82 protein-coding genes and 1 tRNA gene are annotated in these 92,181 nt (G+C 65.4%); 43 read left to right on the plus strand and 40 right to left on the minus strand.

What is annotated here, in order from left to right:
- Positions 1 to 29: 29 nt before the first annotated feature.
- From JI664_RS05735 to JI664_RS05790, 12 genes are all read left to right on the plus strand, one after another.
- On the plus strand, positions 30 to 359 hold the full coding sequence (locus JI664_RS05735; protein WP_207012762.1) for an antibiotic biosynthesis monooxygenase family protein: 330 nt from the start codon (positions 30 to 32) through the stop codon (positions 357 to 359).
- A 205-nt stretch (positions 360 to 564) separates the two neighbouring features.
- Positions 565 to 1,851: a lipoprotein-releasing ABC transporter permease subunit gene (locus JI664_RS05740; protein WP_207012763.1), complete on the plus strand. Its 1,287-nt coding sequence runs from the start codon at positions 565 to 567 to the stop codon at positions 1,849 to 1,851.
- The gene (locus JI664_RS05745) at positions 1,844 to 2,527 is read left to right on the plus strand and encodes an ABC transporter ATP-binding protein (protein WP_207012764.1); all 684 of its coding nucleotides are present in this window, start codon (positions 1,844 to 1,846) and stop codon (positions 2,525 to 2,527) included. The genes JI664_RS05740 and JI664_RS05745 overlap by 8 nt, the downstream gene beginning before the upstream one ends.
- 130 nt (positions 2,528 to 2,657) lie before the next feature.
- Positions 2,658 to 3,083, plus strand: a complete 426-nt coding sequence (locus JI664_RS05750) for a L,D-transpeptidase (RefSeq protein ID WP_207012765.1) — start codon at positions 2,658 to 2,660, stop codon at positions 3,081 to 3,083.
- Positions 3,084 to 3,217: 134 nt separating this feature from the next.
- Entirely contained in the window at positions 3,218 to 3,685 is a 468-nt protein-coding gene (gene nrdR, locus JI664_RS05755) for a transcriptional regulator NrdR (RefSeq protein WP_207012766.1), read from the plus strand.
- Between the two features lie 118 nt (positions 3,686 to 3,803).
- Entirely contained in the window at positions 3,804 to 4,880 is a 1,077-nt protein-coding gene (ribD, locus tag JI664_RS05760; RefSeq protein WP_414707720.1) for a bifunctional diaminohydroxyphosphoribosylaminopyrimidine deaminase/5-amino-6-(5-phosphoribosylamino)uracil reductase RibD, read from the plus strand.
- A 221-nt stretch (positions 4,881 to 5,101) separates the two neighbouring features.
- A complete protein-coding gene (gene lon, locus JI664_RS05765) occupies positions 5,102 to 7,510 on the plus strand; it encodes an endopeptidase La (RefSeq protein WP_207012768.1) in 2,409 nt (802 codons plus the stop codon).
- A 199-nt stretch (positions 7,511 to 7,709) separates the two neighbouring features.
- Positions 7,710 to 7,784, plus strand: a tRNA-Val gene (locus JI664_RS05770).
- 252 nt (positions 7,785 to 8,036) lie between these two features.
- Positions 8,037 to 9,284 (plus strand): cation:proton antiporter, encoded by a 1,248-nt coding sequence (locus JI664_RS05775; protein ID WP_207012769.1) that lies wholly within the window; start codon positions 8,037 to 8,039, stop codon positions 9,282 to 9,284.
- A gap of 123 nt (positions 9,285 to 9,407) precedes the next feature.
- Entirely contained in the window at positions 9,408 to 11,360 is a 1,953-nt protein-coding gene (parE, locus tag JI664_RS05780) for a DNA topoisomerase IV subunit B (protein ID WP_207012770.1), read from the plus strand.
- A 510-nt stretch (positions 11,361 to 11,870) separates the two neighbouring features.
- Positions 11,871 to 12,296, plus strand: coding sequence for a hypothetical protein (locus JI664_RS05785; RefSeq protein ID WP_207012771.1), 426 nt, complete (start codon positions 11,871 to 11,873; stop codon positions 12,294 to 12,296).
- A 38-nt stretch (positions 12,297 to 12,334) separates the two neighbouring features.
- Positions 12,335 to 12,574: a DUF333 domain-containing protein gene (locus JI664_RS05790; RefSeq protein WP_207012772.1), complete on the plus strand. Its 240-nt coding sequence runs from the start codon at positions 12,335 to 12,337 to the stop codon at positions 12,572 to 12,574.
- 62 nt (positions 12,575 to 12,636) lie between these two features.
- On the opposite strand, the gene JI664_RS05795 is transcribed toward JI664_RS05790, so the two are convergent.
- The gene (locus tag JI664_RS05795; RefSeq protein WP_207012773.1) at positions 12,637 to 13,029 is read right to left on the minus strand and encodes a YccF domain-containing protein; all 393 of its coding nucleotides are present in this window, start codon (positions 13,027 to 13,029) and stop codon (positions 12,637 to 12,639) included.
- A 165-nt stretch (positions 13,030 to 13,194) separates the two neighbouring features.
- Here JI664_RS05795 and JI664_RS05800 point away from each other — a divergent pair, with 165 nt between their 5' ends.
- Positions 13,195 to 15,033, plus strand: a complete 1,839-nt coding sequence (locus tag JI664_RS05800) for an ABC-F family ATP-binding cassette domain-containing protein (RefSeq protein WP_207012774.1) — start codon at positions 13,195 to 13,197, stop codon at positions 15,031 to 15,033.
- A gap of 4 nt (positions 15,034 to 15,037) precedes the next feature.
- On the opposite strand, the gene JI664_RS05805 is transcribed toward JI664_RS05800, so the two are convergent.
- Positions 15,038 to 15,652: a DedA family protein gene (locus JI664_RS05805; protein ID WP_207012775.1), complete on the minus strand. Its 615-nt coding sequence runs from the start codon at positions 15,650 to 15,652 to the stop codon at positions 15,038 to 15,040.
- Complete coding sequence (locus JI664_RS05810; RefSeq protein WP_207012776.1) at positions 15,645 to 15,989, minus strand: hypothetical protein; 345 nt, start codon at positions 15,987 to 15,989, stop codon at positions 15,645 to 15,647. The genes JI664_RS05805 and JI664_RS05810 overlap by 8 nt, the downstream gene beginning before the upstream one ends.
- A 282-nt stretch (positions 15,990 to 16,271) precedes the next feature.
- On the opposite strand from JI664_RS05810, the gene JI664_RS05815 reads away from it, so the two are divergent.
- Complete coding sequence (locus tag JI664_RS05815) at positions 16,272 to 16,748, plus strand: peptidase S1 (protein ID WP_207012777.1); 477 nt, start codon at positions 16,272 to 16,274, stop codon at positions 16,746 to 16,748.
- 73 nt (positions 16,749 to 16,821) lie between these two features.
- Here JI664_RS05815 and JI664_RS05820 read toward each other — a convergent pair whose 3' ends face one another.
- Entirely contained in the window at positions 16,822 to 17,559 is a 738-nt protein-coding gene (locus tag JI664_RS05820) for an SDR family NAD(P)-dependent oxidoreductase (protein WP_207012778.1), read from the minus strand.
- A gap of 228 nt (positions 17,560 to 17,787) precedes the next feature.
- Between JI664_RS05820 and JI664_RS05825 the strand changes: the two genes are divergently transcribed.
- Positions 17,788 to 18,357, plus strand: coding sequence for a biotin transporter BioY (locus tag JI664_RS05825; protein WP_207012779.1), 570 nt, complete (start codon positions 17,788 to 17,790; stop codon positions 18,355 to 18,357).
- A gap of 114 nt (positions 18,358 to 18,471) precedes the next feature.
- Positions 18,472 to 19,653, plus strand: a complete 1,182-nt coding sequence (locus tag JI664_RS05830) for a trans-sulfuration enzyme family protein (protein WP_207012780.1) — start codon at positions 18,472 to 18,474, stop codon at positions 19,651 to 19,653.
- A gap of 2 nt (positions 19,654 to 19,655) precedes the next feature.
- Here JI664_RS05830 and JI664_RS05835 read toward each other — a convergent pair whose 3' ends face one another.
- The 8 genes from JI664_RS05835 to JI664_RS05870 form a co-directional block, all read right to left on the minus strand.
- Positions 19,656 to 20,645 (minus strand): molybdopterin-binding protein, encoded by a 990-nt coding sequence (locus JI664_RS05835; protein ID WP_207012781.1) that lies wholly within the window; start codon positions 20,643 to 20,645, stop codon positions 19,656 to 19,658.
- The gene (locus JI664_RS05840; RefSeq protein ID WP_207012782.1) at positions 20,645 to 21,619 is read right to left on the minus strand and encodes an XdhC family protein; all 975 of its coding nucleotides are present in this window, start codon (positions 21,617 to 21,619) and stop codon (positions 20,645 to 20,647) included. The genes JI664_RS05835 and JI664_RS05840 overlap by 1 nt, the downstream gene beginning before the upstream one ends.
- A 150-nt stretch (positions 21,620 to 21,769) precedes the next feature.
- Entirely contained in the window at positions 21,770 to 23,605 is a 1,836-nt protein-coding gene (locus JI664_RS05845) for an OmpA family protein (protein WP_207012783.1), read from the minus strand.
- A 533-nt stretch (positions 23,606 to 24,138) separates the two neighbouring features.
- Positions 24,139 to 25,398: a vWA domain-containing protein gene (locus JI664_RS05850; protein WP_207012784.1), complete on the minus strand. Its 1,260-nt coding sequence runs from the start codon at positions 25,396 to 25,398 to the stop codon at positions 24,139 to 24,141.
- Between the two features lie 81 nt (positions 25,399 to 25,479).
- Positions 25,480 to 26,394, minus strand: a complete 915-nt coding sequence (locus tag JI664_RS05855; RefSeq protein ID WP_207012785.1) for an AAA family ATPase — start codon at positions 26,392 to 26,394, stop codon at positions 25,480 to 25,482.
- A gap of 109 nt (positions 26,395 to 26,503) precedes the next feature.
- Positions 26,504 to 28,714 carry a hybrid sensor histidine kinase/response regulator gene (locus JI664_RS05860; protein ID WP_207012851.1) on the minus strand — a complete coding sequence of 737 codons (2,211 nt, stop codon included), beginning with the start codon at positions 28,712 to 28,714 and terminating at the stop codon, positions 26,504 to 26,506.
- Positions 28,715 to 28,743: 29 nt separating this feature from the next.
- On the minus strand, positions 28,744 to 29,886 hold the full coding sequence (locus tag JI664_RS05865) for an FIST N-terminal domain-containing protein (RefSeq protein ID WP_207012786.1): 1,143 nt from the start codon (positions 29,884 to 29,886) through the stop codon (positions 28,744 to 28,746).
- Positions 29,887 to 29,958: 72 nt separating this feature from the next.
- The gene (locus JI664_RS05870) at positions 29,959 to 30,594 is read right to left on the minus strand and encodes a class I SAM-dependent methyltransferase (RefSeq protein WP_207012787.1); all 636 of its coding nucleotides are present in this window, start codon (positions 30,592 to 30,594) and stop codon (positions 29,959 to 29,961) included.
- A gap of 98 nt (positions 30,595 to 30,692) precedes the next feature.
- Here JI664_RS05870 and JI664_RS05875 point away from each other — a divergent pair, with 98 nt between their 5' ends.
- Positions 30,693 to 31,595 carry a LysR family transcriptional regulator gene (locus tag JI664_RS05875; protein ID WP_207012788.1) on the plus strand — a complete coding sequence of 301 codons (903 nt, stop codon included), beginning with the start codon at positions 30,693 to 30,695 and terminating at the stop codon, positions 31,593 to 31,595.
- Positions 31,596 to 31,796: 201 nt separating this feature from the next.
- Here JI664_RS05875 and JI664_RS05880 read toward each other — a convergent pair whose 3' ends face one another.
- The gene (locus tag JI664_RS05880; protein ID WP_207012789.1) at positions 31,797 to 32,999 is read right to left on the minus strand and encodes a pyridoxal phosphate-dependent aminotransferase; all 1,203 of its coding nucleotides are present in this window, start codon (positions 32,997 to 32,999) and stop codon (positions 31,797 to 31,799) included.
- A gap of 114 nt (positions 33,000 to 33,113) precedes the next feature.
- Between JI664_RS05880 and JI664_RS05885 the strand changes: the two genes are divergently transcribed.
- Entirely contained in the window at positions 33,114 to 33,524 is a 411-nt protein-coding gene (locus JI664_RS05885) for a helix-turn-helix domain-containing protein (RefSeq protein ID WP_207012790.1), read from the plus strand.
- Between the two features lie 8 nt (positions 33,525 to 33,532).
- Positions 33,533 to 33,835, plus strand: coding sequence for a succinate dehydrogenase assembly factor 2 (locus JI664_RS05890; protein WP_286173872.1), 303 nt, complete (start codon positions 33,533 to 33,535; stop codon positions 33,833 to 33,835).
- Between the two features lie 97 nt (positions 33,836 to 33,932).
- Here JI664_RS05890 and JI664_RS05895 read toward each other — a convergent pair whose 3' ends face one another.
- Both JI664_RS05895 and JI664_RS05900 read right to left on the minus strand, forming a co-directional pair.
- Positions 33,933 to 34,892, minus strand: coding sequence for a hypothetical protein (locus tag JI664_RS05895; RefSeq protein WP_207012791.1), 960 nt, complete (start codon positions 34,890 to 34,892; stop codon positions 33,933 to 33,935).
- Positions 34,893 to 35,102: 210 nt separating this feature from the next.
- Entirely contained in the window at positions 35,103 to 35,567 is a 465-nt protein-coding gene (locus tag JI664_RS05900; RefSeq protein WP_207012792.1) for a hypothetical protein, read from the minus strand.
- Positions 35,568 to 35,786: 219 nt separating this feature from the next.
- On the opposite strand from JI664_RS05900, the gene JI664_RS05905 reads away from it, so the two are divergent.
- Positions 35,787 to 36,269 (plus strand): MarR family winged helix-turn-helix transcriptional regulator, encoded by a 483-nt coding sequence (locus tag JI664_RS05905; RefSeq protein ID WP_286173892.1) that lies wholly within the window; start codon positions 35,787 to 35,789, stop codon positions 36,267 to 36,269.
- Positions 36,270 to 36,388: 119 nt separating this feature from the next.
- Here JI664_RS05905 and lipA read toward each other — a convergent pair whose 3' ends face one another.
- From lipA to dusA, 6 genes are all read right to left on the minus strand, one after another.
- On the minus strand, positions 36,389 to 37,339 hold the full coding sequence (gene lipA / locus JI664_RS05910) for a lipoyl synthase (protein ID WP_207012794.1): 951 nt from the start codon (positions 37,337 to 37,339) through the stop codon (positions 36,389 to 36,391).
- 165 nt (positions 37,340 to 37,504) lie between these two features.
- Positions 37,505 to 38,053: a peroxiredoxin gene (locus tag JI664_RS05915; protein WP_207012795.1), complete on the minus strand. Its 549-nt coding sequence runs from the start codon at positions 38,051 to 38,053 to the stop codon at positions 37,505 to 37,507.
- A gap of 198 nt (positions 38,054 to 38,251) precedes the next feature.
- Positions 38,252 to 39,436 (minus strand): vWA domain-containing protein, encoded by a 1,185-nt coding sequence (locus tag JI664_RS05920; RefSeq protein ID WP_207012796.1) that lies wholly within the window; start codon positions 39,434 to 39,436, stop codon positions 38,252 to 38,254.
- A complete protein-coding gene (locus JI664_RS05925) occupies positions 39,436 to 39,600 on the minus strand; it encodes a hypothetical protein (protein WP_207012797.1) in 165 nt (54 codons plus the stop codon). The genes JI664_RS05920 and JI664_RS05925 overlap by 1 nt, the downstream gene beginning before the upstream one ends.
- 32 nt (positions 39,601 to 39,632) lie before the next feature.
- Positions 39,633 to 41,024: a DUF2927 domain-containing protein gene (locus JI664_RS05930; RefSeq protein ID WP_207012798.1), complete on the minus strand. Its 1,392-nt coding sequence runs from the start codon at positions 41,022 to 41,024 to the stop codon at positions 39,633 to 39,635.
- Positions 41,021 to 41,965: a tRNA dihydrouridine(20/20a) synthase DusA gene (dusA, locus tag JI664_RS05935; RefSeq protein ID WP_207012853.1), complete on the minus strand. Its 945-nt coding sequence runs from the start codon at positions 41,963 to 41,965 to the stop codon at positions 41,021 to 41,023. Before dusA ends, JI664_RS05930 begins: the two co-directional genes overlap by 4 nt.
- 282 nt (positions 41,966 to 42,247) lie before the next feature.
- Between dusA and hemE the strand changes: the two genes are divergently transcribed.
- Positions 42,248 to 43,303: a uroporphyrinogen decarboxylase gene (gene hemE / locus JI664_RS05940; RefSeq protein ID WP_207012799.1), complete on the plus strand. Its 1,056-nt coding sequence runs from the start codon at positions 42,248 to 42,250 to the stop codon at positions 43,301 to 43,303.
- 178 nt (positions 43,304 to 43,481) lie between these two features.
- On the opposite strand, the gene JI664_RS05945 is transcribed toward hemE, so the two are convergent.
- Positions 43,482 to 44,315: an MBL fold metallo-hydrolase gene (locus JI664_RS05945; RefSeq protein ID WP_207012800.1), complete on the minus strand. Its 834-nt coding sequence runs from the start codon at positions 44,313 to 44,315 to the stop codon at positions 43,482 to 43,484.
- A gap of 115 nt (positions 44,316 to 44,430) precedes the next feature.
- Here JI664_RS05945 and JI664_RS05950 point away from each other — a divergent pair, with 115 nt between their 5' ends.
- From JI664_RS05950 to JI664_RS05965, 4 genes are all read left to right on the plus strand, one after another.
- The gene (locus JI664_RS05950; RefSeq protein WP_207012801.1) at positions 44,431 to 45,219 is read left to right on the plus strand and encodes an ArsR family transcriptional regulator; all 789 of its coding nucleotides are present in this window, start codon (positions 44,431 to 44,433) and stop codon (positions 45,217 to 45,219) included.
- A 315-nt stretch (positions 45,220 to 45,534) separates the two neighbouring features.
- Entirely contained in the window at positions 45,535 to 45,987 is a 453-nt protein-coding gene (locus JI664_RS05955) for a TadE/TadG family type IV pilus assembly protein (RefSeq protein ID WP_207012802.1), read from the plus strand.
- An 87-nt stretch (positions 45,988 to 46,074) separates the two neighbouring features.
- A complete protein-coding gene (locus tag JI664_RS05960; protein ID WP_207012803.1) occupies positions 46,075 to 47,691 on the plus strand; it encodes a pilus assembly protein TadG-related protein in 1,617 nt (538 codons plus the stop codon).
- Between the two features lie 95 nt (positions 47,692 to 47,786).
- A complete protein-coding gene (locus JI664_RS05965; protein ID WP_207012804.1) occupies positions 47,787 to 48,122 on the plus strand; it encodes a carboxymuconolactone decarboxylase family protein in 336 nt (111 codons plus the stop codon).
- A gap of 72 nt (positions 48,123 to 48,194) precedes the next feature.
- On the opposite strand, the gene JI664_RS05970 is transcribed toward JI664_RS05965, so the two are convergent.
- The 7 genes from JI664_RS05970 to xdhA are packed head-to-tail and all read right to left on the minus strand — an operon-like array spanning position 48,195 to position 57,562.
- Complete coding sequence (locus tag JI664_RS05970; RefSeq protein WP_207012805.1) at positions 48,195 to 49,280, minus strand: BMP family ABC transporter substrate-binding protein; 1,086 nt, start codon at positions 49,278 to 49,280, stop codon at positions 48,195 to 48,197.
- Positions 49,281 to 49,338: 58 nt separating this feature from the next.
- Positions 49,339 to 50,271 (minus strand): ABC transporter permease, encoded by a 933-nt coding sequence (locus tag JI664_RS05975; protein WP_207012806.1) that lies wholly within the window; start codon positions 50,269 to 50,271, stop codon positions 49,339 to 49,341.
- Position 50,272: 1 nt separating this feature from the next.
- Positions 50,273 to 51,370: an ABC transporter permease gene (locus JI664_RS05980; protein ID WP_207012807.1), complete on the minus strand. Its 1,098-nt coding sequence runs from the start codon at positions 51,368 to 51,370 to the stop codon at positions 50,273 to 50,275.
- Positions 51,357 to 52,877, minus strand: a complete 1,521-nt coding sequence (locus JI664_RS05985; RefSeq protein ID WP_207012808.1) for an ABC transporter ATP-binding protein — start codon at positions 52,875 to 52,877, stop codon at positions 51,357 to 51,359. Before JI664_RS05985 ends, JI664_RS05980 begins: the two co-directional genes overlap by 14 nt.
- Positions 52,874 to 53,818 carry a xanthine dehydrogenase accessory protein XdhC gene (gene xdhC / locus JI664_RS05990; protein ID WP_207012809.1) on the minus strand — a complete coding sequence of 315 codons (945 nt, stop codon included), beginning with the start codon at positions 53,816 to 53,818 and terminating at the stop codon, positions 52,874 to 52,876. The genes JI664_RS05985 and xdhC overlap by 4 nt, the downstream gene beginning before the upstream one ends.
- Positions 53,811 to 56,177: a xanthine dehydrogenase molybdopterin binding subunit gene (gene xdhB / locus JI664_RS05995; RefSeq protein ID WP_207012810.1), complete on the minus strand. Its 2,367-nt coding sequence runs from the start codon at positions 56,175 to 56,177 to the stop codon at positions 53,811 to 53,813. Before xdhB ends, xdhC begins: the two co-directional genes overlap by 8 nt.
- The gene (gene xdhA / locus JI664_RS06000) at positions 56,174 to 57,562 is read right to left on the minus strand and encodes a xanthine dehydrogenase small subunit (protein ID WP_207012811.1); all 1,389 of its coding nucleotides are present in this window, start codon (positions 57,560 to 57,562) and stop codon (positions 56,174 to 56,176) included. The genes xdhB and xdhA overlap by 4 nt, the downstream gene beginning before the upstream one ends.
- 212 nt (positions 57,563 to 57,774) lie before the next feature.
- Between xdhA and dnaE the strand changes: the two genes are divergently transcribed.
- On the plus strand, positions 57,775 to 61,266 hold the full coding sequence (gene dnaE, locus JI664_RS06005; protein ID WP_207012812.1) for a DNA polymerase III subunit alpha: 3,492 nt from the start codon (positions 57,775 to 57,777) through the stop codon (positions 61,264 to 61,266).
- Positions 61,259 to 62,059 (plus strand): crotonase/enoyl-CoA hydratase family protein, encoded by an 801-nt coding sequence (locus JI664_RS06010; protein ID WP_207012813.1) that lies wholly within the window; start codon positions 61,259 to 61,261, stop codon positions 62,057 to 62,059. Before dnaE ends, JI664_RS06010 begins: the two co-directional genes overlap by 8 nt.
- On the opposite strand, the gene eda is transcribed toward JI664_RS06010, so the two are convergent.
- From eda to JI664_RS06030, 4 genes are all read right to left on the minus strand, one after another.
- Positions 62,056 to 62,697 (minus strand): bifunctional 4-hydroxy-2-oxoglutarate aldolase/2-dehydro-3-deoxy-phosphogluconate aldolase, encoded by a 642-nt coding sequence (gene eda / locus JI664_RS06015; RefSeq protein WP_207012814.1) that lies wholly within the window; start codon positions 62,695 to 62,697, stop codon positions 62,056 to 62,058. The genes JI664_RS06010 and eda overlap by 4 nt on opposite strands.
- 473 nt (positions 62,698 to 63,170) lie before the next feature.
- Positions 63,171 to 63,692, minus strand: a complete 522-nt coding sequence (locus tag JI664_RS06020) for an RSP_2648 family PIN domain-containing protein (protein WP_286173875.1) — start codon at positions 63,690 to 63,692, stop codon at positions 63,171 to 63,173.
- On the minus strand, positions 63,682 to 64,887 hold the full coding sequence (locus tag JI664_RS06025; protein ID WP_207012816.1) for an RSP_2647 family RNA methyltransferase: 1,206 nt from the start codon (positions 64,885 to 64,887) through the stop codon (positions 63,682 to 63,684). Before JI664_RS06025 ends, JI664_RS06020 begins: the two co-directional genes overlap by 11 nt.
- A gap of 158 nt (positions 64,888 to 65,045) precedes the next feature.
- Positions 65,046 to 65,201: an RSP_7527 family protein gene (locus JI664_RS06030; RefSeq protein WP_207012817.1), complete on the minus strand. Its 156-nt coding sequence runs from the start codon at positions 65,199 to 65,201 to the stop codon at positions 65,046 to 65,048.
- A gap of 243 nt (positions 65,202 to 65,444) precedes the next feature.
- Here JI664_RS06030 and edd point away from each other — a divergent pair, with 243 nt between their 5' ends.
- The 4 genes from edd (at position 65,445) to JI664_RS06050 (ending at position 71,783) form a co-directional block, all read left to right on the plus strand.
- Positions 65,445 to 67,250 carry a phosphogluconate dehydratase gene (edd, locus tag JI664_RS06035; protein ID WP_207012818.1) on the plus strand — a complete coding sequence of 602 codons (1,806 nt, stop codon included), beginning with the start codon at positions 65,445 to 65,447 and terminating at the stop codon, positions 67,248 to 67,250.
- A 409-nt stretch (positions 67,251 to 67,659) separates the two neighbouring features.
- Positions 67,660 to 69,426 carry an alpha/beta hydrolase gene (locus tag JI664_RS06040; protein WP_207012819.1) on the plus strand — a complete coding sequence of 589 codons (1,767 nt, stop codon included), beginning with the start codon at positions 67,660 to 67,662 and terminating at the stop codon, positions 69,424 to 69,426.
- A gap of 117 nt (positions 69,427 to 69,543) precedes the next feature.
- Positions 69,544 to 70,263, plus strand: coding sequence for an endonuclease/exonuclease/phosphatase family protein (locus JI664_RS06045; RefSeq protein ID WP_207012820.1), 720 nt, complete (start codon positions 69,544 to 69,546; stop codon positions 70,261 to 70,263).
- Positions 70,260 to 71,783, plus strand: coding sequence for a phospholipase D-like domain-containing protein (locus JI664_RS06050; RefSeq protein ID WP_207012821.1), 1,524 nt, complete (start codon positions 70,260 to 70,262; stop codon positions 71,781 to 71,783). The genes JI664_RS06045 and JI664_RS06050 overlap by 4 nt, the downstream gene beginning before the upstream one ends.
- Here the strand turns inward: JI664_RS06050 and aat are convergent.
- From aat to accB, 3 genes are all read right to left on the minus strand, one after another.
- Positions 71,778 to 72,410, minus strand: coding sequence for a leucyl/phenylalanyl-tRNA--protein transferase (aat, locus tag JI664_RS06055; RefSeq protein WP_207012822.1), 633 nt, complete (start codon positions 72,408 to 72,410; stop codon positions 71,778 to 71,780). The genes JI664_RS06050 and aat overlap by 6 nt on opposite strands.
- A gap of 114 nt (positions 72,411 to 72,524) precedes the next feature.
- On the minus strand, positions 72,525 to 73,871 hold the full coding sequence (accC, locus tag JI664_RS06060; RefSeq protein ID WP_207012823.1) for an acetyl-CoA carboxylase biotin carboxylase subunit: 1,347 nt from the start codon (positions 73,869 to 73,871) through the stop codon (positions 72,525 to 72,527).
- A 10-nt stretch (positions 73,872 to 73,881) separates the two neighbouring features.
- Positions 73,882 to 74,382 (minus strand): acetyl-CoA carboxylase biotin carboxyl carrier protein, encoded by a 501-nt coding sequence (accB, locus tag JI664_RS06065; protein ID WP_207012824.1) that lies wholly within the window; start codon positions 74,380 to 74,382, stop codon positions 73,882 to 73,884.
- Between the two features lie 295 nt (positions 74,383 to 74,677).
- Between accB and JI664_RS06070 the strand changes: the two genes are divergently transcribed.
- The 9 genes from JI664_RS06070 to clpX all read left to right on the plus strand — a co-directional run bounded on the left by JI664_RS06070 (position 74,678) and on the right by clpX (position 85,234).
- Positions 74,678 to 76,000, plus strand: coding sequence for a helix-turn-helix domain-containing protein (locus tag JI664_RS06070; protein WP_207012825.1), 1,323 nt, complete (start codon positions 74,678 to 74,680; stop codon positions 75,998 to 76,000).
- Between the two features lie 157 nt (positions 76,001 to 76,157).
- Complete coding sequence (locus JI664_RS06075; protein ID WP_207012826.1) at positions 76,158 to 76,625, plus strand: response regulator transcription factor; 468 nt, start codon at positions 76,158 to 76,160, stop codon at positions 76,623 to 76,625.
- 7 nt (positions 76,626 to 76,632) lie between these two features.
- Entirely contained in the window at positions 76,633 to 76,938 is a 306-nt protein-coding gene (locus JI664_RS06080) for a DUF6611 family protein (RefSeq protein ID WP_207012827.1), read from the plus strand.
- Positions 76,935 to 79,676, plus strand: coding sequence for an ATP-binding protein (locus JI664_RS06085; protein ID WP_207012828.1), 2,742 nt, complete (start codon positions 76,935 to 76,937; stop codon positions 79,674 to 79,676). Before JI664_RS06080 ends, JI664_RS06085 begins: the two co-directional genes overlap by 4 nt.
- A 91-nt stretch (positions 79,677 to 79,767) precedes the next feature.
- The gene (locus JI664_RS06090; protein WP_207012854.1) at positions 79,768 to 81,744 is read left to right on the plus strand and encodes a heme lyase CcmF/NrfE family subunit; all 1,977 of its coding nucleotides are present in this window, start codon (positions 79,768 to 79,770) and stop codon (positions 81,742 to 81,744) included.
- A gap of 5 nt (positions 81,745 to 81,749) precedes the next feature.
- Positions 81,750 to 82,196 carry a cytochrome c-type biogenesis protein gene (locus tag JI664_RS06095; RefSeq protein WP_207012829.1) on the plus strand — a complete coding sequence of 149 codons (447 nt, stop codon included), beginning with the start codon at positions 81,750 to 81,752 and terminating at the stop codon, positions 82,194 to 82,196.
- Positions 82,197 to 82,267: 71 nt separating this feature from the next.
- Entirely contained in the window at positions 82,268 to 83,044 is a 777-nt protein-coding gene (locus tag JI664_RS06100) for an enoyl-CoA hydratase-related protein (RefSeq protein WP_207012830.1), read from the plus strand.
- A 151-nt stretch (positions 83,045 to 83,195) separates the two neighbouring features.
- Positions 83,196 to 83,822 carry an ATP-dependent Clp protease proteolytic subunit gene (locus tag JI664_RS06105; protein WP_207012831.1) on the plus strand — a complete coding sequence of 209 codons (627 nt, stop codon included), beginning with the start codon at positions 83,196 to 83,198 and terminating at the stop codon, positions 83,820 to 83,822.
- A gap of 128 nt (positions 83,823 to 83,950) precedes the next feature.
- The gene (gene clpX / locus JI664_RS06110; protein WP_207012832.1) at positions 83,951 to 85,234 is read left to right on the plus strand and encodes an ATP-dependent Clp protease ATP-binding subunit ClpX; all 1,284 of its coding nucleotides are present in this window, start codon (positions 83,951 to 83,953) and stop codon (positions 85,232 to 85,234) included.
- 124 nt (positions 85,235 to 85,358) lie between these two features.
- On the opposite strand, the gene JI664_RS06115 is transcribed toward clpX, so the two are convergent.
- Genes JI664_RS06115 through JI664_RS06130 form a run of 4 tightly spaced genes read right to left on the minus strand, consistent with a single transcriptional unit; the run spans position 85,359 to position 89,590 of the window.
- On the minus strand, positions 85,359 to 86,912 hold the full coding sequence (locus JI664_RS06115) for a 5-guanidino-2-oxopentanoate decarboxylase (protein WP_207012833.1): 1,554 nt from the start codon (positions 86,910 to 86,912) through the stop codon (positions 85,359 to 85,361).
- Complete coding sequence (locus tag JI664_RS06120) at positions 86,909 to 88,087, minus strand: pyridoxal phosphate-dependent aminotransferase (protein WP_207012834.1); 1,179 nt, start codon at positions 88,085 to 88,087, stop codon at positions 86,909 to 86,911. The genes JI664_RS06115 and JI664_RS06120 overlap by 4 nt, the downstream gene beginning before the upstream one ends.
- Before the next feature lies 1 nt (position 88,088).
- Positions 88,089 to 88,715 carry a TetR/AcrR family transcriptional regulator gene (locus tag JI664_RS06125; protein ID WP_207012835.1) on the minus strand — a complete coding sequence of 209 codons (627 nt, stop codon included), beginning with the start codon at positions 88,713 to 88,715 and terminating at the stop codon, positions 88,089 to 88,091.
- Positions 88,712 to 89,590 carry a dimethylarginine dimethylaminohydrolase family protein gene (locus JI664_RS06130; RefSeq protein ID WP_207012836.1) on the minus strand — a complete coding sequence of 293 codons (879 nt, stop codon included), beginning with the start codon at positions 89,588 to 89,590 and terminating at the stop codon, positions 88,712 to 88,714. Before JI664_RS06130 ends, JI664_RS06125 begins: the two co-directional genes overlap by 4 nt.
- A gap of 112 nt (positions 89,591 to 89,702) precedes the next feature.
- Between JI664_RS06130 and JI664_RS06135 the strand changes: the two genes are divergently transcribed.
- From JI664_RS06135 to JI664_RS06145, 3 genes are read left to right on the plus strand one after another with little or no spacing between them, the layout of a single operon-like run.
- The gene (locus JI664_RS06135) at positions 89,703 to 90,473 is read left to right on the plus strand and encodes a transporter substrate-binding domain-containing protein (RefSeq protein WP_207012837.1); all 771 of its coding nucleotides are present in this window, start codon (positions 89,703 to 89,705) and stop codon (positions 90,471 to 90,473) included.
- A gap of 3 nt (positions 90,474 to 90,476) precedes the next feature.
- Positions 90,477 to 91,226, plus strand: coding sequence for an ABC transporter permease (locus tag JI664_RS06140; protein ID WP_286173876.1), 750 nt, complete (start codon positions 90,477 to 90,479; stop codon positions 91,224 to 91,226).
- A gap of 10 nt (positions 91,227 to 91,236) precedes the next feature.
- Entirely contained in the window at positions 91,237 to 92,010 is a 774-nt protein-coding gene (locus JI664_RS06145; protein ID WP_207012838.1) for an ABC transporter permease, read from the plus strand.
- Positions 92,011 to 92,181 lie beyond the last annotated feature (171 nt).

Genomic DNA, 92,181 nt, shown 5'->3' on the forward strand with positions numbered 1-92,181 from the left:
TTTCCGGTCGCTTCCTGAAAGGATCGCTCATGTATCTCGCGATGAACCGCTTCACCGTCCCCGCCGAGAATGCCGCCGCTTTCGAGGGGATGTGGCTGGGCCGCGACAGCCGTCTGAATGAACTCGAGGGATTTGTCGAATTCCACATGCTCAAAGGCCCGGAAGAGGACGGCAAGATCCTCTATGCCTCGCACACGGTCTGGGAAAGCGAAGAGCATTTCCGCGCCTGGACCCGGTCGCAGCAATTCCGCGACGCCCATGCCCGTGCGGGCAAGGACGGGCTGAAGCTGCACGAAGGCGCGCCGCGCTTTGAGGGCTTTACCGCGATCCAGCAACTGGGCGCGACGAAGGCCGCGTGAGGCTTTGAAGGGGAGGGGGCTGTCTGCCCCCTCTTGGCCTGCGGCCAATTCACCCCCGAGGATATTTGCGGAACAAAGATGAGGGGCGCGCCCACGCGGGCGTGACCGGGGCGCGGCAGGATAGGCCTTGACGCTCTGGGTGTTTGGCCCGACCTTGCGCCCGCCTGCGCGGCCCGGTCGCGCGCTGTGATGGATGCCGCGCCGAATGTCTCCCCGAACCCCTCCTTTCGCACTTTTCGAATGGTCGATCGCCTGGCGCTATCTGCGCGCGCGCCGCGCCGAGGGCGGGGTCAGCGTGATGACGCTGATCTCGCTGGTGGGCGTGGCGCTGGCGGTCTTCGCGCTGATCGCGACGCTTTCCGTGCGCTCGGGGTTCCGGACGGAATTCGTGGGCACGATTCTGGGCGCCAATGCGCATGCGACGATCTATTATTCGGGCGAAGTCGATGAGAGCGGGCGCCGGAGCAGCACGATCACCGATTTCGACGCGGTCGCCGCGCGGCTGGCCGAGGTGCCGGGCGTCACCAGCGCCGCGCCGCTGATCAAGGGGCAGGTCATGGCGGCCAATCAGGGTCGCAACGCAGGCGTCGAGGTGTTCGGCATCCGCGCGGACGACCTGATGCAGATCCCCGGCATCGCGCAATCCGAACGCGCGCGCGGCGATATCACCCGGTTTGGCGAGGGCATCGCCATCGGCGAGGGCGTGGCGCGCGAGATTCAGGCGCGCGTGGGCGACCGGATCCGCGTCATCTCGCCCGAGGGGGTGCAGACGGCGTTCGGCACCTCGCCGCGCGTCAACAGCTACGAGGTGGTCTATATCTTCAGCGCCGGGCGCTACGATATCGACCGTACGCGGGTCTATCTGCCCTTTGCCGAAGCGCAGAGCTTTTTCAATCGCGACGGCGTGGCCGACGAGATCGAGGTCATGGTCGAGGACCCCGAGCATGTCGAGAGCATGGTGCATAGCCTGCTGCGCGCGGGCGGCGAGCGGGCGATGGTCTGGACCTGGCGCGACAGTGCCGGCGGCTTTCTGCGTGCGCTCGATATCGAGGACAATGTGATGTTCATCATCTTGTCGATCCTGGTCCTGATCGCAGCGATGAACATCATTTCGGGGCTGATCATGCTGGTCAAGAACAAGGGCCGCGACATCGGGATCCTGCGCACGATGGGGCTGAGCGAAGGCTCGATCCTGCGGATCTTCTTTCTGTGCGGCTCGCTTATCGGGGTGGTCGGCACCGGGATCGGGGTGATCGCGGGCTGCCTGTTCGCGCTTTATATCGACCCGATCTTTGCCTTCGTGAATTACCTGTCGGGCGGCGGCGCCTGGGATCCGTCGGTGCGCGGGATCTACGCGCTGCCGGCCGAATTGCGGCTTGAGGATGTGCTCAAGGCGGTGGGGCTGTCGCTGGGCCTCTCTTTCGTCGTGACGATTTTTCCCGCGCGCCGGGCTGCGCGGATGAACCCGGTGGAGGCGCTGCGCTATGAGTGAGAAAGCGCTTGTTCTGGAGAATATCACCAAGACTTATGCGGGCGAGGCGAGCGGCCCGGTCGAGGTGCTGCGCGGCACCTCGCTGACACTGGAGCGCGGCGAGGTCGTGGCGTTGGTCGCACCCTCGGGCGCGGGGAAATCGACGCTGCTGCATATCGCGGGGCTGCTCGATACCTGCGATGGCGGTCGGGTGGTGATCGACGGCACCGACATGACCGGGCTTGGCGACCGCGCGCGTACCGCCGCGCGGCGCCGGCAGGTGGGCTTCATCTATCAGTTCCACCACCTGCTGCCGGAATTCACCGCGGCCGAGAACATCGTCCTGCCGCAACGCGCCAATGGCGTCGCCACCGGCACGGCCAAGGCGCGCGCGGCGGATCTTCTGGCGCGTGTGGGGCTTGAGCATCGCGGCGACCACCGGCCCGCGCAGCTTTCGGGCGGCGAACAGCAGCGCGTGGCGTTCTGCCGGGCGATGGCCAATGCACCGCGCATCCTGCTGGCCGACGAGCCGACGGGCAATCTGGACCCCGGGACCTCGGATCAGGTCTTCGGGGTGCTGATGGATCTGGTACGCGATACCGGGCTGTCGGCGCTTATCGCCACGCATAATCTCGAGCTTGCGGGGCGGATGGACCGGGTGCTGCGGCTCGATCAGGGCAGAATTGCAACGCCCTGAGGCGGAATCGCCACAGCAGCCCTGCATGGATTGACTCTCACCCCCCGGTTTTGGCCATGTGATGACATTCACGGGCGCTGCCACGTCCTTGATTACAATCATTTTCCACCGGGGGGTCGGAATGAAGTTAATGCAACGGGCCGCAGTCGCGGTCGCAATGCTTTGTGCGCCGGTCTTGGCGAGCGATGCGCAGGCCGAGGCGATCGTCGCCCGCGTCAGCGTCGAAACCCAGACCATGCATGTCTATCTCGACGGACAATTGCGGTATGAATGGCCGGTCTCGACTGCGCGGGCGGGAAAATACACGCCGCGCGGCGAATGGCAGCCGCAATGGCTGTCGCGCTGGCATCGCTCAAGCCTCTACAACAATGCACCGATGTATTTCGCCATTTTCTACGACGGCGATTACGCGATCCACGCCACCAATGCGGTCAGCCGGCTGGGGCGCCCGGCCAGCGCCGGTTGCGTGCGCCTGCACGAGGATAATGCAGCCCTGCTCTTCGCCATGGTGCAAGAGCAGGGGATGGAGAACATGCGCGTAGTCGTGGTCGACTGACAGGCTGCGATATGCGCCCCTGTTGCAACAGGGCAGGCCCCCGATCTGGGGGCTGACGATTTGCGGTACCCAAGGTCTGGCGGGCACCCTATAGTCGCTGTGGATTTGTCGTCAGCCACCCCGATGGAGAGGTCATGCGCTGCCCGTTTTGCGGAAATGTCGATACTCAGGTCAAGGATTCGCGCCCGGCCGAGGACCATGTCTCGATCCGCAGGCGACGCTTCTGCCCGGCCTGCGGCGGACGCTTCACCACCTATGAGCGGGTGCAGTTGCGCGATCTGGTGGTGGTGAAATCCTCGGGCAAGCGCGAGCCGTTCGACCGCGACAAGATGGAACGTTCGATCCGCATCGCCATGCAGAAACGCCCGATCGAGCCTGAACGCATCGAACAGATGATCTCGGGCATCGTGCGGCGGCTGGAATCGATGGGCGATACCGACGTGCCCAGCCGGGTGATCGGCGAAATCGTTATGGAGACGCTCGCCCGTATCGACACGGTCGCCTATGTCCGCTTTGCCAGCGTCTACAAGAATTTTCAGGCGGCGGACGATTTCGATAAATTCGTCAGCGAATTGCGCCCGCCGATCCTGCCCGACGACTGATCGGACGACAGGAGGCGCGGAAGCGGCGACCGGCTTTCCGGCGTCGAGGGCGCGCCCGAAATGGGTATTTTGGACAAGGTGAAAGGGGACCGCTTTGAGCGAGACCGACCGTCGCTTCATGCGGCTGGCGCTGGGGCTGGCCTCGCGCGGGCTGGGCAATGTCTGGCCCAACCCGGCGGTGGGCTGCGTCATTGTGCGCGACGGGATCATCGTCGGGCGCGGCTGGACGCAGCCGGGCGGGCGTCCCCATGCTGAGCGTCACGCGTTGGCCCAGGCGGGCGAGGGCGCGCGTGGCGCGACGGCCTATGTCACGCTTGAGCCCTGCGCGCATCATGGTAACACGCCACCCTGCGCCGAGGCATTGATTGCGTCGGGTGTCGCGCGCGTGGTCAGCGCTTTGACCGATCCCGATCCGCGCGTCTCAGGGCGCGGCCATGCCATGCTGCGCGCGGCGGGGATCGCGGTCACCGAGGGGGTGGAAGAAGCCGCCGCGCGGCGCGCGAATGACGGCTTTCTGCGGCGGGTGACGGAAGGCCGGCCCTCGGTCACGCTGAAGCTGGCGCTGACGCTCGATGCGCGTATCGCCACCGCGACCGGCCAGTCGCGCTGGATCACCGGTCCCGAGGCGCGGCGCCGCGTTCACATGATGCGCGCGCGCCACGACGGGGTGCTGGTGGGGGCGGGCACCGCACGCGCCGACGATCCAGATCTGCGCATCCGCGATCTCGGCATCGCGCGTCAGCCCGTCCGTATCGTCGCGGATTCGCGGCTGGGCCTGTCGCCCGACTCGCGGCTGGGGCGCAGCGCGCGCGAAACTCCGGTCTGGCTGCTGCATGGTTCGCAGGCGACCGAGGTCGCGCGCATGGCCTGGGCCGCGCAGGGGGCCGAACTGATCGCCTGCGAGAGCGATCCGCTGGGGCGCATCGATATTGCCGACGCGTTGCGCAAGCTTGCTGCGCGCGGCCTGACGCGCATCCTGTGCGAAGGCGGCGGCGGGCTGGCCGCCACGATGATCGGCGCGGGGCTGGCCGATGAGCTTGCGGTGTTCAGCGCGGGCCACCTGTTCGGCGCCGATGGCACGGCGGGGCTTGCGGCGATGGGCGTGACCAGTATCGGCGCGCCCGACTGGGTGCTCGAGCATAGCGGCCCGGTGGGCGCCGATCTCTACCACCACTGGCGTCGTCGGCGGGGTTGAACGGCACCTTTCGCGGTCGCGACGTTTTTCATGACAGACCGCAAATCCGCCCAGATCGCTGCACGCTTATGCCACAGTGCAGCGAAAGGCTGGTGCGGTGAGAGTTGAATTCCGCCGCCGCCGGTCCCAGATATACCCGTGAACCGAACGCCGCGGGGCAGGGACGACAGGCACTCCAGTCGACCCCTACCGCGCGGCGCAGAATAGAGTTGAGGTCAGGTATGACACAGAACACCACCGCCCATGCCGTCCTGCCGCTGCGCGACATGGTCGTGTTTCCGCATATGATCGTGCCGCTCTTCGTCGGCCGCGACAAATCCGTGCGGGCGCTCGAAACGGTCATGGCCAGCGAAAAGCAGATCCTGCTGGTCGCGCAGATCGATCACGCGGCAGAAGATCCCGATACCGACGGCATGTACCGCGTGGGCGTTCTTGCCAACGTGCTGCAATTGCTGCGCCTGCCCGACGGGACCGTGAAGGTTCTGGTCGAGGGCAAGGATCGTGTGCGCATCACCGAATTCCTGGATAACGACCAGCATTTCGAAGCGCTGGCCGAAACGCTTGAGGAAACCGAGGGCGATCCCGAAACGATCGAGGCGCTGACGCGGGCCGTCAGCGACGATTTCGAGCGTTACGCCAAGATCAAGCGCAACGTCCCCGAGGAGGCGCTCAGCGCCATCGCCGATGCGGGCGAGCCCGCGCGGCTGGCCGACCTTGCCGCCGGGCATCTGAGCATCGAAGTCCCGCGCAAGCAGGAGCTTCTGGAAACCCTCGACGTGGGCGAGCGGCTGGAGAAGGTCTATGGCCTGATGGAGGGCGAAATTTCCGTCCTGCAGGTCGAGCGCAAGATCAAGTCGCGCGTCAAGACCCAGATGGAGAAGACCCAGCGCGAATACTATCTGAATGAGCAGATGAAGGCCATTCAGAAGGAGCTGGGCGAGGGCGAAGACGGCCAGAACGAAGTGGCTGAGCTTGAGAAAAAGATCTCTGAGACCAAGTTCTCGAAAGAAGCCCGTGAAAAGGCCGAAGCCGAGATCAAGAAGCTCAAGACGATGTCGCCGATGTCTGCGGAAGCGACCGTTGTGCGCAACTATCTCGACTGGCTGCTGGCGCTGCCTTGGGGCACTAAGAGCCGCGTGAAGAAAGACCTCAACCGCGCCCAGCGGATTCTGGACGAGGACCATTACAGCCTCGACAAGGTCAAGGAACGCATCGTCGAATATCTCGCCGTGCAATCGCGTTCGGCCAAGCTGAAGGGGCCGATCCTGTGCCTCGTCGGTCCTCCGGGCGTGGGTAAGACCAGCCTTGGCAAATCGGTGGCACGGGCCACGGGGCGCGAATTCATCCGCATCAGCCTTGGCGGTGTGCGCGACGAATCCGAGATCCGGGGTCACCGCCGGACCTATATCGGCTCGATGCCCGGTAAGATCATTCAGGCGCTGAAAAAGGCCAAGACCACCAACCCGCTGATACTGCTCGATGAAATCGACAAGATGGGGCAGGATTTCCGGGGCGACCCGGCCTCGGCGATGCTGGAAGTGCTGGATCCGGAACAGAACGCGACCTTCGTCGACCACTATCTGGAAGTCGAATACGACCTCTCTGACGTGATGTTCCTGACCACGGCCAACAGCTACAACATGCCCGGGCCGCTGCTCGACCGGATGGAGATCATCCCGCTCTCGGGTTATACCGAGGACGAAAAGGCCGAGATCGCGCGCCGGCACCTGCTGCCCAAGGCGATCAAGAACCACGGTTTGAAGAAGTCCGAGCTGTCGGTGTCGGATGACGCCCTCACGGCGGTGCTGCGGCACTATACCCGTGAGGCCGGTGTGCGGAACTTCGAGCGCGAGCTGTCGAAAATCGCCCGCAAGGCGGTGACCAAGATCGTCCGCAAGGAAGTCGACCATGTCGAGGTCACGGCGGATAATCTCGACGATTTCCTCGGCGTCCAGCGTCACCGCTACGGGCTGGCCGAGAAGGAAGATCAGGTCGGCGTGGTCACGGGCCTCGCTTGGACGCAGGTTGGCGGCGATCTGCTGCAGATCGAAGCGCTCAAGCTGCCGGGCAAAGGCCGGATGAAGACGACGGGGAAACTCGGTGACGTGATGAAGGAATCGATCGATGCTGCGTCCAGCTACGTGCGCTCGGTGAGCCCTCAGATCGGCGTCAAACCCCCGATCTTCGAGACGATGGATATCCACGTCCACGTCCCCGACGGCGCCACGCCCAAGGACGGACCCTCGGCGGGTCTGGCCATGGTCACGGCCATCGTGTCGGTCTTGACCGGCATTCCGGTGCGCAAGGACATCGCCATGACCGGCGAGGTGACTCTGCGCGGCAATGCCTCGGCCATCGGCGGGCTGAAAGAAAAGCTGCTCGCCGCGCTGCGTGGGGGGATCACCAAAGTGCTGATCCCGATCGAGAACGCCAAGGATCTGCCCGAGATCCCCGACAACGTGAAAGAAGGGCTGGAAATCGTGCCCGTCAGCCACGTTTCGGAGGTGCTTGAGCACGCTCTGGTGCGCAAGCCCGAGGCCATCGACTGGGATGCCGCAGCCGAAGAAGCCGCTGCTGTCGCCGCGCGTATGGGGCGCAAAGACGGCTCGTCGCCCGCGACCGCGCATTAAGGCCCGGTTTCGTTGACAGACCCGCCCGCGGCATTGCCGGGGGCGGGTTTTTTCCTGCGCGGGCAGGGTGGTTTTGACCGTCAGGAAGCCGCGTTCGCGCCTGGCGACCGGGCGGTCCCGGACAGCGGAAAAACCTGCCCGACGGGGCGTCTTTCCCCCTTGAGCCTGTCCGCCCGACTCGCTATAGACCCGCCACGGCGGGCGATTAGCTCAGCGGTAGAGCGCTTCGTTCACATCGAAGATGTCAGCGGTTCAAATCCGTTATCGCCCACCATCCCGTTTCGAAAAGCCGAGGCACTGTGCCTCGGCTTTTTCTTTTGCGCCTCGGGGTGTGCAGCTCAGAGTGGGCACTTCCCGGCTTTGCGGTGCGACAGGGCGCCGGTGCTGCGCCGCCCGGAAACAGCCCGCTATTGCCACGGCAGGCTTTCGCGCCAGATAGAGCGCGTGGAGGCGCTGCTGGCCTGAGCAGGCCGCGCATATCTAACTTCCTGTCCCGATTGAATATTCTGACGGAACTGAACTGCCCATGATCCCCGACGGCTTTTTCGGCTTCAGCCCTTATCACGTCGTGCTCGCCGTGTTCGGGATGATCGTCATCCTCGCGCGGCTCCTGCCCCGGCTGGTTTCGCGCAGCGAGCCGGCCTCGGCGCCGCTGATGATCGTATTCGGGGCCGCCGCAACCCTGCTGATCCCGGCGATCCCGGCCATGCCGGACCCGCGTGAGACGCCGCTGCCATGGGAGATCATCAGCGAACTCGCCGTCATCTTCGCCCTGTTCGGTACCGGGATGCGCATCGACAGCGTGCGGCCATGGCGCAAATGGGGACCGACAGCGCGGATGCTGGGCATCGCCATGCCGCTCACCATCCTTGCCGTGGCCCTGCTGGGCATTGGCTTTGTCGGGCTGACCGTCGCGGGCGCGATCCTTCTGGGCGCCGTGGTCGCGCCCACCGACCCGGTTCTGGCGGCGGATGTGCAGGTCGGCCCGCCGCATGAGGGGCGCGAGCATCCGGTCCGGTTCACCCTGACGACCGAGGCGGGGCTGAATGACGGGCTGGCCTTTCCCTTTGTCTATCTGGGGCTGATCGTCGCTGCCGAAGGGCTCGACCCCGGCGCCTGGCTGTTCGACTGGCTGGTCTGGGACGTTGTCTACCGCATCGCTGTCGGCGTGTTGGCGGGCTGGGCCGGTGGGCGCGTTCTGGCCTTCGTGCTGTTCTCGGTGCCCCGGGGCGCACCGCTGGCTGATACCGCGTCGGGCGTGCTGGCGCTGGCGGGGGTGTTGTTGTGCTACGGCTCGACCGAGCTGATCGAAGGCTACGGCTTTATCGCCGTCGCGGTCATGGGGCTGACCGTGCGCCGGGTGGAAGAGGACAATCGCTTCCACCGCCGTCTGCACGATTTCACCGAATCCATCGAACACGCGCTGACGGCGGTGCTGTTGGTTATGCTTGGCGCGATCCTGCCCGTGGTCTTCGTCGATCTGAGCTGGAGCCAGGTCTGGCTTGCGCTGGTTGTCATCGTCATCGTGCGGCCGCTATCGGGCTGGATCAGCCTCATCGGCGCCGACATGCCGCGCCGCGACCGCGCTGCCATTGCGGTTTACGGGGTGCGCGGCATCGGCTCGGTCTATTACCTGTGCTACGCGATCAGCCATATGGAATTCACCAACGAAGAACAGCTCTGGTCTCTGGTCGGGCTTGTGATCCTGCTGTCGACGATCCTGCATGGCTTCAGCGTTTCCTGGGCAATGCGCCGGATTGAGAGGCAGGGCTAACGCCGCAGCGTCCTTCCTGCCACGCTTCCCCCTTCATTCTCGCCCGGTGCCCCCCAAACCTTGCGTCCGGCAGGCGCGGATGATCTATTGCTTGTCAATTCACGACAGAGTCGAGCCGCTTCAATGACCGATTTCCTCGCCGGCCAGCCCGAGACCTATGACGCCTCCTCGATCGAGGTGCTCGAAGGTCTGGAACCCGTCCGCAAACGCCCCGGCATGTATATCGGCGGGACGGATGAGCGTGCGCTGCATCACCTCGTGGCCGAGATCCTCGACAACTCGATGGACGAGGCCGTTGCCGGTCACGCCAACCGCATCGAAGTCGAAATCGCTGCCGACCACACGATCACCATCCGCGATAACGGGCGTGGTATGCCCTTCGATGCACACCCGAAATTTCCCGGCAAGTCCGCGCTCGAGGTGATCTTGTGTACGCTGCACGCGGGCGGCAAATTCTCGGGCAAGGCCTATGAGACCTCGGGCGGTCTGCACGGCGTCGGGGCCTCGGTGGTGAACGCGCTGTCCGACAGCATGGTCGTGCAGGTCGCGCGCGACCGCAAACTGGTCGAGCAGCGCTTCTCGCGCGGCAAGCCTTTGGGCCCGGTCAAGGAACTCGGCGCGGCCCCGAACCGCCGGGGCACCACGACCAGCTTCCATGCCGATGAAGAGATCTTCGGCAGCCATCGCTTCCGCCCCGCGCGGCTTTTCAAGATGGTGCGCTCAAAGGCCTATCTGTTCTCGGGCGTCGAGATCCGCTGGAAATCCGCGATCGAGGATGGCGACACCCCGCAAGAGGCCGTGTTCCACTTCCCCGGTGGCCTCGCCGATTACCTTGGCGAGCAGCTCGGCAAGGATATGACCTATTCCGACAAGCCCTTCGCCGGAAAGGTCCATTTCCAGGAGAAATTCGGCGTGCCCGGGTCGGTCGAATGGGCGATCAACTGGACGCCCGCGCGCGACGGTTTCGTCCAGAGCTATTGTAACACCGTCCCCACGCCCGAAGGCGGCACGCACGAGGCCGGTTTCTGGGCTGCCGTGCTCAAGGGAATCCGCGCCTATGGCGAGCTTGCGGGCAACCGCAAGGCCAAGGACATCACGCGCGAGGACATGGCGGCGGGCGGCTGCGCGCTGATTTCCGTGTTCATCCGCGAGCCGGAATTCGTGGGCCAGACCAAGGACCGGCTGGCCACGACCGAGGCCGCGCGACTGGTGGAAAACGCCGTGCGCGACCATTTCGACAACTGGCTGGCGGGCGACCCGAAGGCGGCGGGCGCGATCCTCGATTTCCTTGTGCTGCGGGCCGAGGAACGGATGCGCCGCCGTCAGGAAAAGGAAACCCAGCGCAAGACGGCGACGAAGAAGCTGCGTCTGCCCGGCAAGCTGGTGGATTGCTCGGCGTCTAACCGCGCGGGGACGGAATTGTTCATCGTCGAGGGGGATTCGGCGGGCGGCTCTGCCAAGATGGCGCGCGACCGGCGGACGCAGGCGCTTCTGCCCCTGCGCGGCAAGATCCTCAACGTGCTGGGCGCGGCCTCGGGCAAGCTGAACCAGAATCAGGAAATCAGCGATCTGTGTCAGGCGCTTGGCGTGCAGATGGGCACGAAGTTCCGCGTCGATGATCTGCGCTATGACAAGATCATCATCATGACCGACGCCGATGTCGATGGCGCGCATATCGCGTCGCTTCTGATGACGTTCTTTTTCACGCAGATGCGGCCGATGATCGATCAGGGCCATCTCTACCTTGCCTGCCCGCCGCTTTTCCGGCTGACGCAGGGCGCGAAACGGGTTTATTGCCTGGACGAGGCCGAGCGCGATTTGTGGATGGAAAAGGGCCTTGGCGGCAGGGGCAAGATCGAGGTGTCACGCTTCAAGGGTCTGGGCGAAATGGACGCGAAGGACCTGAAAGACACAACCATGGATCCCGAACAGCGCAAGCTCATCCGCGTGTCGATCGACGAGGATATCCCGGGCGAGACAGGGGATTTGGTCGAACGTCTGATGGGCAAGAAACCCGAACTGCGGTTTCAGTATATCAGCGAGAATGCGCGCTTCGTCGAGGATGTGGACGTTTAACGTCCCCTGTGGCCGCGGTCTCTGGTTGTTGCATCCGGCACCGTCGTCGCTGCGCTGAAACGCATCGGCTGGGCGTTTCCATGCACGCCAGTTGACGTGCTATCTCGACATGTCCGGTTATCGTGACAGCACATGGTTTCGGCTGCCGGGCGGTAGAGACCGAATGCCGCTGCATGTCAGACTGCCACTCCGGAAAGAACAAGCGTCATTCCCATCGCATCACGCGCTGAACTTGTTTTTCTGCTATCTCATCCTCTTTGCTCTCCCTCTCCAGTCTGGTCCGTATCCGCATCAACACTCCCGGCAATTGGCAATGCGAATTGCGGGTCGCAGGTCTGCCTGACGCCGCACGATACGGTTCCGGTCTTAAGGAACGGTGAAGAGGCGCGGGCACACAGACGTTTTGCGCGATCACCAACCAATGTCCCATCGCGGGTCTTTTTCCCGACCCGATGCACCGTTTCTTAACCCGTGCCGCGCAGTCTGGTCAGGCAACAGCCAACGGATTTCATGCGACGCCTTGCCCTGATCCTTGTCCTGCTTTCTGCGGCGCCCGTGCGGGCCGATCCGTGCGAACAGCATTTCATCGCTGGCCTTACCGCCGGTCAGCCGGTCGACGACTGGATCACCCGGACCGAAGCGTTTCTCTATACGGGTCTTGGCTGGGTCACGCGTCGGGCGGTCATGGACCGGCTCGAAGACCGGTCGATGCAGACCACGGCGTGTCAGGAAATCGATGTCCTGCAAAATGAGCTGTCGCTGGTCGAACGTCGGTTGTCGCAGGCCGAACGGGCGTTCAGGCTGGCGACTTCGCTGTGCTGGGGCGAAAACCGCACCCGGGCGCAGCGCAACCTCGATGCGCTTGACGACCACCGAACCGGCGCCGCCGATATCGGGGCTTATCTCGCCTCGCTCGAAGACCGCTGCGGCGGATGAACCTTGACCCGCGGGGGAACTCACGCGACTCTGACGCTATGCGTATCCATCTTGTCACAGCCACCGTCCTTGCGCTTTGTCTCCTTGGCGCCTGTGTTCCCGCCTCCGATCCGCAGGCCGAGCGTGCCCCCGGCGCGCTTCTCGATATGGCGAACCCCGCTTCGGTCTATTGCACCGAGCAGGGCGGCGTTCTGGAACCCGGAACACCCGACACGATGTGCCATTTGCCCCATGGCCAGGTTGTGGAGGAATGGCAGTATTATCGGGCCAATCACTGACCCGGCACCCGCTTAAAAAAAGAGGGCCCGAAGGCCCTCTTGTCCGCCCCGCTGCAGGCGCCTCAGCGCGGCACCAGCGTCCGGCCAACCGGCCAGAGCGCGAAGCCCGCAAGCTTCAGATGCGCCCAGGCGAAAGGCAGGCCGATGATCGTCACCGCGTTCAGAACCGCCGCCACGAGGTGCCCCAGCGCCAGCCACCATCCGGCAAGGACCAACCACAACAGATTACCCAGCGTGCCAAAGGCGCCGGTGCCGATATCGGGGCCGGTGATCTCGGTCCGGTCAGCGGCCCGCATCCCGAATGGCAGCAGCGAATAGCCCGCCATCACCACCGCCGAGCGCGCCCAGGGGATCCCGATGATGCTGATCGCCATGATCAGCGCCGCGATCAGCCACCCCACGGCCATCCAAGCGCCGCCCAGCACAATCCACAACACGTTCAGGATCAGGTTCATCATGGTCTCCTAATGTTACGACAATTCACATGGGGGTCGGCCCGTTCGGTGTCAAGGTCTCGGCATGCCCGTCCATACCAACGCCGCACCCCGTCGCTGAGGTCCGTCGCGGGGGCCTCGAGGCGGTCTCTTGACCCGGCGCGCGCGGCGCGATAGCGCAACGCCATGGCGCCCACACCCCTTCTGCAACTCTCGCAAATCTCGCTCACCTTCGGTGGCAATCCGCTGTTTTCCGAGCTGGACATGGTCATTCAGCCGGGGGACCGGCTGGCGCTTGTCGGGCGCAATGGCTCGGGCAAGTCGACGCTGATGAAGATCATGGCGGGGCTGGTCGAGGCCGATAGCGGCAGCCGTGTTCTGACACCCGGAACCAGCGTCGGCTATATGGAGCAGGACCCCGATTTCGCGGGCTTTGCCACGCTGGGCGATTACGCGATGTCGCAGCTCGATCCCAGCGAAGGCTACAGGGTCGAGATCGCGGCCGAAGGGCTGGGTTTCGATCCGGCCGTGGCGATTGCAACCGCGTCGGGCGGCGAGCGGCGGCGCGCGGCGCTGGCCAAGCTGCTGGCCGAAGCGCCCGAACTCATGCTGCTGGACGAGCCGACCAACCATCTGGACATCCACGCCATTCGCTGGCTCGAAGAGCGGTTGAAGGAAACCCGCGCGGCCTTTGTGATGATCAGCCACGACCGCGCGTTCCTGAACGCGCTGAGCCGGGCGATGCTGTGGGTGGATCGCGGGCAGGTGCGCAGGCTCGATCAGAACTTCGCCGCGTTCGAGGAATGGCGCGACAAGATCTGGGCCGATGAGGACGAGGCACGCCACAAGCTGAACCGAAAGATCAAGCACGAAGCGAAATGGGCGGTCGAGGGCATCAGCGCGCGGCGCAAACGGAATATGGGCCGGGTGCGGGCGCTGCAGGATTTGCGCGCCGAACGGGCGGCGCAGATCCGGCGTCAGGGGACGGCGGCGATGGCGTTCGAGGCCGGGGCGCAATCGGGCAAGCTGGTGGTCGAGGCCACGGGCATTTCGAAAAGCTTCGACGGCACGCCGATCGTGCGCGATCTGACCCTGAAGGTGCTGCGCGGCGACCGGGTGGCGCTGGTGGGGCCCAACGGCGCGGGCAAGACCACCTTGCTCAAGCTTCTGACCGGCGAGATGGAGCCCGATAGCGGCGCGATCCGGCTGGGGACCAATCTGGACATGGCGGTTTTCGACCAGACGCGCGCGCGGCTCGACGGGAACGCGACGCTGTGGGAGAACATGACCGGCGATCCGCTGATGCGGGTGAGCGGGTCGTCAGATCAGGTGATGGTGCGCGGCACGCCCAAACATGTGGTCGCCTATCTCAAGGATTTCCTGTTCGATGAACAGCAGGCCCGTGCCGCCGTGCGCAGCCTGTCGGGGGGCGAGCGGGCGCGGCTGTTGCTGGCCAAGATCATGGCGCGCGAGTCGAACCTGCTGGTGCTCGACGAACCGACCAACGATCTGGACGTCGAAACCCTCGATCTGCTGCAGGACCTTCTGGGCGATTACCCCGGCACGGTTCTGCTGGTCAGCCATGACCGGGATTTCATCGACCGGGTGGCCACGACGACGCTGGCTTTCGAAGGCGAGGGCAGGGTGGTTCCCTATGCGGGGGGCTGGAGCGATTATCAGGCGCAAAAGGCGCTGAGCGAACCGGCGGACGAGAAACCGGCGGCGAAAGCGGCGCCCCCGAAACCGGCTGCGAAACCGGCCGCGAAAGTCGAGGCCCCGAAAGCCACGGCAAAGCCCAACGGGCTGAGCTTTACCGAGAAGAAGCGGCTCGACACGCTGCCTGACGAAATCGCGCGGCTCGAAGCTGAGATCGCCAAGCTGTCCGACCTGTTGTCGGATGCCGAGCTTTATACGCGCGAGCCGGTGAAGGCATCGAAGGCCACGGCGATGCTGGAACAGCGCCAAAGCGCGCTGGCTGCTGCGGAAGAGGAATGGCTGGAGCTTGAGGAAAAGGCGGGGGGCTGAACGCTTACGGGCTATCGGGATGCGGCTCGTGCCGCTTGCGATGCCGTTTGAGCAACAGCCAGCCCAGCCCGATGGTCATCACCAACGATCCCAAGAGCCCCAGCGCGTTGCCCAGCATGTCGCCCGCCTGTTCAAGCTGGCCTGCAGCGATATAGCCCAGCCCGACATAGCTGATGACCCAGACGATCTCGCCCGCGATGCCCATCACGGTGAAGGTCAGCCAGCCCAGCCCGGCCCCCGGTGACAGCAGGTTCACATAGGGTCCCAGCACGCTGAACAGCCAGCGCGACAGGAACACGGCTATCCCGCCGCCCTTTTGCGTGGCGCTGCGGGCGCGGCCGAGGATCGCGGCGCGCGACGGACTGTGCAGTAGCCACCCCTCGACGCGGCGGTATCCCAGCCGACCCATCTGATAGCCGGTCTGATCGCCAAGGATCGCGCCGATCAGCGCCGAGGCCGAGACGGTCGCCAGATCCAGATCGCCCGACGCAGCGAAGGCCCCGGCGGTCAGCATCATCAGCGACGAAGGGACCGGAATGGCAAGGCAGGACAGGAAGGTGATGATGCCGAGCGCCAGCGCGCCCCAATCCGCCACCAGTGCCTGCAGCCACTCAGTCATGTGTGGCCACGCGGTACGTGGCGATCCCGGTTTCGATGCGGGAGATCAGCGTATTCAGCGGTATGCCTTCGTCCCGGGCGATCATCTCGAGCGATCGGCGCGCCACGCTGCCCGGTTCGATCCCCGCGATCTGTTCCATCTCCGCGCGCGGCACGTCCCATGAGCGGCCGACATAGCCCAGCGGCATCCAGCCCTCGACCGCCTGATCCTGATGCGCGGGGTCGGACCAATAGAACGCCCCGACCGCCAACCTGACCGCGAAGAACAGGCTCAGCACCAGCGCCAGTCCGAACCCCGTGGCGAGCAGAAGGCGCATGCGGCGAGAGCTGCGGGGCATGAAGATCCTCGTGATTGGTGGCATCGACCGGGTCATGCGGTTCGCAGCGAACCGGGCCGACCCGAAACCGATCGTGGTCAAATCGGCCCGAACACGCAAGCTAACAAAGCCATGAGCACGGTGAAACCTTCTGGACACGCTGGGAAAATCCGGGCAGCATCCAGCCCGATCCGGTGGAGCGACCCGCACATTGCGAAACGGCGCCCCGACAAAGCGTCGCTACCGAAACGGGCGGGTCGGTCTGATTTAAGTTATGTATTTTGAAGTGCGATGGAGGCAATCATGTTCAAGACAATGAAATTCGCGGCGGTCGCGGCGCTGGCTCTGGCCGGCCTGTCCGCCATGGTCCCCGGCAAGGCCGAGGCGCAGAATTACAACCTTCGGCCGTCCTATGGCTCGATCACGCTGAATGCGGGCTTCCTGCCCGATCCGCGCACCCGCACCGTGCGCGCGGGCGGTGATCACCATTTCGGCGGCGGCGGCGGTTGCCCCGGCGGCGGCTGGTTCGCCAACGCGCCCGACTGGCGTCTGCATTACCGTGCCGGTGGCTATCCGCTGACGATTTATGTCAGCGCGCCGGGTGACACGATGCTGCTGGTGAACGATCCGTCGGGCCAGTGGTATTGCAACGACGATTTCAACGGGCTGGACCCGCTGATCCGCTTCTCGAACCCGCGTTCGGGGCAATACGATATCTGGGCGGGCACCTATAACCGCTCGCGCGTGCACAACACGACGATCCTGATCTCCGAGCGCTGATCGCGCCGGAAGCCAGATGAAAAAGGCCGGGCATCGCGCCCGGCCTTTTTCTTGGGATCGGTTCGCGCGGGCGTCAGGCGAGCCGCGACAGGATACGCGCCGCTTCCGCCTGGCATGTGGTGAGCTGTTCACGGTCCTCGCCCGGGAAAAAGCGCGCGCGGGTCGCGGTGGGCATCGGCGCGGGCGTGTCGATCAGAACCTGCGGCGCGCGCTCGGCGCTCAGCCCGGCATTCTCTTCCTGCCATGCACGGGCGAGCGCGATCTGCCCGGCCTTGGCAGCCGCATAGGCACCGAAGAACTTCGCGGCCTTGTCACCGTCGCGCCAGCTTGCATCGTCGAAGAACAGCGCCTTGCCGCTCTCAGAACCGCGCAGCAGGGGTTCAATCATCGGGATCAGGCTGCCCGTCGCGCGCAGCGTCGTGGCCAGCGTCTTGTCCCAATCCTTGGTCGCGATATGCCCGGCGGGCGAAAGCGGCGGCACATGGACGGCGGTATGCGCCCACAGATCCACTTTGCCCCAGCGCTGATAGATCGACAGACAGATCTGGCGCATCGCGTCGTCATTGTTGATATCGACCGGCACCAGCGTGGCCGCGCCGCCCGCCGACTGGATGCGGTCGTCGAGCTCTTCAAGCGCGCCGGTGGTGCGGGCGACCGCAACGATGTGCCAGCCATCGGCGGCCAGCGCCTCGGCCAGCGCGGCACCGAGGCCACGCGAGGCGCCGGTCACCAGCGCGACGCGCGCCGAGGCATCGGGGGATTGGGCCGACCCGGTCGGCTGCGATTCGGGGGCAAGGGGCGTGTCGATCATGGGTCGCTGAATGCCACTGCCCGGATGATGTGACAAGGCGACAAAATCGACCGGGGCGACGCGCTGATTTCGCGGCGCGCGGCGATTGTAAATTTCCAGGTTTTGCAAAGCAGGCGATTTGCAAATCATCCGGCCCCAATCGTGAAACCCTGTGGATTGGGTGGTTGACCGGATACCGGGCGCCCGCAATCAATGAGCCCTCATGGACCAGAGCCGAGGGAGATTTTCATGGCCCAGCACACCCTTCTTCACGCGTCGGCAGGCGCCTCGCTTCTTACCAAGGCGCTAGCCGTGCTTGGCGGTTCGGCGGTGATCGCGCTTGGCGCGCAGGTTAGCGTGCCGATGCTGCCGGTGCCGATGTCGCTGCAGACGCTTGCCGTTCTGATGGTCGGCCTGACGGCGGGGGCGCGGCTGGGCGCGGCGGCCGTCGTCGCCTATCTGATCGAAGGCGTGCTGGGTCTGCCGGTCTTCGCCTCCGGCCATTTCGGGCTGCCCTACATGATGGGGCCGACCGGCGGCTTCCTGCTTGGCTTTGTCGGCATGGCCTTCGTAGCCGGGCTGTTGGCCGAGCGCGGCGTCGCGCGCGGGTTCGTCGGCACGGGAGTGGCGGGGCTGCTGGCATCTGTCGTCCTGTACGTGCCGGGCATCGCATGGCTCTATGCGGTGACGCCGCTCGACCTGTCCGGCGCCGTGAGCGCGGGCATGGTGCCCTTCCTGCTGGGCGACGCGGTAAAGATCGCCGTGGCGGCGCTTGCCGTGACGGGCGCCTGGGCCGCCCTGCGCGCGCGCCGCGACTGACGCTTTTCAGGCCATCCCATATGCACCCCCGGCACCGCCTGCCGGGGGTTTTGCTTTGACTTGCGGGGGGATCGGGCGCGTGCCATGAACAAGCGATAGTTCAAGGAGCCGCGCATGTCCGATACCCCGTCGTTGATCCGCCGCACGCCATGGCCGCAAGGGGCCTCGCGCCCCGTGGTGACGCCGCTGCAGCCCTCGGTGGTCTATGCGTCGCCCGATCCCGACACGCTCGACGCGCAGTATCTGGGTTCGAATCCGGGCTTCACCTATGCCCGCGAAGGCCATCCCAATGCCGAGGTTCTGGCGGCCAAGATCGACATGCTCGAAGGCGCCGAGGGCGGGATCGTCACGGGCTCGGGCATGGCGGCGGTGACGGCGGCGCTGATGGGCGTCTTGAGCGCGGGCGATCACATTCTGGGCGGCGATCAGCTTTACGGGCGTTCGTTGCGGCTGATGACGCAGGATCTGAACCGCTTCGGTATCCAGACCTCGCTGGCGGATTCGACGGATGCCAAGGCCTTTGCCGCGGCGATCCGGCCCGAGACGAAGATGATCCTGCTTGAGGTCGTCTCGAACCCCACTCTGCGGGTCGCCGATTTCGAAGGCATCGCCGCCATCGCGCGCGAGCGGGGGATCCTGCTGGTCGTCGACAACACCTTTACCACGCCACGCGGGTTCCGGCCCTTCGATCACGGCGCGGATATTGTCATACATTCAGTGACGAAGATCCTTGCCGGTCATTCCGATGCCACGCTGGGCTATGTCGCGGCCAGAGATCCGGCCTTGCGCAAGGCGATCTACGATTTCGCCGTGACCACGGGCATGACGGCAAGCCCCTTCGATTGCTGGCTGGCCGAACGCGGGATCTACACGTTCGAGCTGCGCTATGACCGGGCCGAGGCGAACGCGGCGGCGCTGGCCGATCACCTCGCCACCTTGCCGGGCATCAAGAAGGTTCTGTACCCGACGCGCGCCGATCACCCCGACCATAACCGCGCCGTGTCGCTGCTGGGCGAGCGGGGCGGGCATATGGTCAGCTTCGAGATCGACGGCGGCCGGGCGCAGGCCAACGCGCTGACCCGGGGCGCGCCTGAGTTGGCCTTTGCCCCGACGCTGGGCGATATTGGGACGACGCTGTCGCATCCCAACTCGTCCTCGCACCGCAACGTCTCGGCCGAGGCGCGCGCCGCCGTCGGGATCACCGAGGGGTTCTTCCGGGTGTCGGTCGGGGTTGAGGATATTGAGCTTCTGAAGGCCGAATTCACCAAGGCTATCGCCGCCGCACAGGCGGTCTGACGCTATTCGCGACGGTCGCGCGGGCGGGGGCGCGTGGGGATTTCCTTGAGCAGCCCGCCCACACCCATCGCGCGGATATCCGCGCCGCTGATGGGCACACCGCAGATCAGCCGCTCAAGCACCCAATCCGCCCCGTTGAGCGCCGGCGAGCGCGCGCAGCCGGGCAGACCGACGACAGGGCACCCGTCCAGTTGCCCGAGGAACAACAGGTTGCCGGGATCGACCGGCATCCCGAAATGCTCGACCGTCCCGCCCGCACGCCGCAGCGCCGACGGCGCGACGTCGCGGATATCCGAGGTGGCCGAGGCGGTGAGGATCAGGATCATCTCGCCCTCGGCTTTCGTGATGGCTTCTGCGAGCGCATTTTCTTCATGCGCAACAAGGGCTTCCGGGCCGAGGTTGACATCCAGCCGGCGCAGCCGTTCCTGCGTGACGCGGTGGCCCTTGTCGCCCAGACCCTTGCCGACCACGGTTTCGATCATCACCGCGTTTCGGATCACCGGTTGTGCCAGCGACAACCCGCCTTCGGCTTGCGCAGCAGCTGCGTGAAGGTTTTTCTTTTCAACGCCATAGGCGATGATCTTCACCGTCGCCACCATGCCGCCCGGATCCATCCGGTGCCAGCGCGGAACGGTCGCCAGCGTGATCGCCGGATCGGCAGCGTTGACGGCGTCGACTTTGGCCGCGTTGATCCGCGCAAGACCGGGCCCGGTGGCAAGCACATTCACCCGACCGGTGCCGACCGCTTGCAATTCAAGCCCGTCAGCGCCCCGCACCAGTGAGCGCGCCAGGGTCAGGGCGGCATCGTCTTCGTCGGTATCACCGGGGCTGAGCCGGGCTGCGATCACCTGTTGCAGGCCCGTCGCAGCCAGCGCGTCGAGATCGCCCTGTTCGAGCACCTTGCCCTTCTTGAGCCGCCCTTTCGTCAGCGGGACGGAATGCGCAAGCACCACGCCAAGCGCCTGATCAAGCGGGACGGGTCCGAAATCCATCAGACCTGCCTCAGCACCCGGGTGACCTGCGCAAGGACCGAGACCGCGATTTCAGACGGGGTCTTCGCGCCGATATCCAGCCCGACGGGGGCGTAGATGCGGGCGATCTGGTCGTCGGTGACACCCGCTTCTTTCAGCCTTTCCAGACGCTTGGCATGGGTCCGGGTTGATCCGAGGCAACCGAGATAGAAAACGTCAGACTTTAACGCTTCAAGGATCGCCGGGTCATCGAGCTTGGTGTCATGGGTCAGGGTGACGACGGCGGTTCGCGCGTCGAGCCCTTCGGCGCGCAGGCCTTCGTCCGGCCAATCGTGGCGGATCACCGTGTCGGGGAAACGCCCGTCGCTGGCAAAAGCATCGCGGGGGTCGATCAGCACCGGATCGTAGCCCGCGATCTTCGCCATTGGCACCAGCGCCTGCGCGATATGCACGGCGCCGACGATCAGCATCCGCAGCGGCGGGTTGAACAGCGCGATGAACTCGCCGCTTTCCTCAAGCCCCGACTTGTCGGTGCGGAAGCGGTCGGGCAACTCGGCGGGGCCCAGAAGGCGGCGTTCCCAGCTTTCGGGCATGATGCCATAGGCGATGGGCTTGCGCGCGGCGCGGGCTTCGACGATGGCGTCGAGCATCGACAGGGGCAGGGCCTTGCCCACCGGCTCGAGCAGCACGCGAATGGTCCCGCCGCATGCGAGGCCCACGGAAAAGGCCGTGTCGTCGCTGACGCCAAAGGTCAGGATGCGCGGTTGGCCATCGTCGAGCGCTTCAAGCGCCTCGACCACCACAGCGCCTTCGACACAGCCGCCCGAGACCGAGCCCATGATCTCGCCCGTCCCCGAAATGGCAAGCTGGCTGCCCGCCTGACGGGGCGCCGAGCCCCATGTTTCGATCACGGTGGCAAGCGCCGCGCCGCGCCCGTCCTTGTGCCAGTCAAGGGCGATTTCGGGGATGCGGTCGTGGATCGGATCGGTGGTCATGATGGCTCCTCCCGGCGAACTCTGCGCAACGAACTATGCGCATGGGGCGCAGACAATGCCAATACGACCTTGGCCGCGATCCATGCAAAGGAAAACCCCGGCGCACGGGGCGCCGGGGTTGATGTCAGACGTTTCGCAACGGGCCGCTGTTTACTGAAGCTGCGCGGTTTGCAGCAGCGGGGTGATGCGGCGCACCACGACCCGGCGGTTTTCGCGCTCGGCCGCATCGGTCTGGATGCGCAGATCGCTTTCGCCATAGCCCTGCAGGACCATGTTCGCGGGCGAGACCCCGAAATACTCGGTCAGGGCCCGCGCCACCGTTTCCGCGCGGCGGTCGCTGAGCGTCAGGTTCGACACATCGCTGCCGACAGCATCGGTGTGGCCTTCGATCAGGAACACCTCGTTCGGATTGTCGGCGATCATGCCGGTCATCAGCTCACCCAGAGCCAGAAGCTCTTGTGCCTCGGTGGGCGAGATCGCGGCCGAGCCGGTCTCGAAGGTGATGTTCTCGACCTGAACCGCCGGGGCGAGATAGCGCACGCGGTCGATCTGGCGGACCTGATTGAGTGAGAAGCTGCGGTTGGCGCGGGTTTCGCTGAGCAATGCGGCGCGCAGGGCATCCTCGTTGCCCGGATCGACCTGAGGCGCGGCGGTGCGGTTGGGCTCGGGCAGGGTGTTCACGTCGACAGAGTCCACCGTCACCGTGTCGTCGAATAGCACCGTGCGACGGCCATCCGGCGCGATCACCACGCGTTTCACCACACGGCCTTCGTCGTTGCGCACGGTCACAACCTGTCCGCCATCGGGCTGCGTGACGATGGTCTCGCTCGAGCCGTCCTGATAGCGACGGGTCGTTACTTCGCTGCCCGGCTGACGCAGGATCGCGTCGTCGTCGCGCAGCACCTGCAGATCGCCGTATTGGTCACGCACGACAACGCGGTCATCCGAGGTCGACACGACTTCGCGGTTATCGTCCAGAAGCGAGCCCACGATCAGCGCACCGGCTGCACCGACAACGGCGCCGGTCAGGAAGTCAGGAATGCCGTCGTCATCGTCGTTGCGGTCGCGCACCTGCTGACCGGCCGTGCCATCGCCCTGCGAGCCCTCTTGCGCCTGCGCGCGGCGCTCGGCGCGGCGGGCGCGGCGGCGTTCACGGGCCTCATCGAAGGTCTCGTCCGAGCGACGCACCGAATCTTCTGTCACGGTCTCGGTCGTTTCCTCGACGGCGCCGTTGTCACCGCCCGAAGCGGCCATGCTCTGATCGCCCTGACCGCCAGCTGCGGCCTGCGCGGCAGCCGATTCACCGCCACCGGCTTGCGGGCGGCGCTGGGGCTGGCGTTGAGCTTCGCTTTGCGACTGGCCCTGAGGGACCGAGCCGTCGCCCGCCTGCTCGACGGATTGAGATTGTTGCACTTCCGGCGGAAGCGTTCCGCTCGGCTCGGCTTGTGGATCCGGAGCGCGACGCGCGGGTTCTTGCGACGCGTTGTCGCCGCCTCCGCCCAGCATGCCTTGCAGGTCTTCGACCGATTCCGGCTGCGGACGCGCCTGAGCACGCGGTTCTTCGGCTTGCGGCTGAGCTTGCGCCTGACCTTGGCCTTGAGCCTGTGCTTGGCCTTGGCGTTGACCCTGTCCTTGGCCCTGCGCTTGGCCCTGTCCTTGGCCTTGTCCCTGAGCTTGGGCCGGAACCTGCCCCTGACCTTGCGCCTGACCCTGAGCGGGGGCCTGACCCGGAACTTGACCCGCCGGACGATCGCCCGCCTGACCGGCTGCGCCGCCTTGCTGACGCTGGGCGCGCAATTCCTGACGCAGTTCCTGCCGAGCCTGACGCACGGCGCGGCGGCAATCGCGCTGGGACATATCCGCCGCGCAGATCGATTCATCGATATCCGCCGGGCGCTGGACCTGCGCGCTCACCGGCAGGGCGAGGGGGATCGCCAGCGCGATACTGGTGGCAATAGCGGTCGTCGTTCTGAGACTGCGTCGCATAGGGACTCCTAACTCGTCGTTTGCGGTCAGTAACGAGCGCTGTGCGGGAAAGTTCCACCGCGTCCGAAGCCCCCGACCTTTGCGAGAGGGCCTTCGGGCGGCCCGCAGAGCGCGCAAGTCCAGTAAAAGAAGCCGATGAGCGGCGTCGGCGGGATGTCGCCGCTATCCGATCACAAGGTTGCGTTGGGCAGGATCGGGGCCATCCCGAGACGTTCGCGCATCGGACCGATCAGGCTGCAACGGTCACGGATCAGGGCGGGGGAGAGTGCGAGGCCGCCGCGTCCGGAGGGAGGAGGAGGGACGCGGCGGCAGGGACTCGACCCGCTTCGTTGCGGGCGCGCCAAGGGGGGAGGTCCCGGGCGCCTTTCCTACAATTGGTTTTGCACTGCCGCGATCCAAGGGGGCTGTGTGGTGACGTAACGTCGCAGGTGGTGCCGTGCAGCAGCGATGCGCCCATCGCACGGCGAAGCATCGCATTTGGGCGGATCTCGTCTATCGGTTGTGCAAAGCTGCAACGCGGGCGGACAAAGCGCCTATTGCGTCAGCAGGGCGGCCAGCCGCGCCTTCTCGCCATGATCTCGGGGATCCGACAGCGCCTGCGCCAGCGCTTCGAGCGAGGCGATGGAATGCCCGGCGCGGATCACGTCGACATGCGGCAGCATCGCGCGCACGCCCTGCGCCTTGGGCGCGAACCCGTCCCAGCGCAGCAGCGGGTTGAGCCAGATCAGCCGCTTCGATGACAGGTGCAGCCGCTCCATCTCGCGCGAGAGCGCCGCAGGCTCGCCCCGGTCGAGCCCGTCGGTGATCAGCAGCACCACGGCGCCCTGACCCAGAACGCGGCGCGACCAGTCGTGGTTGAAGCTGTGCAGACACTCGCCGATCCGGGTGCCCCCCTGCCAGTCGCGCGCCTCGCGCCCGGCGGCGTTGAGCGCGGTATCTACGTCGCGGGTGCGCAGGTGGCGGGTGATATTGGTCAGCCGCGTGCCGAAGGTGAAGGCGTGGACCTTGGCCCAGCCCTGTCCTTGACGGTTCGCGACGGCGTGCACGAAATGGAGCACCATGCGGGAATAGGACGCCATCGACCCCGAGATGTCGCACAGAACCACAAGGGCGGGCCAGCGCGTCGAGGGCTTGCGCCGCGCCAGCTGGCTGACTTCACCGCCGGTGCGCACCGCGTGGCGCAGCGTGCGCCGCCAGTCGGCACGCCGACCGAGCGCATCGGCGGTCAGACGGCGGGTCTTGAGCGGCTTCACCGGCAAAGCCAGGCGCGCCAGCATGCGCCGCGCCTGCGCCAGTTCCTGCGCCGACATCTGTTCGAAATCGAGCTGTCGCAGTTTCTCGTCGTTCGAGGCGGTCTGCGTGGCGTCAATCTCGATCTTCGTTTCTTCGTCTTCCGGTGTGTCGCGTTCGGGGGGCAGCGGCGGCTCGGCCCCGTCGAGCAGCGCCTCGGCCGCGCGTTTGGCGGCGGCGGCGGCTTTCTCTTCTTCCTGCGCGCCGCGAATGGCGGGCAGCATGAGCGACATCATGTGCTCCATGTAGCGCGGATCGCGCCAGAACAGGCGGAAGACCTGATTGAAGACCTGCCGCTCTTCAGGGCGCGACACGAAGACCGCGTGCAGGGTCCAGTAGAAATCGGTTCGTGAGGTGAAGCCCGCCGCCTCGACCGCCTCGATCGCCGTCAGAACCCGGCCCGGCCCGACCGGCAGCCCGGCCTTGCGCAGCGCCCGCGCGAAATGCGTGAGGTTCTCGGTGAGCCTGGGATGCTCGGGCAAAGCGAGGTCGGGGTATTCCAAGGCAGGCGTCCCGATTTGGGGGAGGGCGCCGGGGGTTTCACACCCCCGGACCCCCGTGGAGTATTTGCGGCAAAGTGAAGTTTAGGCGGGGGCGAGGGTTTTCCGTGCCTCGTCGAGGATCTTCTTGGCTTCCGAGCCCTGCAGGCGGGCAATGTCGTCTTGGTATTTCAGGATGGCGCCCAGCGTGTCGGCGATCACCTCGGGCGAGAGGCTGATCACGTCGAGCGCGAGCAGGCATTTGGCCCAGTCGATGGTTTCCGCCACGCCCGGCTTTTTGAACAGATCTTCGGTGCGCAGGCGCTGGACGAAGGCGACGATCTCGCGCGAGAGGCTTTCGGCGGCTTCGGGGACACGGGCTTGAAGGATCTCGAGTTCACGCGGGAAATCGGGATAATCCACCCAGTGATACAGGCAGCGGCGCTTCAACGCGTCATGCACTTCGCGCGTGCGGTTCGATGTCAGGATGACGATCGGCGGCTCGGGCGCCCTGATCGTGCCGAGTTCGGGGATCGTCACCTGAAAGTCGCTGAGCGCTTCGAGCAGGAAGGCCTCGAACGGCTCGTCGGTGCGGTCGATCTCGTCGATCAGCAGCACCGGCGCGCCGCCGTCCTGAGGGCGCATGGCCTGCAGAAGCGGGCGTTCGATCAGATAGTCGGGACCGAAGAGGTCGGCCCTGAGCGCCTCGCGGTCGGTATCCTCGGTCGCCTCGGCAGCGCGGATGGCGACCATCTGGGCGGCGAAATTCCATTCATAGACCGCCGAGGCGGCGTCGAGGCCTTCATAGCATTGCAGCCGGATCAAGCGGCGGCCGAGAGCGGCGGCGATGGCCTTGGCGATCTCGGTCTTGCCGGTGCCGGCCTCGCCTTCGAGAAACAGCGGACGGCCCAGCCGCAGGGCAAGAAAGCTCACCGTGGCGAGCGCGCGGCCACAGACGTAGTTCTGTCCGGCCAGCAGGCGCTGGACGTCGTCGATGCTGGCGATGTCGGTCTGGCTCACGCCGGTTCCTCCCTGGCAGATCCCGGGCCATGATGGGGCGGTGCCCGGCGCGACACAAGCGCTGCGCCGGGGGGATGCGACCAATGGACAGGTCGGCGCGGCAAGCGGATCAGGGCGCGCGGGGGATCAGCTGGGCGATGAAGCGTTCGAGCTGATGGGTGTCGACGGGTTTGTAGAGCAGCGGCGCGCCCGCGCGGCGCGCGCGCAGGCGCAGCGGTTCGTCGCGGTTGGCGGTGAGCAGGCGCGCGGGCAGGGTGCCATAGCGCGCGGCAAGGTCGCGGATCAGCGCGAAACCGGCATCCTCGGCCCCCGCGCGGCAATCGATCAGCACGAAATCGGGCGCAAGCGCGATCTCGGCGGTCAGACCGAGGGCTTCGTCGGCATCGGGCACGTCGAGGATATCGACGCCCCAGCCTTCGAGCAGATGGGCCAGCGCGCGGCGCATCTCTGCGTCTTCGGCCACCAGCAGCCCCAACAGCCCGCGTGGCAGGCTGGCGCGGGGATTGCGCGGATCGGGCGCGCGGGGCCGCGTGGCATTGTCCTGCGCGGGGGCGCCCAGATGCAGGATGAAGCGCGAGCCATGGCCGAGCCGGGAATCGAGCGTGATCTCATGGCCCAGAAGCGCCGTCGCGCGCTCGACGATGGCAAGGCCCAGCCCCATCCCTTCAGAGGCCGAGGCGCGGGCATTCAGGCGGTGGAATTCGCGGAAGATTGCCTCGTGTTCTTCGGCGGGGATGCCCGGGCCGGTATCGGTAACTTCGACGCGCAGCCCGCCTTGATCGCGGCGCACGCCCACCAGAACGCCGCCCGAGGGCGTGTATCGCATCGCATTGGCAATCAGGTTCTGCAAGATCCGCCGCAGCCAGACCGGGTCTGACAGCACCACGGCATCGGTGGGGCGCAGGCGCAAAGACAGGCCGCGATCCTGGGCGATGGGGAAGAATTCCTGATGAAGCCGGGCCAGTAGCGGGCCCAGCGGCACGGCTTCCTGCCGCACGCTCAGCCGTCCGCTTTCAAGCCGCGAAATGTCGAGCAGGGCGTCGAGGATGCTTTCCACCGATTCCAGCGCCGAGCAGGTCTTGGCCAGCGCGTCGAGGGCGCGGGGATTGAGCGGTTCATCCTCCATCGAGGCGAGGAACAGCTTGGCCGCCGACAGCGGTTGCAACAGATCGTGCGAGGCCGCCGCGACGAAGCGCGAGCGCGTGGCATTGGCGCGTTCGGCATGGGCGAGCGCCTCGCCCAGCTCGCGGGTGCGGTCAGCCACGCGGGCCTCGAGCGTTTCATTGGCGCGCGACAGCGCGGCGATGGCGCTGCGTTCGGACGTGACATCGGTGACGGAAATCACGAAACCCCGGTCGGGCATTTCCTGCGAAAAGGTATCGAGCACGACATCGCCCGCGCGCGTCATGTCGAACCGCAGCGGCGGGCGCGGTCCGGGCGTGCCGACCCAGGCCAGCAGCGTGTTCAGCCCCTGCGCGTCGGCGCGCTGGCTGGCCATCATCCGCGCGACCAGATCGGCAAAGGCCGCGCCCTGCCGGAAGCGTGTGCGCGACACGGCGAGAAGCTCGGCCGCGCGGTCATTCCAGCCCACCAGCCGGGCCTCGGCGTCAAAAATACACACGCCCTGACTGATATGGTCGAGCGTGGCACGCACGATGCGGGCCTGATCGTCCATCATCCGGCCATGCGCTTCGCGCTCGGCGCGGATGATATCGGTCACATCGGTCTGCAAGATCACCGTGCCACCGTCGCCGGTGCGGTGTTCGCTGACCTGCAACCACAGATCGCCGGTCAGCTCGACGGTAAAGCTGGTCGAGCGGTCGCGGTGACGGCGCAGGCGTTGCAGCGCCCAGTCCTGCGGGCTGAGCCCGTCCGGCAGGCGCAGATGGCCCGAGGCGCTGACCACCTCGACGTAATCGGCGAAGGACATGCCGGGGATCAGCCGGTCGCGGATATCACGAAGCTGCAGGCCGAAGCGGGAATTGCACAGGACCAGAACATCGTCGGGGCCGAACAGGCCGAACCCCTCTTGCACCGTCTCGATCGCGTCGGTCAGGTTGCGCCGCGCGGCTTCGGTTTCCCGGCTGGCAGCGGCAAGGCGGGCATTCGATTCGTTGAGCAGATCCAGCGCCGTTTCCAGCTCGCGCGTGCGGGCGCGGACCTGATCTTCCAGCATCGCCGCGCGCTCGAACTGCGCATAGGCCGCGCCCGACTGGTCGGTGCCCTGTTCGACGCGGCGCATCAGGACAGCGACGATCTGCAACAGCTTCTCGGTTTGTCGCGGCGCGGTGTCGGCAGGGTCGAGCAGGGCGCGCGCCATCTCTCCGCGCGGCGTGTGCGGGCGGGTGCTCATGGACTGACCACGGGCGGGTAGATGGCGACGCCGGTGAGGGTCTGGTTCACATGCATGGCGTTGAGCTGTTCGCCATAGGTTGAGAAGCCAGTGACGCGATGGGCGCGCAGCAGCGACGAAATCTGGGTGGTGAGCTGCTTTTCCTGCGCCTCCATCCGGCGCAGAACACAATCGCAGGCCAGGATCGCGTCGGGGGGCGTACCGTTGCGAGACAGGCTGCGCAGGGCTGTATCGAGATGGTCTGACATGTCCTGCGCCTCGGCCAGTGTCAGCACCAGCCCTTCGTCGATGGCGGAGTAAAAGATCAGGTCGCCATTGTCGTCGACCTGCCGGATCGAGCGGACGTGATGGCGCCCGCCGATCCGCACGACGACCGGATGCGCGGCGAAGATGAACGGGCTCAGCTGCTGCGGGTCCTTGCCCAGAAGGCGGGCATATTCCTGGGCGGCGGGTTCGGCGTTGATCGTCTGAACGGTGCGTCGTGCGGGGTCGGCGCCGGTCACGACCATGCGGGTATCGGTGGGCTGGAAATGATCGAACCGGAAGACCCGGATTTCACAGCGGCTGCGGACCAGCGCCAGAACGGCGGCGTTTCGCAACGCTTGTCCGTCGTGGAAGATGAAGGTTTCCAGAAACCGCGACCCGTCCGCCGCCGAGCCGCCGAAAAGCTGCGCGCCGCCAAGGCCCGGCGCGATCATCGAGGCGAATTCGTCCTCTTTCGTGGACAGCCCGTCGATCATCAGGAAAACGAATTCGTTGTCCCAGCCCGGATGCGCCTGCGTCAGGGTGCCGCGCGCGCGGATAAGGTCGCCGATCACCGTCTGGGCGTCGAGCCGCGACAGATCGGGCACCAGAAGCGTTTCGGCCCCGAACTCGGCAGCGGGGAAGCCCACGGCGACAACCAGCCCCTCGGCATAGCCGATTGCGCCGATCTCGCCCGCCGTGGTGCAGCCGATGACCGGTGCGGGATGGGAAGCCTGCGACAGGCCGGACAGAAGGCTGCCGGGCTCGCCTGCCTCGGGCGACACGAATACCACAACAAGCGCGAAGGGGCCCGGGCCCAGCCCGGCCTTCAGGGTCGCAACGCAGGCGGGATCGTCAGCCGGGCATTCGGCGATGCGGATCACGCTCTGGTTCATGCCGGCCCTCCCCCCGATGGCGCTGTCGCGCGGAGGCTAGGGCGGGGCGGACCGCTTGTCCAGAATGGGCCGTCAGGACGGGGCTTTCCGGGCAACGATGAAGCGGCTGGGCGGACGGGTCGGATAATCGCCGGTCTCGACGATCTCGAAACCCGCTTCGCGGATCATCCGCTCAAGGCCCGCGCGCGACAGGAACCGCACCGGCGGGGCCTTCCCGACAAGGCGCATCGCGGCGATCAGGGGCCACAGCGCGCGGAACAGGCCGGTGCCGAGGCAGGCGGATTTGGTGATGAAATACCCGCCGGGTTTCAGGATCGCATGGGCCTTGACGGCCTCGGCGCCGGGATCGGGGCACAGATGCAGCAGGTTGAATGCCAGCACCGCGTCGAACGGGCCTTGCCCGAGCGCCGCGTCGCCCAACTCGCCGGTCACAATGCTCAGATTGGCGACGCCGGCGGCTTCGGCCTTTTCACGCCCGATGCGCACCATCTCGGACGAGATGTCGCTGGCGGTGTACTCGGCCACATGCGGCGCAAGGGTGATCGCGGTGGACGACGTGCCGGCGCCGAGTTCGAGCACCTTGTCATCGGCGTGCAGATAGGCCTGCGTGCGTTCAAGGGTGATGGCATAGGCTTCGGGGTTGGAAACCGGCCGGGCGGCATAGCTGCGGGCGGCGCGGTCCCAGAACGGGGCGGTCTGATTGGTCATGGCGGTCACGATGCTGGCTTGACGGGTTGGCGCGATCATAGGGCAAGGTACGGCTCTGTGGAATTGCATGAAACTGCAGCCGTGCTATGCATAATTGCATGAATCTGGCCGCGGTGAGCTTTGACTGGAATCAGGTCCGGGCCTTTCTGGCCACGGTGGAATGCGGCACGCTGAGCGCTGCGGCGCGCGCGCTGAAGGTCGCGCAGCCCACCGTCGGGCGGCAGATCGCAGCGCTGGAAAAGACCCTTGGCGTAGCGCTGTTCGAGCGCGCCGGGCGCGAATGGGTGCTGACGCCGGCGGGACGCGCGGTCGAGACCCATGTCCGGGCAATGGGCAGTGCCGCCGCGCAGCTGGCGCTGGTCGCGGCAGGCCGGGTCGAAGGGATCGGCGGGCGGGTCTCGATCTCGGCGTCGGACGCGATGGCGGCTTATGTCCTGCCCGAGATTTTGGGGGAACTGGCCGATCTGGCCCCCGAGATCGAGATCAGCGTCGTGGTGACCAATCAACTATCGGACCTATTGCGGCGCGAGGCTGACATCGCCATCCGTCATGTCCGCCCCAGCGAGGCCGGGCTGGTCGCGCGCAAGATCAATCACGGCGGCGCCTCTCTCTATGCCTCGGCCGCGTTTATACGCCGCCATGGCCGGCCGCAGCTGCCCGAGGATCTGCGCGATCTGCCCTTCGTCGGCCTGACGGCGCCCGAACGGATGGCGCAGGTGCTGGCACGATTCGGTTTGCCGGTGACCGAAGCGAGCATCCGCCTGCATTCCGAGAACACCGTCGCAGGCTGGGAAATGGTGCGGCGCGGGCTGGGGATCGGGCTGATGAGCGACCAGATCGCGCAGAAGACGCCCGATGTCGAGCGGATCGTGCCCGACTTCCGGGTGAATAATGTCGAGTTATGGCTGGTCTGCCACCGCGAATTGCAAACCAGTCAGCGCATCAGGCTGGTCTGGGACCATCTGGCGACGGCGCTATCGGGCGAGGCGGCGCGCGGCTGAGGCAGGGGGAGGGATTTCGCCCTTGCCAGCCGCGCCTGCGGCACGGCCGTCTCGGGCGACCCGCCGGGGGCATTCTGCCCCCGGACCCCCTGAGGATATTTTTGGATCAAAGATGCGGCGGATGCAGGGCGCTTTTTGCGGGCGCAAAAGAAAGGGGCGGCGCCGTTTCCGGGCCGCCCCAGTTATCCATTACTCGGCGTGTTACGTCAGGCCGTTGCAGAAGGTCTGGATGCGCGTGCAGGCTTCCTTCAGCGCGTCGTCCGAAGTGGCGTAGCTGACGCGGAAATTGGGGCTGAGGCCGAAAGCCGCGCCGAACACCACAGCGACCCCGGTTTCCTTGAGCAGCGTCTTGGCGAAGGTCTCGTCATCCTCGATCAGCGTGCCGCCGGCCGAGGTCTTGCCCAGACAGCCCGAGATATCGGGATAGACGTAGAACGCGCCTTCGGGTTTGGGGCAGGTGATGCCGGGGGCGGCGTTGAGCATTTCGACCACGAGGTTGCGGCGGCGCTGGAAGGCCTCGCGGAATGGGATCAGGAAATCCTGCGGGCCGTTCAGCGCCTCGAGGGCTGCCCATTGCGCGATCGAGCACGGGTTCGAGGTCGATTGCGATTGCAGCGTCGCCATTGCCTTGATCAGTGCCACCGGGCCCGCGGCATAGCCGATCCGCCAGCCGGTCATCGCATAGGCTTTGGACACGCCGTTGCAGGTGAGCGTGCGCTCATAGAGGCCGGGCTCGATCTGGGCGGGCGAGAAGAATTCGAAATCGTCGAAGACGAGATGTTCGTACATATCGTCCGACATCACCCAGACATGCGGGTGTTTCATCAGCACGTCGGTCAGCGCCTTGAGCTCGTCCTTCGTATAGCCCGCGCCCGTGGGGTTCGAGGGCGAGTTGAAGATGAACCACTTGGTCTTGGGCGTGATCGCGGCCTCGAGGGCGTCGGGCGTGAGCTTGAAATTCGTCTCGATCCCGGCGGGCACCGTCACCGGCGTACCGCCCGCGAGCAGCACCATGTCGGGATAGCTGACCCAGTAGGGCGCGGGGATGATGACCTCGTCTCCCGGATTGAGCGTGCACATCAGCGCGTTGTAGAGCGTCTGCTTGCCGCCGGTGCCCACGGTGATCTGGTTGGGCTGATAGTTCAGCCCGTTCTCGCGCTCGAACTTGGCGCAGATCGCCTTTTTCAGCTCGGGGATGCCGTCGACGGCGGTGTATTTGGTCTTGCCCGCGTCGATCGCGGCCTTGGCCGCATCCTTGATGTTCTGCGGCGTGTCGAAATCCGGCTCGCCGGCGCCGAGGCCGATGACGTCCTTGCCGGCTGCCTTCATCTCGGCCGCCATGTTAGTGACGGCGATGGTCGCCGAGGGTTTGACGCGCGCAAGAGTGTCGGAAAGGAACGGCATGGGTCGCCTCCGGTTTGTTTTTCCCGGAGCCATCTCATATTCTGCGCGCAATGGGCGTTCAAGGGCCAAGGTGGGTCTTGGGACGCGAACCACCGCCATGGGCGAGGAGGACAAATGAACGACACCTGGTTCACCGATGACCATGCGACGCTTGGCGACCGCCTTGCGGCGGGTCGCGAGGCTGCGAGCATGACGCAAAGCCAGCTTGCCCAGCGGCTGGGCGTGCGCGCCAAAACCCTGCGCGACTGGGAAAACGACGTGTCCGAGCCGCGCGCGAACCGGCTGCAGATGCTGGCCGCATTGCTGGGCGTGTCGCTGCGTTGGCTGCTGACGGGCGAGGGCGACGACGTGCAGCCGCAGGCGAGCGTGGAAGAGACGCCGCAACATCCCGCGGCGACGGCGGCGCTGGCCGATCTGCGCAGCCTGCGCGGCGAATTGCTGGCCATGGGCGAGCGGATCGGGCGGCTCGAAAAGGTGCTCAAGACGCAGCTTGCCAACGCTCAGAGCGGCGAGTCCGGTCAGTGAGCGATGCGATGACGCCAGATCCCGCGATCAGCCCCGAAGAGGCGCGCCTGAAGCGGCTGCGCATGCGGTCGTGGCGGCGCGGCATCAAAGAGATGGACCTGATTCTCGGGCCGTTCTCGGATACCGAGCTGGGCGGGCTGGAGCCCGAAGCGCTGGATCTCTACGAGGCGCTGCTCAGCGAGAATGACCATGATCTTTACCAATGGGTCACGGCGCGGATCGGTGTGGGGTCGGCGCAGCCGAAAGGGCCGCAGGCCTATGCCGGGCTGATGGATCGGATCGCTGATTTCGCATCGACCCGGCTTGCGTAACGGGTCTTTCGCCGTGTGAAGACCGAACAGCAACACCTTGACAAACATAAAAAAGGCCGGGTTCTCACCCGGCCTTTCGCATTCATGGTCTTGCGGCTTACTTGCCCGATTGGGGCGAAGCGGGCGCGGCGCCGGCGCTCATGGTGATCGAGGCCGAACAGGTCGAGGCGCCGTAGGTGCCGACCCAGACGTCATAGCGACCGGCCTGTGCGTCGCTGATCTGCAGCGCGGGCTGCAGGTCGGTGGCGTCGTCGTTGAAGAGCCACGCGGTGGTCGGATCATTCACCAGCAGCGTGGTGTCGCAATCACCCGAGACGCTGATATTCAGCGGGCCGGTCTGACCCTGCGGATCGTAATAGAGCGAGAAGTTCGGCGCTTGCGAGACGTAGCCATGGGCCTGCATGTCGCAGGCATTGGTGAACAGGTCGACATTGCCGCCCGCCATGGTCTGCTGCGTGTCGGTGCCGCCGGCCATCAGCTGAACTTCGGTGCCGCCCAGCGACCATTCCGGGCAAACGGGCGCGGCCGGTTGCGTCGGCGTGCCACCGGTCGAACCGTCGCCCGGCGGGAAGCTCTCGGCCACCAGCGTCGCCTGACACGACGAGCTGCCGAAGGTACCGACCCAGATGTCGTACTGGCCCGAAGGCGCGTTGGGCAGGCGCATCGCGGGCTGCAGCGTGCCGTTCGCATCGTCGTTGAAGTGCCACTCGCCGGTCGAGTCGTTGATCAGCAGCGTGGTGTCGCAATCGGTCTCGACCCGGAATTCAAGGTCGCGGCCAAAAGTCAGCGCATCATATTGCAGGGTGAAGTTCGGCGCGGGGGTGACGCGGCCCACACCCTCGACCGAATCGCAGGCACCCAGATCCAGCCCGCCACCGGCGAAGAGTGGATATTGCTGCGGGACCCAGGCGGTTTCGGCGTCGGTGGTGATCGGGATACCGCCGAGTTGCCAGTCGGGGCATTGCTGCGCGGCGGCGGCACCGGCGAAGGCGACGCTCACCGCCGCACCGGCGGCGGCCATCATAAAGCTCTGTTTGAAATAATGGTAAACCGTCATGGTTTGCTCCTGAAATAAACAACGATGCGCGGGTGAGGGTGCAGACATATCTGGCTACAGTCAAGATATTAGCCCCTGACGCGCGCCTCATCACTTGGTGAGAGGATTGCAACAATCGGGCCCGGTCCGGTGTGTTTCCGCGTGGCATAAATGGAAAAGACCGCCCTGAGGCGGCCTTTCCCTGTCTGCGTCACGGCGGGCCGAGGCGGATCAGAACGTTTCGACCGTCATCGTCGCTTCGCAGGTATCGGTGCCATAGGTGCCGACCCAGATGTCGTACTGGCCCGACGGGGCATTCGCGATGCGCAGCGCCGGGTTCATCTCGTTGGTGTCGTCGTTAAACAGCCATTCGCCGGTGGCGGTGTTCACCAGCAGCACGGTGTCACAATCGCCTTCGACGCGGACTTCCAGCGCGCGGCCCATGTCGAGCGCGTCGTATTGCATGGTGAAATCCGGGTTCTCGATGATGTAGCCGACGCCGGGGATCTCGGCGCAGGTGGACAGGTCGAGATCACCGCCGGCAATGACGGTGGTCGATTGCGGGACATAGGCCTGCTCGGCGTCATAGCTGAGACCCGCGCCGCTTTGCGCGTAGCTGGGGCAGGTCGCCTGAGCAATGGCGGGCAGCGAAACGATCAGGGCTGCGGCAAACGTGGTGCGAAACAGATTGGTCATCGGTATGTCCTTTGATGAAACTGAGCGTTTGATACACAGCGCAATCTTGTTCGGTCAACTGGACTTCCGTTCACGTAAGCGTTTTGCGCGTGACAGCGGGGCGCGACAGGAAAATCCGTGCCTTAACCCGGTATTTGCAATTGCTCTGGCAAAGTCTCTTCGAATCCCCGGCCGGAGAGGCGAATGAGTTTTCATACACATGGCAAGAACGCGCCCGTGATGGCGGATAGTGTCGATCATTCGGGACTGCTGCCGCGATATCTGGACTCGCTGGCCTTGGTCGAGCGATTGCACCGGTTGCTGCTCGACGTGATCAAGGACGAATTCGAACGCCTGTCGATCCTCGACATCAACGCGGTGCAGGCGCTGCTTCTGTTCAATATCGGCGACAACGAGGTGACGGCAGGCGAGCTGAAAAGCCGTGGCTATTATCAGGGCTCGAACGTGTCGTACAATCTGAAGAAGCTGGTCGAAAACGACTACATGCATCATGCGCGTTGCGAAATCGACCGGCGATCGGTGCGCGTCCGGCTGACGCCACGCGGGCAGAAGGTGCGCCACGTCGTGGCCGACCTGTTCCTGCGTCATGCGGACGGGCTGGTCGCGAAGGGCGTCGTCGATGGCGAGGCGCTCGAGCATATCAACGCCACCCTCAAACGGATGGAGCGGTACTGGTCCGACCAGATCCGCTATATCTATTGATCCCGCCGAAAGGCGCATCTCGGTAACGCGATGACAGCGCGTGGCTCAGGCAGGGTGCGTGTCCGCCACCGCGTGTGATCCGCCGGGCCTGCGCTCGAAGGGCAGACCCGGCTAACCGATCAGGCAAGGCCGAGCTTGCTGTTGCGGGCGTCGCGCAGGCGGGCGAAATCGTCGCCCGCGTGATAGGACGACCGCGTCAGTGGCGTGGCCGAGACCATCAGGAAGCCTTTGTTGAAGGCCGATTTCTCGTAGCTCGCGAATTCGTCTGGGGTGACGAAAGACGCGACCGCATGGTGCTTGGGCGTGGGCTGCAGATACTGGCCGATGGTCAGAAAATCGACATCCGCCGCACGCATATCGTCCATCACCTGCAGCACGCTCTGCCGGTCTTCGCCCAGACCGACCATGATGCCGGACTTGGTGAAAACGGACGGATCGAGCTCTTTCACGCGCTGCAAGATCCGCAGCGAATGGAAATAGCGCGCGCCGGGCCGGACCGAGGGATAGAGCCCCGGCACGGTTTCGAGATTGTGGTTGAACACGTCGGGCCGAGCGGCGACGACGGTTTCCAGCGCCTCGGGGCCGCATTTCAGAAAGTCGGGCGTCAGGATCTCGATCGTCGTGCCGGGCGCGCGGTGGCGGATGGCACGGATGGTCTGGGCGAAATGCTCGGCCCCGCCATCCTCGACATCGTCGCGATCGACCGAGGTGATGACGACATGGTTCAGCCCCAGCTTGGCCACGGCATGGGCGACGCGGCCCGGCTCGAACGCGTCGAGCGCTTCGGGGCGCCCGGTCGCGACGTTGCAGAAGGTGCAGCCACGGGTGCAGATCTCGCCCATGATCATCATGGTAGCGTGGCCCTGGCTCCAGCATTCGCCGACATTGGGGCAGCCTGCCTCTTCGCAGACGGTGGAAAGCTGGTTCTCGCGGATGATCTGGCGGGTCTCGTTATACCCCGCGCCGCCCGGCGCCTTCACACGGATCCACGACGGCTTTTTCGGCTGGGCATTGTCGGGGCGATGGGCTTTTTCCGGGTGCCGCTGATCGGGCAACTTCAGGTCGCGCATCGGATCCTCCCTGGCGCTTGGCTTACTCGTATTTAGTCGCCGGGGGCGGGGAAAGCAACAAAACCCCCGCCGTAGCCGCATGCGCTGAATGCATAGCATTGCGGGGCGGGACACAAAAAAAGGGCCGGTCGCATGGACCGGCCCTGAAACACAAAGCGCCCGCTATCAGGCCGCTTGTTCTTTGTTCGCTTCGACCAGCCAGTTCAGCACAGTCTCGGGCGACGAGACGCCATAGGGGTCTTCGCCGTGGTTGTCGCACAGGCCCGGCTCTTCGAACCACGCTTCGACGACACCGTCATTGACGACGGCGGCATAGCGCCACGAACGCAGGCCGAAGCCGAGATTGTCCTTGCGCACCAGCATGCCCATGCGGCGGGTGAATTCGCCCGAGCCATCGGGGATCACCTTGACGTTCTGCAGGCCCTGAGCCTTGGCCCACTGGTTCATCACGAAGCTGTCGTTGACCGACATGCAGTAGATTTCGTCGATCCCCTGTGCGGCGAAATCGGCAAAGCCGTTCTCGAAGCCGGGCAGCTGGTAGGTCGAGCAGGTCGGCGTGAAGGCGCCGGGCAGCGAAAAGAGCACGACGCGCTTGCCCGCGAAGTAATCGGCAGTGGTCTTGTCTTCCCAGCGGAAGGGGTTCGAACCGCCGATGCTTTCGTCGCGCACACGGGTGTGGAAGGTCACTTCGGGCAGTTTATAGCCGGTTTTCATGATGCGTCATCCTTGAAACTGTCTCGGGCGCTTCGCGTTCCGGTGCGGCAGGACGGGGAGGGCCCAGCCACGCGCGAGTCGCACCCTTGGGCAAGGTCTAAGGGGGATGCGGGGATTTGTGCAACTGCAAAACGCTTTTATGCCGCAACGCGGCGGCGGCCCGCATGGCAGCTGATGGCTTGATGCGCAGAACCGCCCTTAGCGGCCCAGTTTCTTCATGCCTTTGGTCAGTCCTTCGAGCGACATTGACACCATGCTGTCCTCGAAGATCTCTTCGATCATGCGGATCGAATGCGAATGCTTCCAGTATTTCTCGGGCGTGGGATTGATCCACAGGTTGTTGGGCCAGTGCTCGCGCGCGCGGGCCAGCCACGTTGCCCCGGATTCCTCGTTCCAATGCTCGTTCGCCCCGCCCGCATGGGCGACCTCATAGGGGGACATGTTGGCGTCGCCCACGAAGATGCATTTGTAATCGGGCCCATAGGTGCGCAGCACTTCCCATGTGGGCGTGCGCGCATTCCACCGGCGGGCGTTATCCTTCCACACGAATTCGTAGAGACAATTGTGGAAGTAGAAATGTTCGAGATGCTTGAACTCGGCCCGCGCGGCCGAGAACAGCTCTTCGACGACCTGCACATATGGGTCCATCGAGCCGCCCACGTCGAAGAACAAAAGCACCTTCACCGCGTTGCGCCGCTCGGGCCGCGTCTTGACGTCGAGCCAGCCCTGTTCGGCGGTCGCGCGAATCGTCCCGTCGAGGTCCAGCTCCTGATCCGCGCCGTCGCGCGCCCAGTTGCGCAGTCGTTTCAGCGCGACCTTGATGTTGCGCGTGCCCAGCTCGACGCTGTCATCGAGGTTGCGGAATTCGCGCTTGTCCCAGACCTTGACCGCGCGCTGGTTGCGACTTTCCTTCTGGCCGATGCGCACGCCTTCGGGGTTATAGCCATAGGCGCCGAAGGGCGAGGTGCCCGCCGTGCCGATCCATTTACTGCCGCCCTGATGGCGTTCCTTCTGCTCTTCGAGCCGCTGCTTGAGCGTCTCCATCAGCTTGTCGAAACCGCCCATCGCTTCGATCTGCGCGCGCTCTTCCTCGCTCAGATGCTTCTCGGCCAGCTTTTCCAGCCAATCGGCGGGCAGGTCCACGGCCTGCGCGATGGCTTCGGGCGAGATTTCATCAAGCCCCTTGAACGCCGCCGCAAAGGCGCGGTCGAAGCGGTCAATATGCTTTTCGTCTTTCACCATCGTGGTGCGGGCGAGATAGTAGAACCCTTCGGCGTCGAATTGCGCGAGTCCGGCCTTCAGGGCCTCGAGAAAGCCGAGATACTCTCTCAGCGTCACGGGGACCGCATGGTCGCGCAATTGTTCGAGGAAGGGCACGAACATCAGAACAACCGGTCCAGGCCGACCGCGATGAAGGCGCTGACGATCGCGCCGATGATGCCCCAGACGGCGGCGTATTGCGCGATGTCCTTGCCGGTGCCGTCGTTTCTGCGGGCATAGATGTAGCCCCAGACCGCGCCGATCACCAACCCTGCGAGAATGACCATGAAAGCCTCTGTTCTGCCCGTCCGGTGCCGGATTACAGCCCGGCCAGCCGCTGGGCCGCTCCGGCGATGCGGGCGATTTCCTCAAACCGCGCCTCGGCGGCGCTCTGTGAGCCGAAGCCATACCGCGCCGCCGGCATCGAGTCGACCCTGAGCCGGTCGGCCGCTTCGAGGTTGCCCGCCTGCAACTCGGCCTGCGAGCGGATGAAACCCAGCGATGCAAGGAACGCCGCATTCTCGGTCCGTTGCGCGAAGGGAATGGCCTGTTCGGTCAGCTCCAGCGCGATGTCGGTCTGGCCGGTGGCGAGCGCCTGCACCGCCAGATGCATGTCGATATGCGCGGCATGGATCTCGCCCCCCGGGGTGCGGCGGAAGATCTCGGCGGCGGCCAGCAGCGATTCCAGTGCCGTTTCGCCCTGATCGCGCGGGGCAAGGCGCGCGCCCAGCATCAGGCTGAGCGCCAGCCGCGAATCCGTCCAGCCCTGCGCTCGGGCGAGATCAAGCGCGCGCTCGGCCCCTTCGCGGCGCTGCGGCAGGCCGCCATCCGAGGTCAGCGCCTGTTCCACCGCCAGCTGCCATTCGCGCGGGGTCGCTCCGGCGACGACGCCGCTGCGGCTGCGGCCCACCGGGTTCAGCCGGTTGAACAGCGTCGTAAGGCGCGCGGCGACCTCGTCGCGCGACATGCCCGATTGCAGTTCGGGCGCGTACCAGACGCGCAGAAGCAGCATGTCGAAGCCGGTCAGGGTGGTCTGAAAATTATCGTCGTTGAAGATCGAATCCGACAGCCGGAACAGATCGTTGAGCGGCCCCAGCGCCTGCCCGATCTCTTCGTGCAGGCAGTCACGGATTTCCTGCGGCGTGGTGTCGTCGGGAATGAACACCGCCGCCTGCCGCCGCTGGGTGACGCGGGTCCAGTCGATCGACGGGCTGCGGCGATTGGCGACGAAATCCTGCCATGTGCCGACATTCGGCACGACGAAACACGCCGCGGCGGGCACGACCGCCTGCATCTGCCGCCGCGGCAGGAACTGAACGGTGATCGTATTCGCCCCCTCGGGCGCGCTGACCGCACGGTTGATATCGATACCCGCTTCGGTGCGCAGCCGGGCGATCAACCGGTCAAGATCGGCAATCGCGGTGACCGGCGCCGTGCCGCCCGTCACCACCGTGACCGGCCCCTCGAAGCGCGAGAACGTGTCAATCGGACGACCGCTTTCCATTGCGAACCCGAGCTCGAGGAAATCGGCCACCATCTCGGCATTGGGACGGCTGGGGGGCAGAGGATTGACCGCGCCGGGCCGGTAGATCGCCACAGGCGTCACGTCGTCGGTATGCGCTTCCAGCCGCGCGACCTCGCTTGTCGGTACACAAGCACCGAGCGCCGTTATCGTGCAGGCAAGGGTCAGTGCGAGATATCTGCGTCTCATGCCGCGCGCCTTTCGCTCAGACCGGCGACCAGCGCCCTGTAATCGTTGAGCGTGCCGTTGGGCATCTCGGACAAGGCCCGCCGCCACGCCCGTGCGCCGGGTTGGCCCGCGAACAGGCCCAGCAGATGGCGCGTCGCACCGATCAGCCGACCGCCGCGCTCAAGATGGGCGGCGATGATCGCCTCGGCCTGCTGCGCCACCTCTATGGGATCGGCGCGCGGGCTTTCATCGCCCCAGATCACCGCATCCGCCGGGCCGAGAATATCGGCGGGCTGGTGATAGGCTGCGCGCCCGATCATCACCCCGTCAAAGCCCCGGGCCAGCAGCGCCTGCGCTGCCTCCAGCGTGGCGATACCGCCATTCACCGAAATCGACAGGTCGGGATAGGCCGTGACCATCCGCGCCACCAGATCGTAATCGAGCGGCGGCACCTCACGGTTTTCCTTGGGCGACAGGCCCTGCAGCCACGCTTTGCGGGCATGGACTATCACCCGCCGGACGCCCGCTGCACGCGCCGCATCCAGCAGGGCGGGCAGGGCCTCTTCGGTGTCCTGATCGTCGACACCGATACGGCATTTGACGGTGATCTCGGTCCGCGTGGCCGCACGCATCGCCGACAGGCACTCGCCCACAAGCGCGGGCGTCTTCATCAGCACCGCGCCGAAACAGCCCGACTGCACCCGGTCCGAAGGGCAGCCGACATTGAGATTGACCTCGTCATACCCCTCATCCGCGCCCATCCGCGCCGCCTGCGCAAGCTCTGCCGGGTCCGACCCGCCCAGTTGCAGCGCCACCGGATGCTCCGAGGGCGAAAAGGTCAGAAGGTGCCGCGCCCCGCCGCGGACCAGCGCCGCCGAGGTGACCATTTCGGTATAGAGCAGCGCATCGCGGCTCAGCAGCCGGTGGAATTGCCGGCAGTTCGAGTCGGTCCAGTCAAGCATCGGCGCCACGGAAAGGCGCCACGGGGGCAGGGTATCGGTCACGCGTCGTCGGGTCCCAAAGGTGTGTTTCGGATATAGCCCTTGGCGCGCGCAAGGTCCACAAATCGCGGGCGTGTTGCGCGGTTCTTGGCGTCACGTCCTTGCCATCGCCCGCCCGTGCGCTTCTTTCCTAACCCCGCGCCGGTGCGCGCCGCGCCGCGCAATCGGGGCCGCGACGTTGCGCTCCTTGACATCGCGACACCAGACACGCATCGACGGCCCGATACCGACAGGAGGATTGCCGTGACCCAGCTACCCGCTCCGACCGAGGCGCCGACAAAGACCATCCTGCGCGCGCTGAAAGGCGAGGTTCAGGCCGTGCCGCCGGTCTGGATGATGCGTCAGGCGGGCCGCTACCTGCCCGAATACCGCGCGACTAGGGCGCAGGCGGGCGACTTCCTGTCGCTGTGCTACAACCCCGAACTGGCCGCCGAGGTGACGCTGCAACCCATTCGCCGCTACGGCTTCGACGCGGCGATCCTGTTCGCCGATATCCTGCTTCTGCCGCAGGCTCTGGGCGCGGATCTGTGGTTTGTGACGGGCGAGGGGCCGCGCCTGTCGACGATCACCAGCGAACGGGACTTCACCGATCTGAAGCCCGTGAAGGATATCGACGAGACCCTCTCGCCGGTCTACGAGACGCTGCGCATCCTCAAACGCGAATTGCCGTCCGAGACCACGCTGATCGGTTTCGCCGGCGCGCCCTGGACCGTGGCCACCTACATGATCGCCGGTCGCGGCACGCCCGATCAAGGCCCCGCGCATGCGCTGATGACCGAGAACCGCGCGCTGTTCGAGCAGCTTCTGGGCAAGATCACCGAGGGCACGATCGAATATCTCTCGCGCCAGATCGAGGCAGGCGCCGAAGTCGTGAAGATCTTCGACAGCTGGGCCGGTTCGCTCAAAGGCGCCGATTTCGACCGCTACGCGACCGAACCCGCGCGCCACATCACCGAGACCCTCAAACGCCGCCATCCCGGGATCCCGGTCATCGCCTTCCCGCGTCAGGCGGGCGAGAAATACACGAATTTCCACGCCGCCACCGGCGCCGATTGCGTCGCACTCGATGACAGCGTCGATGCACAATGGGCGGCCGAGACGGTGCAGATCCATGGCTGCGTGCAGGGCAATCTCGCGCCCCGCCACATGGTCGAAGGCGGCCCCGCTCTGGTCTCGGAAACCAAACGCATCGTGCAGGCGTTCTCGAAGGGCCCGCATATATTCAATCTCGGCCATGGCATCACGCCCGAGGCCGATCCCGACAATGTCCACCGGATGCTCGAAGCGATCCGCGGCTGATTTCACTTTGCCCCCAATACTCACGGGGGATTTTCAAGGGGGGGATTTTCAAGGGGGAGCGTGCTCCCCCTTGAAGCGGGGGGCCCGGGGGGCAGCAGCCCCCCGATCCTTCTCTAAGCATTGGGGCGGCAGCCCCCAGGCCTTCTCTAAGCTGTGGGGCAAACCCCCGTTTTCGCCCTCACGGCCGCTCCAGCCGATATCCGGTCCCGTCGCGCACGGCGACATGGAAGGCCGGGTGCAGGAAATGCCCGCCGGTAAACAGCGCCCCGTCGCTGGCCAGTTCGTCGAGCAGCCGTTTGCGCGTCGCGCGGGCCGTGTCCATGTCCATATCGAACGCGATGCCGATCTCGGGATCGGCGGCCTGCAGATAGGGCGCGTGGATGATGTCCCCGCCATGGATCAGGTGCCCCGACCCTGAGCTCAGGCGCCAGCCGCCATGGCCCGGCGTGTGCCCGGCCAGCGGCATCGAGGTCAGGCCGGGCGCGATCTCGGCGCCCTCATCGATCAGTCTCAACCGGTCGCCATAGGCCGCCAGCACCGCGCGGGCGAGCTGGCCCCAATCGGGCAGCGGATCGGGGGCGTTGTCGGTCCGGGACGCGTCCGACCAGAACGCGTGTTCGGCCCGCGTGACCACCAGTTCCGCCTTGGGGAACACCGCCGCGCCGTCGGGGGTGATCATGCCCGCGATATGGTCGGGATGCAGATGCGTGGCGAACAAAACCTCGACCGCGTCGGCGCTGACGCCCGCCTCGTCCATCGCCTGGGGCAGAAAGCCGCAGGTCGGGCCGAACAGGTCCCGGGGACCCGCGTCGCACAGGATCGTCTGCCCGCCATTGCGGATCAGCACCGCGTTGAAATTGGTGGCAATCGCATCGACTTCTTGCGCCGACAAAAGAGCTGAAATCGTCGTTTCCGGGGTGCCGGGAAACAATTCTGGCCCGAATTCGGTGCTGCCATCGGTCAGGATCGTGACCTCGGCATCGCCGATCATGCTGGTGGCGGTTCTGGACATGGGCGTTCCTCCTGTTTTCCGACACGCTAACACAGCGTGGCTTTCCGGCAACCGACGCGAAACTTGTCCACAGGCTGTCTTGCTGCCCGACAAGAACCCCCGTACTTCGACAATCATGGAACCAGCCCAGAGCCTCGAGCCCGTTGCCGCTTTTGCCGCGCTTGCCCATCCACAGCGACTGGCGATCATGCGTCTGTTGATGCGGCATTACCCGCGCCGCGTGGCCGCGGGCGAGATCGGCGCAGTGCTCGAGGTCAAGCCCAGTACGCTGTCGGGCTATCTGGCGCAGTTGATGGAGGCGGGTCTCATCAGCCAGGAACGGCGCGCGACCTCGCTGCTTTACGCAGCCTCGGTCGACGGGGCCGAGGCGCTGAACGCGGTGTGGATCGGCGAGATCTGCGGCGGTCGCGGGCGGGTGAGCCATGGGCAGGCCGGGGCGCGCGTGCGCAATGTGCTGTTCATCGGGGCGGGCAATGCCGGCCCGTCGCTGATGGCCGAGGCGCTGCTGCGCGCCCGCGCGGGCGACGCGGTCGAGGTCTTTTCGGCCGGGCTTGAGGCCCGCGCCGGTGACGAGGGCGCGACGCTCGATTTCCTGTCCGGGCGCGGGCACGATGTCGGATTGCTGTGGCCAAAGCCGCTTTCAACATGGTCGGGCGATGACGCGCCGAGTATGGATGTGGTGATTACCCTCGGCGACCGGGCGGCATCGCTCGCGCCGGACTGGCCTGGCTCACCGCATCGCGCGACATGGCGGCTGGCGCCTGATCTGACGGCCGAGGCCCTTTACGACGATCTGGACCAGCGTCTCGCCGCGCTTGCAGATCTTCCCTATGACGCGGCCCATCCCCGGGTGACTCAGGCCGGTCTCGATCGTTTGGCCGAGCCTTTGGTGTCTTACGACTAAAGTCGTAACATCTTCTGGATTCAGCAGAATTTTTGATCATATCCGCGTGGCAGATCTGCAACGTAAGCGAAAAAAACCGTTTTCATTGGTCGGATAATGGTCGTCGCGCCGTGTTCTCCCGAGGGTTGTGGATCGGAAGTTTCCAAGAAGTATCAAATACGTATCCAATTTTCTGCATTTGCAGCATCGGCCCATTCATTGCCGGGTTAATTATCCATTCAAAATAAAGGTTTAACTTGCCAAGGCAACTCGGTTGCCCGACCCTTTACTCTACGTACCTTTTAACGAGCAGACGTTGTATCGGGTGAGGCTACCATGCAGAACGACGACGGGTTCTTTCGTTACTTACTGCGTCAGGTTGTGGAAAAGGGCCGTGACCAGTCCGGCTCGACAACCGTGGAGTTCGTCGTCCTTCTGCCCTTCCTGATCGGCGTTCTGGGGCTTGTCGTCACCTCAAGCCTTTATCTCGCGCTGGCCAGCGACGTGCAGCAGCTTGCCCATGAGCTCGCGCGCGCCTCGCTTTCGGTCGAGCATGACGACGATTGGTGCGAAGAGATCGAGGCCCGGATGGTTGCGCCGCTGGCCGCGAACCTGCCGCTGCTCGAACCCGACCGCGTCAATGGCATCGCCTGTGATAACGATCCCGATACGCGGATGCTGCGGGTGTCGGTGGTCTATGACACACGCGGGACACTGGGGGCGATCCTTGGGTCAATGATCGGGCTTCAGTTCCAGTCGTTCCAACGCGCCAGTTTCGTGCAATGGTAGGGCCTGCCGATGATCCTGCGGCGGCCTGAGATCCGGCGCTGCCTGTTGCGACACCTGCGGGGGGCGCGGGACGACGAGACGGGCGTGGTGGCGGTTCTGATTGTGGTCCTGCTGCCGGTGCTGTTGATGGCCGGTGCGCTGGCCATAGACCTGATGCATATCAACGCCCAGCGTCGTTACGTTCAGTCGCAAGCCGATCTCGCCGCGCTGTCGGCGGTTCATTTCCTTGAAAGCGCCGACGCCTCGCGCGGGGCGGTCCGCGCGACTGTCGCCGCGAATGCGCGCTACGATCCTTTTGATGTGCCCGATGCCGATATCGTCTTCGGCACCGCCCCGGTTGCCGGCACGTTCACCGCCAATGCCGATCAGACCACGACGCGCAACACGACAGCGGTGCAGGTTTTCGTGACGACGCCCGTCAAGTTGTATCTGCTCGATATGTTCATGGGAGACGAAGGGTTGATCGTGCGGCGCGAGGCCATTGCCGCGACCGATCCGCCGCGCGTCAGCTTCGCGCTGTCGAATTGTCTGGCCGAGCTTGCCTTGCTGCGGGACTTCCTGCGCCCCCTGATCGGTGCCGAGGTCGATGTTCTGTGCAGCGGGCGCGGGGTGGACACGCGGATCAACATCTTGGAAACGCTGGGCGATATCGCGCTCGAAGCCAGTCTTCTGACCCCGTCGGGCGAGCCGTCGACCTATGGTGATCTGCTGGAGGCCGATCTGCCCGCCGCCACCATCCTGTCGGTCCTGACCGGGCAGAACGTGCCGCCGGGGCTGGGCACCGTGCGGCTGGGCGACGGGCTGGTCCTGTCCGAGGATCTGCGCCGCCTGCGGGTCGGCACACCGATCCGCGGCGTCGAGTTCTATGTGGCCGATCTGGTCTTGCTGACCGCCGAGTTGCTGACCGAACATCTGCTCAGCCTGCAGACCGACCTTACGCTCGGCGCCTTCGGGGATGTCGGCGCCCGGGTGACGATCGGCGAGCCGAGACGCATCGCTCTGAACGTGGTGCCCGGTAGCCCGGAAGCTTATGCGCAGACGTCGCAGATCCGGGTTCAGCTGGACGAGCTGAACATCCTCGGCATCTTCAAGCTACGGCTCAACATCCGCCTTGCCAACGCCATGGCCACGCTGAGTGACGAAGGGGATACCTGCGCCACCGACCCGGGGGCGGTGATAGCGGTGTTCGACCCGGTCGATGCCAGCCTGATCGATATCGATCTGATGTCGCGCGTCCAGGGGCTTCCCCTTGGGACCGAGGCCCTGGGGATGCAGGTCGACACCGCGCGAGAGCGCGCGACGCGCCGGGTGGCATTCACCCGCGAGCGTTTCACCACCGATCCCGTCGTCGAACTGGGGCCGGTCGGTCCGGCGGCGGAAGAGGTGGTGACGGATCTGTTGGGCAATACGCTGGGCGACATGCTGGACCGGTCGCGCGCGCGGATTGAAGAGGCGCTTAGCCTGCAGACCTGCAATTCGATCCTCAGCTGCGCGACAAGCGCGCTGAACGCGCTGGCGCAGACGCTGACATCTTTGGCCAGCACGCTGGTCCTGACCAGCGCCAATGTCGCGAACGGCTTGGGCGCCGAAGGCAACCTGACCAACGACCTGTTCAGTGATCTTCTGGGACTCGATATCGCGCGCGCCGAGCTGGAGCTGCTGAGCGTTTCTTGCGCAGCCGCGACCCCGCGTCTGGTTCGCTGAGCGTCGGTTGCCCTGAAGCGATTGACCTGAATCAAGGAGCATCCCGGCGCGCTGTGGCACGTCTGTCCCAAGATATGCATCAAGGGGAATGTGATATGGATGCCAAATCCGAACTCGCCGCCATCAAGGATCGCTCGCGCGCGCTGATCAAGGCGGTCAATGCCCCGATGAAGGGCTTCGGTCAGCTCAGCGCGGCGGTCAAAGAGCCGGGCGCGCTGTCGACCAAGGAAAAGGAATACATCGCCGTCGGGATCGCCATCGCGCAGGGCTGCGACGATTGCGTCAATTTCCATGTCGAGGTGCTGCAGAAACTGGGCTGCACGCGCGAGGAATTCTGCGAGGTGCTGGGCATGTGTCTGCAGATGGGCGGCGGGCCGGTGGTGATGAATGCAGGCCGCGCGCTCGAAGTCTGGGACCAGCTGCAGGCCTGAGGGTCAGACCAACGCGCAGCACGGAAAAAGGGGGCCGCAAGGCCCCCTTTTGTCGTCGATGTGCCGGAAAGGTCAGCTGGGGATTTCGCCGCTGATGCCTTCGACATAGAAGTTCATGCCCAGAAGCGTGCCGTCATCGGCGGTTTCGCCTTCGGCCAGCCACGGCGTGCCGTCCTGACGGTTCAGCGGGCCGGTGAACGGGTGGTATTCGCGGTTGCGCATCGACTCGATCAGCGCATTGGTTTCTTCCTGCACATCGGCCGGGATCTTGTCGCTGAACGGCGCGAACTCGACCTCGCCCTCGGGCAGGCCCTGCCACACATTGCCTGCTTCCCAGGTGCCGTCGAGTTTTTCCTGAATGCGGTGCATGTAATAGGGCGCCCAGTTGTCGATGATCGCGGTCAGGTGCGCATCGGGGGCGAACTGCGTCATGTCCGAAGCCTGACCGAAGCCCAGCACGCCCGCATCCTGCGCAACGGTGAGCGGCGCGGTCGAGTCGGTGTGCTGCATCATGATATCGCAGCCCTGTTCGATCAGCGCCTCGGCGGCGGCGGCTTCCTGCGCCGGGTCGAACCACGAATAGACCCAGACGATGCTGAACTCGACATCCGGGTTGGCTTTCTTGGCGTGGATATAGGCCGCATTGATGCCGCGGATGACCTCGGGGATCGGGAACGAGGCGATATAGCCCACCTTGTTGGTTTCCGTCATGCGCCCGGCGATATGGCCGATCACGGCGCGGCCCTGATAGAAACGCGAGTTATAGAGCGAGACATTCGGCGCTTCTTGCAGATAGCCGGTGGCGTGCTCGAAGGCGACATCGGGGAAGCGCTGCGCCACGGCGTTGACCGAAGGGCCATAGCCGAACGAGGTCGCGAAGATCATGTCCGCCCCCGACAGCGCCATCTGCGTCATGATGCGCTCGGAATCGGGGCCTTCGGGGACGTTTTCGACAAAGAAGGTCTCGACCGTGTCGCCGAAATGCTCTTGCGCGGTCAGGCGGGCCTGATCGTGGGCATAGGTCCAGCCGAAATCTCCCGGTGGGCCGAGATAGATGAAGCCGACGCGCAGGGGCGATTGCGCACGTGCGGTGCTGCCCAGCGTCGCGGCGAGACCCAGGGCGGCGGCCGACGTGGCCAGGAGTTCTCTGCGTTTCATAAGGTACTCTCCAAGTTGACGGAGCCCGCGCTCGGGGATCCGGGATTGTTGTGCCGGCTTATCCGGCAGCGTGGAACGACCGGCCCAGGGAACCGGGCGCCGACAGGGACCGACGGCCCCGATTCGACGACATAACGACCAACACGAGGATGGTGATGATGTAGGGCGACATGGCAAGGTATTCCGCCGGGATGCGCACCCCTGCTGCCTGCAAATTAAGCTGAAGAACGGTGATTCCGCCGAAAAGATAGGCGCCAAGCAGGGCGCGCCACGGTTTCCACGACGCGAAAACGACCAGTGCCAGCGCGATCCAGCCTGCACCTGCAGTCATGCCCTCGGTCCATTGCGGGACGCGGACAAGGCTCAGATACGCGCCGCCAAGACCGGCGCAGGCACCGCCGAACATGATCGCCAGAATGCGCACCTTCTTGACCTGATAGCCAAGCGCGTGGGCGCTGTCGTGGTTCTCGCCGACAGCGCGCAGGATGCGGCCGCTGCGCGTGTAGTTGAGCCAGTACCAGACCGCCGCGACCAGCAGGATCGACACGTAGACAAGGATATCATGGCCAAAGATGATGCGCCCCACGACCGGCAGGTCGCTGAGCGGACCGAAATCCAGCTTCGGCGTACGGGGCGGCACGATGCCGGTATAGCTTTGGCCCATCAGGGCCGAGAAACCCAGCCCGAACAGCGTCAGCGCAAGGCCCGAGGCGACCTGATTGGCCATCAGGATCTGCGTCAGCACGGCGAAGATGAAGGACACGGCCGCGCCTGCAAGGATCGCCGCCAGCATCCCGAAAAGCGGGCTGCCGGTATTCACCGCCACGGCGAAACCCGACACGGCGCCGGTGATCATCATCCCTTCGACGCCGAGATTGAGCACGCCCGCCTTTTCCACCACCAGCTCGCCGATCGCGGCCAGCAGGATCGGGGTGGCCGCGACCATCAGCATGGCGATCAGCGTGACCGGGTTGATCGAGGAAAAATCCATGTCACACAGCCTCTGAGGCGCGGGGCGAGACGCCCAGCCTGATGCGATAATTCGACAGCACGTCAAGCGCGAGAAGGAAGAACAGCAGCATCCCCTGGAACACCTGAATGGCCGCTGCGGGCAGGTTCAGCATGAACTGCGCCAGCTCGCCGCCGATATAGGTCAGCGCCAGAAGAAGCCCGGCCAGCACGATCCCCACGGGATGCAGCCGGCCAAGGAACGCGACGATGATCGCGGTAAAGCCGTAGCCGGCATTGAAGTCGATGGTGATCTGCCGCGCGGGGCCCGCCACTTCGAACATACCCGCAAGGCCCGCGAAGGCCCCCGACAGGCCAAGGCACAGCACCACCAGCCGGGCCGGCGCCACGCCCGCGAAGCGCGCGGCACGCGGGGCCTGACCGGCAAGCTGGACGTGGTATCCAAGGATGTGCCGCTGCAACAGGATATAGGTGAACAACACCGCGATGAAGGCCGCGACGCCGCCCCAATGCAGGCCGGTATTGGCGAACAGCTCATGGTTCGCTGCCGCCGGATACTGGTTGAGGTTGCGCGAGCCGGGGAAACCCGCGCCATCGGGGTTGCGCATGAACCCCGTCGCGGCAGCGGCCAGCAGTTTCTCGGCCACGTAGACCAGCAGCAGCGACACGAGGATCTCGTTGGTGTTGAACCGCGTCTTCAGGATCGCCGGGATCATCGCCCACAGCCAGCCGCCGAACGCCCCGGCGACGATCATCAGCGGAAAGACCAGCCAGCTTTCGGACGGGTAGAAAGCCAGCGCCACCCCCGCCGCGCACAAAGCGCCGATGATGTATTGTCCCTCGGCGCCGATATTCCAGATGCCGGCGCGGAAGCCGATCGACAGCCCGACCGCGATCAGGATGAGCGGCCCTGCCTTGACCAGCAATTGCGGACGCGAATAGCTGGCGAATTGCTCGGAAAAAAGCGGGTCCCAGAAGATCAGCTTGATCGCCTCGAACGGGTTCTTGCCAAGCAGCATGAACAGGATGCCGCCCGCCACCATGGTCAGCAGAACCGCCGTGACCGGTGTGGCATAGTTCCAGAACTTCGACGGGTTGGGGCGTTTTTCAAGCCGCAGCATCGGTTTCTCCTCCCTCGGCGCCGCCCAGCATCAGGCCGATCTGGTCCATGGTCAGCCCCTGCACGGGACGCGGCGCGCTCAGCCGCCCGCCATTGAGCGCGGCGAAATTGTCCGCCACCTCCATCAGCTCATCCAGATCCTGGCTGATCACCACGACCGCCGCCCCGGCCTGCGCCAGATCCAGCAAGGCCTGCCGGATCGCCGCCGCTGCCGAGGCATCGACGCCCCATGTTGGCTGGTTCACGATCAGCACCGAAGGCCGCTGCATGATCTCACGGCCGATGACGAATTTCTGCAGGTTCCCGCCCGACAACGCCCGTGCCGCGACATGCGCGCCCGGCGTGCGCACGTCAAAGCGCAGGATGATCTTCTCTGCAAAATCGCGCGCCTTGGACCAGCCGATGAAGCCGTTTCGCACCAGTTTCTCGCGATAGGCTCCTGTCAGAAGCGCGTTTTCCGTCAGGCTCATATCGGGGGCCGCCGCATGGCCCAGCCGCTCTTCGGGCGCGCAAAGCAGCCCCAGCGCGCGCCGCGCCGTCGGCCCGGTTGCGCCCACCGGGTCGCCAGCCATGCGGATCGCATCGGGGGCCGTACGCAACTCGCCCGACAGGGCGCCCAGAAGCTCGTCCTGTCCGTTGCCGGCGACACCGCCGATCCCAAGCACTTCGCCCGCGCGCACAGCAAAGGTGACATCGCGCAGCGAGGTGCCGAAAGCCGAGGGCGAGGTGACCGACAGATCCGTCACCTCAAGCAGCAGCTTGCCGGGCTGAGCTGGCGCGCGCGACGGCGTGTGCAGCGACTGGCCCACCATCATCTCGGCCAGCGAGCGCGCGCTTTCCTCGCGCGGATCGGCGCGACCGACGACCTTGCCCAACCGTAGCACGGTGGCGTTCTCACAAAGCGAGCGGATTTCTTCAAGCTTGTGCGAAATATAGAGGATCGACTTTCCTTCGCTGCGCAGCTGCCTGAGAGTGCGGAACAGGATTTCGACCTCTTGCGGGGTCAGAACCGAGGTCGGCTCGTCCATGATCAGCAATTGCGGGTTTTGCAGCAGGCAGCGGATGATCTCGACCCGCTGACGCTCGCCTGCCGACAGATCGCCGACCATGCGCGAGGGGTCAAGCGGCAGGCCGTAATTATGCGACACCTCGGTGATCTTCGCTGCCAGCTCGCGGATGGGCGGCGGGTTGTCCATGCCCAGCGCGACATTCTCGGCCACGTCCATCGCGTCGAAAAGGCTGAAATGCTGGAACACCATCGCCACGCCGGTCGCGCGGGCCTCGGAGGGGGCGGTGGGCGCGTAGGGTACGCCGCGCCATTCCATCACCCCCTCATTGGGCGTGATCAGCCCGTAGATCGCCTTGACCAGCGTCGATTTCCCCGCGCCGTTTTCGCCCAGAAGCGCATGAACCTCGCCATCGCCAATATCGAAGGTGACCTCCGAATTGGCGACGACGCCGGGATAGACCTTGGTCAGGCCCTTGATCGACAAAAGCGGCGGTTTCACCGGGCGGTCTCCTTCACTGATACACGGAACGGCTGGGCAAGGATTGCGGCGGCGACCGATACGGCAATGGCCTGCGGGTGCTTGCCAAAGGCCGGGTCGCCGATCGGACAAACGATGCGGGATATGTCGCGCGGATCGTGACCCAGCGCCTGCAGACGCGTCCGGAACCGCGCCCATTTCGAGGCCGAGCCGATCAGCCCGCAGGCCGCGAAGCCATGGCTCAGCGCGCGGTGGCACAGATCGAGGTCCAGCGCATGGCTGAAGGTCAGGATGTAATGCTCGGCATCCTTGGGCGCCTCGGGCAGGATGGTCTGCGGGGCTTCGGCAATGCGGCGGGTCACGCCCGGTGGCGTGCTGTCGGGAAAGCGCGCTTCTGCGGTGTCGATCCAGGTCAGCGACAGGCCGGGCAGGGGGGCCAGAACGGAAACCAGTGCGCGCCCGACATGGCCCGCGCCCCAGATCCAGACGGGCCGGGCAGGGGGCGAAAGGGGTTCGGCCAGCCAGCCCTGCGCGTAGCGGGTGCTGACGACGCCTTCGCCGCGCGCGGCCTTTTCGGCCCGGCGGATGGCAAGCGGCGACTCGGCGCTGGCCTGTGCCGAGACCGGGCGGGCAAACAGACCCGTTTGCGGGATCGCGGCGAGGCTGGTTTGGTCGAACCGCTCGTATCCCAGCGTCACCGCGCCGCCGCAGCACTGGCCCAGCGACGGACCCAGCGCGATCTTCTCGGTCCGGGCCGTTCCGCCCGCCAGCATTGCGCGGGCCTTGTGGCTCGCGTCGAGTTCCAGCGCGCCGCCGCCGATCGTGCCGCTCTGGCCATCGGCCCAGATCAGCATGGCGGCCCCCGCCTCGCGCGGGGAAGAGCCCTGATGCGCGCAGATTACCACGCGAACCACCGCACCATGCGCCGAAACGGCCCGCGCGATGGCGTCGCGGTCAAACATAGGCACCCCGCTGGGCTTTCACGGCGGCCAGTACCCGCTCGGCCGTGGCGGGCGCGTCGAGGGCCACGTAACGCGAGCCGTCGCCGCAGGCGGCGATGGCATCCGACAGCGCCATCAACACCGAGACGCCGTGCATGAAGGGCGGCTCGCCCACGGCCTTGGATTTGTGGATCGTGTCTTCTGGGTTGGCGCCGGTCCACAGATCGACATTGAAGACGCGCGGACGATCGCCGCAGGCGGGGATCTTGTAGGTGCTGGGCGCATGCGTGCGCAGGCGGCCCTTGTCGTCCCAGACCAGTTCTTCAGTGGTCAACCATCCGGCGCCCTGCACGAAGCCGCCTTCCACCTGCCCCTTGTCCAGCGCGGGGTTCAGGCTGGTGCCCGCATCGTGCAGGATATCGGTGCGCAGGATCCGGTTCTCGCCGGTCAGCGTGTCGATGACCACCTCGCTGCAGGCCGCGCCATAAGCGAAGTAGAAGAACGGTCGCCCCTGTCCGGCGATCCGGTCCCACGCGACTTTGGGCGTGGCATAGAAGCCGGTGGCGGACAGGCTCACCCGCGCCTGATAGGCCGACATCGCCGCCTCGGCGAAGGTCAATTCGGTGCCGCCCACGCGGACCATGCCGTCGGTGAAGGACACGCTGCTTGCATCGGTCTGATGAAGCGCGGCGAGGTGATCGGCGATCCGGTCGCGCAGGGTCTCGCAGGCGGCCTTGACCGCCATCCCGTTGAGATCGCTACCGGAAGAGGCCGCAGTGGCCGAGGTGTTGGGCACTTTCCCGGTATCGGTGGCGGTGATCTTCACCGCCTCGAGCGGCACGTCGAACACCCCCGCCGCGACCTGCGCCACCTTTTGAAACAGGCCCTGACCCATTTCCGTCCCGCCATGGTTCAGATGGATCGAGCCGTCCTGATACACATGGACCAGCGCGCCCGCCTGATTGAGATGCGTGAGCGTGAAGCTGATCCCGAATTTCACGGGCGTCAGCGCAATGCCTTTCTTGAGCACCGGGTTCGCCGCGTTCCATTCGGCAATTGCCGCGCGACGGGCCGCGTAATCCGAGGTCTGTTCCAGCCGTGCGGTCATCTCGTGCAGGATGAAATCCTCGACCGGTTGCGCATAGGGCGTGGTCTGTACCGCGTCGGCTTCAGGTTGCTGAGGAGAATGTTCACCGCTGAACCGCTTTCCCGTGCCGGGCCCGGTCTTGGCGGGTTGCGCCGCGCGATAATAGTTGCGTTTGCGGACCTCCAGCGGGTCGCATTTCAGCTCATACGCGATGTGATCCATCACCCGCTCAACCCCCAGAAGGCCTTGCGGGCCGCCAAAGCCGCGATACGCGGTGGCCGAGCACATATTGGTGCGCAACCGGTGGCTTTCGATCCGCACATTGGGCAGCCAATAGGCATTGTCGGCATGCAGCATCGCGCGGTCGGCCACCGGCAGGGTCAGGTCCATCGACCAGCCCGCACGGGTGTAATGGATGAAGTCGACGGCAAGGATCCGGCCCTCGGCATCGATCCCGACCTTGTAATCGATGCGGAAATCGTGGCGCTTGCCGGTGACGACCATGTCGTCGTCACGGTCATAGCGCATCTTGCAGGGCTTGCCCGTCAGCCGCGCCGCCAGCGCGCATGCCACGGCCAGATGATTGCCCTGGCTTTCCTTTCCGCCGAAACCGCCCCCCATGCGCCGGGTCTCGACGCGCACGGCGTGCATCGGCACATGCAGGGCATGCGCGACCTTGTGCTGGATTTCGCTCGGATGCTGGGTCGACGAGACGACATGCATGTCGCCGCCTTCCTGCGGGTTGACCAACGCAGCCTGACCTTCGAGATAGAAGTGCTCTTGCCCGCCCATATCGAGCCGGCCTTCGATCACTTTCGCCGATTTCGCGAAAGCGGCGTCCAGATCGCCGCGCTCCCAGATGCGCGGGCCTTCCTCGAACCGCTCATTCGCGGCGAGCGCCTCGTCGACGGTCAGCACGGCCGGTTTCTCGGTATACGAGATCTTGGCCAGCCGCGCCGCCTTGCGGGCGTTCAGATGGCTGTCGGCGATCACGAGGAACACGGGATGGCCGACATAATGCACGGTTCCGAGCGCGAGCAGCGGCTCGTCATTGTTCGAGGGTGAACAATCCGCGTGGCCGATATCTTCGCCCGTCAGAACAGCCACCACCCCCGGCGCGGCCTTAACGGCGGCAAGGTCCATCGCGACGATCTCGCCATGCGCGATCTCGGACAGACCGAAGGCCAGATGCAGCGTGCCGGTAGGCGTGGGAATGTCATCGACATAGCGCGCCTCGCCGGTCACATGCAGCGGTGCAGCGTCATGGGGCAGGGGTTTGTGCAGAACGCTCATGCTGTCACCTTCAGAATATCGGTGGCCAATCCCTGATCTTCGAGGAAATAGCGCAAGAGCAGGTTCTGCGCCGCGTTCAGCCGGTAGTCGGCCGAAGCGCGCATGTCGCTCATCGGCTGGAAATCCTCGGCAAAGGCGGGCAGGGCGGCCTGCACGCTGGCCTCGGTCCACGGCTTGCCGATCAGCGCCTCCTCGACCGCTGTCGCGCGTTTCGGGACGCCTGCCATGCCGCCAAAGGCGATGCGCGCGGCGGTGACGGTTCCGTCCGTCACGGTGATGTTGAAGCATCCCAGCACCGCCGAGATGTCCTGATCGAAGCGCTTGGAAATCTTGTAGCATTTCAGCCGGTCGGGCTGACGCGGGATCGACACGGCCTCGACGAATTCGCCGGGCGCGCGGTCCTGTTTGCCGTAGTCCAGAAAGAACTCCTCGAGCGGCAGCGCGCGCCGGTCGTCGCCCCGGCGCAGATACAGCGTCGCCCCAAGCGCGATCAGGGCGGGCGGGCTGTCCCCGATGGGCGAGCCATTGGCGATATTGCCGCCGATCGTCGCGGCTTCACGCACTTGCACCGAACCATAGCGCCGCAGCATCGAGGCGAAGCCGGGATGTAGCGGGGCGATAGCGGGCAGAAGCTCGGCAATCGTGGTGACGGCGCCGATATGGACCGCGTCGTCGGTCACTTCGATGCCGCGCATATCCTCGACCGCGTGCAGGAAGGCCACGGGACCCAGATCGCGCAGCTGCTTCGTCACCCACAGGCCCACATCAGTGGCCCCCGCGATCAGTCGGCCTTCGGGGTTTTCGAGGTACCATGCCGCCAGTTCGTCCGACGAGCGCGGCAGCGCGCAGCCCTCGGGCGTGCCCTCGGTCAGGCCTTCCTGCGTCGCTGGGTCGATCTGTTCGGCCAGCCAGTCGGGCACGGGATCGGCGGCGGCAGCTTCGGCGGCTCGGATGATCGGCGCGTAGCCGGTGCAGCGGCACAGATTGCCTGCCAGATGCGTGTCGTGATCGGTGACGCCATTCGCGTGGCCCGTCGCCATCGACATGATGAAACCGGGGGTGCAGAAGCCGCATTGCGAGCCATGCTCGGCCACCATCGCGCTTTGCACCGGGTGCAGCGCGCCATCCGGGCCTTTCAGCCCCTCGACGCTATGCACGGCCTTGCCGTGAAGCTGGGGCAGGAACAGGATGCAGGCATTGACGGCGCGAGTGCCGCGCGCATCGGTCAGCATCACCGTGCAGGCGCCGCAATCGCCTTCGTTGCAGCCTTCCTTGGTGCCTTTCAGCCCGCGCTCTTCGCGCAGCCAGTCCAGAAGGGTGCGCGTCGGCGGCTGTCCCGTGACATCCACCACCGATCCATTGAGAACGAACCTGATTCCGGTCATGCAGTCTTCCGCCGCTGTCTCCCCGTCAGGGCTTTTCCACGCGCCCGATGCGGCGTAAAGCGCGGCGGATGCCCCTGTTGTCTTGGTCAGTGAACATTGCCGCCGCGTTTCAGACAAGCCCAGACTTGCCGTCAGCGCGAGAAGCATTATCGCCATTCTGTAGAAAATCGCGCCGCCCTTGCGCGGCATTGCCCGCTGGATAAGCTGTCACCATGGCCAACCCCCGATTCATTCATCTGCGCGTCCACACCGAATACTCGCTTCTCGAAGGCGCGGTGCCGGTCAAGTCGCTTGTAAAGACCTGTGGCGCGCTGGGAATGCCCGCCGTCGCCGTCACCGATACCAACAACCTGTTCGCGGCGCTGGAATTTTCGGTAACCGCAAAGGGGGCCGGGGTGCAACCGATCATCGGCTGTCAGGTCGATGTGCAGCTGCCGCCACGGCAGCCCGGCGAAAAGCCGCGCCCGGCCGCGCCGCTGGTTCTGCTGGCACAGAACGAGCGCGGCTATGAAAACCTGATGAAGCTGAATTCCTGCCTGTATCTGCGCACCGATGGCAGCCTTCCGCATGTCACGCCTGACGAATTGTCCGAGCATTCCGAAGGGCTGATCTGCTTGACCGGCGGGTCGGACGGTCTGGTCGGGCGGTTGCTGCGCGACGGGCAGGCACCCCGTGCGCAGGAGGTCATGGACCGACTGGCAGGCATCTATCCCGCGCGTCTGTATGTCGAGTTGCAGCGCCATCCGGGCGAGGGCGGCGCGCTGCCCGATGCTGAGCAGATGACCGAGCGGCCCTTCGTCGAAATGGCCTATGCGATGGATCTGCCGCTTGTCGCGACCAATGACGTGTATTTCCCCAAGGCCGACATGTACGAGGCGCATGACGCGCTGTTGTGCATCAAGGAAGGCAGCTATGTCGATCAGCAAGAGCCGCGCCGCCGCCTGACCCCGCAGCACTACCTCAAGACCCCCGACGAGATGGCGGCGCTTTTCGCCGATCTGCCCGAGGCGCTTGAAAACACGGTGGAAATCGCGCGCCGCTGTGCCTTTGGCGCCTATAAGCGCGACCCCATCCTGCCGAAATTCGCCGATGACGAGGTCGAGGAACTGCGCCGTCAGGCCTGGGACGGTCTGCGCGCGCGTCTGGCCGTGATCCCGCACGCCGCCCCGGTCGAGGATTATGAGGCGCGACTGAAGTTCGAGCTGGGCATCATCGAACAGATGGGCTTTCCCGGCTACTTCCTGATCGTGGCCGACTTCATCAAATGGTCCAAGGACAACAACATCCCTGTCGGGCCGGGGCGGGGGTCGGGCGCGGGCTCGCTCGTGGCCTATGCGTTGACCATCACCGACTTGGACCCGCTGCGTTACTCGCTGCTGTTCGAGCGCTTCCTCAATCCCGAACGGGTCTCGATGCCCGACTTCGACATCGACTTCTGCATGGATCGCCGCGAAGAGACGATCCACTACGTGCAGGAAAAATACGGTCGCGACAAAGTCGGGCAGATCATCACCTTCGGCGCGCTGCTGTCCAAGGCCGCCGTGCGCGACGTTGGGCGCGTGCTGCAGATGTCCTATGGGCAGGTCGACAAGCTGTCCAAGATGATCCCGGTCGAAGGGGTCAAGCCCGTATCGATCACCAAGGCCCTGTCAGACGAGCCGCGCCTGCGCGAAGCGGCGAAAGAAGAGGTCGTGGCGCGGCTGCTCGATTATGCGGAGAAAGTCGAAGGATTGCTGCGCAACGCGTCGACCCACGCCGCGGGTGTCGTTATCGGGGACCGTCCGCTCGATGAACTGGTGCCGCTGTACCGCGATCCGCGCTCGGACATGCCCGCCACCCAGTTCAACATGAAATGGGTCGAGCAGGCCGGTCTGGTGAAGTTCGACTTTCTGGGTCTGAAGACGCTGACGGTGGTGCAAAATGCCATCGACCTGATCCATGCTTCGGGCCGCGACCTGCACATCGCGCCCGATGGCAGCACGCTGTACGAGCCGCCGGAAGGGGCCGAGAACCAGATCAACGCCATCCCGCTGGATGACGAAAAGACCTACAAGCTCTACGCCGACGCCAAGACCGTCGCCGTCTTCCAGGTGGAATCCACCGGCATGATGGACGCGCTGCGGCGCATGAAACCCACCTGTATCGAGGATATCGTCGCGCTGGTGGCGCTCTATCGTCCCGGCCCGATGGAGAACATCCCGACCTATTGCGAGGTGAAGAACGGGGTCAAGGAACGCGCCTCGGTCCACCCGCTGATCGACCATATCCTTGAGGAAACGCAGGGCATCATCGTCTATCAGGAACAGGTGATGCAGATCGCGCAGGTCATGGCGGGCTATTCGCTGGGCGGCGCGGACCTGTTGCGCCGGGCGATGGGTAAGAAGATCAAAGAGGCCATGGACGCCGAGCGTCCGAAGTTCGAATCCGGTGCCGCGAAGAACGGCGTGGATAAGAAGAAAGCCTCGGAAGTATTTGACCTTCTGGAGAAATTCGCAAACTACGGTTTCAACAAATCGCACGCCGCCGCCTATGCGGTGGTGAGCTATTACACCGCCTGGCTGAAGGCCAATCATCCGGTCGAATTCATGGCGGCGGTGATGAATTGCGATATCCACCTGACCGAGAAGCTGTCGGTCTACAAGCGCGAGATCGACCGCATGGGGATCGAGATCGTGCCGCCCTGCGTCAACCGCTCAATGGCGATGTTCAGCGTGATGGATGGCAAGGTCGTCTATGCGCTGGGGGCGCTGAAGAACGTTGGCACCGACGCAATGAAGCTGCTGGTCGAGGCGCGCGGCGATCAGCCGTTCCGGGACCTGACCGATTTTGCGCAGCGTGTGGATCTCAAGCGTGTGGGCAAGCGGCCGCTCGAAATGCTGGCGCGCGCCGGGGCTTTCGATCAGCTCGAACGCTCGCGCAAGCGGGTTTTCGAGGCGCTCGATTCCCTCGCTGCCTATTCCGCCGCCTCGCACGAGGCCGCGAATTCCGGCCAATCCTCGCTCTTCTCCGGCGGCGACGACCTGCCGCCGCCACGCCTGCCCAAGACGCAGGACTGGCTGCCGATGGACAAGCTGTCCGAAGAGCATGCGGCGATCGGGTTCTACCTGTCCGGGCACCCGCTCGACGATTACGCCGTCGCGCTCAAACGCAAAGAGGTGCTGACGCTGGCCGAACTGACCCAGAAGGCGCAGCGTGGTCCGCTGGTGGCACGGATCGCCGGATCGGTCAGCTCACGGCAGGAACGAAAATCTGCGCGCGGGAACCGCTTTGCCTTCGTCCAGCTTTCGGATCCGACCGGGCTCTATGAAGTTACCGTTTTTTCGGAAACCCTCGAAGCATCGCGGCAGCATCTGGAATCGGGGATGAACGTGGTCCTCACCGTCGAGGCAACGATGGAGGCCGATACGCTCAAACTGCTCGCGCGCGGGGCGGCGCCCATCGATGACGTCGTGGCCGATGCGGGCGCGGCGGGGCTGAAGATCCGGCTGGAATCGCCTGACGCGATCCGGGGCCTGCTGGAAATCCTGCAAAGCCTGCCCGGCAACGCGCCGCGCAAAGCCTTCGGCCCGCTCAGTTTCAGTGTCCCCGACGTCTCGACCGGCGGCGAGATCGAGATCGATGCCGGGCGGCCCGTTCCGGTCACGCCCACGCTGAAGCATCAGATCCGCGCGGTCGAGGGCGTTTTGGCTATCGAAGATGTCTGACATTCTACAGGTCGAAACCGAGGGCCGGGTTCGCATCCTGACGCTCAACCGGCCCGCACAGCGCAATGCCGTCGATCCGGCTCTGGCGCGCGCGCTCTACAACGCCGCGCTCGCTTTCGATGCGGACGATACAGCCGACATCGCCATCCTGACCGGCGCGGACGGGAATTTTTGCGCCGGGTTCGATCTGAAGGCGGCGGCGGGCGACGCCGGGGGGGACTGGATCGCACGGCTGGACATTCCGCCGGACTGGTCCGATCCCATCGCGCAGCCCTTGCCGGGGCCGATGGGGCCCAGCCGTTTGCGCCTGACAAAGCCGGTCATCGCGGCGGTCGAAGGCTTCGCGGTCGCGGGCGGGCTGGAGCTGGCGCTGTGGTGCGACCTGCGGGTGATGGCGGCTTCCGCCAAGTTCGGGGTTTTCTGCCGTCGCTGGGGCGTGCCACTGATCGACGGGGGCACTGTGCGGTTGCCGCGCTTGGTCGGGCAGGGGCGGGCGAACGACCTGATCCTGACCGGGCGTGCCGTGGATCAATCCGAAGCACTGGCCATCGGACTTGCCGACCGCGCGACAGAGGACGGGCAGGCGCTGCACGTTGCGCTCGATCTGGCGCAGAGCCTGTGCCGTTTGCCGCAGGGATGCATGCGCGCCGATCTTCTGTCCGCGCAAATGGCGCCCCGGGATCTGGCGCGCGCGCTGACCCGCGAATGGGCCAGCGCGGCGATGGTTCAGGCCGAAGGGCAGGCAGGCGCGGCGCGTTTCGTATCGGGCGCCGGGCGTGGCGGTGCGTCTTAGCGCGGCAGCGCCGCGGCTTCGCGCGCCAGCTCGGTGATGCCGGCCCAGTCGCCCGCCGCCATCCTCTTGGCCGGCGCGACCCAAGAGCCGCCGACACAGGCCACATTGGGCAGCGACAGACACTCGGTCGCATTTTCCAGACTGACGCCCCCGGTGGGGCAGAACGTCGCCTGCGGAAGCGGACCGCTCAGGGCTTTCAGCATCGGCGGACCACCGGCCGGACCGGCGGGAAAGAACTTCAGCGTACGATAACCCAGTTCCAGCAGCGTCATCACCTCGCTTGCGCTGGCGGCGCCGGGCAGCAGTGGCAGACCCTGCGCAGTGCAGGCCGCGATCAGCGCCGGGGTCGCGCCGGGCGAGACGGCAAAGGTCGCGCCCGCCGCCTTGGCGTTCGCGGCGTCATGGGCGCTCAGCACCGTACCCGCCCCGACCCGCGCGCCGGGAACGCTCGACATCGCCTTGATCGCTTCCAGCGCGCAGGGCGTGCGAAGCGTAACCTCGAGAACCGGCAACCCGCCCGCAACCAGCGCCTCGGCCAAGGGGATGGCGTGGTCGATATCCTCGACGACGATCACCGGGATCACGGGGGCGAGCTTGCACAGGGCAAGGGCGGCATGGCTTTGCAGGGCTGGGTTCATGGCATCCTCATCGCTTTCCTTGCGCTTAGTCAGTTTGGCGCGTGAAGGCAAATGTTTACGCTAACGAGCGGCGGACGCGACAGGATTTCAATGTCAGACGTTCTTGCTGGCGATTCTTGAATCACGATATTGCGCAAAGCGCTGTCCAAACGAGTTTCCTGAAATCTATACACCAAGTTATCCACAGGCGGGCCTGTGGGCGGCAATCCGTGGTTGTGTCTACCGCCGATTTAAGCGCGCTAGGCGGGTGCTTCAGAGCTGATGTGCGCTCTCAAGACAGGGCGCGAAGCATTGGATTTACAAAGAAAATGCGAATCCGGCTCGCCGCGCCATGGTTAAGCCTTTATGAATCCAAAGGATTTTCGGCCGGCTGGGGATTGTGGATTGTCCAAACTCCCCGGAATTTATCCACAGCCCCGCGTGGTGGGTGATTTATCCCCATCTGGCGCAAGAGCAGGGTCATTCGGGAAGACTCAGTCGGTTTCCAAGGCGCGCCCGAGACGGGGCAACGTTGCCCGTTTCATCGCGTTACGCCGGGCCCGACCGGAAAGATCGGGCCAGACGCCATCGACGATCCGCTCGACCTCGCCCGGTGCGTCGAGCCAGAGCTGCATCGCGAAGTCGTCAGGCGAGATCGCCGTCAAGCCCAGCGGCGCCAGTGCCCGGCGCGGGAAATCGCGCAGGTTCAGGGTCAGCAACAGATCGGCTCCCCCGGCATAGGCGGCGGCAAGGATATGGCGATCCGTGGCGTCCGGCAGGTCCAGAAGCGCGGGCTCTCCCGGTCCTGTCATGGCGTCGGGCCAAGTCAGGCGCATCCGTTCGAGCGTGGCGGGAACGCTGTCTTCGCCCTTGCGCCGCGCGACGTGGAGCCACTCGGCCTCGACCCCATCCGACCAGAGGGGGGTATAAAGACCAGCCTGCGCCGCGCTGAGCAGAAAGCTGCGCAGGATCGGCGGAAACAGCACGCAGGTGTCCAGAAAGACCTTATGCGTCAAGGCGATAGGCCAAGGCTTTCAAATAGCCGCTTTCGGCCAGTTGCGGCAGCATCGGGTGGTCTGGCCCGGCAAAGCCCGTATGGATCAGCTGGCCTTGCCGCCGTCCCTTGCCGATGCCGCGCGTGCAGGCGGCGCGGAACTGCGCCAGATCTGCCGCGTGCGAGCACGAGCACAGCATCAGTGAGCCGCCGGGCGCGACCAGCGGCGCGGCCAGCCGGGCGATACGCTCATAGGCCCGCAGTCCCGCATCCAGCGCCTTGCGGTGAGGCGCGAAAGCGGGGGGGTCGCAAATCACCAGATCGAATGTCTGACCTTCTGCGCCGAGCGCCTCGAGTGCCTCGAACGCATCTGATTGGCGGGTCAGGAAGCGCGTTTCGGCGCCCATCGCCTTGGCGCCAGCCTCGGCCAGCGTCAGGGCCGGCTCCGAGCCGTCGACTGCCAGCGCCGAGGTCGCGCCCGCCGCCAGCGCGGCAAGGGCGAAGCCTCCGACATGGCTGAAGACGTCCAGCACGCTGCCGCCCTTAGCCAGCCGGGCTGCGAAAGCATGATTGTCGCGCTGATCGTAGAACAGGCCAGTTTTCTGGCCCCCCATCAGGTCAGCCATGTATACAGCGCCGTTCATGCGGACCGGAACCGGGCCGCTAACCTCGCCGCACAGGATTACGGTTTCCTCAGGCAATCCTTCGAGCCCGCGCGCGCGTCCTGTGCCGTTCTTGACGACGCTTGTCACTCCGGTCACTGCGCAAAGTGCGGCGGTGAGCGTATCCAGATGCTGCTCGGCCCAAGCAGCATTGGGCTGAATCACCGCCGTATCGCCGAAACGGTCGATGACAACGCCCGGAAAGCCATCGGCCTCGGCATGGACGAGACGGTAGAAGGGCTCGGGATAGAGCCGTTCGCGCAGCGCCAGAGCGTGCGACAGACGCTTCTTGAACCACGCGGAATCGAGCGCGGCGCTGGCGTCGCGGTCGAGCATGCGGGCAACGATTCGCGAGGCGGGGTTGACCGTAACCAGCCCCATCGCGCGCCGCTCGGCGTCTTCGAGCGTGGCCAGCGTGCCGGGTTCCAGCGCGCTGCTGCGGCGGTCGAGAACCAGCTCATCGCTGTATACCCACGGAAATCCGTGGCGGATCGCGCGCGCTTCGGCTTTCGGCCGCAGCCGCACGACGGGACGGTTGAAGGGAACAGAGGTCATCAGATTTTCCAGATCGCTTGCGCATTCCATAGCCGGACGGGGCCGTTTTCGGAAGGCCAAAGCGACAACGCCCCGCGTCCGGTCAAGGACGCAGGGCGGTGAGGGCGGAGCAGGGTCCGCGCGCTTGCCTTGGCCTGCATTCAGGCCCGGCTGCGCTATCAGGCGTGATGAGCCTGCGCGCCGCGCGAGAAGAGGGCGACGATGCCGCGACGCAGCGAGCGGAAGCCTTCGGCAACCGCCTGCGCTTGCATGGCGCGGGCTTCACGTTCCAGGGTCACAAGGTCGATCTCGTTGAATTCGGGCAGGTTGGTCATGGTCTTTTTCCTGATTGGCGAGCTGTCTCGCGATGCGTTGTTCTGGCATCAACTTACGCCGCGATGCAGCAATCGACTACGCCCATGTACACATTTCCGGCTTGCACAGAATGCAACGCTGACAAGATGCCGCCGCCACAGGGCCGCGCGTTGGAACAACCGGGGTGCTGCCTTGCGGCGTTAGCGATAACGACTTATAAGGGGCGCGAGTATTCCCGACATATCCATACAGACGAGGCCCCCATGACCCTCGATCCCCGGATCCGTGACGTTACCGACCGCATCATCGAGCGGTCACGCCCGGCGCGCGACGCCTATCTTGAGCGGCTGGCCAAGGCTGCCGAGCAGGGACCGGCGCGCGCTCATCTTTCCTGTTCGAACGCCGCCCATGCCTATGCGGCGATGGGTGAGGATAAAGAGGCGCTGGCCGCCGACCGCCTGCCCAATCTGGGGATCGTGACCGCGTATAATGACATGCTGTCAGCGCACCAGCCGTTCGAGATGTTCCCCGCCATCATCCGCGAAGCGGCACGCGCCGCAGGGGCGACGGCACAGGTCGCGGGCGGCGTTCCGGCGATGTGCGACGGCGTCACGCAGGGCCGGGTGGGGATGGAATTGTCGCTGATGTCGCGCGACACGATCGCGCTGGCCTCGGCGGTGGCGATGAGCCACGATTGCTATGATGCCGCGCTCTGGCTTGGTGTGTGCGACAAGATTGTGCCGGGGCTGGTGATGGCGGCGGCGACCTTCGGCCATGTCCCGGCGGTCTTCGTGCCGGCGGGGCCGATGACCTCGGGCATCCCGAATGACGAAAAGGCCAAGGTCCGGCAGGCTTTCGCGCAGGGCAACGCCACGCGGGCCGAGCTGATGGCGTCCGAGATGGCCAGCTATCACGGGCCGGGCACCTGCACCTTCTATGGTACGGCGAATACCAACCAGATGCTGATGGAGATTATGGGTCTGATGCTGCCGGGCTCGGCCTTCGTCAATCCCGGCACCGGGCTGCGGGAAGCGCTGACGAAAGCCGCCGTTCACCGTGCCGCGGCGATCACGCATCTGGGCAATGACTGGCGCCCGGCGGGGCATGTTCTGGACGAGCGTGCGTTTGTGAACGGCATGGTCGGGCTGATGGCGACGGGAGGCTCGACCAACCTGATCCTGCACCTGCCGGCGATGGCGAAAGCGGCGGGCATCACGCTGAAGCTCGAGGATTTCGAAGCCGTGGCCTCGGTCGTGCCGCTTCTGGCCAAGGTCTATCCCAACGGTCTGGCGGATGTGAACCATTTCCACGCGGCAGGCGGTCTGGGTTATCTGATCGGTCAGCTTCTGGATGCGGGTCTTTTGCATGAAGACGTCGAAACCGTCGCGGGCACGGGGCTGGCGCGTTACGGGCAAGAGCCCAAGTTGATCGATGGCGAACTGACCTGGGTCGATGGCCCGGCCGAAAGCCTGAACGACCGGATCCTGCGCAGCGCGAAGGATCCGTTCCAAGCGACGGGCGGCTTGAAGCAGCTGACCGGCAATCTGGGGCAGGGGGTGATCAAGGTCTCTGCCGTGAAGCCCGAGAACCACGTGATCGAGGCCCGCGCGCGGGTGTTTAGCGACCAGCCGTCGGTCAAGGCGGCGTTTCAGGCGGGCGAGTTCACCGAAGACACCATCGTCGTCGTCCGCTTTCAGGGGCCGCGCGCCAATGGCATGCCCGAGCTTCACTCGCTGACGCCGGTCCTGGCGGTGCTGCAGGATCGCGGGCTGAAAGTGGCGCTGGTGACGGATGGCCGGATGTCGGGCGCGTCGGGCAAGGTCCCGGCAGCGATCCACGTGGCGCCCGAAGCGGCAGCGGGCGGTCCCATCGCCAAGCTGCGCGATGGCGACAGGGTGCGGCTTGATGCGGTCACCGGCGAGCTGAGCGTGCTCGAGCCGGATTTCGACGGCCGCGACGCGGTTATCGCCGATCTGAGCGCGAACAATTTTGGTGTCGGGCGTGAGCTTTTCGCACGGCTGCGGATGGGCGCGACCGATTCGACCGAAGGGGCGTCGATCCTGCTGTGAGCCCGGTGTCACCGATAGCTTGGCGCCCTTGAAAGACGGTGACCGGGCCAACCCGTTTCGGTTGGCCCGGCCTGAGCATCGCCTCGGCAGCGACAGCCCGCACGGTAGAATTGGCGCAGGCAAGATGCCGAACAGAAAACAGCCCCAGCGTGCGGTTTGCGTGAAATCCCCCCGATATCCCGACTAACGGCGCACCGCGCCGCGCTCTGACATCGACGGTTCGAAAACCACTGCGACCCCCTGCATCGGTCAATGTGTGATCAAAAAAACAAGGTCACTCAATGAGATCAGGATCCCCCGATTCCGGCATTTTCGCTTCACCCATACGGGTTAAAAGCGTCGTAATTTTGCGAAAAATAGTGCAATATGGAAGTTTCTGAAGCGATCGTTTCAATTTGGAAAGGCCCCGATGCGCGGAGATCCCGAGACCGATGCCCTCGACGCCGATCGGGCGCGACTCATCGGCAGCATTTACGAAGTCGTTTTGCGTCCTGAGCATTATGATAGCTTCATGGAGGACTGGTCCGACTTCGTCGATCAGGCCGCGCGGCGGCTGGGAGAGTTGCACATCTCGGACACGTCCTCGACCCGGCAGCTTGAAGACCCGGTGATCGAAGCGCATTTCCGCCGCGCCTTTGCTCTGTTCGAGCGGATGGGCCGCGGCGAGACGATCATGCCCAATGCGGGAAGCGCCGATGCGCCGCTCGTCCGCATCGCGCGTGACGGATCGGTCCTATTCGCCAGCGCCGACGCTCGTGCGATCTTCGGGGACCCCGTCACGCTGGCGGGCATTCGGGACGCGCTGGAACCCGACAGCACCGCGCGGCTCAAGATATTTCTGGGCGCTTTCGCGCGCGCGCCGTCCTCGGGACGCTTCGCGGTCCTGTCGCTGGCCGAGGCCGATAACGAGGTGACAACCGCGCTTCCGGGCGGGGGCCTCGTATCGATGACCGCGCTGCGCGATCCCGACGGCGACGGTTTCGTCACCGAGTTGCGCACGATGAATGTCGGCTGGACCCCGGCCTTGGCGGCGGTTCTGGTCGAGAGCTTTCGCCTGACCCCGCGCGAGGTCGAACTGGTGCACGAACTGACCCGCGGCGGTGATCTGCCGGCGGTGGCGCAGCGCACGGGAAAGTCGCTCAACACCCTGCGCGCGCAGTTGAAATCCGTATTCTCGAAGACCCGCACCAGCGGCCAGCCCGAGCTGATGCGCCTGATCGGCGCGGTGATGCTGCATGGACCCGAGAAAGAAGGTCAGGTCGATACCTCGATGAGTACAGGCGAAGAGCGGCTTGTCGATGTGGGCGACGGGCGGATGATGCCGGTGGTGATCCTCGGACCCGATGACGGGCTGCCGGTGGTGTTCGTCCACGGTATGCTCGAAGGGCTGGGCTGCCTGCGCCATGTCGAGCCCGCGCTGCATCAGGCGGGCATCCGGCTTTATGCGCCGATGCGGCCCAATTTCGGCAATTCCTATTCAGATTCCCGTGTGCGCGACGCGCCCGATATCTTCGCCCGCGACGTGGCGAAGATGCTGCAGGTGCTGGCATTGCCGCGCGTCGTCGTGCTGGGCCACATGGCGGGCGCGATCTATGCCTATGCGGCGGCGGCGCGGCTTGGCAGTTCGGTGGCGGGATTCGTGGGGGTCGCGGCCTGCGTGCCCATCGTGTCGATCGAGCAATTCGCAACGATGACCCCGCGCCAGCGCGCCGTGGCCTATACGGCGCGCTTTGCGCCTGCGCTGCTGCCTGCGGTTCTGCGCGCGGGGATGGCGCAGATCGATTCCAGCAGTCCCGAGCGGTTCATGACCCCGCTCTATTCGCGCGGGTCGCGTGACCGCGAAGTGGTCGAAAGCTCGCGTATCGGGCAGTCGATCCTCGAAGGTTACCGCTACACCGTCGCGCAGGGACAAAAGGCGTTCCAGATCGATGCGTGGCATGTCACGCGTGACTGGTCGGCGCTTGTCGTGGGCTCGGATTGTCCGGTTCTGTTGATCCACGGCGTACTCGATCCCGTTGTCAGCTTTGACAGCGTGCAGCTCTTCGCTCAGCGCTATGGCCGTATGCATCTGGAGGAATTCGACCATGAGGGCCAGCTTCTGCTCTACAGCCAGCCCGAGCGTGTCATGGCGCAGGTCGCGGCTTTCGCCCGCAGCTGCCTGACCGGCGCGGGATGAGCATGCGACGTGGGCGAGAATGCGCCATTGCCGCATCGCCAGGGCGCCCCATATGAAAGGGGTCGCCGCATCGTGTCGACCCGTCACCCTTTTCCAACTGGCTCTTGATCCTGCTCCATGCCGCATTCGCCCGAACTGATCGTCGGATCCTACAATATCCATAAGGCGGTCGGCACCGACCGCCGTAAAGATCCGCACCGCACGATCAGTGTCATCCGCGAACTGGATGCGGATCTGGTCGCGCTGCAAGAGGTCGATCGCCGCTTTGGCGACCGGCGTGGGATTCTGGATCTCGACGAGCTGCACGATGTCACGGGCCTGACCCCGGTGACGCTGAGCACCCGCAAGAGCGAGGCTGCGCATGGCTGGCACGGCAATCTGCTGCTGTTTCGCAACGCCACCTTGCGCGAGGCGCGGGTGATCGACCTGCCGGGCTTCGAGCCGCGTGGCGCGATTGTCGCCGATCTGGATTTCGACGATCTCAGCCTGCGCGTTATTGCCACCCATCTGGGCTTGCTCAAGGCCTCGCGCCTGCAGCAATCCCACCGCTTGGTGGACGAGATCGACCCCGACCATCCGACGCTGATGATGGGCGACATGAACGAATGGCGGCGCGGCTTGACCTGTTCGCTGATGCCGCTCAGATCCGGGTTGGACGCCGTCCACCGCACCCATTTCGCGCCGAGCTTTCCCGCCCGACGCCCCGTTCTGCCGCTTGACCGCATCATCGGCTGCACGCGGGCCGAGGTGGTCGACATGGCGCCGCATATATCACCGCTTGCGCGGCTGGCGTCGGACCATCTTCCGATCCGCGCTCGAATAAGGATCTCGGCATGACCGACTGGATCGGATGGGCTGCGGCTGGCGTGGCCCTGCTGATGGTGCCGGTTGCCATCGGGCTGTGGATGATGGGCCGCTTCGCCAAGAACGCGCGCGGCACGCCCGGCCACATGATCCCGTGGGGCGACGAGACGGCCTATGACAAGCTCATGGAGGCGATGGAGGACGCGCATCCCGGCCTGTCGGGCATCCGCCTCGTCCCCAACGAGCACGAGGCGCTAGCGATCCGCGTCGCGCTGGCGCGCGGGGCCGAGCGCAGCCTCGATCTGATGTATTACATCTGGGAGGACGATCTTTGCGGGCGGCTGATGGCCTCCGAGGTGCTCGCCGCCGCTGATCGGGGCGTGCGGGTCCGTATTCTCATCGACGATGTGAACATGATCGGTCGTGTGCCAGCCTATCGCTCGATGGACCGCCACCCGAATATTCAGGTGCGGCTCTTCAACCCGATCCGCAACCGGGACTGGAGCGTGCTGCGCGGAATCGAATTGCTGATGAATCTGGTTCCCTATAACCGGCGCATGCACAACAAGATGTTCATCGCGGATTACCGCATCGGCGTGACCGGCGGCCGCAATGTGGGCGATTCCTATTTCGGGGCGCCCAAACCGGGCGGCATGTGCTTTGACGATCTCGACGCGCTGGTCGCGGGCCCGGTCCTGCGCGCTATGGGCGAGCTCTACGACGATTTCTGGAACTCGAATGTCGCGCTGCCCTTGCGGACCATCCGCTTCGGAAAGACGACCCGTCTGAAGCGCTTCCGCACCTTCATCGACCGCTTTCTGGCCCAGCCGGGCAACAAGAAGCGCCTCGCCGACATGAGCGTGCCGGTGCTTGAAGGGAAGACCGAAACCCTCAAGCTGGATCTGCTGCGCTGGGTCGACAGCCTCGATTTCCTCGGCGACCCGCCCGAAAAGGCGCTGCGCGGGCGGCGCGAGGGCTGGATGCCCGGCTCGCTGATCCCGATCATCGATTCGGCGACGAAAGAGCTGCGGATCATGACGCCCTATCTGGTGCCCGGCAAACGCGGCCTCGCGCGGCTGGTGGCGCTGGCCGAAAAGGGCGTCGATATCGAGATCATCACCAACGGGCTGGGGCGCTCGGACAGCGTTCTGGTTTACGGCGCGTATCGCTGGTACCGGCCCCGGCTGCTCGAAGCCGGGATCAAGCTGGTCGAGGCGGCGCGTCCCGACAATCCAGATACGATGCTGCACGCCAAGACCTTCGTGGTCGATGGCAAGATCGCTTTTGTCGGATCGTTCAATTTCGACATGCGCTCGGCCTATATGAATACCGAGCTGGGCCTCGTCTTCAAGGATCCGGGTCTGATCGAGGAGTTAACGAAACTCTTCGATGCCGCCGGCGCCCCGCAGCGCGGCTGGCGGGTCAGCCGCGACGGGCGGCTCATGCGCTGGACGCGGGGGGCGGAAACCACCCGCGCCGAGCCGGGCACCAATTGGTGGAAGCGCGCGCTGACCTTCTGCATAGGCCACATGCCGATCCACGGCCTCCTATGACCAGAAGGCCCCGTCCGGCGCATCAGGGTTAACCGGGGCAAAGGCACGGGCGTGATCCGCGCCCGCCTCAAGCGCGGCCTGCAGCGCGGCGCGGTAGCGATGGCGCGGCATCTCGGTTCCGCCTAGGCTCTGCAAATGTGGCGTCAGGTATTGCGTATCGACCAGCCGGAACCCGCCGCGCCTGAGCCGCGCCACCAGCTCCGCAAGCGCCAGTTTCGACCCGTCGGTTACCCGCGACACCATGCTCTCGGCAAAAAAAGCGCCGCCAAGCGCCAGCCCGTAGACCCCGCCCGCCAGCGATCCGTCGGCGGCGCGCAGTTCGATGGAATGCGCGATGCCGCGCGCATGCAGTGCCCGGAAGGCCGAGGCGATCTCATGGTTGATCCAGGTGATCGGACGATCGGCGCAGGCCGCCAGCACGCCGTCGAAATCCGTATCGCACGAAAAGCGAAACCCGCCCCGCCTGCGCGACCGTCGAAGGCTGCGCGAGACGTGGAAATCCTCAAGCGGCAGAACACCCCTGACACGCGGCTCGAACCAGTGGATTTCGGGGTCGTCGGCGGTCTCGGCCATCGGAAAGACGCCGCCTGCATAGGCTCTGACGATCAGTTCAGGCGTCAGCCGCATCCGGCCCCTTCACTTTGTCAAAAATACTCACGGGGGTTTCCGAAGGGGGAGCGTGCTCCCCCTTCGGGCAGGGGGTGCGGGGGGCGGCAGCCCCCCGCGTGACCCGGTTTCCGCTCAGCCCAGCTCGGCTGCCAGGAATTTCTCAAGCCAGTGGATATCGTAATTCCCGCGCAGCACGTCCTCGTTTTCGAGCAGCGCGAAGAACAGCGGGACCGTAGTGTCGATCCCGTCGATGATCAGCTCACCCAGCGCGCGTTTCAGCCGCGCCAGCGCCTCGGGCCGGTCGCGTCCATAGACGATAAGCTTGCCGATCAGGCTGTCGTAATAGGGCGGGATGCGGTAGCCGCCGTAAAGCGCCGAATCCATCCGTACGCCCAGACCGCCGGGGGCGTGAAACGTGTTCACAAGACCCGGGCAGGGCGAGAAATTCGGCAGTTTCTCGGCGTTGATGCGCACTTCGATCGCATGGCCCAGCACCTGCAGGTCTTCCTGACGGAACGACAGCGGGTTGCCCGCCGCGACCATGATCTGCTCGCGCACCAGATCGACACCGAAGATCGCTTCGGTCACCGGGTGTTCGACCTGCAGGCGGGTGTTCATTTCGATGAAATAGAACTCGCCATCCTCGTAGAGGAACTCGATGGTGCCCGCGCCCGAATATTGCATCTTGCCGATCGCATTGGCGCAGATCATGCCGATCTCGGCACGCTGTTCGGCGGTGATCGACGGGCCGGGCGCCTCTTCCAGCACCTTCTGGTGGCGCCGCTGCAGGGAGCAGTCGCGCTCACCCAGATGGACCGCGCCGCCCTTGCCGTCGCCGAAAACCTGAATCTCGATATGGCGCGGCTTTTGCAGGTATTTCTCGATATAGACCTCGTCGTTGCCGAAGGCCGCCTTGGCCTCGGACCGCGCGGTGCGGAAGGCAACTTCCAGCTCCGCTTCGGATTTTGCTACCTTCATCCCGCGCCCGCCGCCCCCCGCCGTGGCCTTGATGATGACAGGATAGCCCATCCCGCCCGCCACGGTTTTCGCGGTCTCGATATCCGCAACGCCGCCTTCAGAGCCGGGCACAACCGGGATACCCAGTGCCTTGGCGGTTTCCTTGGCAGTGATCTTGTCGCCCATCTGGCGGATATGCTCGGCGCGGGGGCCGATGAAGGTCAGGTCGTGATCCTCGACCATCTGCACGAACGAGGCGTTTTCCGACAGGAAGCCGTACCCCGGATGGATCGCTTGCGCGCCCGAGATTTCACAGGCCGAGATGATCGCGGCCATGTGCAGGTAGCTGTCGACCGAGGGCGCGGGGCCGATGCAGATCGCCTCGTCGGCCATGCGGACATGCATCGCGTCGCTGTCGGCGGTGGAATGCACCGCGACGGACTTGATGCCCATTTCACGGCAGGCACGGATCACCCGAAGCGCGATCTCGCCGCGGTTGGCGATGAGGATTTTCTCGAACATGGGAAGCCCCTTATTCGATGATCATCAGCGGTGCACCATACTCGACCGGCGTGCCGTCGGTGACCAGGATGCGCTTGACGATGCCCGAGGCGGGGGCGGGGATGTGGTTCATGGTCTTCATCGCCTCGATGATCAGCAGCGTCTCGCCCGCGCTGACCTGTTGGCCCACCGTGACAAAAGCGTCGGCCCCCGGTTCGGGCGCCAGATAGGCGGTGCCCACCATCGGCGAGGCGACGGCACCGGGATGATCGGCGGGATCGCTGCTTTTCGAGGGCGCGGCCGAAGCGGCGGGCGCCGGAGAAGCCGCCGGGGTGGCGGGCGCCTGCGGTGCGGGCGCGTAGACCGGGGCAGAGGCCGCAGCCATCGCCGAAATCTTCGAGACCTTGACGTTGAGCGTATCGTTCTCGCCGTATTCGCGTTTGACCGAGATCTCGCTCAACTCGTTATCGTTGAGCAGTTCAGCAAGGGCCTTGATGAAGGCCACGTCGTCGGTGGAGTGATCTTTGCTCATGGACATCCTCTTTGGGGGCATTCTTTTGACGCCCCAGATGCTTTTCATTCATGCGTTCGGCGCTAACGCGATTTGCCGCGGCGTTATACGTTACGCTCCGCCCACTGAAAAGCGCGTTTCTCGGCAGCGATGCGTGTTCCTGCCGCCCGACGGGGCCGAACCGCGCTTTCGTCGGGCCCTCTGAGACCGTTTGCCGGGCGCGCGTGGCCCGGTCTGCGGGCTTGACGGGCAGGGGCGCAGAGTATCAGACAAGGGTATCCAGACACCCAGTCAACGGCAAGGGATACGCAGTCGGATGCCAAAATCCGCCCTGTCCGGTACACGGATCCGCGCTTTGCGCACCGCGCGGCGGATCGGACAGGCCGATCTCGCCCGGCTGGTCGGTGTCTCGCCCTCGTATCTCAACCTGATCGAACATAACCGCCGCCGCGCCTCGTCTCGGGTGATCGAGGCCATCGCGCAGGCGTTGCAGATCCCCGCCGAGACGCTGCAAGAGGGTGTGGGCGACGAACAGCTCACCGCCTTGCGCGCAGCGGCGGCGCGCGCGCAGCCCGGCGCGGCGCCCGAGCTGGACCGGGCCGAGGAATTCGCGGGCCGCTTTCCCGGCTGGGCCGCGCTGCTGGCGCAGCTTGCTGCGCATTCCGAGATGCAGGAGCGCATCATCGAGCGTCTGTCTGACCGGATGGCGCATGACCCGAACCTGTCGGCCTCGCTGCACGAAATCGTCTCGGCGGTGACGGCGGTACAATCCACGGCGGCGATTCTGGCGGAATCAGAGGATCTGGAACCCGAATGGCGCGCGCGGTTCCATCGCAACGTGCATGCCGATTCGGTGCGTCTGGCCAATGCCGCCGAAACGCTGGTCGCCTTTCTCGACACGTCGAGCGAAGAGGCCGGGCTCGCCGCGCCGCAAGAAGAGCTGGAAAGCTGGCTCGACCGGCAGGGCTATCACGTCGCGGCGCTGGAAGAGGGGGCCGAGGTCGATATCACCGCCCTCACGCAAGGACAGGCCGAGCTTGCCTCGGTCGCGTCGCGCCGGCTGGCCGAGGATTGGCTGATCCGCGCGCGCGACGATGCCGCCGCCGTCCCGCTGGGGGCGCTCATGCCGGTGCTGTCAAAGGTCTTTTCATCAGGTAAGCCCTTTTCCCCCGATGCATTGGCGCGTCAGTTCGACGTCGATCTCGCGCGGCTGTTCCGGCGTCTGGCGACGTTGCCGTCGCAGCAGACGATTCCTCGATTCGGGCTGGTGGTCTGCGACGGATCCGGGACGATCACCTTCCGCCGCCCGGTCGATGGGTTCCAGCTTCCGCGCTTCGGCGGGGCCTGTCCGCTCTGGCCGCTTTACGAGGCGCTGTTGCAGCAGGGCCGCCCGGTCCGCGCCTATGTCGAGTTCTCGGGCCGCTTGCCCGCGCGCTTCGTGGCGCATGCCATTGCCGATGCCCGGGGACCGCTGAGCTTCGAGACGCCAAGCGCCTGGGAATCCTCGATGCTTCTGACCCCGGCAGGCGCCGTGCCCGATGCCGAGGGCCTGCCCACGCGGTTGGTCGGCTCGAATTGCCGGGTCTGCCCCCGCGCCGCTTGCGAGGCGCGGCGCGAACCCTCGATCGTCTCGGTCTGAGGGGGCGCGGGGCCGCTTGTGGCTTGGGACGCCCTGATCACGAACGCGCGCATCCAGCCTTTGACACATGGGTCTTTAGACGTAATAGTCGGGTCCTGGATTGGTCGTCAGGGGAGGAGTACGGCCATCCGTGTGCGGAACCGGGGAGGATCGTCGCATGGGCCACGACGGCCCCGACCAAGTGTCGGGTGATGATTCACCGTTCCGTGCACCGGGGCAGGCCGGCCCGCGTTCGGGCGACGACGCCAAACGCGGAGCCGGTCGCCGCGTGCTTGTCGTCGAAGACGAGCCCAACATTTCCGAAGCGATCCGTTTCATTCTCAATCGCGATGGCTGGCAGGTCGAGATGATCGGCACAGGCGAAGGCGCGCTCGACCGGATCGCCGCGCGCGAACCGGATCTGGTGATTCTGGATGTCATGCTGCCCGATCTCAGCGGCTACGACGTGCTGCGAACTCTGCGCGTGCGGCCTTGCACCGCGAATTTGCCGGTGATCGTGCTGACGGCGCGGGGCACTGCGGCGGCGCGCGAGACCGCGCGCGATGCCGGGGCGTCGGTCTTCATGGCCAAGCCTTTCGTCAATTCCGAACTGGTCGATGTTGTGCGGCAGCTCGCCAAGCTATGATCGCCCCATGAAATCGCCCCGCCCTCCGCTTTTTCTCGAGCGCAGCACCTATCGTCGCCGTCGCCTGATGGATGCCGCGCGGATCCTGCCGGTGGTGGGCTTCGTACTGATTCTGCTGCCGGTCCTGTGGACGCGGGGCTCGGATGTCGGCACGGCGGGCGAGGCGGTGTACCTGTTCGGTCTGTGGGCCGTGCTGATCGTGGCGGCGGCGCTTCTGTCGGGGCCGTTGCGCAGCGCGCTGCGGCGTGACGTGCAGGGCGACGCGCCCGACGCCGGGACCGAGACCAAGGCGCCGGAGCCGCGCGGTTCATGACCCTCAATATCCTGATCCCCGCCGCGCTGGGATATGTCGTTTTCCTCTTCTTCATCGCTTCGCTGGCCGAACGCCGGGCCGAGGCCCTGCGCGCCGCCGGACGGGCACCGCGTTTCCTGCGCTCGCCTCTGGTCTACACGCTGTCCTTGTCGGTCTATTGCACGGCCTGGACCTTTTACGGCGCGGTCGGCTACGCGGCGCGGTCGGGGCTGGAATACGTGACGATCTATCTGGGTCCGACGCTGGTCTTCGTGGGTTGGTGGTGGCTGTTGCGCAAGCTGGTGCGGATCGGCAAGGCGCAGCGCGTAACCTCGATCGCCGACCTCATTTCCTCGCGCTACGGCAAATCGAACGCGGTGGGGGTGATCGTGACGTTGCTCGCGGTGGTGGCGACCACGCCTTATATCGCGCTGCAGCTTCAATCCATTTCGCTGAGCTTCGGCGCCTTTGCCGCCGATCAGCCGCTCGCGCCGTCGCAACTGGCGCTCTGGGTGGCGGCGGGGCTGGCGCTGTTCACCATTCTCTTCGGAACCCGCAACCTCGATGCCAACGAACAGCACCACGGCGTCGTGACGGCCATCGCCTTCGAGGCGGTGGTCAAGCTCGTCGCGCTGATCGCGGTGGGGGCATGGGTGGTCTGGGGGCTGGCCGACGGTCCCGCCGACATCATGGCGCGGATCTCGGAGGTCGAGCGACCGGAATGGCAGATCCAACCGGGCCGCTGGATGGGGCTCACCTTTCTGGCGGGCGTCGCCGTGGTCACGCTGCCGCGCATGTTTCAGGTGCTGGTGGTCGAGAATGCCGACCAGACCCACCTTGCCATCGCGTCCTGGGCCTTTCCGCTTTACCTGCTGGCGATCAGCCTGTTCGTTCTGCCCATCGCCGCGGCCGGGCTGACCTTTCTGCCCGAGGGCATGAATCCCGACCTGTTCGTCCTCAGCCTGCCGCACTCGCTGGGCCAGCCCGGGCTGGCGATGCTCGCCTTTCTGGGCGGGCTGTCGGCGGCGACGTCGATGGTGATCATTGCCGCCATCGCTCTGGCGACGATGATGTCGAACCATATTGTCGTGCCGCTCTGGCTGGCCTCGCGCCGCCGGGCGGCGGGGCGCGGGGCGATCCCGTCGCGCGATGCCAGCGACATGCGTGGCCTCGTGCTGAACGCGCGGCGGCTTTCGATCGGCGTGATCCTCGGGCTGGGCTATGTGTATTTCGCGGTTTCGGGCGGATCGCGAGCGCTGGCGGCGATCGGTCTGATTTCCTTTGCAGGCATGGCACAGGTGCTGCCTGCGCTGGTGGGCGCGCTGTATTGGCGCGGGGCCAGCCGGATCGGCGCGGCGGTCGGGACCTGCGTGGGAACGCTGGCCTGGCTCTATACGCTGTTTCTTCCGTCCTTCGGTCCGGATGTCATCCTTAGCGCGCAATTGATGGCCGAGGGGCCGTTCGGGCTGGCATGGCTGCGCCCGCACGCGCTGTTCGGGGTCGAGGGGCTGGATCCGTTGCTGCATGCGCTGTTCTGGTCGCTGTTGATGAACGCCGCCGCGTTCCTTGCCGGATCGCTGGTCAGCTTTCCCAGCCCGGTCGAGCGCGTGCAATCGGCGCAATTCGTCAATGTCTACGAGCTGGGCGCCTCGGACGAGAGCACCGTCACCCGTGGATGGTCCCACGATGCCGCCGAGAACGAGGCCGAGGATCTTCTGGCCATGTCGCAGCGCATTCTGGGGGCCGATGTCGCGCTGGCCTTCTTCGCCGCTGCTGCGCGCGGGCAGGGCAAGGCCGGTTTCCTGCCCGATCCGACGCCCGATTTCCTGAACCGACTCGAACGCGAACTGGCGGGGTCGGTGGGCGCGGCCACGGCGCATGCGATGATCGCGCAGATCGTGGGCGGGCGGCTGGTGACGGTCGACGACCTGATGGCCGTGGCCAGCGAGACCGCGCAGATCATGGAGCATTCCGCGCAGCTTGAGGCCAAGTCCGAAGAGTTGGCCCGCACCGCGCGCCAACTCAGCGAGGCCAACGAGATGCTGCAGCGGCTGTCGGTGCAAAAAGACAGCTTCCTCAGCCAGATCAGCCACGAATTGCGCACACCGATGACCTCGATCCGGGCGTTTTCCGAGATCCTGATGGATGACGAGGTCACGCAGGACGAAACCCTGCGCTACGCGAAGATCATCCATGACGAATCGATTCGCCTGACGCGCCTGCTGGACGATCTTCTGGATCTCAGCGTGCTTGAGAACGGTCAGGTCAATCTGGATATCGAAGACGACAACCTGCACGCACTGATCGACCGCGCGTTGATGGCGTCGAACTCGGTTCAGCCGCAGCGCGATTTCATCATCCGGCGGCAGGTCTCTGACGAGGATATCGCGCTGCGCACCGATATCGGCCGCCTGACGCAGGTTTTCATCAACATCCTGTCCAACGCGCGGAAATACTGCGATTCGGACCAGCCCGAACTTCGCATTACCGTGCGCAAACGGGCCGGGCAGGTGGCGGTCGACTTCATCGACAATGGTTCGGGGATTCCCAAACAAAGCCAGGTGCTGATCTTCGAGAAATTCGCCCGCCTCACCGACATGCACAAGGCGGGCGGCGCCGGGCTGGGTCTGGCGATCTGCCGCGAGATCATGCTCAATCTGGGCGGCGACATCGCCTATGTGCCGGGGCAGGGCGGTGCGGCTTTCCGCGTGTCTTTCCCGCTGGTTCTGAAGCCCCGGGCATCGCGCGCGGCGCGTTAGGCGTTCACGTCCGCGCGACCGCGCCGCAAGGTCGCAGGCTGAACGCCGCTCGGTGCTTTGCGAAGCGGGCCGCAACGGCTATAGCTGGAGCATGATCGTCGAACTCGGACACTACGCCCTCATCCTCGCCTTTGCCCTGTCGCTCTTGCAGACGGTCGTCCCGCTTGTCGGGGCGCAAAAAGGCTGGGCCGACTGGATGGCCGCCGGTAACCCCCTTGCGACCGCGCAATTCGTGCTGATCGCGCTCAGCTTCGCGGCGCTGACCTATGCCTTCGTCACTTCCGATTTCTCGGTGGTGCTGGTCGTGGACAATTCCCACACGCTGAAACCCTTGCTCTACAAGATCAGCGGTGTGTGGGGGAACCACGAGGGCTCGCTGCTCTTGTGGGTGCTTATCCTGGCGCTGTTCGGGGCTTGCGCGGCGTGGTTCGGGGGCAACCTGCCCGCGACGCTTCAGGCGCGCGTTCTGGCGGTGCAGGGATCGATCGGCGCGGCCTTCATGGCCTTCATGATCTTTACCTCGAACCCGTTCCTGCGCGCGGCCTTCCCGCCTTTCGACGGGGCCGACCTGAACCCGCTGCTGCAAGACCCCGGCCTCGCCTTCCACCCGCCGTTTCTGTATCTCGGCTATGTCGGGCTGAGCATGGCGTTCAGCTTTGCCGTGGCCGCGCTGATCGAAGGCAAGGTCGATGCCGCCTGGGGCCGCTGGGTGCGGCCGTGGACACTGGCTGCGTGGATCTTCCTGACCATCGGCATCGCGCTGGGGTCGTGGTGGGCCTATTACGAGCTGGGCTGGGGTGGTTTCTGGTTCTGGGACCCGGTCGAGAATGCCTCGTTCATGCCGTGGCTCTTTGCGACCGCGCTGCTGCATTCGGCCATCGTGGTCGAAAAGCGCGAGACGCTGAAAGCCTGGACCATCCTGCTGGCGATCCTTGGTTTCGGCTTCTCGCTGATGGGCACGTTCATCGTGCGCTCGGGGCTGATCACCTCGGTCCATGCCTTTGCCTCGGACCCCGAGCGGGGCGTGTTCATCCTGATGATCTTCGCGGTCTTCGTCGGCGGTGCGCTCACGCTGTTCGCGCTGCGTAGCGCCGCGCTCGAAGCCAAGGGCGTTTTCGCTCTGGTCAGCCGCGAATCCGCGCTGGTGCTCAACAACGTGCTTCTGGCGGTTGCTTCGTTTGTGGTCTTCGTGGGCACGATGTGGCCGCTGGTCTCGGAAATGCTGTTTGACCGGGTGCTGTCTGTTGGCGCGCCGTTCTTCAACGCGGCCTTCACGCCCTTCATGATCGCATTGGCCATCGTCCTGCCGGTCGGCGCTGTTCTGCCGTGGAAGCGCGGCAAGCTGGGCCGCGCCGCGCGCAGCATGACCGGCGCCGCCGTTCTGGCCGTGGCGCTGGGGGGGCTGGTCTTTGCGATGCAGACGGGCGGCAGCGCGCTGGCACCGATTGGCGTGGCGCTGAGCGTCTGGCTGATCGTGGGCGCAGCGCTCGACCTCTATGGCCGGTCGGGCCGCAAGGGCTTTGGCGACCGGATGCGCCGGATGGTCAGCCTGCCGCGCGCGGAATGGGGCAAGGCCTTTGCCCATGCCGGGCTGGGCGTGACCATCTTCGCGGTGTCCGCCGTTCTGGGCTGGGCGACCGAGGATATCCGCGTCGCCCGTATCGGCGAAAGCTTCGAGCATGGCGGCTACACCATGACCCTGTCCGATGTGACGCGCGAGCAGGGGCCGAACTATATCACGACGATGGGCACGATCGAGGTCCGCGACGGAGAGCGGTTCGTCGCCACCCTGCATCCCGAAAAGCGCGTCTATCCCGCCGCCGGGATGCCCACGACCGAGGCCGCGATCGATTATTCGCTGACCCGTGACCTGTATGTGGCGCTTGGCGACCCGCAGGAAGGCGGCGGCTGGGCGCTCAGAACCTATGTCAAACCCTTCGCGACATGGCTGTGGCTGGGGGCGGCGCTGATGGCGTTCGGCGGGCTGATCTCGCTCAGCGACCGGCGCTACCGGGTGGCTGCGGGGGCGCGCAAGGCGCCCGCGGCTGTCGCAACCCCGGCGGAGTGAGAGCGATGCGCAAGCTGTTCCTGACCCTGGCTTTGATGCTGCTGGCGCTACCCGCGCTGGCGGTGCAGCCCGACGAGGTGCTTGCCGATCCGGCGCTCGAAGCGCGCGCGCGCGAAATCACCGCCGAGCTGCGCTGCGTGGTCTGCCGCAACGAATCGGTCGACGATTCCAATGCCGATATCGCCCGCGACATCCGGCTGATGGTGCGCGAGCGGCTGGTGGCGGGCGACAGCAACGAAGAGGCGATCCAGTTCATGGTCGACCGCTTCGGCGAATTCGTTCTGCTCAATCCCCGCGCCACCGGCACCAACCTGATCCTGTGGATCACCGGGCCGGTGCTGCTGGTTCTGGGGCTGGGGATCGCCGTGCTCGCGATCCGCCGGCGCAAGCCCGGCACCGAGACCCTGAACGAGGCCGAGGAAGCCCGCCTGCGCCAGCTTCTCGAGGAGTGACGCAAGGTCGCGCCTTTTCGCACCGGCCCGCGCGCGGGTAACGTGCGGTCAAACCAAGGGGAGGCGCCGCCGTGATCTACAAGACTTTGACCGTGTCCGAAGATGGCGGGATCGGTGTCATCACCATGAACCGCCCGACACTGATGAACGCGCTCAACACCCAGATGCGTGCCGAGATCACCGCCGCCGTGCGCGACCTCGGAGCGCGGATGCGGGTGCTGGTGCTGACCGGCGAAGGCCGGGCGTTTTGTTCGGGGCAGGATCTGGGCGACGGGGTTTCCATCGATGAGCTCGATCTGGGCCGCGTCCTGCGCGAGGAATACGAGCCCATGCTGCGCGCGATCCACGATTGCCCGGTGCCGGTGATTGCCGCCGTCAACGGGGCCGCGGCGGGCGCGGGCGCTAATCTGGCGCTGGCGGCGGATGTGGTGATCGCGACGCAATCGGCGGTGTTTCTTCAGGCCTTTACCCGTATTGGCCTTATTCCTGATGCGGGCGGCACCTATTGGCTCCCGCGCCTTGTAGGATATGCGCGTGCGATGGGGCAGGCGCTGTTCGCCGACAAGGTCTCGGCTGACGAGGCGCAGGCGATGGGGCTGATCTGGGCGTCGATCCCCGATGCCGAGTTCGAGGCCGAGTGGAAAGCCCGCGCCGCGCAGCTCGCCAAGGGGCCGACGCTGGCTTACGGCGCCGTCAAGCGGGCGCTGCAGGCCAGCATGACCAACGATCTGGAAGCGCAGCTCGACACCGAGGCGCGGCTGCAGGGCGAGGTCGGCGCGACGCGCGATTTCCGCGAAGGCGTGATGGCCTTCCTTGAAAAACGTCCGGCGAAATTCGAAGGCCGTTGACCCCGCGTGCAAAAGGGCCGGGCCCCGTCACGAAGGCTCGCTCTTAACATTGCTCCGGGGGGTCCTCTTGCGGGGGGTGGATCGGAAGGCTAAGTCTTGGGCAAGAATTCTTGTCTACCGTGACTGATACGTCCCCAGCGAGGCCCGAGCGATGCGTGATCCGATTGAAACCTACATGAACCTCGTTCCGATGGTGGTTGAACAGACCAGCCGGGGCGAGCGTGCCTACGACATCTTCTCGCGCCTGCTGAAAGAGCGCGTGATCTTCGTGACCGGCCCCGTCCATGACGGCATGGCCTCGCTGATCGTGGCGCAGCTTCTGCACCTTGAAGCCGAGAACCCGTCGAAAGAAATCTCGATGTACATCAACTCGCCGGGTGGCGTGGTGACCTCGGGTCTGTCGATCTACGACACGATGCAATACATCAAGCCGAAGGTCTCGACGCTGGTCGTGGGGCAGGCGGCCTCGATGGGCTCGCTGCTGCTGACTGCGGGCGAAAAAGGCATGCGCTTCTCGCTGCCCAACAGCTCGGTCATGGTTCACCAGCCGTCGGGCGGCTATCAGGGTCAGGCGACCGACATCCTGATCCATGCCCGCAATACCGAGCGGCTGAAGCGCCGTCTCAACGAGATCTATGTCCGGCATACCGGCAATACCTACAAGAAAGTGGAAGACGCCCTTGAGCGCGACAACTTCATGACCCCCGAAGAAGCCAAGGCCTGGGGTCTGATCGACGAAATCCTCGAGTCGCGCGAAACGCCGGCCGAGGCGTCGTGATCCAAGGGTCGTGATGATCGGCTGCGGGCGGGACGGCACTTTGGCATTGTCCCCGCCCGCCCACTGGCCTAGTTTTGACGTAAAGGCCCGTCAGAAGGCCGCAACCGATGACGAGCACGAGGTGTCGAATGGCTCATTCCTCCGGTAATGACAGCAAGAATACGCTGTATTGTTCCTTTTGCGGCAAGAGCCAGCACGAGGTCCGAAAACTGATCGCCGGTCCGACCGTTTTCATCTGCGATGAATGCGTCGAATTGTGCATGGATATCATTCGCGAGGAAACCAAGGGCACCGGCTTCAAGGCGACCGATGGTGTGCCAACCCCGGCGGATATCTGCACCGTGCTGGACGATTACGTGATCGGGCAGGAACGCGCAAAGCGCGTGCTCTCGGTCGCGGTTCACAACCACTACAAACGTCTTGGCTATTCGGGCAAGGCTGGCAAGGCCGGCGAAATCGAATTGTCGAAGTCCAACATCCTGCTGATCGGCCCGACCGGCTGCGGCAAGACGCTGCTGGCGCAGACGCTGGCGCGCATTCTGGATGTGCCCTTCACCATGGCCGACGCGACCACGCTGACCGAAGCCGGTTACGTGGGCGAGGATGTCGAGAACATCATCCTGAAGCTGCTTCAGGCGTCGGAATACAATGTCGAGCGTGCTCAGCGCGGCATCGTCTATATCGACGAAGTCGACAAGATCACCCGCAAGTCGGACAATCCCTCGATCACCCGCGACGTGTCGGGCGAGGGGGTGCAGCAGGCCCTGCTGAAGCTGATGGAAGGCACGGTCGCCAGCGTCCCGCCGCAAGGGGGCCGCAAGCATCCGCAGCAGGAATTCCTGCAGGTGGACACGACCAACATCCTGTTCATCTGCGGCGGCGCTTTCGCCGGTCTCGACCGGATCATCGCGCAACGCAATAAGGGTACGGCGATCGGCTTTGGTGCGGATGTGAAAGACGAATCCAAGCGCACCGTGGGCGAGGCCCTGATGCAGCTTGAGCCCGAAGATCTGCTGAAGTTCGGCCTAATCCCGGAATTCGTCGGCCGTCTGCCGGTGGTCGCCACGCTGACCGATCTGGATGAGGACGCGCTTGTCACCATCCTGAGCGAGCCGAAGAACGCGCTGGTGAAGCAGTATCAGCGCCTGTTCGAGATCGAAGGCGCGGATCTGACCTTTACCGACGACGCGCTCAAGGCCATCGCCAAGCGCGCGATCGCCCGCAAGACCGGCGCGCGCGGCCTGCGTTCGATCATGGAGGACATCCTCCTCGACACGATGTTCGAACTGCCCGGCATGGAGAACGTCGAAGAGGTCGTCGTGAACGAAGAGGCCGTGACCTCGGGCGCGCGTCCGCTTCTGATCTTCACCGAGAACAAGCCGTCGCAGAACGCCTCGTCCTCGGCCGGCTGATCCGTCCGCCGATACCGGAACAAAAACGCCTCGCGGAGCTTCCGCGAGGCGTTTTTCTTTGGTTTCTGGGCGAGAATGAAAGCCTGACATTTTAACGTCAGGCAATTCTGTTTCCGGCTAAGCCTTAGAATTCACTGACAGGTTTGCGCTTCACTTCAACCAGTCGCGGACCTTTTCCACTGGCCACGATCAGCGGCAGGTCGCTTTCGGTCGCGCGGCTATAGGGCAGGCCCATCGCCTCGGCCAGGGCGCGCATATCTGGGGCGGAGGGCGTGCAGCCGACCACTTCCGCGCCGGCCTCTTTCATCGCCATCGCGATCTCGCCATAGCCTTCGTTGTTGAACACGACGAAGGTGATATCGAGATCTTCGTCATGCGCGGTGCGAAGCTCGCCGGGATGGAACATCAGCCCGCCATCGCCTGTCAGGCAGACGACGCGCGCCGTCGGATCGGCCAGCGCGGCGCCCACGGCGGCGCCGATCCCATAGCCCAACGCGCCGTACCCGGTGGCGGCGTTGAACCAGCCGTTCGGGCGGTCATGGCTGTAGAACAGGTTGCCCGCATAGGCGATCTGCGTGGAATCGCCCACGAAGATCGCGTTCGGCACGGCGTCGCGCAGTGCGGAGAGCAGGCGGACCTCGTCCTGATAATCCGCAGGCAGGGCCGCAAAGGCCGCTTTCCGCGCCGCCGCTGCCCGGGCAGGGCCATCCAGCGCGGGGGCCAGCGGGTGCAGCTTGGGCAGGATCTCTTTCGCGTCGGCCTGCAGCGTCAGCGCCGAGAAATGCCGCGCCAGCTGTGCGCCGTCGATATCGATGCGGATCATCCCCGACAAGGCTGGCAGCTGGCCATTCACGAACATGTCGTAATCGGTCGGGCCCAGTTCAGAGCCCACGACAAGCAGCTGGTCGGACTCGCGGATCAGGTCGCGTACCGGATCAAGGCTGGGCGAAGCGGGAACCGCGAGCGGATGGTTATGCATCAGACCGCGCGCATTGGTCGTCAGCACCACGGGCGCGCCCATCGCCTCGGCCAGTGCGGTCAGTTCGGGGCCCGCATCGCGACACCCGCCGCCGGCCAGAATCAGCGGCTTGCGCGACAGGCGCAGCCGGGCCTTGGCCTTGGCGGGATCGGGCTGCGGCGCGCCGGGCTTGGCCAGCGCCACGGCGGGCGGCGAGGGGACATTCATCAGATCGAGCGGGATCTCGACATGAACAGGCCCGCGTCGACCGGTGGTCAGCGCGCGGCCCGCATGGGCCAGCATGCCGGGCAGGGCATGCGGGTCTTCCAGATGCAATGCAGGGCCGACGATGCGGGTGATGGCGCGCTGATCGGGCAATTCGTGCAGATGGCCCAGACCCTTGCCCAGCGTATCGCGGCGATTGACGCCTGAGATGACCAGCAACGGCACGGAATCCGCCCGCGCCTGTGCCATCGGCGTCAGCGCGTTGGTGACGCCGGGACCAGTGATAACCAGCGCCACGCCGAAATGACCCGAAACGCGGGCATAGCCGTCGGCCATAAAACCGGCGCTGGCTTCGTGGCGGGGGGTGACGTGGCGGATGCCCGCGCCGGGAAGGGCGCGGTACAATTCGATCGTGTGGACGCCCGGGATCCCGAAGATCACCTCGACGCCTTCGGTTTTCAGCCAGTCAACAAGGGTTTGTGCGACAGTCTTCATGCTGCCTTCTGCATTGCATAAGCAGCAATGCGGGCGCAAGCCTCCTCGGTATCTGCATCGGACGCATTCAGCGCCACGCGCAGCCAACCTTCGAGCGCCGCGCCGAAAGAGGCGCCCGGCATCATCGCCACGTCGGTCTCGGCCAGAACATCCATCGCGAAGGCCTGCGAATCGTTCGACAGGGCGCGAATATCGATCAGCGCGAACATGCCGGCTTCGGGGCAATGCACCTTCAGACCCGCCACGCCGTCGAGCCGCTCTTTCAGAATGCGCGCGCGGCGGGCCATGCGCGCGGCCATGCCCTGCGCCAGAACCGGCTCGGCGGTCAGTGCCAGAGCGGTCATGTCGGCGATGAAGGGTTGCGAGCCGAAGAGCATCGTCTCCGACAGCGGCAGAGCGCGCGTGGTGAACTCGGCCGGACCGCAGGCCCAGCCCGAGCGGAAGCCCGGCGCGGCGTGGCTTTTGGAAATCGACGAGGTGACGATTGTGCGGTGCTCGAAAGCCGGATCGGCGAGCGCCGAGGTGAACGGGCGCCCGTCATGCGTCAGATCGCCGTAGACCTCGTCCGAGACGATCCAAAGATCGTGCTCCTCGGCCAAGGCCCCCAGCGCCGAGAGATCCTCGGGCGACAGGATCGCGCCGGTCGGGTTGTGCGGCGTGTTGAGAAAGATCACCCGGCTTTTCGGCGTGATGTGTTTCGCGACATCGGCCGCTTGCAGCCGGAACCCGTGTTCTGGGTCCAGCGCGACCGGAACCGGCACCGCGCCCGAGGCGCGGATCAGCCCTTCATAGGTTGCGTACATCGGGTCGCCCACCAGCACTTCGCAACCCGCTTCGCACAGGCTGCGGAACACCAGATAAAGCGAGGTCTGCGTCCCCGGAAGGCACAAGAACCGGTCATGACCAAAGCTGCGGCCCAGTCGCGCGCTGTAGCGCGCCGACAGCGCATCGAGCAGCGCGGATTCGCCGCGCCCGTTGGAATATCCGGTGCGTCCGGCCCGCATCGCGGCGCAGGCGCTGTCGATCAGCTCTTCGGGCGTGTCGACATCGGGCTCGCCGATGGTCAGGTTGATGACGCGGGCCCCGGCCTTGATCCGCGCCGAGGCGGCGTTGCTGAGAACCCATTTGTCCGAGCCAAGGCCGGCAAGCTGTTGAGTGACCGCGGCGTATTTCATGTCAAACCTCTGGCAGATCGAGTGAGAGAAGCCGCGAGAAAGCCTTGATCGCGATGGATCTCAGCTCGCCCGAGGCAAACTGGTCGGGCAGGGCGCCGGCTTCGACCCACAACCCGTCGAGAAGCGCGTTGCAGGCGATGGCAAGGCTTCTGGTGTCTTCGGTATCGCGTCCGGCACTGCGCAACGCATCGGACAGCATCGTCTCAAGCCGGTCGCGAAACCCGAGATAGGTGGACAGATGCACCGCACGCATCGCGGCGTCGCGGGGCACCAGCTGCATCGATGCGGCCCACAGGGCGACCGCGCGCGTATCGGTCACCGGGGGCGACACCGCGTTGCCGATGAACGCGGCCAGCCGGGCCAGCGGGTCGTCGGGCAGATCGTCGACGTTGCCCATGCTGGCCTCGGTCAGGCCGGTCATCAGCGTTTCATGCGCGGCGGCGACCAGCTCTTCCTTGGTGGCGAAATAGTGTCGGATCAGGCCCGGCGTGACGCCCGCGCGCGTGGCGATGGCGCGCACGGTGGCGGCCTGCGGGCCGCCCTCGGCGATCAGGTCCAGCGTCGCCTCGATCAGCGCGCTGCGTCGTGTTTCTTCGCCGACGCGCTGAAAGGGGCGACGGGTCGTCATGCGAGTTCGGCGCGCAGTACGGGCCGCGTCAGGCAGGTGGGGCCGCCTTCGCAGGCGATGCACAGCGCGTCGCCTTCGAAGACCTGCACCCGGCAGCCAGCGCCTTCCATCAGCGCGCGGGTTTTCGGGAAGCCATCGACCATCACAACGTCCTGCGGCTTGAGCATCAGCACGTTCAGGTTCAGCCCGCCCGAGGCCAGAAATTCGTCTTCCGGCGCGTGCAGCAGGGTCCAGCCGCGCGCGGTCAGATCGGCCCACATCGCGTAGGGCAAGAGCGGCGCATGGATCAGTCCCATTTTCGGCGCCAGCGGCGAGATCAGCGACATCAGGTGCAGGCAGGCCTCGGGGCCGGTCCAATAGGGCAGGTCATAGGCCACGACCGTATAGCCATGCGGTTCCAGAATCGCCCGCACCGCGTCGATCCCCGCCTGATTCGACCGCGCGCCGCGACCGATGGCCAGCGTGGTTTCGTCGATCCAGACGCAATCGCCCGATTCGACGCTCTGATCGCCCTGCAAACGGCCCAGAACCGGCACGCCAAGCGCCTCGTAGGCGGCGACATGCAGGTCCGGCTCGCCCCGGCGCAGCGGCTTGCCCATATTCAGCACAACCGCGCCTTTCGCGGTGACGAAGGACGGGTCCTGTACGAAAACCGCATCTGACATCGCGTCATCCTGTGACGGAATCCAGTGGATTTTCGCCCCGGAAGCGGCGACGATACCCGCAAGTTCGGCGTGCTGTGCCTCGGCGCGCCGGGGATCAAAGCCCGGACCGTAATGCCATTCAGCCGGATCGGCGGCGGCCATGGCAGGGCCAGGCGCCCGCATCATCACGCGGGCGAGGGGTTTCGAGCGATCTTCGGCACCAAAGGGCATGTTCTCACCGGGTAGCTAATTATACGCTTGCATAATTACGAAGGCTTTGGCCTTCTACAAGAACAAACTCACCACGGGCGCGACGAACAGCGCCGTATCGACAGGAGTCACGATGAAAACCTTCTTCCTCGCCACCACCGCCGCTGCCGCGCTGATCGCGTCGACCGCCGGCGCGCAGGAAACCGTCCGCGTGGGCATCGCCGCCGAGCCCTATCCGCCCTTCACCTCGCCCGACGCCGCCGGCAACTGGGTCGGCTGGGAAATCGAAATCATCAACGCGGTCTGCGACGCGGCCGAGATGACCTGCGAAATCACCCCGACAGCTTGGGATGGCATCATCCCCGCGCTGCTTTCGGGCCGGATCGACGCTATCATGGCGTCTATGTCGATCACCGCAGACCGCCTGCAGACGATCGATTTCTCGGATCCCTACTACAACACGCCCACCGTCATCGTCGCCCAGAACGGCGTCGAGATGGAGCCAACGCCCGAAGGTCTCGCCGGTATGATCCTCGGCGTGCAGGTCTCGACCATCCACCAGACCTATGCCCAGCAGTATTTCGAGGGCGAGACCGAACTGCGCACCTACCAGACGCAGGACGAAGCCAATCAGGACCTCGCCTCGGGACGTATCGACGCCGTGCAGGCCGACAGCCTGGCGATGGAAGATTTCCTGAACTCGGATGCGGGCGCCTGCTGTCACCTTGTCGGCGCCGTCGCGCATGACGAGGCGATCCTCGGCTCGGGCGTCGGCGTGGGCCTGCGCAAGGGCGAAGACGAACTGCGCGACCAGTTCAACGCCGGTATCGCCGCGATCCTCGAAGACGGAACCTATGACGAGATCACGTCGCGGTATTTCCAGACCTCGATCTACGGCAACTGATCCTTGCTTGACTGGTTGTACTCTGTGTGGCCGGGGCTTGAAGCCTCGGTCACGCTGCTGTCTCTCGAACCGCCGGGCTGGGGCGCCAACCTGCTGCGCGGCGCGCTCAATTCGCTGATCATCGCTTTGGGGGCTTTCGGGCTCGGGGGCGCGATCGGTATTTTCGGCGCGCTCGGCAAACTGGGCGGCGGACCGGTGACGCGCGATCTGCTGGCGGTCTACACCACGATCGTGCGCGCCGTGCCGGAACTCATCCTGATCCTGATCCTGTATTACGCGGGCACCGACCTGCTGAACCAGTTCCTGCGCCTTCTGGGCCAGCGCCCGATCGAGATTTCGGGCCTTGCCGCCGGGATTGGCGTGCTGGGGGTGGTGCAGGGCGCTTATGCGACCGAGGTTCTGCGCGGCGCCATCCAGTCCGTCCCGAGGGGGCAGCTTGAAGCCGCGCGCGCCTACGGCATGACCCGCGCGCAGACATTCCGGCGCGTGACCTTCCCGGCGATGCTGCCGCTGGCGCTGCCGGGGCTGTCGAACCTGTGGCTCATCGCCACCAAGGATACGGCGCTTCTGGCCATCGTCGGTTTCTCGGAACTGACGCTGGAAACCCGGCAGGCGGCGGGCGCCACGCGGGCCTATTTCACTTTCTTCCTTGCGGCGGGGGCGATCTATCTGCTGATGACGCTGGTGTCGGGGCGGATCTTCAACCGGATCGAAGCGCATTACCGGCGCGGTCAGGCGGGGGCCCGGGCATGAGGGACGCAGCATGAGAGAATGGCTCAAACCCCACCGGATCGGGCTCTTGGCCGTCGCGCTGGCGCTGGCCGTCTGGGCGGGCGTGTCGATGCGCTGGGACTGGATCCCGCGCTACGCAGAGCTGGGGATGGACGGGCTCTGGCGCACGTTATGGCTGCTGGGTGTGTCGATCCTGATCGGGTCGGCCATGGCGGTGCCGCTGGGGCTCGCGCAGGCATCGGGGCCGGCATGGCTGGCCGCGCCCGCGCGCTGGTTCTGCACGGTGATCCGCGGCACGCCGCTGCTACTGCAGATCTGGCTGATCTATTACGGGCTGGGCTCGCTCTTCCCGCAATATCCGTGGATCCGCCAATCCGAACTCTGGCCCTATCTGCGGCAGGGCTGGCCCTTCGCGCTGCTGGCCCTGTCCTTCAGCTTCGCGGGGTATGAGGGCGAGGTCATGCGCGGGGCGTTCAAATCCGTGCCGCATGGCCAGCTTGAAGCGGCGCGCGCCTATGGCTTCTCGCGCTTCGCGGTGTTCTGGCGGATCCAGTTGCCGCAAGCCATCGCGCGCGCCTTGCCGACCCTCGGGGGCGAGACGGTGCTGCAGCTGAAAGCCACGCCTCTGGTGGCGACGATCACCGTCATCGACATCTACGCGGTCGCCAGCCGCGTGCGGCAGGACACGTTCATCATCTACGAACCCCTCCTGCTGCTGGCGGTGATCTACATGGTCATCGCGGGGCTGATTGCGCTGGGATTCCGGCTGCTTGAAAACCGTTTCACACGGGGGCTCGGCGTCTGAGCCGCGTTAGCCCGGCGCCTGGGCACAACGGAGAAACCCAGCGGGGGCTGTCTGCCCCCTCTGGACACCCCCGAGGATATTTCGAGAACAAAGATGCAGGGTTAACCGAAGCTTAATGCCCATCTTTAATCCGAAAATATCCTCGGGGGGTGAATTTGGCGAAGCCAAAGA

It is taken from the genome of Rhodobacter sp. NTK016B, assembly GCF_017303295.1.
In the GTDB taxonomy this organism is placed as follows: domain Bacteria; phylum Pseudomonadota; class Alphaproteobacteria; order Rhodobacterales; family Rhodobacteraceae; genus Pararhodobacter.

Bases quoted from the DNA above. Each gene is read 5' to 3' on its own strand.
- JI664_RS05905 (WP_286173892.1), top strand. From the start codon at position 35,787: ATGGCGGATAGTGTCGATCATTCGGGACTGCTGCCGCGATATCTGGAC.
- JI664_RS05830 (WP_207012780.1), top strand. From the start codon at position 18,472: ATGTCCGATACCCCGTCGTTGATCCGCCGCACGCCATGGCCGCAAGGG.
- JI664_RS05860 (WP_207012851.1), bottom strand. From the start codon at position 28,714: ATGGCGCGCGCCCTGCTCGACCCTGCCGACACCGCGCCGCGACAAACC.
- JI664_RS05810 (WP_207012776.1), bottom strand. From the start codon at position 15,989: ATGCCCCGCAGCTCTCGCCGCATGCGCCTTCTGCTCGCCACGGGGTTC.
- JI664_RS06025 (WP_207012816.1), bottom strand. From the start codon at position 64,887: ATGACCTCTGTTCCCTTCAACCGTCCCGTCGTGCGGCTGCGGCCGAAA.
- JI664_RS06125 (WP_207012835.1), bottom strand. From the start codon at position 88,715: ATGACGACCCGTCGCCCCTTTCAGCGCGTCGGCGAAGAAACACGACGC.
- JI664_RS05955 (WP_207012802.1), top strand. From the start codon at position 45,535: ATGCAGAACGACGACGGGTTCTTTCGTTACTTACTGCGTCAGGTTGTG.
- JI664_RS05750 (WP_207012765.1), top strand. From the start codon at position 2,658: ATGCAACGGGCCGCAGTCGCGGTCGCAATGCTTTGTGCGCCGGTCTTG.
- dnaE (WP_207012812.1), top strand. From the start codon at position 57,775: ATGGCCAACCCCCGATTCATTCATCTGCGCGTCCACACCGAATACTCG.
- JI664_RS05930 (WP_207012798.1), bottom strand. From the start codon at position 41,024: ATGAGACGCAGATATCTCGCACTGACCCTTGCCTGCACGATAACGGCG.
- JI664_RS06050 (WP_207012821.1), top strand. From the start codon at position 70,260: ATGACCGACTGGATCGGATGGGCTGCGGCTGGCGTGGCCCTGCTGATG.
- nrdR (WP_207012766.1), top strand. From the start codon at position 3,218: ATGCGCTGCCCGTTTTGCGGAAATGTCGATACTCAGGTCAAGGATTCG.
- JI664_RS05815 (WP_207012777.1), top strand. From the start codon at position 16,272: ATGTTCAAGACAATGAAATTCGCGGCGGTCGCGGCGCTGGCTCTGGCC.
- JI664_RS05950 (WP_207012801.1), top strand. From the start codon at position 44,431: ATGGAACCAGCCCAGAGCCTCGAGCCCGTTGCCGCTTTTGCCGCGCTT.
- xdhA (WP_207012811.1), bottom strand. From the start codon at position 57,562: ATGACCGGAATCAGGTTCGTTCTCAATGGATCGGTGGTGGATGTCACG.
- JI664_RS05790 (WP_207012772.1), top strand. From the start codon at position 12,335: ATGCGTATCCATCTTGTCACAGCCACCGTCCTTGCGCTTTGTCTCCTT.
- dusA (WP_207012853.1), bottom strand. From the start codon at position 41,965: ATGCTTGACTGGACCGACTCGAACTGCCGGCAATTCCACCGGCTGCTG.
- JI664_RS05980 (WP_207012807.1), bottom strand. From the start codon at position 51,370: ATGCTGCGGCTTGAAAAACGCCCCAACCCGTCGAAGTTCTGGAACTAT.
- JI664_RS05865 (WP_207012786.1), bottom strand. From the start codon at position 29,886: ATGAACCAGAGCGTGATCCGCATCGCCGAATGCCCGGCTGACGATCCC.
- xdhC (WP_207012809.1), bottom strand. From the start codon at position 53,818: ATGTTTGACCGCGACGCCATCGCGCGGGCCGTTTCGGCGCATGGTGCG.
- JI664_RS05925 (WP_207012797.1), bottom strand. From the start codon at position 39,600: ATGGTCATTCTCGCAGGGTTGGTGATCGGCGCGGTCTGGGGCTACATC.
- JI664_RS05890 (WP_286173872.1), top strand. From the start codon at position 33,533: ATGACGCCAGATCCCGCGATCAGCCCCGAAGAGGCGCGCCTGAAGCGG.
- JI664_RS05880 (WP_207012789.1), bottom strand. From the start codon at position 32,999: ATGCCGTTCCTTTCCGACACTCTTGCGCGCGTCAAACCCTCGGCGACC.
- JI664_RS05900 (WP_207012792.1), bottom strand. From the start codon at position 35,567: ATGACCAATCTGTTTCGCACCACGTTTGCCGCAGCCCTGATCGTTTCG.
- JI664_RS06145 (WP_207012838.1), top strand. From the start codon at position 91,237: ATGAGAGAATGGCTCAAACCCCACCGGATCGGGCTCTTGGCCGTCGCG.
- ribD (WP_414707720.1), top strand. From the start codon at position 3,804: ATGCGGCTGGCGCTGGGGCTGGCCTCGCGCGGGCTGGGCAATGTCTGG.
- JI664_RS06010 (WP_207012813.1), top strand. From the start codon at position 61,259: ATGTCTGACATTCTACAGGTCGAAACCGAGGGCCGGGTTCGCATCCTG.
- edd (WP_207012818.1), top strand. From the start codon at position 65,445: ATGACCCTCGATCCCCGGATCCGTGACGTTACCGACCGCATCATCGAG.
- JI664_RS05740 (WP_207012763.1), top strand. From the start codon at position 565: ATGTCTCCCCGAACCCCTCCTTTCGCACTTTTCGAATGGTCGATCGCC.
- JI664_RS05745 (WP_207012764.1), top strand. From the start codon at position 1,844: ATGAGTGAGAAAGCGCTTGTTCTGGAGAATATCACCAAGACTTATGCG.
- JI664_RS05845 (WP_207012783.1), bottom strand. From the start codon at position 23,605: ATGCGACGCAGTCTCAGAACGACGACCGCTATTGCCACCAGTATCGCG.
- JI664_RS06045 (WP_207012820.1), top strand. From the start codon at position 69,544: ATGCCGCATTCGCCCGAACTGATCGTCGGATCCTACAATATCCATAAG.
- lipA (WP_207012794.1), bottom strand. From the start codon at position 37,339: ATGCGCGACCTGAAGTTGCCCGATCAGCGGCACCCGGAAAAAGCCCAT.
- JI664_RS05835 (WP_207012781.1), bottom strand. From the start codon at position 20,645: ATGGATTTCGGACCCGTCCCGCTTGATCAGGCGCTTGGCGTGGTGCTT.
- eda (WP_207012814.1), bottom strand. From the start codon at position 62,697: ATGAACCCAGCCCTGCAAAGCCATGCCGCCCTTGCCCTGTGCAAGCTC.
- JI664_RS06070 (WP_207012825.1), top strand. From the start codon at position 74,678: ATGCCAAAATCCGCCCTGTCCGGTACACGGATCCGCGCTTTGCGCACC.
- JI664_RS05945 (WP_207012800.1), bottom strand. From the start codon at position 44,315: ATGTCCAGAACCGCCACCAGCATGATCGGCGATGCCGAGGTCACGATC.
- JI664_RS06080 (WP_207012827.1), top strand. From the start codon at position 76,633: ATGAAATCGCCCCGCCCTCCGCTTTTTCTCGAGCGCAGCACCTATCGT.
- JI664_RS06130 (WP_207012836.1), bottom strand. From the start codon at position 89,590: ATGCCCTTTGGTGCCGAAGATCGCTCGAAACCCCTCGCCCGCGTGATG.
- JI664_RS05915 (WP_207012795.1), bottom strand. From the start codon at position 38,053: ATGAAAACCGGCTATAAACTGCCCGAAGTGACCTTCCACACCCGTGTG.
- JI664_RS05775 (WP_207012769.1), top strand. From the start codon at position 8,037: ATGATCCCCGACGGCTTTTTCGGCTTCAGCCCTTATCACGTCGTGCTC.
- accC (WP_207012823.1), bottom strand. From the start codon at position 73,871: ATGTTCGAGAAAATCCTCATCGCCAACCGCGGCGAGATCGCGCTTCGG.
- JI664_RS05970 (WP_207012805.1), bottom strand. From the start codon at position 49,280: ATGAAACGCAGAGAACTCCTGGCCACGTCGGCCGCCGCCCTGGGTCTC.
- JI664_RS06135 (WP_207012837.1), top strand. From the start codon at position 89,703: ATGAAAACCTTCTTCCTCGCCACCACCGCCGCTGCCGCGCTGATCGCG.
- JI664_RS06085 (WP_207012828.1), top strand. From the start codon at position 76,935: ATGACCCTCAATATCCTGATCCCCGCCGCGCTGGGATATGTCGTTTTC.
- JI664_RS05805 (WP_207012775.1), bottom strand. From the start codon at position 15,652: ATGACTGAGTGGCTGCAGGCACTGGTGGCGGATTGGGGCGCGCTGGCG.
- JI664_RS05975 (WP_207012806.1), bottom strand. From the start codon at position 50,271: ATGGATTTTTCCTCGATCAACCCGGTCACGCTGATCGCCATGCTGATG.
- accB (WP_207012824.1), bottom strand. From the start codon at position 74,382: ATGAGCAAAGATCACTCCACCGACGACGTGGCCTTCATCAAGGCCCTT.
- clpX (WP_207012832.1), top strand. From the start codon at position 83,951: ATGGCTCATTCCTCCGGTAATGACAGCAAGAATACGCTGTATTGTTCC.
- JI664_RS05875 (WP_207012788.1), top strand. From the start codon at position 30,693: ATGAATCTGGCCGCGGTGAGCTTTGACTGGAATCAGGTCCGGGCCTTT.
- JI664_RS05965 (WP_207012804.1), top strand. From the start codon at position 47,787: ATGGATGCCAAATCCGAACTCGCCGCCATCAAGGATCGCTCGCGCGCG.
- JI664_RS05840 (WP_207012782.1), bottom strand. From the start codon at position 21,619: ATGACCACCGATCCGATCCACGACCGCATCCCCGAAATCGCCCTTGAC.
- JI664_RS05895 (WP_207012791.1), bottom strand. From the start codon at position 34,892: ATGACGGTTTACCATTATTTCAAACAGAGCTTTATGATGGCCGCCGCC.
- JI664_RS06075 (WP_207012826.1), top strand. From the start codon at position 76,158: ATGGGCCACGACGGCCCCGACCAAGTGTCGGGTGATGATTCACCGTTC.
- JI664_RS05800 (WP_207012774.1), top strand. From the start codon at position 13,195: ATGGCGCCCACACCCCTTCTGCAACTCTCGCAAATCTCGCTCACCTTC.
- aat (WP_207012822.1), bottom strand. From the start codon at position 72,410: ATGCGGCTGACGCCTGAACTGATCGTCAGAGCCTATGCAGGCGGCGTC.
- lon (WP_207012768.1), top strand. From the start codon at position 5,102: ATGACACAGAACACCACCGCCCATGCCGTCCTGCCGCTGCGCGACATG.
- JI664_RS05735 (WP_207012762.1), top strand. From the start codon at position 30: ATGTATCTCGCGATGAACCGCTTCACCGTCCCCGCCGAGAATGCCGCC.
- JI664_RS05795 (WP_207012773.1), bottom strand. From the start codon at position 13,029: ATGAACCTGATCCTGAACGTGTTGTGGATTGTGCTGGGCGGCGCTTGG.
- JI664_RS05825 (WP_207012779.1), top strand. From the start codon at position 17,788: ATGGCCCAGCACACCCTTCTTCACGCGTCGGCAGGCGCCTCGCTTCTT.
- JI664_RS05920 (WP_207012796.1), bottom strand. From the start codon at position 39,436: ATGTTCGTGCCCTTCCTCGAACAATTGCGCGACCATGCGGTCCCCGTG.
- JI664_RS06105 (WP_207012831.1), top strand. From the start codon at position 83,196: ATGCGTGATCCGATTGAAACCTACATGAACCTCGTTCCGATGGTGGTT.
- JI664_RS05870 (WP_207012787.1), bottom strand. From the start codon at position 30,594: ATGACCAATCAGACCGCCCCGTTCTGGGACCGCGCCGCCCGCAGCTAT.
- JI664_RS05785 (WP_207012771.1), top strand. From the start codon at position 11,871: ATGCGACGCCTTGCCCTGATCCTTGTCCTGCTTTCTGCGGCGCCCGTG.
- JI664_RS05820 (WP_207012778.1), bottom strand. From the start codon at position 17,559: ATGATCGACACGCCCCTTGCCCCCGAATCGCAGCCGACCGGGTCGGCC.
- JI664_RS06040 (WP_207012819.1), top strand. From the start codon at position 67,660: ATGCGCGGAGATCCCGAGACCGATGCCCTCGACGCCGATCGGGCGCGA.
- xdhB (WP_207012810.1), bottom strand. From the start codon at position 56,177: ATGAGCGTTCTGCACAAACCCCTGCCCCATGACGCTGCACCGCTGCAT.
- JI664_RS06030 (WP_207012817.1), bottom strand. From the start codon at position 65,201: ATGACCAACCTGCCCGAATTCAACGAGATCGACCTTGTGACCCTGGAA.
- JI664_RS06090 (WP_207012854.1), top strand. From the start codon at position 79,768: ATGATCGTCGAACTCGGACACTACGCCCTCATCCTCGCCTTTGCCCTG.
- JI664_RS06115 (WP_207012833.1), bottom strand. From the start codon at position 86,912: ATGAAGACTGTCGCACAAACCCTTGTTGACTGGCTGAAAACCGAAGGC.
- parE (WP_207012770.1), top strand. From the start codon at position 9,408: ATGACCGATTTCCTCGCCGGCCAGCCCGAGACCTATGACGCCTCCTCG.
- JI664_RS06095 (WP_207012829.1), top strand. From the start codon at position 81,750: ATGCGCAAGCTGTTCCTGACCCTGGCTTTGATGCTGCTGGCGCTACCC.
- JI664_RS06120 (WP_207012834.1), bottom strand. From the start codon at position 88,087: ATGAAATACGCCGCGGTCACTCAACAGCTTGCCGGCCTTGGCTCGGAC.
- JI664_RS05885 (WP_207012790.1), top strand. From the start codon at position 33,114: ATGAACGACACCTGGTTCACCGATGACCATGCGACGCTTGGCGACCGC.